Genomic DNA, 115,343 nt, shown 5'->3' on the forward strand with positions numbered 1-115,343 from the left:
CCGGTACTAATAGGCCGAGGGCTTGTCCGCCGCAGATGCTGGGTGTTCGCGCACACTGTTTTTCCCCTGCCGGGGCTGGTTTGTCCGGCTGGTGGTGGGGGTCCGCGGATCGTTTGGTTTGCGGTGGTCATGGCGGGAGGGTCACACCCGGTCTCTTTTCGAACCCGGTCGTTAAGTCTCCCTGCGCCGATGGTACTGCCTCCATGGTGGGGGTGGGAGAGTAGGTCGCCGCCGCATTTCTTTTTCTGGGTTGGGCGGGGTTCTCTTCGGAGGGTCCCGCCTTTCCTTGCGCGCTGGCTTGTGAACATGTGAAAAACGTGATTCCGCCCGTAATCCGCCGACAGTGCGGTTCAATCGAAGGGGGTCTGACGCGGCGCCGGCAAGCGTGCTTTCAGGGGACGGTGTTTCCAAAGGAGCGCGGTCGCCGAGCCCGCGGGCAGAGAAGGAGAGGAAACGAAGAGGGGACGGGGGAGCATGTTCAGATCGTGGCAGGAGGAACAGGCCTGTCAGGCGGCCGCGAGTTCGGGGGACCCCGTGGCCATGACCGATCTCGCGCTCTGGCACGCCCAGGCGGGGCGGATGCAGGAGGCCGAGCAGTGGCACCAGGCCTCGGCCGGTACCGGGCGTCCGCTCTCCATGACGCACTTCGGGGTCTTCCTCGCCAAGGCCGGCCGGATGCAGGAGGCGGAGTGGTGGCTGCGCTCCTCCGCGACGGCCGGTGAGCCGCAGGCCATGTACAACCTGGGCCGTCTGCTCAACGACACCGGGCGAGTGCCCGAAGGGCGCGACTGGTACATCAGAGCCGCCGGGAACGGGCACCGCGATGCTCAGTACAACCTGGGGAACGACCTCGCGGAGCAGCACCCTGAGGCCGCTGTGCAGTGGCTCCGCCAGGCCGCCGACGCGGGGCATGTGCCGGCGATGTTCAACCTCTGCGTGGTGCTGAACGGACTGGGGCGCTACCAGGAGGGAGCCCCCTACCTCTGGCAGGCCGCGGAGGCCGGGCACCCGTCCGCGATGAACGCGGCCGCTCGCGACCTGCTGGACCGGCAGCGCTACCCGGAGGCCGAGCCGTGGCTGCGCCGGGCGGCGGACGCGGGCCTGCCCCCGGCCTTCCGGAACCTCGGCCGCCTGCTGAAGGAGACCGGCCGCGTCCAGGAGGCGGAGGGGTGGCTGCGCCGGGCCGCTGAGAGCGAGGACATCGAAGCGATCACCACCCTGATGGAGCTGCTCACCCAGACCGGGCGGAACGACGAGGCGACGCAGTGGCTGCAGTGGCTGGTGCAGAAGGGCTATGCCCGCCCGGCGTGAAGTCGGCCGCCGCGCGATCTTTGAGGATTCCAAGAAAACCGCCGTGTGCGTCGAAGATGTCGAAGGCAGCGGGGGAGTAAAGGCCCTGCGGATTCCCGGTCGGGGTGGAGCCTTTGTGTTAGCGCCGCTGCGACCTGCTCTTTTATCGGAGGTTTACGGGTCGGGAGGGTGCGTCCGGTGCGCGGGGCCGTCCGCCGCCGAGAGGCGGTCCCTCGGAGGGGGCTCTCCGCCCCCGGGCGGCTCTCTGCGGGGCGCGGGGCGCCTCACGGTGCCGATGGCCGGCCATCGGGGCGGGCCCCTCCGGGGCCGGCTCCCTCGTGGGCGGCGGTCGTGTGCGGCCTGAGGTGGGGAAGCCGAGGTCGCGGGGCGCATGGCCGGGGCGGTGAACTTCCGGGCGTCCGGTATTCACGGCCGAGGGCGGTTGAAATCGAGACCTTTTCGTGACGATCGATCCCCATCGGTCTCTTGGGGGTCCGCCGGGAGGTGAACGGCTGCAAGACGGTCACGCGGGGTGGCCGAGAAGGCGGAAGGAGTGGGCGCCGGTCACCCGGTGTACGGGAATACGTGCACGTCGAGTCGCGAAATAAGAGTCCTGTAAGAATCGGCTGAAGGGCATTCCCCAGGACATGGGGGGTCGGCGGGGGCGGGTATCGTATGTGAGGGGTTTTCGGCGATCTCTCCCGCAGCGCCGTTCCCCGCCTGAGATTTCTGCTGAACCGATTCGGCCCGCGTCTGCGTCTTGTACGGATGCAGTCGCACGGTGGGGGATCGAGGATTCCAGGGGGCCTCCAACTGAGTGACAGCACCTATGGCGACGGTGACGAGCAGGAACCGCGCCGAGACGCCGACTTGCCAGAGAAGCCGGAGAAGAAGGACGAGGCTGCAGCCGGTGCCGAGGAGGTGACCGGCGCTTCCGAAGCCTCCGAGAGCGACGCTGATGCCTCCCCCGAGGACATCAGACCCTCGGACCCTTCGGACGCCGACTCCCCGGCGGACGAGGAACGGGAAGCGGACCCCGCGGCCGGGGCCGCCGCCGAGAAGACCGATGAGCGGACCGCGGAATCGGACGGCGACGGGGACCGGCCCGAGGCTGTGGCCGAAATCTCGGATTCCGATTCCGCGGAAAAGGACTCTGCGGCCGCCGACGATTCCCAGGAGGCCGCGCAGGAGTCGCTGAGCGCCTTCAAGGACAGCGGCAGCTTCTTCCGCGACCGGGTCGCGCAGACCCTCGCGGAGCAGGGCTACGACCTCCGGAAGGACGGCACCTGGGGGGCGGACTCCGAATCCGGCTCCGAGGCCGCTGCGGAGGACGGGGACGCGGACGCGGCGCAGGGCTCCGCGGACGGCGCCGAGGCGCCCGGGGACGCCGGGGCCGAGAAGCCGGAGGCCGACGCTCCGGCCCTTGACGACTCCGCGGACGACTCCGGTGACGAGGGCGGCGAGAGCGCCGCCCGGAGCGCCGGTGCCGCCGAGGAGGAGAGCGCCTCCCCGGACCAGGGCCCCATCGAAGAGGACCGGCCGGCCGGGGGGAAGGCCGAGGACTCTGCGGACGAGGGGCCGGCGACGGCGGCGTTCGCTCCGGTCTTCGACGACGATGACGAGGACGGGGGCGGTGCCGCCGGAAGCGGTGCCGGTTCCGAGGCCGGGGCCGGTAAGGCCGACGGCGCGGACGCCCCCTCCCGGACCGAAGACGCCGCCGAGACCGAGGACGAGGGGCCGGCGACGGCCGCGTTCGCTCCGGTCTTCGACGACGATGACGAGGGCGAGGACGGCGCCGAGAGCACCGCACGCCAGGAGAAGGCCGGAGAGCGGCCCGCCGACGGGAGCACCGCCGACGGGGACGCCGCCTCCGAGGCTCCGGCGACCGCGGCGTTCGTGCCGGTCTTCGCCGACGACGAGGACGGGGACGGTGCCGCCGGGCGCGGCGCCGGTTCCGAGGACGGTGCCGGTTCCGAGGACGGTGCCGGTAAGGCCGACGGCGCGGACGCCCCCTCCCGGACCGAAGACGCCGAAGACGCCACCGCGGCGCTTCCCTCCGCACCGGCCGGGGACGGCGCGGGGCAGGGCGGGGAGCAGCCCGAAGGGGCGCGCCCCGGCTTCGCGGCCCCCGCGGCCGGGGCCGTGGGAGCGGGCGCGGCCGCAGGCGCGGGCGCATCCGCTGCGGGGTCCGTCCCGCCGGCGGCTCCGTCGCCTGCTCCGGCGTCGGCCGCCGCGGCCGAGGGCCCGGTGAGCGGGGCGCGCAACATCCTGCGCGCCAAGCGGCCGGGGAAGGCCTTCGGCGGCAAGAAGGGCAAGGGCGAGAACGAGGGCACCGCGCTCGCCGGGGCCGGCGGGCCGGGCGGCCCGAAGGGGCCCGGCAAGAAGGGCAAGGGCAAGAAGGGCGCCAAGCCCAAGAAGCCGCTGTGGTTCCGGATCGTCCGGGCCTCCCTGATCGCGCTCCTGGCCATGCTGGGGCTGGGGGTCGCCGGGTTCGCCATCGCCTACGCGGTGTTCGAGGTGCCCACCAGCGCCAAGGCGGAGGCCACCGACCAGGGCTCGGTCTTCTACTACTCCGACGGCAAGACGAAGTTCGCCGAGCGAGGGGTGGACCGGGAGCGGGTCGACTACGAGCAGATCCCGGAGCAGGTCCAGGAGGCGGTCATCTCCGCCGAGGACCGCGGCTTCTGGGAGGAGCCGGGCGTCTCGCTCACCGGCACGCTGCGCGCCGCGCTCTCCACCTTCACCGGGCAGCAGGTGCAGGGCGGCTCCACCATCACCCAGCAGATGGTCCGCAACTACTACGAGGGCGTCAGCAAGGACCAGACGATCTCCCGGAAGCTCCAGGAGATCATCATCGCCCTCAAGGTGGACCAGTCCAAGGACAAGCAGTGGGTGATGGAGCAGTACCTGAACAGCATCTACTTCGGCCGCCAGGCGTACGGCATCCAGGCCGCCGCGCAGGCCTACTACCACAAGGACGTCGGTGAGCTGGACGTCGCCGAGTCCGCGTTCCTGGCCGCGGCGATCCAGCAGCCCACCAAGTTCGGCATGGCGGACAGCGACACCACTCCGGAGATGGAGACCCGCTGGCGCTACGTCGTCAACGGCATGGTGGAAGAAGAGCTGATCACGAAGGCGGAGGCCGACGAGCTGGAGTTCCCCAAGCCGGAGAAGGAGACCCCCGGCGAGGGCCTCGGCGGGTTCACCGGCTACATGTGGCAGCAGGCGATGAGCGAGATGGACCGCCTGGGCTACAGCGAGGACAACGTCAACCGGGGCGGCTACAAGATCGTCACCTCGTTCGACAAGGACCTCATGGAGGCGGCCAAGGCGGCGGTCGAGGAGAACGTCGACGTGGACAACCTCCCCGAGGGGGTCCAGGCCGGGCTGACCGCGATCGACCCGGCGACCGGCGAGGTCGTGGCGTTCTACGGCGGCAAGGACTTCAACGAGAACCAGTACGACAGCGCGTTCCGCGGGGCCGCGCAGTCCGGTTCGGCGTTCAAGCCGTACGTGCTGGCCGCGGCGCTGGAGAGCGGCAAGAGCCTGAACACCATCGTCGACGGCAGCAACGGCCAGACCTTCAACGGGTCGGTGGTGAACAACGCCGACCGCTCCGGCGGCCCGATGAACCTCATCGAGGCGACCCGGCGCTCCAGCAACACCGGCTACATCAACCTGGCGCTGGAGACCGGCCTGGACAACGTCGTGGACATGGCGCACGCCGCCGGCATCCCCGACGACAAGATCACCGAGGAGCAGGCGGCCGCGCCCACGCTGGCGCTGGGCGTGTCCGACGTGAGCGCGGTGGACCAGGCCGCCGGCTACGCCACCTTCGCCAACGGCGGCGTGCACATCGAGCCGCACGTGATCCGGGAGATCGTCAACCAGGACGGCGAGAACGAGCGGGAGAAGCCCAAGGAGACCCGGGCGATGAAGGAGGGCGTCGCCAACGACGTCACCTACGCGCTGGAGCGGGTGGTCAGCTCCGGTACCGGGCGCTCCGCGAACCTGCCGGACGGCCGCCCGGTGGCCGGCAAGACCGGTACCACCGACAGCAGCGTGGCCGCCTGGTTCGCCGGCTACACCCCGCAGATGTCCACCGCGGTCGGCGTGTACAACGGCAACAACCAGCCGTTCAGCATGCCGGGCTACGGGTCGCTGTCCGGCGGTACGCTCCCGGCGACGATCTGGCGGAGCTTCATGGCCAAGGCCATGGAGGGCGTCGAGCCGGAGAGCTTCCCCGGGCCCAGCTACGGCGGGGAGACGGAGAACTTCGCGCCGGACGTCCCGGCGGAGGACCCGTCGACCCAGGTGCCCGACGACGGTCTGGGCGAGGTGCCGCCGCAGGAGGAGGTGCCGCCGCCGGCGACGGAGAACCCGCCGGTGCCCGAGCAGCCGGAGGTTCCCGAGGTGCCGGAGGGTCCGGGGACCGAGGAGCCGGGGACCGGCGGCCCGGGGATCCCGGAGAACCCGGACGGCGAGCAACCGCCGCCCACAGAGGGCGGGGGCTGACCGGCGGCCCCGAGCGAGTGAAGAGCGGCCGCGCCCGAGGAGGGCGCGGCCGCTCTCGTCTTCTCCTTCTCCGGCCGCCCGGAGCGGCGCCCAGGGCGTCGATCTCGGCGGCGTGGGGGATCGGAGCGCTCCGGTCCCCCGCGCATGGTCAAGGTCGACGGGGCGGGCGCCCGGGGCGCCCCGGGGTCAGCCGCAGCCGGGCGGGTCGGTGAAGACCTTCGCGCCGGGGGTGGCCCCGGAGAGCGCGTCGGCGGCGAGGATGACCGCGGCAGCGGTCCAGGTGCTCCGCTCCACCGGCCAGCGCACCCGCTCGGCGAACTGGTAGCCGGTCCAGTAGGCGCCGTCGTCGGGGTCGCGCAGGTGGGAGATGCTGCCGAGGAGTTCGGCGCCGAGGTCCACCTCGCCCATCGAGGCCAGCGCCAGGACCAGCTCGGAGGTCTCCGCGCCGGTGACCCACGGCTGGTCGCTCACGCAGCGGATGCCCAGCCCGGGGACGACGAAGGCGTCCCAGCGCTCCTTGATCCGCTCCCGGGCGGCCTGGCCGCGGACCGCGCCGCCGAGGATCGGGTAGAACCAGTCCATGGAGAACCGGCCGCGGTCGGCGAACACGTCCTCCCGCTCGTTGATCAGCACGGCCAGCCGGTCGGCGGCCGCGGTCCACTCGGGGTCCCCGCCGCCGAGGCGCGCACCGAGCTCGGCGGCGCAGCGCAGGCCGTGGTGGATGCTGGAGCAGACGGTGAGCAGGGCGTGGTCGCCGGGGGCGCCGTCCGGGTCGCGGGCCCAGAGGAACTCGCCGCGCTCGGTGCGCAGCCCCATCACGAAGCCGATCCCGGCGCGCACCGTCGGCCAGATCTCGCGGGCGAACGCCTCGTCGCCGGTGACCAGCAGGTGGTGCAGGAGCCCGACCGCGGGATAGGCGGCGTGGTTGGCCTCGCGGAGCGGCTGGACGACCCGGGACTGGCGCAGCTTGGCCGGCCAGGAGCCGTCCGGGTACTGGGCGGTGGCCAGCCAGGAGTAGGCGCGGCGGGCCGCCTCGGTGTGGCCGGTGGCGGTGAGCGCCATGGCGCACTCCACGTGGTCCCAGACGTCCAGGTGGCCGCCGGGGAACCAGGGGATGCCGCCGTCGGCCTCCTGGGCGGACAGCAGGTAGCCGGCGGAGCGGGCCGCCTCGTCCGCGCCGAGTACTCCGGGGACCTCCGGGAGCGCCGGGCTCACCCGCCGTCCCGGGGGGGCAGGGGCTTGCGCACGTAGACCACGACGCTCTTGCCGATGACCGGGTCGAGCAGGCGCTCGGCGATCCGGGTGGTGCGGGGCGCCTTGAGGATGTCCCAGACCAGCATCCGGTGGTAGGCCTTGACCAGCGGGTGCCGATCGTCGTCGGTGCCGACGGCGCACTTGATCCACCAGTAGGGGGCGTGCAGGGCGTGCGCGTGGTGGTGCGGGCCGATCTCGAACCCGGTGGCCTTGAGCTTGGCCTCCAGTTCGGCGCGGGTGTAGATGCGGATGTGCCCGCCCTCGACGGTGTGGTACTCCTCGGACAGCGCCCAGCACACCCGCTCCGGCAGCCAGCTGGGCACGGTGACCGCGGCGATGCCGCCGGGCCGCAGCACCCGGTAGAGCTCGGCCATGCCGGCGGTGTCGTGCGGCAGGTGCTCGAAGATCTCCGAGGCGATGACCCGGTCGAAGTGGCCGTCGTCGAAGGGCATGGCGAGGGCGTCGCCCTTGACGGTCTCGGCGGTGGCGCCCTCCGGCCCCTCGCCCTCGGCGCGCATCGCGGCGAACATCGCGGAGACGTCGGCCAGGTCGTTCTCGTTCTGGTCGAACGCGGTGATGTCGGCGCCGCGCCGGTAGACCTCGAAGGCGTGCCGGCCGCCGCCGCAGCCGAGGTCCAGCACCCGGTCGCCCGGACCGACGGGGAACAGGGAGAAGTCGACGGTGATCAGTGCGGGCTCCTTATGGTCGTTGCGTAGTGCCGTGCGGTGGCCTCGGCGACGGCGCGCCAGGTGAACCGCTCCTGGACGCGCTTCCAGGCGGCGGCGCCCATCCGCTCCCGCTCGGCGGGGTCGTCCAGCAGCGCGGCGATCTCGGCGGCGAGCTCCTCGGGGTCGCCGGGGGCGACCAGGCGACCGGCCTCGCCGTCGGTGCCGACCACCTCGGGGATGGCGCCGGCGCGGCTGGCGACGAGCGGGGTGCCGCAGGCCATGGCCTCCACCGCGGGCAGTGAGAACCCCTCGTAGAAGGAGGGGACGACGGCGACCTCGGCGCCGGCGACCAGCCGGCCCAGCTCGGCGTCGTCGATGCCGCTGACGAACTCCACCCGGTCGCGCAGCGAGAGCTCGTCGACGAGGGAGTCGGTGGGGCCGCCGGGCTTGGGGCGGCTGACGATGGTCAGCGACACGTCGCGCTCGGTGGCGAGCTTCGCGGCGGCGCGCAGCAGGGTGGCGACGCCCTTGAGCGGGCTGTCCGCGCTGGCCACGCAGACGATGCGGCCGGGGGTGCGGGGTTCGCCGGGGCGGGGGTGGAAGTGCCGGGTGTCGACGCCGAGGGGGACCACGGCGGTGCGGTCGCGGCGCACGCCGAACTCGCGGACGATGTCGTCGGCGGAGGACTGCGAGGGCACCAGGATCGGGTCGAGGCGGCGGGCGACCCGGCCCTGCATGGTGACGAAGCCGTACCAGCGGCGCTTGGAGAGGCGCTGCCAGCCCTCGGCCTCGGACAGCTCGATCCGGCGGTCCACGGTGATCGGGTGGTGGATGGTGGTGACCAGGGGCAGGCCGGCGTTCTTCAGGCCGAGCTGGCCGTAGCCGAGGGTCTGGTTGTCGTGCACCACGTCGAACTCGCCGGCGCGGCGGCGCAGCTCGCGCAGGGCGCGCAGGGAGAAGGTGAGGGGCTCGGGGAAGCCCGCGGTCCACATGGTGCCGACTTCGAGGACGTCGATCCAGTCGCGCCACTCGCGCATCGGCGGGGCCTTGAACGGGTCGGCGTCGTTGTACAGGTCGAGGCTGGGGACCTTCTCCAGGATGACGCCGGGGTCGAGTTCGGGGTAGGGCTGGCCGGAGAAGACGGTGACACGGTGCCCCAGAGCGGCGAGCTCGCGGGACAGGTGCCGGATGTAGACGCCCTGCCCGCCGCAGTGGGGCTTGCTGCGGTAGGAGAGCAGCGCGACGCGCATCGGCGGCGGGGCGGGGGACGGCGGCGGTTTCGGCATATGTCTGACCCATCGGCGAGCGGTGGAGCGACCGGAAGTTACTCGGCAGTTTAGTGCGGGGTTCCGGTAGTGGATCCTAGGCCGCTCAGCGCAGGTCGCCGACGTCGGGGGCGGTGAAGCCGTGCGGCGGGAGGGAGGCGGCGCCGAGGGCGAGGGCCACCTGGTCGGCGGAGGACCACCCGGTGCCGTCCGGGGCGTGCAGGGCGGCGGCGACGCTGGGCGGGGCCAGCACCCCGATGACGCCGCCGTGCACCGCGAAGACCTGGCCGGTGACGCCGGCGGCCGCTTCCGAGGCGAGGTAGCAGACCAGCGGGGAGACGTGCTCGGGGGCGAGCGGGTCGGGGCCGTCGGCGGGGGGCGGCCCGAACACGCCGGCGGTCATGCCGGTGCGGGCGCGGGGGCAGATCGCGTTGGCGGTGACGCCGTACCGGCGCAGGCTCTGGGCGGTGGAGGCGGTGAGCGCGGCGATGCCGCCCTTGGCGGCGGCGTAGTTGGGCTGGCCGGGGGAGCCGAGGAGGAACGCCTCGGAGGCGGTGTTGACGATCCGGCCGTAGACCGGACCGCCGGCCTCCTTGGCGCGGGCCCGCCAGTGCGCGGCGGCCGCCCGGGAGGTGGCGAAGTGCCCTCTGAGGTGGACCCGCAGCACGGTGTCCCAGTCCTCCTCGGCCATGTTGAACAGCATCCGGTCCCGGGTGACGCCGGCGTTGTTGACCAGGATGTCCAGCCCGCCGTGGAGTTCGGCGGCGGTGGCCACCAGCCGTTCGGCGGCGGCGGTGTCGGCGGCGTCGCCGACCAGGGCGGCGGCCTGCCCGCCGGCGGCGCGGATCTCGGCGGCGACCTCGTGCACCTCCTCGCCGGCGTCGTTGAGCACCAGGCGGGCGCCGTGCGCGGCCAGGGCGAGGGCGTGCGCGCGGCCGAGGCCCCGGGCGGCCCCGGTGACGGCGGCGGTCCGGCCGTCCAGGCGGGTGGAGGCGGTCATGGGGGTCCTTTCTCGGCGGGGTGCGTTTCTCGGCGGGGCGCGTTCACGGGCGCTGCCAGAGCAGGACGCCGCCGGGGCCCCGGGAGGGCGCGGCGCGGCCGCGCCGCTCCAGGGTGCGCAGGTGGGCGGCGGTCTCGGAGGCGGCCATCCGGCGGGCCCGGACGGACATGGCGTCCCAGCCGCGGCTCCACGGCAGGGAGGCGGTGAGCTCCCACAGGGTGAGCGGGGCGGGGCCGAGCGCCCCGGCGAGGACGTCCAGCCGCTCCTCGTGGTGGGCGATGATCTCGCGGGTGCGCCCGGGGAGGTCGTCGAAGCGGCGCTCGTGCGCGGGCAGCGCGTGCGCGGCGCCGATGTCGGGGATGAGGGCGAGGGAGTCGAGGAAGGAGCCGAGCGGGTCGCGGTCGTCGGGGCCGCCGCCGGGCTCGGTGAAGGGGTAGAGGCCGATGTGCGGGGTGATCCGGGGCAGCACGTGGTCGCCGGTGAACAGGTGGTCGCCGTCCTCCAGGTGCAGGCAGATGTGGCCGGGGGAGTGGCCGGGGGTCCACACCGCGCGGAGCTTGCGGCCGGGGGCGTCGACCAGTTCGCCGTGGGCCAGCGCGGTGTCGGGCAGGGCGGGCGGGTCCATCCGGGTGTCGAGCAGGGCGTAGGCGGCGACCTCCTCCTCGGGGGCGCCGGCCAGCCGCAGCTGGGCGGTCTCGGTCTCGTCCTGGAGCAGGCCGCCGAGCGCCTCGATCCGGCGGAGCACGTCGATGTCGGCGTGGTGCATGGCGATCCAGCAGCCGGAGGCCTCGCGGACCCGCCCGGCCAGGCCGGCGTGGTCGGGGTGGAAGTGGGTGACGACGACGCCGTGCACCCCGGACGGGTCGGCGCCGATGGAGCGGAGCCCGGCGGTGAGCGCCCGCCAGGAGTCCTCGTGCTGCCAGCCGGCGTCGACGAGCACCGGGCCGCGCGGGGTCTCCAGGGCGTAGACGAGGGTGTAGCCGAGGGGGTTGCCCGGGATGGGCACCGGGATGCTCCAGATGCCGTTGCCCAGGTCCTCCACGGGTGGGGTGTCCCGCATGCGCGCGGCCTTTCGTGCTCGTGCCGTCATAGAACCGAATTCCGTTCTACTCTACGGTGGAGCACTGCCCCGATCACCGGGTCCTCTGGAGGGAGGCCCGGTGTTTCAAGGCCGGGAGGGACCCAAGCGGTAGGCCTGTACTTTTCGCGTTCTGCTTACTCACGACTCCCTCTTGAGCCATGCTTTCCGTATGCGGACGGCGTACAAGGTCCGGGCCTACCCGGACTCCGAGCAGGCGGCCCAGCTGGGCCGCACGTTCGGGTGCGTGCGCCTGGTGTGGAACAAGACCCTCGCGGAGCGCCACCGCGCCTACCACCAGCACGGCACCAAGACGTCGTATAAGCAGACCGACCGGGCGCTGACGGGGTGGAAGAAGACCACCGACCTGGCGTTTCTGTCCGAGGTATCCTCGGTGCCGCTGCAGCAGGCCCTGCGCCACCAGCACACCGCGTTCGCCAACTTCTTCGCCGGACGCGCCCACCATCCCAGGTTCAAGAACCGTGACGGCCGCCAGTCGGCGCACTACACCAGGTCGGCGTTCCGCCTCAAGGACGGGTGTCTGTTCCTGGCCAAGCAGAAGAGGCCGCTGCGTGTGGCGTGGTCGTTCGACGATGTCGACATCGCGTCCCTGAACCCGACCATGGTCGTGGTGTCGCGGGAACCGGACGGCCGGTTCTATGTGACGTTCGCCGTCGAGACCGAGGACCCCGAACCCGCCCCCGACACCGGCGGCGAGGTCGGCATCGACCTCGGAGTGAAAGAATTCGCGACCCTGTCCACCGGGGAGAAGATCGCCAACCCCGGACACCTGGACCGCAAGGCCGAGCGGCTTGCCCGCTACCAGCGAATGACGGCCCGAAAGCAGCGCGGCTCGAACAACCGCCGCAAGGCGAAGCGCAAGGTCGCCGCGGCGCACAGGAAGATCCGCCATGCCCGCAACGACTTCCTGCACAAGACCTCGACGCGGATCGTCCGCGAACATGACGTGATCGTCATCGAGGACCTCAACGTGCACGGTATGACCGTCTCCGCGCGCGGAACCGTCAAAGAACCAGGCCGGAACGTCCGCGCCAAGGCCGGGCTGAACCGTTCGGTGCGCGATGCCGCCCTGGGGGAGTTCCGCCGACGGTTGGAATACAAGGCCGCCCGCGCGGGCCGCACCCTGGTTGTGATCGACCGGTGGTTCCCCTCTTCCAAGACGTGCTCGCGGTGCGGGCACCTGCTCAAGAAACTCTCGCTGAACACCCGGGCATGGACGTGCCCTGCCTGCCGCACCCGCCACGACCGGGACCTGAACGCGGCGAAGAACATCCTTGCGGCTGGTCGAGTCGCAGCCCGTGAACACGCGGGTGATGCCTGTGGAGCCGGTGTCAGTCGGCAAGGGTCCTCCCTTCCGCGGTCGGCGACGAATCAGGAAACCGCTGCCGTGAGGCAGTCCGCGTAAGCGGAACCGTCCTGTCAGAGGCGGTCGGACTCCCCCTCCTTCAGGAGAGGGAGGAAGTCAATCCCGGCTCAGCACCAGGCCGCTGGTGGGCACCCCCGTTCCTGCGGTGACCAGCACGTTGTGCACGGACGGCAGCTGGTTGGCGGCGGTGCCGCGGATCTGCCGGACCGCCTCGGCGATGCCGTTCATGCCGTGGATGTAGGCCTCGCCGAGCTGGCCGCCGTGCGTGTTGACCGGCAGCCGCCCGCCGATCTCCAGCCCGCCGTCGGCGGCGAAGTGCCGGGCCTCGCCGCGGCCGCAGAACCCCAGCTCCTCCAGCTGGACCAGGACGAACGGGGTGAAGTGGTCGTAGAGCACGGCGGTCTGCACGTCGCCGGGCCCCAGCCCGGACTGGCGCCACAGCGCCTCGGCGACCACGCCCATCGCGGGCAGCCCGGCCATGTCGTCGGAGTAGAACGAGGTCATCGTCTGCTGGCCGGGCGCCGACCCCTGGGCGGCGGCGGAGACCACCGCGGGCGGGCGGCGCAGCGACCGGGCCCGCTCGGCGGAGACCACCACCAGCGCCACCCCGCCGTCGCTCTCCTGGCAGCAGTCGAGCAGCCGCAGCGGCTCCGCGATCCACCGCGAGGCCTGGTGCTCCTCCAGGGTGATCGGCCGGCCGTGGAACCAGGCCGCCGGGTTGGTCGCCGCGTGCCGGCGCGCCGCGACCGCCACCCGGCCGAAGTCCTCGCTGGTCGCGCCGGAGGCCGCCATGTACCGGCGGGCGCTCATCGCCACCCACGCGGCCGGGGTGACCAGGCCGAACGGCACGTGCCAGCTCATCTCCAGGCCCTGGGAGGACGGGTTGCGGTGCGCCTCGGGCATCGCCCGGCCGAACCGGCGCCCGCTGCGCTCGTTGAACGCCCGGTAGGCCACCACCACGTCGGCCTGGCCGGTGGCCACCGCCATCGCGGCCAGGGCGACGGTCGCGCAGGCCGCGCCGCCGCCGTAGTCGATCCGGCTGAAGAACCGGAGCGGCCCGGCCCCGATCTCCCGGGCCACGGCGATCTCGGAGCTGGAGTCCTGGGAGAAGGTCACCATGCCGTCCACCTCGGACGGGGCCACCCCGGCGTCGTCCAGCGCGTCCAGCACGGCCTCGGCGGCCAGCCGCAGCTCGGTGCGGCCGGACTCCTTGGAGAACTCGGTGGCGCCGATCCCGGCGATCGACGCCGCGCGCGACAGCCCCATCAGCCCTCCCCCTCTTCCACGGTGACGGTCCCGGTGACGTGCGGGCCCAGCGAGTTGGTGCCGCGCACGGAGATCTCGGTGGCGGTGCCGGAGCGCTCCGCGGTGCCGGTGAGCAGCATCGAGTCCCCGGCGTGGTTGGGCGCGCCGAGCCGGATCGCGATCCGGCGCACCCGCGCGGCCGGACCGGCCCAGTCGGTGGCGTACCGCTGCACCAGCCCCTGGGTGGTCAGGATGTTCATGAAGACGTCGGCGGCGCCCTGGGCACGGGCCGCACCGGGGTCGTGGTGCACGTTCTGGAAGTCCCGGGTGGCCAGGGCCTGGGCGGTGATCGAGGAGCGGGTGAGCGGCAGGTGCAGCGCGGGCAGCGGCTCGCCGGTCCCCGGCCGCCACTGCGGCAGCACCAGGTCGGAGTCGACCCGCTCGAACTCCAGCCGCACCGGCATGCCCACGTGCACCTCGGCGGGGTCGGCGCCGACGATGCCGCCGGTCACCCGGACCCCCTCGGGCAGCTCCACCACCGCGACGGCGAACGGCGCGGTGCGGCCGGGCACCGGCGGGTGGTGGTGCACCGTGTAGCTGTACACGGTGCCCGCCCCGGACGCGGTGACGTGGTCGGCCCCGGCGGACCGGCAGTGCGGGCAGAGCGGGCCGGGCGGGTGGCGCAGCGCCCCGCACCCGGTGCACCGGCGGATGCGCAGCTCGCCGCGGGCGGTGCCGTCCCAGAAGAAGTCGGTGTCGGCGCTGCGCGCGGGTCGCAGCGGGTGGCGCTCGGGTCGGGCCGGGCGCTGCGGCGGCGACTCCGGCGGGGCGAACTTGAGCACCCGGAACATCATCTCGCCCACCTGCTCCTCCCCGGAGTACCAGCAGGTGTGCCAGGTGAGGAAGTAGCCGGTGCCCATCGCGGTGCGCTTGGGGCCGGACAGCGAGCCGAACCGGGTGGTGGAGCGGAGCTCCTCGCCGAAGCGGAGCGGGCGGTGGTAGGTCTGGGCGCAGTCGGTGGCCACCACCCCGGTGCAGCCGTTGGCGTCGAACCACTCCAGCAGCCCGTCCACGGCCGACCCGGTCCCGGGCGGCTCCGGGTCCAGGCCGCGCATGGTCCACACCTGGAGCATCGCCGGCGGGGCCTCGCCGGCCTCGAGGTAGCGCGGGTTGGCGTCGCCCATGGCGTGCAGCCAGTGCCGGGCCGCCGGCGCGTTCACCGGGTCGGCGGCCCGGCCGCCGTCGACCTCGCCGAGGGCGCGGGCGGCCTCGGCCAGGGCGGTGAGCTCCTCGGGCGGGGATTCGGTCATCGGGCGCCTTTCTGCGGGTCCGCCCCCTCGGCGGGGGCACGGGCGGTGCGGGCGGCGGTGCGGGTCACCGCGGGGCCCGGGGCAGCCGGAGGCCGAGCGTGGCGATGAGCTCTCGCTGCACCTCGTTGACGCCGCCGCCGAAGGTCATCACCAGCGCCCCCTTGGCGGCGGTGTCGGCCTGCTCCAGCAGCGACCGGGTGGCCTCGTCGGCGGGGTCGCCGAACCGGGAGACGGTGTCGGCGACGATCCGCGGCACCTCCTGGAGCCGCTCGGAGCCGTAGACCTTGTTGGCGGAGGCGTCCGGGGCGCCCAGCCACCCGGTGTCGATCGACGCGGCGACCTGCCAGTTGAGCAGCTCGTTGACGCGCAGGTAGGCGTGGATCCGGCCGAGCGCGCGGCGCACCGCGGGCCGGTCGGCCCCGGGGGTGCTCCGCGCCCAGTGCAGGAACCGGTCGTAGAGCCGGGCGATGTTCCCGGACGGCCCGAGGGTGAGCCGCTCGTGGTTGAGCTGGTCGGTGATGATCCGCCAGCCGCCGTCGACCTCGCCGACCACCCGGCCGGCGGGCACCCGGACGCCGGAGTAGTAGGTGGCGTTGGTGTGGTGCCGGCCGTCGGCGGTGATGATCGGCGTCCAGGAGAAGCCCGGGTCGGAGGTGTCCGCGATGAGCAGCGAGATGCCCTTGTGCCGGGGGGCGTCGGGGGAGGTCCGCACGGCCAGCCAGACGTGGTCGGCGAAGTGCGCGCCGGAGGTGTAGATCTTCTGCCCGTCGACGGTGAAGCCGCCGCTCCCGTCGGGGACCGCGGAGGTGCGCAGCGCCGCCAGGTCGGTGCCGGCCTCCGGCTCGGAGTAGCCGATGGCGAAGTGCACCTCCCCGGCGAGGATGCCGGGCAGGAACTCCCGCTTGAGCTCCTCGGAGCCGTGCCGCTGCAGGGCCGGCCCGACCGTCTGCAGGGTGACCAGCGGGAACGGTACTTCGGCCCGGGTCACCTCGTTGACGAAGACCTGCTGCTCCACGGCTCCCAGGCCGCGGCCGCCGTACTCGGCCGGCCAGCCCAGGCCGAGCATGCCGTCGCGGCCCATCCGGCGCACCACCCGCCGGTAGACCTCGGGGTCGGCGGCGTCGCGGCGCTCGGCGTCGGTCATCACGGTGGCGAAGTAGGCGCGCAGCTCGTCGCGGAGCTTGCGCTGGGCGTCGGTGAGGTCGATGAACACGCGCCGCTCCTTCAGGCCAGGGTGTGCACGGGCCGGTCCTGGGCGGCCAGGGCGCCCAGTGCGTCGAGCCGGGCCTCCGGTCCGCCGAGGGCCCGGGAGACCCACTGCGCGGTGGAGAAGTGCCGGTGCAGCGGGTAGGACGCGTCCACGCCCAGCCCGCCGTGCAGGTGCTGGGCGGTGTAGAGGGCGTCCAGGGCCTGCTCGGTGGCGAGCAGCGCGGCCGACTCCAGCACCGAGGCGGTCTCCGCGGGGTCGGCGCCGCGCTCCAGCCGCCACGCCCCGGCCCACAGCGCCGCGTCCAGGGCGCGCCCGGCCACGTAGACGTCGCCGACCTTCATGGTGACCGCCTGCAGTTCGGCGAGGGCCCGGCCGAACTGGCGCCGGGTCCGCACGTGCTCGGTGGTCAGCTCCAGGGCGGCGGCCAGCGCGCCGGAGGCGGTGGCGGCCAGCGCGGCCAGCGCGCAGTGCCGCAGGGTGCGGGCGGCCGCGCCGGTGGTGTCCGCGCCGAGCAGGGCGGAGGCGGGAACGGGCACGCCGTCCAGGCCGACCCGCTCGCCGGCGGCGGTCAGCCCGGCCGCGTCCGCGGGGACCAGGAAGACCCCGGTGCCGCCGCCGTCCAGGGCGGCCGGGACGAGCAGGGTCCGCGCCGCTTCGGCGTCCGGGACCGGGGCGCGCACTCCGTGCAGGCGGAAGCCGCCGCCGTCGGGGTGCGCGGACACCGGGGCGGGGCCGGTGAACCCGGCGGTCAGCAGGTGCTCCCCGGCGAGCACCGGGGCGAGCGCGGCGCGCTGCTCGTCGGTGCCGGCCATGGCGACCGGCAGCGCACCCAGGCCGAGCGCGGCCAGGGCGGGCACCGGCGCGGCGCGGGCGGCCGCCTCGCGGAGCACGATCGCGGTGCGCACCGCCCCCTGGGCGGCCGCCTCCAGCAGCCCGGTGCGGGCCATCGCGGCCCAGGCGCCGCCGCCCTCGCCCTCGCCGTCGAGCACCCGGCGGGCCAGGGCGCGCAGCTCCTCCTGCTCCTCGTCGAATCCGAAGTCCATGCGGCTCCTCAACAGGTAGCGGTCTCCGCGCCGCTCCCACACCGGGTCGGCGCAGTCGGTGCCCTCGGCGCCCAGCCGGCGCTTGAGGACCTTGTGCGAGGCGGTGAGCGGGAGCTCCGGGACGATCCGCAGGTAGTGCGGCGCCCACTTGGCCCCCAGGTCGGTGCGGCCGGCCAGGAACGCGGCGAACTCCCCGGGGTCGAACCGGGCGCCCTCGGCGAGCACCAGCGCGGCCATCACCCGGTCGCCGGCCTGCGGGTCGGGCACCGGGTAGACGGCGGCGTCGGCGATCCGCGGGTGGCCGCGGAGCAGCTCCTCGATCGGCCCGGCGGCCAGGTTCTCGCCGTCCACCCGGAGCCGGTCGGGCTCCCGGCCGGCGAAGAACACCCACCCGCCGCCGTCCTGGTATGCCAGGTCGCCGCTGTGGAAGCGGCCGCCGCGCACTCGTTCGGCCCCCTCCCCGGTGTCCCCGTAGTAGCCCTCGAAGAGCCCGGTGCCGGCGGTGTTGACCAGTTCGCCGACGGCGCCGGGCGGGCAGGGCGCGCCGGTGTCCGGGTCGAGGATCGCCACGTCCGGGGGGAGTCGGCCCAGCGCTCCGGGCGGCCCGCCGGGGGAGGGGCGGATGGCGATGGCGTTCTCGCTGGAGCCGTAGGCGTCGACGACGCGGCAGCCGAACCGCTCGGCGAAGCGCCGCCGCGCCTCCGGCGGGGCCTCGTTGCCGAACGCGACCCGCAGCGGGTTGTCCGCGTCGTCCGGGCGCGGCTCGGTGGCGGCGGCGTAGGACAGGGCCTTGCCGACGTAGTGCAGGTAGGTGCAGCCGTACCGGCGCACGTCGCCGAGGAGGGCGGAGGCGGAGAACCGGCGGCGCAGCGCGATCGCCGCGCCGGAGGCCAGCGCCGGGGCCGCCGCGGCCAGCACCGCTCCGGAGTGGAAGAGCGGCATCGGGCAGTACACCGCGTCCTCGGGGCCCAGCCCCAGATCGGCGGCGATGGCCTCGCCGGGCAGGGTGATCTTGCGGTGGCTGAACCGGACCGCGCGCGGGCGGCCCGAGGTGCCCGAGGTGAACACCAGCATGACCAGCGCCGCGGGATCATCGGGGTCGCCGGGGGCGCCCGGCGGCGCGGCCGGGGCGCCGCGGGCGAAGTCGGCGGCGTCGTGCAGCGGCAGCCCGGTGGCCCGGGCGAGGTCGGTTGCCGCGGATTCCGTAGCGGCCCCGGCCAGCAGAACATTACAATCTGTAGCGTCGACGTCACGGGTGAGTTCGGCGGTGGAGCGCGTGGTGTTCAGGGCGACCAGGACGCTTCCGGAGAGCGCCGCTCCGCCGAGCAGGAAGAGCATCTCCGGGGTGTTGTCCAGCAGGACGCCGACGTGCGGGCGGTCCCGCGCGGCGGCGCCGTGCGGACGGCTCCGCGCGGCCCTGTCCTGCGGATGCCTCCGCAGGGCTCTGTCTTGCGGATGCCTCCGCAAGGCGGTGGCATGGCGCCGGCACTGCTCGGCGAACTCCGGCCAGGTCCAGGTGGAGTCCTCGAAGTGCAGGGCGGGGCGGTCGTCGCGGGCGCGGGCGGCCAGTAGGGAGGTCAGGGTATGCGGGCGCGTCATGGGCGGCTCCCTGCGTTCGCCGTGCTCGCCGGTGTCCGGCCGTCGCGCCCCGGCCGGCTAAGTAGAACAGATTCTAGTAGGTGTCGCCCGATCCGGGAAGAGGATTCCCCAAGGGTTGGTCATACCGCTGCAACATCGCTCGATGAGGTCTTCTCCACAGTTGTCGAAGGCTGAACTCGTGGGCGATCCTTGGATAACGTGTTCTTATAAGTGTTCTTATGGGCGGACGACGCAGGATGGGGGAGGCACCGTGGCGGTCCAGGCGCCGATGGGGATGCGATCGCGGAGTCAGAACCAGCGCCGCAAGCGGATCGTGCAGACCGCGGCCGCCCTCGCGCTGCGCGGCGGCGTCGAGGCGATGCAGATGCGCACGGTGGCCGAGCGCGCGGGTGTCGCGCTGGGCACGCTCTACCGGTACTTCCCCTCCAAGATGGACCTCGTGGTCGCGGTGGTCACCGAGGAGCTGGACCTGCTGGAGGCCAGTATCGGCCGCCGGCCGCCGGCCGACGAGGGGGCCGCCGGGCGCACCGTGGACGTGCTGATGCGCGCCACCCGGGGGCTGATGCGCGAGCCGGAGCTGGCCGACGCGCTGGTCCGATCGCTGATCATGGCCGAGGTCAAGACCGAGCTGGGGCAGCGCATCACCGACCTGCTGTGGCGGGTGGCCTTCGGCGGCGCGGAACCGGAGGGCGCCGAGCCGGACCGGGAGGGGACCGAGTACATCCTGGTCGGGTCGCTGGCCAGCGTGTGGATCTTCGAACTGCTGGAGATCCTCAAGGGGCACCGGGACGTGGAGCAGGTCCAGCAGCGGCTGGCCGTGGCCGCGGACCGGTTGTTCGCCGGTTCCTGAATCGGGTTCTGGCAGGCCGAAACCACGACGCAACGTTCCCCTGGCTCTGAACTAGAACCGGTTATAGTCTGCTTCTCCCGGGGGTTCCACCGTCGGAGGAGGCGGCATGTCCGACCCGTTGTCCGAGCCCGTCGTCGTCGAGGCCGTCCGCACCCCCATCGCCAGGCGCCGCGGCGCGCTGGCCGGGGTCAAACCGGTCGAGCTGCTCGGCCGGGTGCAGCGCGCCGTCCTGGACCGCTCCGGGGTCGACCCGGCCGAGGTGGAGCAGGTCTTCGCCGGCTGCGTCACCCAGGGCGGAGAGCAGGGCAACCACATCGGCCGGCACGCCTGGCTGTACGCCGGGCTGCCCTGGCGGACCGGGGCCACCACGCTGGACGCCCAGTGCGGCTCCGGCCAGCAGGCCGTGCACCTGGCCGCCGCGATGATCGCCTCCGGGGCGGTGGACACCGCGCTGGCCTGCGGCGTCGAGGTGATGAGCCGGGTGCCGCTGGGCCGCTCGGTGCACCCGGACGACCCCCGGCCGCCGGACTGGGACGTCGACCTCCCGGACCAGTTCACCGCGGCGGAGCGGATCGCCGCCCGGCGCGGGCTGGGCCGGGCCGACCTGGACGCCTGGGGCGTCCGCTCGCAGCGGCTCGCCGCGCGCGCCTGGGAGCGGGGCCGGTTCGACCGGGAGGTCGTCGCCCTGCCGGAGCTGGCCCGCGACGAAGGGCTGCGCGAGACCACCGCGGAAGGGCTGGCCGGGCTGCGGCCGGTGGTCGAGGGCGGCCTGCACACCGCCGGGACCAGCTCGCAGATCTCCGACGGCGCCGCCGCCGTGCTGCTGATGAGCCGGTCCCGCGCCGCCGAGCTGGGCGTGCGCCCGCGGGCCCGGCTGCGCGCCCAGGCCCTGGTCGGGGCGGAGCCGCACTACCACCTGGACGGCCCGATCGAGGCGACCCGGAAGGTGCTGAAGTCCGCCGGGATGGCGCTGGGCGACCTCGACCTGATGGAGGTGAACGAGGCCTTCGCCGCGGTGGTGCTCTCCTGGGCCTCGGTGCTCCGCCCCGACCTGGACCGGGTCAACGCCGACGGCGGCGCCATCGCCCTGGGCCACCCGGTCGGCGCGAGCGGCGCCCGGCTGGTCGCCACCGCCCTGCACGGACTGGAGCGCGGCGGCGGAGAGACCGCCCTGATCACCATGTGCGCCGGCGGTGCCATGGCCACCGGAGCGATCCTCCAGCGCACCGACGCCTGAAGCCCGCTCGGACGGCCGCCACCGGCCCCCGCCCCCGCCCCGATGATCTTGGCGATGCGGAGGTGCCAGAGCCCCTTGCCGTCAAGCGGCCGTTGCAGCGAGGAACCCGGAGAGGGACGAACGACAAGAGGTACCCCACCCGGCTGCGGCGCCCCACGGGGTGCAGGTTCAAGCTGGCGGCGAAGGCGGGGAGGGGGACCGGCCGGTCGGTCCGGCGCGGCGCCCCGCGAAGTGCAGGTTCAGACCGGCGGCGACGGCAGCGGCAGGGGCGGGGCGGGGTGGTCGCCCGGGTGCCGGGCCCCACGGGGCGAGGGTTCAAGCAGGCAGCGACGGCGGGAGGGGGACCGGCTGGTCGGTCGGGCGCGGCGCTCCGCGGAGCGAAGGTCCAAGCTGGCGGCGAAGGTGGGGAGGGCGTGCCGGCTGGTCGGTCCGGCGCGGCGCCTCACGGGGCCGGGGTTCAAGCGGGCGGCGAGGGCGGGAGAGGGCGGGGCGCCGCGTTCACCGGCCAGGCCCGGGCGCGTGCTCCCGCCGAGGGGGGTTATATCCCGTATGCCGGGTTCGCGGCGGGGGTCGAGCGGAGGCAGGGGCGGCCTGCGCACCGCGAGAGCACCCCGATTACATCTACCAGCGAGTAGTAAGTCTCGAAGCCCCCACCGCCCCCTTATCGATTACCCAGAGTAGCCAAAGCAGGGCCTCCTGGGAGGGCAAAAGCGACATCCCGCCCCAGCGCCGCCCCTGCCCGGGTTCCGGCCCCCTGCCTTGCGGCCTTGCGGGCGGCTCGAACCCCTCACCACCGGCCCGAACAAGGCGATCCGGGCCTCCCGGGGGCCGATCCGGCCCGGGATGCGCGCCCGGGAATCACCGGGGTGCTCTCGCGGTGCGCAGGGCGCCCCACACCGCCATCACCCTGAGTATTCGCCCAGGTCAAAGAGGTGCAGCGGTTTCAGCGGCGGCCGGCCCCGGCGCCCGGGGCGACGCGGGCACGGCGAACCCGCCGCCCCGGCCCACCCCGGCCGCCCCGCCCGCTCTGCCGCACCCGACCGACCGGCCGGTCCCCACCGCCGCCTTCGCTGCCTGCTTGAACCCCCGCCCCGTGGGGCCCGGCACCCGGGCGACCATCTGCACCCCGCCCCTACCGCTGCCGTCGCCGCCGGTCTGAACCTGTACTCCGCGGGGCGCCGCGCCCGACCGACCGGCCGGTGCCCACCCACCGCCTTCGCCGCCCGCTTGAGCCCCTGCCCCGTGGGGCGCTGCACCCGACCGACTGGCCGGTGCCCCTTCCCGCCTTCGCTGCCTGCCTGAGCCCTCGCCCCCTGGGGGCCGCGCCCGACCGACTGGCCGGTCCCCACTGCTGCCGTCGCCGCCTGCTTGAACCCCCGCCCCGTGAGGCGCCGCGCCCGGGTGACCGCCTCCGCCACGCCCCCACCTGCGCCGTCGCCGCCAGCCTGGACCTTCGCTCCGTGGGGCGCCGCGCCCGACTGACCGACCAGTGGCTCCCCCTGTCCTCTGGTCTGCGGTGTTGCAACGGATGCTGGAAACCAACCGCTCCGATGCCCCTGCAACGTCAAGAGCATCGTTCGCCCGGGGGCGGCGGAGTGCGGGCGTCCGGCGGTCATTCAGGGGTGAAGAACCGGGCGATGCCGTCCAGGAGCCGGGTGACCGGTCCCGCCGCCGGAGGGTCTTCGGCGGGGGGCGGGGCGGTGCCGCTCGGTTCGGGGGGAGGGGGAGCGGGGTCGGCGGTGCGGGACGGCTCGGGGGCCGGCTCCTCCGGTGCGGCCGGCGGGGCGGACGGGCCGCCCGTCGGGGCGGCGCCCGGCTCCCCGGTCCTCCCGGATTCCCCGGAGTCCGGTTCGCCGCCGGGCGAGGCGGCGGCGGAGGGTCCCGTCCGGGGCGAGGGCGCCTCGCCGGGGGTGTCCCCGGGATCGGCGGGCGCGGTGGACCGGGCGGTGGCCGGTGCGCCGGTGCCGATCGGCGGCGGGCCCGCGCCGGCCACCGTGCCCGGGCCGCTGAGCAGCACCGCCGCCGAGAGCATCAGCGCCAGTGCGACCGTGACCAGGCCGGAGACCGCCGCCCAGGACCAGGCCCGGTGCTCGTCGCGGGCCTGCTCGGGGCGGAGCGGGACGCCCACGTCGGCGGTGGTCACCCGGTCTCCGGGCAGCGGCCGGGGCGCCTGCTCGCGGGGCTCCTCCGCGGCCCCGGCCGGCCCGGGGGCCGCCTCCGGCCCGGCGGGGCGGTCCGCTTCGCGGCGGCGGTGCAGCGGGAACCCGTCGGGGCCCAGCGGGCGCATCTCCCCGGCGGCCTCGGCCGCCTCCGCGCGGCCGCCGAGCGGGCCGGAGAGCAGGCCGGGCGGCGGTCCGGGCGGCTCCAGCAGCGCCAGGGCGGCGGCCGGGTCGGGCAGCAGTTCGGCGGCGCGCCGCTCGGCCGCGCGGCACAGCTCGCCGCAGGTCTCCCGGTCCAGCCCGCAGACCTTGGCGATCTGGGAGGCGGTCAGCCCGTGCCGCAGGTGGAGTTCGAGCATCTCGCGGGAGCTGGGCGGCAGCCCGGCGAGCATCTGCGCGACCGGCCGCTCCTCGGCGGAGGCCGCCAGGGCGGCATAGGGGGAGGCGGCGGCGAACCCGTGGCGCCGGCAGGCGGTGCGCGCCAGCGCGAACAGCCACGGCTGCAGGTCGTCGGGGTCGGAGAGCTCGCCGGCCAGCCGCGGCGCGGCCAGCAGGGCGCGCCGCAGCGCGGCCTCCGCCGCCTGCGGGCCGACCAGGGACCAGCAGTACCGGTACAGGGCGGGGGCGAAGGCGTCGTAGCGCCGCTCCGGCTCCGTCGTCATCAGGGGCGTCCTCCGCGGTAGGACCCGACGCTAGCCGGACCGGTACCGGCGCGCTCGCGGAGTCGGCGATGTGTGTCCCGACGGTGAGGAGTTCGTTACCGTCCTCCCGATATCGGCCCCGTGGGCAGGGCGCCCGGGGCGCCGCGCGCCGCCGCGGCCGCCCCGGTGCGGAACGCCCGGTTCGTCCCCGGGGGGAATTCCAGGTGCCGCCGGAGCGGGTGCGGCGGGGACGCGGATCCGCCGCGCCGCACCGGGTCCCGGGCCGGTGCCGGGCGATGGGCGCCGGAGATCGCCTCGCTGCCGCCTTCCTCCGCCTTCCTCCCGGGATGATTCCGGCGTTGCGGGGGGCAGGGGCCCCGCTCCGGGGCGGGCTCTTCCCACCGGTGGTCCGGGGCGCCGGCCGCGGCTCTGCGCTCGCCCCGGGGCGGGGCGGTGGGTGCCGGAGGACGCCTCGCGGCCGCCTTCCCCTCGGGACTCTCGGTGTCACGGAGGTGCGGGGCGTCGGCGGGAGGTGCGCGGACCGGCCGCCGGCGGCGCCCCGCCGGAGCACGGTTCCGGGGCCGCCGGCCGCGGCTCCGTGATCGCCCCGCGGTCGCCCCGGGGCGGGGCCGGGTGGTGTCGCCCCGGGGCGGGCTCTTCAAGGATCCGCCGCACCGGGCCCCGTAGCGGGGCCGGGGCGGCCGAGGCGGCGGGGGCTCACTCGCCGCCGCGGGAGGGGGGGCCGATCTCGATCATCCGCTGCACCGAGCGGCGCGCCCGGTCGGCGGTGCCGGTGTCCACGGTGATCTCGCCGAAGCCGGTGCGCAGCGAGCGGAGCAGGCTGTCGGTGGTGATCATCTTCATGTAGTGGCACTCGGCACGCGGGTTGACCGGCTCGAAGACGGTGGTCGGGTTGGCCGCGCGCAGCTGGTGCAGCATGCCGGTCTCGGTGGCGATGAGCACCTTGTCGGCGCGGGTCTTCTCGGCCGCGGCGAGCATGCCGCCGGTGGAGAGCACCTTCACCCGCTCCTCGGGGACCGAGCCGGAGGTGGCCAGGTAGAGGGCGGAGGTCGCGCAGCCGCACTCGGGGTGCACGTACAGCTCGGCGTCGGGCTCGGCGGCGGCGCGCTCGCGCAGGGTCTGCCCGTCGATGCCGGCGTGCACGTGGCACTCGCCCATCCAGACGTGGATGTTCTCCCGCCCGGTGACCCGCTTGACGTGGGCGCCGAGGAACTGGTCGGGGAGGAAGAGGATCTCCCGGTCGGCCGGGATGGACCGGATGACGTCGGCGGCGTTGGAGGAGGTGCAGCAGATGTCGGTCTCGGCCTTGACCGCGGCGGTGGTGTTGACGTAGGCGACGACGACCGCGTCCGGGTGCTCGGCCCGCCAGGCCCGGACGTCCTCGGCGGTGATGGTGTCGGCCAGCGAGCAGCCCGCCTCCGGCTCGGGGAGGAGCACGGTCTTCTCCGGGGCGAGGATCTTGGCCGTCTCGGCCATGAAGTGGACCCCGCAGAAGACGATGGTCTCGGCCTCCACCCGGGCCGCCAGCCGGGACAGGGCGAGGGAGTCGCCGGTGTGGTCGGCGACGTCCTGGATCTCCGGCCGCTGGTAGTTGTGCGCGAGGATCACGGCGCCCTGTTCGTCCGCGAGGCGGCGGATCTCGGCGGCCCGGCCCGGTTCGGTCATGTCCGGTACTTCCTTCACGGGTTTTGGTCTTTCAGGCAAAAACTTGAGACAGCCTAACATGGGGGGTCATGGGAGGGACAGGCGCGGTACGAGACGTGGAGGAGGCCCGGGTGGGGGTGGCTGCGCACGAGGTGCTCGCGGTCGTCTTCCAGGTCAGGGCCGGTCGGCTGTGCGTTCTGCTGTGGTGCAGGGCGCGGCCGCCGTTCGAGGGCGACTGGGTGCTGCCGGGCGGGCGGCTCGGCGCGGACGAGGGGCTGGGGCAGTCGATGCGCCGCCAGCTCGCGCAGAAGGTCGACGTCCGCGACCTGGCGCACCTGGAGCAGCTGGAGACCCGCGGCGCCCCCGACCGGCACCCGGCGGGGCGCACCCTGGCCACCGCCTACCTGGGCCTGGTCCCCGCGCACAACGAGCCGGTGATCCCGGACGACACCGCCTGGCACGCCATCTCCGAGCTGCCGCCGATGGGCTTCGACCACGCCGCGATCGTGCACTCCGGGCGGCGCCGGCTGCGCGCCAAGCTCTCCTACACCAACATCGGGTTCGCCCTGGCCCCGCCCGAGTTCACCATGTCCCAGCTCTCCGGGTACTACCGGGCCGCGCTGGGGCACGACGTCGCCGCCACCAACCTGCGCCGGGTGCTGCTCCGCCGCGGCCAGATCGAGGAGACCGGGCGCTCGGTGCCCTCCGGCCGCTCCGGCGGCCGCCCGGCGGCGGTCTTCCGGTTCCGGGTGTCGCACCTGGAGGTCACCGACGAGTTCGCGGTGCTGCGGCCGCCGCCGAAGCGAGCGGAAAAAGTCCACTGAATGAGTAGGAAATGAGCGTGGTGACCGCACTCCGTCGTCCGCCCGTGTTAGCGTCCCATTCGTGACGATTCGCAGTGTGGTGTTCGACGTCGGCGAGACCCTCGTGGACGAGACGCGCATCTTCTCCCGCTGGGCCGACCGGCTGGGCGTGCCGCGGCTGGCCTTCTTCGGCCTGATGGGCGGCCTGCTCGCCCAGGGGCGCCCGCTGATGGACGCGTTCCGGCTGGTCAAACCCGACTTCGAGCTGGAGGCCGAGGTGCGCGCCTGGCGCGCCGAGGACCCCGGCACCCTCGCCGACGGCTTCGACGCCGAGGACCTCTACCCCGACGTGCGCACCGCGCTGGGCGCCCTGCGCGCGATGGGGCTGTCCGTCGTCATCGCCGGCAACCAGCCGGTCCAGGCCCGCCCCGCGCTGGAGGCGATGGAGCTGCCCGTCGACGGGGTGCACGTCTCCGACGAGTGGGGCGTGCAGAAGCCCGACCCCGCGTTCTTCACCCGGGTGACCGAGACCGCCGGCGTCGCCCCGGCCGAGATCCTCTACGTCGGCGACCGGGTCGACAACGACGTGCTGCCCGCCCGCGCGGCCGGCATGCGCACCGCGCTCATCCGCCGCGGCATGCTCGGCTACCTGCACGCCGACCGGCCCGACGCCAAGTACGCCGACGTCGTCATCGACTCCCTGAACGAACTCCCCACCTGGATCGCGACCGGACGATGATCACCTTCGAGGGCGCGGGCAAGCGCTACCCGGACGGCACCGTGGCCGTGGACGGACTGGACCTGGAGGCCCCCACCGGGCGCACCACCGTCTTCGTCGGCTCCTCGGGCAGCGGCAAGACCACCGCCCTCCGGATGGTCAACCGGATGGTGGAGCCCACCTCCGGCACCGTCTCCATCGACGGCCGGAGCGTCACCGACCGCGACCCCGCGCTGCTCCGCCGCTCCATCGGCTACGTCATCCAGCAGGCCGGTCTGTTCCCGCACCGCACCGTGCTGGACAACGTCGCCACCGTGCCGCTGCTGCTGGGCTGGGGCCGGCGCAAGGCCCGGGCCCGCGCCGGCGAGCTGCTGGAGCTGGTCGGGCTGGACGCGGCCCAGGGGCGCCGCTACCCGCACCAGCTCTCCGGCGGGCAGCAGCAGCGGGTCGGGGTGGCCCGCGCGCTCGCCGCCGACCCGCCGGTGCTGCTGATGGACGAGCCGTTCAGCGCGGTCGACCCGGTGGTCCGCACCGGCCTGCAGGACGAGCTGATCCGCCTCCAGGGCGAACTGCACAAGACCATCCTCTTCGTCACGCACGACATCGACGAGGCGGTGAAGCTCGGCGACGGCATCGCGGTGTTCCGCCCCGGCGGCCGGCTGGCCCAGTACGACCCGCCGGAGCGGCTGCTGGCCGAGCCGGCCGACGAGTTCGTCGAGCGGTTCATCGGCTACGACCGCGGCGTGCGCCGGCTCTCCTTCTTCCCCGCCTCGGCGCTGCAGCTGCGCAGCGACGCGGTGCTGGACCACGGCGCCACCGCGGGCGAGGCGCTCGCGCTGGCCGAGCGGACCGGCGAGCCGTGGCTGCTGGTCGCCGACGGCGCGTGCCGCCCGCTGGGCTGGGTCTCCGCCGACGAACTGGCCCGCACCCCCGCCGGGCGGCCGCTGGACGGGATGGAGCTGGTCGGCTACGGCCACATCTTCCACGTGCGGACCGACTCGCTGCGCGCCGCGCTGGACGCGGCGGTGCTCTCCCCGGCGGGGCGCGCGGTCGGGGTGGACGCGGAGGGGGCGGTGGTCGGCGTCGTCGCCCAGACCGACCTGGGCGCCGCCATCTGGTCGGTGGGGAGCCCCGATGGGTGACGACGGCCTGATCCACTGGGGGTGGATCGAGCGGGGCCTGGCCGACCCGATCGGCACCGCCCTGCTCCAGCACCTCCAGCTCTCGCTGATCCCGATCGCGCTGGGCCTGCTGGCCGCCCTGCCGCTGGGCATCGCCGCCGCGCGCTGGCCGAAGGCCTACCCGCCGCTGCTCGGCGCGGTGAACGTGCTCTACGCGCTGCCCTCCATCGCGCTCTTCTTCCTGCTGCTGCCCTACACCGGGCTGACCATCTGGACCGCGGTGCTGCCGCTGGCCGCCTACACCCTGGCCATCCTGGTGCCCAACGTGGTGGACGGGCTGCGCCAGGTGCCCGACCACGTCCGCCAGGCCGCCGTCGCGATGGGCTTCGGCCCGCTGCGCCGGCTGCTCCAGGTGGAGCTCCCGGTCGCGGTCCCCGCGGTGATCGCCGGGCTGCGGGTCGCCGCGGTCTCCACGATCAGCATGGTCAGCGTCGCCTCCCTGGTCGGCCTGGGCGGGCTGGGCGGGCTGATCCTGCGGGACGGCTTCAACAACCGGTTCGCCACCCCGATCATCGTCGGCGTGCTGCTCACCGTGGCGCTGGCCTTCCTGGTGGACGCGGTGCTGGTACTGGTGCAGCGGCTGCTCACCCCGTGGGCGCGGCGCACCGGGGCGGAGGTGCGGCGGTGAACGTCGGCGACCTGATGGCGGCCTGGTTCTCCGACCCGGCCAACTGGTCCGGCCCGGCCGGCATCCCGGCCCGGTTCGGCGAGCACGTCCTCTACTCGGCGCTGGCGATGGCCGTCGCCGCGCTGATCGCGATCCCGGCGGGCCTGCTCACCGGGCACACCGGGCGGGGCGGCTTCCTCGCGGTGACGCTGGCCAACGTCGGCCGGGCGCTGCCCACCATCGGGGTGATGTTCCTGGTGGTGCTGGTGATGGGCATCGGGCTGGTGCCGATCGAGGTGGCGCTGGTGGTGCTGGCGATCCCGCCGATCCTGGTCAACACCTACGAGGGGGTCCGCGCGGTGGAGCCCGGCCTCACCGACGCCGCCCGGGGCATGGGCATGCGCGCACCGCAGGTGCTGCTCCGGCTGGAGCTGCCGGTGGCCGCCCCGATGGTGCTGCTGGGCCTGCGCACCGCCGCGATCCAGGTGGTCGCCACCGCCACCATCGCGGCCTACGCCGGGGCCGGCGGCCTCGGCAAGTTCATCTTCGACGGGCAGAAGCGGCAGGAGTTCGGCATGGTCGCCGGCGGGTCGCTGCTGGTCGTCCTGCTGGCGGTGCTGGTCATCGCGTTCTTCGCCCTGCTCAGTCGAGTGGCGGTGGCACGGGGGCTGCGCGCGGGCGCGGCCGCCGGCCGCCGCTGAACCCGTCCCCGACGTCCACGAACCGAGAAGGTGCGCCATGGCCATCCCGACCCGGATCACCGCCGCGGCCGCGGCCGTCCCGCTGCTGCTGGCGGCGGGCGCCTGCGGGGCCTCCGACCCCTACTCCGAGGGAGGCGCCGCCAACGGCTCCGGCGGCGCGCTCGTCGTCGGCTCCGCCGACTTCCCCGAGTCCACCCTGCTCGCCAACATCTACGCCCAGGCGCTGGAGAACGCCGGCCAGGAGGTGGAGACCAAGTTCAACATCGGCAGCCGGGAGGTCTACTACGACCAGATCGAGTCCGGGAACCTGTCGGTGCTGCCCGAGTACAACGGCGGCATCCTGCTCTACCTCGACCAGGAGGCCGAGCCGGGGAACCGGGAGGAGACCGACGGGCGGGTCGAGGAGGCGCTGCCCGACGGGCTGAGCATCCTGGACTCCGCCGCCGCGGAGAACAAGGACTCGATCACCGTCACCCGGAAGACCGCCGAGGAGAACGACCTCACCGAGATCGGCGACCTGTCCGAGGCCGCCGGGGACATGGTGCTGGGCGGCCCGCCGGAGTTCGAGAGCCGCCCGCAGGGCGTCCCCGGGCTGGAGAAGGCCTACGGGCTGGAGTTCGAGCGGTTCGAGTCGCTGGAGCCGGCGCTGCTCCCGCAGGCCCTCACCGACGGCGACATCCAGGCCGCCAACCTGTTCACCACCGACCCGGCGATCGCCACCGAGGACCTGGTCACCCTGGAGGACCCGGAGAACGTCTTCGGCGCGCAGAACGTGGTGCCGCTGATCCACGACGCCTCGGTGGACGACGCGGCGCGCGAGGCGCTGAACGCGGTCTCCGCCGAACTCACCACCGAGGACCTGGTCGCGCTCAACGAGCGGGTCAGCATCGAGCACGAGAGCCCCGCCGACGTCGCCGCCGACTGGCTGCAGGAGAAGGGCCTGGCCTGAGCGGGGGCCCGGCCGGAGGATCCCGCCCCTTCCGCGATGGCCGCGGCCATCGCGGTGGGGGAAGGACGACGGGAAGGCGGACCGGTGTCCCGTCGGGCTCGGTCGAGGGCGTGTTCCAGGGTCAGAGGATCATGGCCAGGATGAGACCGACCGCGAGGATGCCGAGAACCGTGTAGAAGCCGTCCATGCCTCCATTGCACCCTCCGGCCGGGAGCCTGTGAACTGGCGCCGCCAGCAGAACGGGCTCCCGGCCGGGGGGTGCGATCCGACCTCTGCAGAGAGTTTGGATCAGCCGAGGGTGCGGTACCGCCCGCCGTACCGGAGCAGCGGGGAGGAGCCGGCGCGGGCGCCGGCCACCTCCGGCAGCACCGCCGCCTCGGCGAAGTAGACCACGTGGTCGCCGACCTCGGTCCGCTGCAGCACCGCGCACTCGAACGCGGCCAGCGCCCCGTCCAGCACCAGCGCGCCGGTGGCCGCGCCGCGGTGGTGCTCCTCGGCGGCGAGCAGCAGCCGGGCGCTGGGCCGGCCCTCGGCGGAGAACCTCCCGGCGATCGCCCGGTGGCCCTCGCCGAGCACGCTCACCGCGAAGGCGCGCCGCTCGTCGATCACCTCGCGCAGGTAGCCGTCGGCGATCACGCTGAGCATGGCGATCGGCGGGTCGGCGGAGATGGACGCGAACGCGCTCACCGTGCTGCCGATGTCGTCCCGGTCGTCGTTCACGGTGACCACGCACACCCCCGTGGGCAGGGCGGCCATCGCCTCGGTGTAGTCGCTCACCGGACCCGCCAGTCGCCGGGGAGGGTGAGCACGCCCTCGGCGGGCAGCCCGAGCCGGGCGGAGAGCTCGGCCAGCGGGCCCCAGGCGTCCAGCCGGCCCTGCGCGGCGGTCCGCTCCTCGCTGGACTCGGCCGGGCGCAGCCGCTCCACCGGGTTGGGCCGGGGGAACGGGCGCAGCGGCGCGCCCTCGGCCCCGGACGCCTCGCGGGCCAGCCGCACCGCGGTCTCCAGGCCGCCCAGCTCGTCCACCAGGCCGCTGCGGTGCGCGTCGGCGCCGCTCCACACCCGGCCCCGGGCCAGCCGGTCCACCTGCTCGGCATCGAGCCCCCGGGCCTCGGCGACCTTGCCGGTGAAGTCGGCGTAGACCGCGTCCAGCAGGGCGTTCACCCGATCCCACTCGGACTCGGTGAACCGGCGGGCCGGCTCGAACATGGCGGCGTGCGGGTCGCTGTCCACGCTGCCGGTGCCCACCCCCAGCTTCTCCAGCAGCCCGGCGGTGACCGGCTTGCTGATGAACACGCCGATCGACCCGGTGATGGTGCCGGGCTGGGCCACCACGCTCCGGGCGCCCAGCGCCACGTAGTAGCCGCCGGACGCGGCCACGTCGCCCATGGAGACGATGACCGGGGTGCCCGCCTCGCAGGTGAGCCGGACCTCGCGGCGGATCACGTCGGAGGCCGAGTGCGAACCGCCGGGGCTGTCCACCCGGAACACCACGGCCCGCACCGAGGGGTCGCGGCGGGCCGCGCGGAACGCCGCGCCCACCGTGTCCGAGCCGGCGCTGGCCGAACCGGAGACCGGGGAGCGCCGGCTGGGGCCGCTGTGGATCGCCCCGTGCGCGGTGATCAGCGCGATCTGGTCCTGGCGGCCCGGCGCGGGCACCCGCTCGGCCGCCTTGTGCCGGTTGTACCGGGGGACGTAGCGCAGCCGCGGCTCGCCGAACCGGCCGAGCAGCTCCGCATAGACCTCGTCCCGGTAGGCGAGCCGGTCGACCAGCCCGGCCTCCAGCGCCTCGCCGGCCAGCAGCGGCCCGCGGGCGGTCAGCTCGGCGACCCGCTCCGCGGTCAGCCCGCGCGCTTCGGCGATGCCCTCGCGGACCTGCTCCGACAGCGAGGAGACCAGGTGCTCGGCGGCCTCCCGGTGGGCCTCGGTGAAGTCCCGCTCGGTCAGCATGTTCACCGCGGTCTTGTACTCGTGCCGGGCACCCGCCTCGGTCTCGATGCCGAGCCGCTCGGCGGCCTCGCGCAGGAAGTAGGCGCGCATGGAGATGCCGGTGAGCCCGAGGGTGCCGGTGGGGCCCAGCACGATCTCCTCGAACGCGGTCGCCAGGTAGTAGCCGACGGTGCTGGGGCCGAACTCGCCGATCGACTCGCCCCAGGCGACGGTGGGCTTGCCCGCGGCGCGGAAGGCGCGCACCGCGTCCCGCACCTCCTGCACCTTGGCGAACCCGAGGGAGCGCCCGTCGACCTTGGCGACCAGCGCGGCCACCTGCGGGTCGTGCGCGCCTCTGCGGACCCCCTCGATCACGTCGGCGAAGCGCTGCCGGCGCCGCCCCAGCAGCTGCGCCACCGGCGGGGCCGCCGGCTCGTCGATGATCGCCTCGGTCAGATCCAGCTCCAGCACCAGCGGCGCGCGCCGCCTGTCCCGGAGCCCGGCCAGTGGTTCGAGAAGCTGTGCAAGGTCCGCCATGCCCACCAGGCTACTGAGCCGAGGCGCGGCGCGGGGAGCCCGCCGGGCCCGCTATGGTCGGTTCCGTCCGATCGGCCGACCTTGGAGGCAGAGGCGATGTGGGGTAGAGCGGCTGTGCGCGCCGGCGGGGCGTCGGCGCTGCTCCTGCTCACGGCGGCGTGCGGCGGGGGCGGGGAGGCCCCCGAGGAGGCGCGGGCCACGGCGGAGAACGCCTACAGCGAGGTCGTCCCGGCCGCGGAGTCCTCCTACACGCCCACCGAGTTCCAGGGCATCGCGATCGACGTGCCCCAGGACTGGGCGGCGACCACCGAGGGCGGCACGCTGTGCATGACCCCGCCCGGCGGCCAGGCGTGCGGCTACGGCGCGGTGCAGGTGCTGCCCAAGGCCGCGGCGAGCGACCCGGGCAAGTGGCCGAAGAAGGGCTCCGCCTTCAACAAGGAGGACGGCTGGACCGGCGGCGACAAGGCGTGCCTGGCGCCCGGCGCGGACGGCAAGAAGGCGCAGAAGGCCGTGTTCACCGTGGGCAAGGGCGAGCTGACCCAGCACGCCGACGGACTCAAGTCGCACCACCGGGTCTGGGAGGTCGGCTGCGAGGGCGGGGCCGCCTTCGAGGTGCGGATGTGGTTCCTGCCCGAGAGCGACGTGCTGGTGTACGTCCCGGCCGCCGACCCCGCCTACGCCAAGGTCTACGACGAGGTGGCCGCCTCGATGGACATCACCGAGTACAAGAAGAACGCGTAGCGGAGAACCCCTCCCCTGCCGAGGGGCGGGCGCGGTCAGGCCGCGGCCGGGGCCTCCCGCCGCTCCTCCGGCCGGGTCCCGCGGCGCAGCGGGACCACCTTCCACCAGGTCGCGCACCGCCAGGCCCACTCCAGCGGGCCGTACCGGAAGGCGCGCAGCCACAGCGAGGAGAGCACCCACTGGGCCGCGAGCACCGCGGCGGCCAGCGCGAACAGGGCGCCCCACCGGTCCTGGGCGGAGAAGTCCAGCGCCCACCCGGCGGCCAGCACCACCAGCGTCGCGGTGGTGTAGTTGGTCAGCGCCATCCGGCCCAGCGGGGCGAACAGCCGGTGCAGCGCCCCGGCCAGGGGGGTGCGCATGAGCAGGCACAGCCCGGTCACGTACGCCCCGGCCATGACCAGGCCGGCGACCGCGCTGGAGGTGCTGAACCCGGTGTTCTCCACCTCGCCCCACTGCCAGAGCGCCGCGGGCACCGCGGCCGCGGCGAACAGCGCGAAGGCGAGCCCGGTCCAGCCGGTGAGCCGGTCCAGCCGCTGCGGGACCCGGTACCGGGCGACCGCCATGCCGAGCAGGAACATCCCGGGGATCAGCAGTATCCCGCCGCTCACCACGGTGACCCCGGCGACCGTCCCGGCCGCGCCGCCGGCCAGTACCGCCCAGCGCGGCAGGAAGCTCGCCGGCACCAGCACGAGCAGGCCGAACACGGCGTAGGGCAGCAGCGCCTCGCCCGGGTGGACCACCTGGTGCAGCGCGCCGAGCAGCCCGAGGGCGACGAGCCGGCGGAGCAGCAGCAGCCGGGGCCGCGGGTGCCGGTCGGCGGCGGAGTCCAGGAAGATCGCGAAGCCGATCCCGAACAGGAACGAGAAGATCGGGAAGAACCGGCCGGCCACCAGCATGTTCAGCCAGAGCTCCGGGGCCGCGGGGCCGGAGATCCGGCCCGCCTCGATCGCCTCGTACCCCATGTGGGTGATCGGACCGATGTTCACCAGCAGGATCCCGCACAGCGCGAACCCGCGCAGCACGTCCAGCACCTCGATGCGCCGCCGTTCTCCGGCCACGTCGCCCCCCGTCTCGTCGGAACCGGTCTTCAGGACCGGCGTCCGACGATACGGGGAGGGGCCGTTCCGGAGGAATCGGTCATTCGGCCGGTCTTGCCCGGATCAGCGCACCGTACTTTCGGCCTCCAGCCAGACCGCGGCCAGCGGCGGCAGGTCGAGCACGGCCGACGCGGGCTGCCCGTGCCACGGCTCGGCGACGGCCTGCACCGACGCGGGCACGCCGCCGCCGTAGCCGCTGCCGCCGTAGCGCTCGGCGTCGCTGTCCAGCACCCGGTGCCAGGCGCCGGCGGCCGGCAGCCCGATCCGGCGCCGCCGGTGCGGCACCGCGGAGAAGTTGACCAGGCAGGCCAGCGCGGAGCCGTCCGCCCCGTAGCGCAGGAAGGACAGCGTGTTGCCGGCGGCGTCGCCGCCGTCGATCCACTGGAAGCCGGCCGGGTCGGTGTCCAGCGACCACAGCGCCGGACGGCCCCGGTAGGCGGCGTTGACGTCCTTCACCAGCGCCTTCACTCCGCGGTGGAAGGCGTGGTCGAGCAGCCACCACTGCACCCCGGCCTCGTGCGACCACTCCTCGCCCTGGCCGATCTCGCCGCCCATGAAGAGCAGCTGCTTGCCGGGGTGGGCCCACATGTAGCCGAGCAGGGCGCGCAGCCCGGCGAACCGGCGCCACTCGTCGCCGGGGTTCTTGTACAGCAGCGACCCCTTGCCGTGCACCACTTCGTCGTGGGAGAGCGGCAGCACGTAGTTCTCGCTGTAGGCGTAGACCATCGAGAAGGTGACCTCGTCGTGGTGGTACTGCCGGTGCACCGGGTCGCGCTTGAGGTACTCCAGGGTGTCGTGCATCCACCCCATGTTCCACTTGAAGCCGAAGCCCAGGCCGCCGGCGTCGGTGGGGCGGGTGACGCCCTCCCAGGCGGTGGACTCCTCGGCGATCATCATGATCCCCGGGTTGCGCCGGTAGGCGGTGGCGGTGAGCTCCTTGAGCAGCTCGATCGCCTCCAGGTTCTCCCGCCCGCCCTCGTGGTTGGGGGCCCACTCGCCGGACTCCCGGGAGTAGTCCAGGTAGATCATCGAGGCGACGGCGTCCACCCGCAGCCCGTCGATGTGGAACTCCTCCAGCCAGTACAGCGCGGAGGCGATGAGGAAGTTGCGCACCTCGGTGCGGCCGTAGTCGAAGATGAGGGTGCCCCAGTCGGGGTGCTCGCCGCGGCGCGGGTCGGGGTGCTCGTAGGTGGGCGAGCCGTCGAACCGGGCCAGCGCCCAGTCGTCCCGGGGGAAGTGCGCCGGGACCCAGTCCAGCAGCACCCCGATGCCGGCCCGGTGCAGCTCGTCCACGAGCGCGCGGAACTCGTCCGGCGTGCCGAACCGCGAGGTGGGCGCGTAGTAGGAGGTGACCTGGTAGCCCCAGGACCCGCCGAACGGGTGCTCGGAGACCGGCATGAACTCCACGTGCGTGAAGCCCATCTCGCGGACGTACTCCACCAGCTCGGCGGCGAGCTCGCGGTAGCCCAGGCCGGGCCGCCAGGACCCCAGGTGCACCTCGTAGACGCTCATCGGGCGGCGGATCCACTCGGCCGCCTTCCGCTCGGCCAGCCACGCCTCGTCGCGCCACCGGTGCGCGGAGGTGTAGACGACCGAGGCGGTCTCCGGCGGGCACTGCGCGGCGAACGCCACCGGGTCGGCCTTGTCCCGGACCCCGCCGTCCCGGCCGTGCACCCGGTACTTGTAGCGGGCCCCGTCGCCGACGCCGGGCACGAACAGCTCCCAGACCCCGCTGGAGCCCAGCGACCGCATCGGGTGCGCGGTGCCGTCCCAGTGGTTGAAGTCGCCGATCAGCTGGACGCCCCGGGCGCCGGGCGCCCACACCGCGAACGAGGTGCCGCGCACCTCGCCGAGGGCGGACGGGAAGGCGCGGACGTGCGCGCCCAGCGCGCGCCACAGCTCCTCGTGCCGCCCCTCGCGGATGAGGTGCAGGTCCAGCTCGCCGACGGTGGGCGCGTGCCGGTAGGGGTCGTCGGAGACCGACTCCGCGCCGTCGCCGTAGCCGGCGGCGATCCGGTAGTCGGGCGCGGAGGCGCCCGGCACGGCCGCGGCGAACACGCCGTTGTGCACGTGCTCCATCGGCACCCGGGAACCGTCCGGGAGGACCGCGTGCACGGTGCGGGCCAGCGGCCGCAGCGCGCGCAGCAGCACCGTCCCGTCCGGGCGGGGGTGCGCGCCGAGCAGCCCGTGCGGGTCGTGGTGCCGGCCGGAGACGAGCCGGTCGATCTCCTCGGTGGGCGGGGGCGTGGTCATGGAGGTCCTTAGCGTCGTAGGTGTCTGGCGGGAGGGGGCGGGCTAGCGGGGCGGGCCGGCCAGCGAGGCGATCGAGTCCAGCGGGATGCGCAGCCAGGTCGGGCGGTTGTGCGCCTCGTAGAGGACCTCGTAGACCGCCTTGTCGTACTCGAAGGCGCGCAGCACCACGGCGTGCTTCTCCGGGTCGACGCCGCCGGCCGCGGCGTAGCCGGCGCAGAACGCGTCCCGGTTCCGCCGGGCCCAGGCCCGGGCGGCCGGGGCCAGCGCCTCCTCGTCGGCGCTGCCGATCATCTGGTGCCGGGCCGCGTAGTCGAAGGAGCGGAGCATCCCGGCGATGTCGCGCAGCGGGCTGGACGGGCGGCGGCGCTCGGCGACCGGGACGGCCGGCTCGCCCTCGAAGTCCAGCAGCACCCAGCCCCGGTCGGTGCGGACCACCTGGCCGAGGTGGAAGTCGCCGTGCACCCGCTGCACCGGCAGCGGCGCCTGCACCCGGGCGAAGTCGTCGTAGGCGCCGCGCAGCGCCTCCCGGTACGGGGCGAGCCCGGGGACCTGCTCCACCGCGGTCTCCAGGCGGTGCGCCATGGCGTCGGCCAGGTCGCGCAGCGCGCCGGGGGAGAGCACGTCGGTGGGCAGGGCGCGGGCGAGCGCGCGGTGCACCTCCGCGGTGGCCGCGCCGAGCCGCTCGGCCTCCCCGGCGAAGTCGCCGCCGGCCTCGCCCGGCGGGGTGCCGGGCTCGGCGTAGAGGTCGCGCACGCTGGTGGCGGCCAGCACCCAGCCGTCGGTGGCGCTGCGCAGGTACTGCTGGAGCATGGCCACGGTGGTGGGCACCTCGCCCCCGCCGTCGTCGGCCTCGACGTCCACCTCGATCCAGCCGTGCGGCCGGGCGGCGCAGGGCGACCCGGACAGCGCCCGGTTGAGCTCCAGGTCGGGGTTGAGCCCGGGCCAGAGCCGGCGGAACGTCTTGAGCACGTAGCGCTCGCCGAACACCAGGGTGGTGTTGGACTGCTCGCCGGTGTGCACCAGGCTGCGCATCCCGGTGGCGATCGGCTCGGCGGGCTCCGGCAGGCGCCGGAACCGGACGGGTCCGGTCCCGGCGCCCCGGGCGATGCGGCGCAGCAGCCTCCCGGTCAGCTCCGGGTCGTGCAGGGCGTCGTAGACGGTGCGCCGGGCGCCGCCGACCGTGCACGCGCCGATGGCGCAGTGCGCCAGCTCGTCGCGGAGGCGCCCCTTGGCGCACAGCCCGATGACGACCAGGTAGCGCGCGCGGCCGCCGGGCTGGTGCACGGCGACCACCAGCGCGCGCATCCCCGGCCCGTGCGGGCCCGGGTCGGCGCCGCCGATCGGGTGCTCGCGTTCGATCAGCACCTTCTCGACCGGCGCGCCCTTGCCGGCGAACCAGCGCTGCCGCGGCATCCATCGGGCGAGGAGCTCCTCCAACTGGGTCATGAGACTGAGGCCCGCTTCCTTTCGCGTGCGTCCCGGGTGCGGTCGTCCCGGGTGGGACCGTCGGCCTCGGCCACCGGCGGCAGCTGGAACCAGTAGAAGCCGTGGCCGGGCATGGTGAGCAGGTAGGGCAGTTCGCCGATGGCAGGGAAGCGGACGCCGCCGGTGCACTCCACCGGGGTGGCCCCCTCGAAGCGGCGCAGGTCCAGCTCGACCGGCTGCGGGAAGCGGGACAGGTTGTTCACGCAGAGCATCCGGTCGTCGCCGTACTCCCGCACGAAGGCGAACACGCTCGGGTTGCTGGCGTGCAGCTCGGTGAACTCGCCGGTGCCGAAGACCGGGTGCCGCTTGCGGATCCCGATCATCTTGCGGGTCCAGTTGAGCAGCGACCCGGGGTCGTCCCGCTGGGCCTCGACGTTGAGCGCCTGGTAGCCGTGGACCGGGTCGAGGATGAGCGGCAGGTAGAGCCGGCCCGGGTCGCACCGGGAGAACCCGGCGTTGCGGTCGGAGGTCCACTGCATCGGGGTGCGCACCGCGTCCCGGTCGCCCAGCCAGATGTTGTCGCCCATGCCGATCTCGTCGCCGTAGTAGAGCACCGGCGATCCGGGCAGGGAGAGCAGCAGCGCGGTGAAGAGCTCGATCTGGTTCCGGTCGTTCTCCAGCAGCGGGGCGAGGCGGCGCCGGATGCCCACGTTGGCCCGCATCCGCGGATCCTTGGCGTACTCGGCGTACATGTAGTCCCGCTCCTCGTCGGTGACCATCTCCAGGGTCAGCTCGTCGTGGTTGCGCAGGAAGATGGCCCACTGGCAGTTGCGCGGGATGCGCGGCGTCTGGGCGAGGATCTCCGAGATCGGGTAGCGCTGCTCGCGGCGGACCGCCATGAACATCCGCGGCATCAGCGGGAAGTGGAAGTTCATGTGGCACTCGTCGCCGCCGGACTCGAAGTCGCCGAAGTAGTCGACCACGTCGGCGGGCCACTGGTTGGCCTCGCTGAGCAGCACCCGGTCCGGGTAGAGCCGGTCGACCTCGGCGCGCACCCGCTTGAGGAACTCGTGCGTCTCCTTGAGGTTCTCGCAGTTGGTGCCCTCCCGCTCGTAGAGGTAGGGCACCGCGTCCAGCCGGAACCCGTCGATGCCCAGGTCGAGCCAGAACCGCAGCACCTCCAGCACGGCCTCCTGCACCGCCGGGTTCTCGAAGTTGAGGTCCGGCTGGTGGGAGAAGAACCGGTGCCAGTAGTACTGGCCGCGCACCTCGTCGTAGGCCCAGTTGGAGTGCTCGGTGTCGACGAAGATGATCCGGGCGTCGGCGTACCGGTCGGTCTCGTCGGCCCAGACGTAGAAGTCGCCGTAGGGGCCGTCCGGGTCCGACCGGGACGCCTGGAACCAGGGGTGCTGGTCGCTGGTGTGGTTCATCACCAGGTCGGTGATGATCCGGATGCCGCGCCGGTGCGCCTGCTCGATGAGCTCCACGAAGTCGGCGATCTTCCCGAACTCGGGGAGGATCGTCATGTAGTCGGAGATGTCGTACCCGCCGTCGCGCAGCGGCGACTCGTACAGCGGCAGCAGCCAGATGCAGTCGATGCCGAGCCAGGAGAGGTAGTCGAGCTTGTCGATCAGCCCCCGCAGGTCCCCGACCCCGTCGCCGTTGGAGTCGTGGAAGCCGCGGACCTGGACCTCGTAGAAGACCGCGTGCTTGTACCAGTACGGGTTCCGGGGCGGTTCCTCGGAGAAGGTGTCGGGCACGGGGGCGGGGGGAGCCTGACGGGTGCCGAGCACCGGATCGGGTGTGGTCACGAGAACAACTCCACCAGTTGGCGTTCCAGTGCGTCCGCCGGTCGGACCCTTTTTCACGGGGTGCTGCCGGCCGGGTCGACTGTGAAGACGTGAGCGGACTGGACATTCGGGTCGAGGCGGACGTAATTCGCCTCTCCCCAGGTGTAGGAATCGCCCGAGAGCGCGTCGGTGACGGTGAACGAAGCGCCGCGGTCGAGCCCCAAAGAGGGCATGTCGATCCGCACGGTCGCTTCGCGGGTGCGGTGCGGATCGAGGTTGACGATCACCAGTACGGTGTCGTCCCCCTCCTGGTCGCCGGTCCCGGCCAGCCGTTTCGAATAGCAGATCAGCTCGGGCTGGTCGACATGGTGGAACCGCAGGTTGCGCAGTTCTTGCAATGCCGGGTGGTCGCGCCGCACACAGTTTAGCCTGCGCAGAAGCGGAATGATCGACATTCCCGCGGCCTCGGCCGCGTCGAAGTCCCGCGGTTTGTACTGGTATTTCTCGGAGGCGAGATATTCTTCGCTTCCCTCGCGCACCGGGACGTTCTCGCACAGCTCGAAACCGGAGTAGACGCCCCAGGAGGGGGAGAGGGTCGCGGCGAGCACCGCGCGCACCTCGAACGCCGGCCGGCCCCCGTGCTGGAGGTAGGCGTGCAGGATGTCGGGCGTGTTGGCGAACAGGTTGGGGCGCATGTAGGCGGCGGCGTCCCCGGACAGCTCGGTCAGGTACTCCTCGAGCTCCTCCTTGCCGTTGCGCCAGGTGAAGTAGGTGTAGGACTGGTGGAACCCGGCCTTGGCCAGCGCGTGCATCATGGCCGGCCGGGTGAACGCCTCGGACAGGAAGAGCACGTCGGGGTCGGAGGCGGCGACGTCGGCGAGCAGCCGCTCCCAGAACGCCAGCGGCTTGGTGTGCGGGTTGTCCACCCGGAAGATCCGCACCCCGTGCGCCATCCAGTGCCGGACCACCCGCAGCACCTCGGCGTAGAGGCCCTCCGGGTCGTTGTCGAAGTCGAGCGGGTAGATGTCCTGGTACTTCTTGGGCGGGTTCTCCGCGTAGGCGATCGAGCCGTCCGGGCGGGCGGTGAACCACTCCGGGTGCTCGGCCACCCAGGGGTGGTCCGGCGAGCACTGCAGGGCCAGGTCGAGGGCGACCTCGATGCCGTGCGCGGCGGCCTCGGCGACGAACGCGTCGAAGTCGCCGATGTCGCCCAGGTCGGGGTGGACCGCGTCGTGCCCGCCCTCGGCGGAGCCGATCGCCCAGACCGACCCGGGGTCGTCCGGCCCGGCGTGCAGGGAGTTGTCCGGGCCCTTGCGGAAGGAGCGCCCCACCGGGTGGATCGGCGGCAGGTAGACCACGTCGAAGCCCATGTCGGCGATGGCCGGCAGCCGCTTGGCGGCGGAGCGCAGGGTGCCCGAGCGCCACCGGCCCTCGGCCTCGTCGTACTCGGCGCCCACCGAGCGCGGGAAGAACTCGTACCAGGAGCCGACCAGGGCCCGGCGGCGGTGCACGGTCAGCGGGAACCGCTTGCTGCGGGTGGTGCCCTCCCGCAGCGGGTTGGCCGCCAGCGAGCCGGCGACCTCCGCGGAGCGGGCCAGGGCCAGCCGCTCGGCGGCGGGCAGCGAGGCGTCGCGCATCCGCCCGGCGGCCGCGGCCAGCTCGGGGCGGCGCGGCACCCGGCGGGCGGCCCGCTCCACCAGCCGGGCGCCCTCCTCCAGGGTGAGCTCGGTGTCCTGGTCCAGCGGGATCTTGGCCTCGGCCCGGCGGAGCCAGGTGGCGAACGGGTCGGCCCACGCCTCCACCGCGAACGTCCAGCGGCCCGGCTCGGGGGCGCTGAGCAGGGCGGTGTAGCGGTCGGTGCCGGGGGCGGCCTCGGCCATCGGCGCCTGTGCGGCGCGCCGGCCCTTGGCGTCGTAGAGCACCGCCGCCGCGCCGAGGGCGCCGTGGCCCTCGCGGACGACGGTGGCGCTCACCGGGAAGGCCTCGCCGGCGGCGGCGCAGGCGGTCCCGTAGCCGAGCACGGGGGCGACGTCGAGAATGGGAATTCGTCCGATCACAAGAGCACCATCGATATCTATGTCGGGATCTATGCCGGGTGTTTTTCGGGCATGCCGTACCGGCTCTGGATGTTCCCGGTGTTCCCCCGTGTGCCGCCCGTGCGTCGGGTTTCGGGCAGAGAAGGGTGTTTCAGCGTGATGCCGCGTGTTTCAACTGACTGATTCCGGGACGGAGGAGCCGCGTCTCACTGTCCTATCGTCGGGGCCCGGAACGCCGGTGCCGACAGTCCGACCGCGATTATTTTTGTGATTGTCGTCACAGCGCGAATACGGATATCCCCGTGGTTTTAGACATGTTTCTTTCGTGTTGATTCCGGCGAATCGGTCATTGGGTGCAGGTGTGCACTCCGATAACAGCGGCAACGAGGGCATGAATAGGATTCGGTTCGGACTCCGCCCGGCATTCGGGCGGCGCTCTGCACTGAATTCTCGGTGAAATCACGAAAACGGCCCGGAAAGGCTCGCGCACCGGCCGCGCATTGACTAGCCTCACGGTCCGTGAAGGCGATCCGGAGATTCACCGTACGTACCGTTCTGCCCGAAGAGCTGTCCGCGCTGGGCCGGCTCGCGGCCAACCTGCGCTGGGTCTGGCACGCCCCGACCCGCGAAGTGTTCGCCGCGGTCGACCCCGCGCTGTGGGAGTCCGTCGGCCGCGACCCCTACCGGATGCTGGGCGAGGTGGGCCGGGAGCGCCTCGCCGAACTCCGCGCCGACGCCGCGTTCCGCGCCCGGCTCGGCGAGGCCGCCGCCGACCTGGACGCCTACCTCGGCGAGCCCCGCTGGTACCAGGGGGCGGACGGGGCGGAGCGGCCGCGTGCCGTCGCCTACTTCTCCGCCGAGTACGGCCTGGCCGCCGCGCTGCCGCAGTACTCCGGCGGCCTGGGCATCCTCGCCGGCGACCACCTGAAGAGCGCCAGCGACCTGGGCGTCCCGCTGATCGGGGTCGGGCTGCTCTACCGGCACGGCTACTTCTCCCAGACCCTCTCCCGGGAGGGCTGGCAGCTGGAGTCCTACCCCGAGGTGGACCCGCAGGGCCTGCCGATCACCCGGCTGGCCGGCCCCGGCGGCGCCCCCGCCGAGGTCGGGGTGGACCTGCCCGGCGGCGAGCGGCTCACCGCCCGGGTCTGGGTCTGCCGGGTGGGCCGGGTGCCGCTGCTGCTGCTGGACGCGGTGCACGAGGGCAACCCGCCCGCCCTGCGCGCGGTCACCGACCGGCTGTACGGCGGCGGCGGGGAGCACCGGCTCCGCCAGGAGCTGCTGCTCGGCGTGGGCGGGGTGCGCGCGGTCCGGCTCTACTGCGAGATCGGCGGCCACCCCCGGCCCGAGGTGTTCCACATGAACGAGGGGCACGCCGGCTTCCTCGGCCTGGAGCGGGTCCGCGAGTACATGGACGGCCGCGGCGTGGACGGCGCGCCGCTCGGCTTCGCCGAGGCGGTCGAGGCCGCCCGGGCCGGGACCGTCTTCACCACGCACACCCCGGTCCCCGCCGGCATCGACCGGTTCCCGCGCGGACTGGTCCTCGCCCACCTGGCCGGGGACTCCCCGGCGGTGCCCGGGCTCCCCGCCGACCGGGTGCTGGAGCTCGGCGCCGAGGACTACCCGGGCGGCGACCCCGACGTGTTCAACATGGCGGTGATGGGCATGCGGCTGGCCCAGCGGGCCAACGGGGTCAGCCGGCTGCACGGGGCGGTCAGCCGGGGCATGTTCCAGGGGCTGTGGCCCGGGTTCGACCCGGACGAGGTGCCGATCGGCTCGGTCACCAACGGGGTGCACGCCCGCACCTGGGTGGCCGAGGAGGCCCAGGAGCTGGCCGCGGCGATGGTCGACGACTCGGCCGAGTTCAACCGGCCCGAGGGCTGGCGCAAGGTGGTCCGCGCCGACGAGGGCGAGCTGTGGCGGATGCGGCGCACCCTGCGCGAGCGGCTGGTGGCCGAGACCCGGGCCCGGCTGCGCGCCTCCTGGCGGGCCCGCGGGGCCAGCGGCGCCGAGCTGGGCTGGATCGACGGCGTGCTCGACCCGGACGTGCTCACCATCGGCTTCGCCCGCCGGGTGCCGTCCTACAAGCGCCTCACCCTGATGCTGCGCGACCGGGACCGGCTCACCCGGATGCTGCTCCACCCGGACCGGCCGGTGCAGATCGTCGTCGCGGGCAAGGCGCACCCCGCCGACGAGGGCGGCAAGCGGCTGATCCAGGAGATCGTCCGGTTCAGCGACCGTCCCGAGGTCCGGCACCGCATCGTCTTCCTGCCCGACTACGACATGGACCTGGCCGCCTCCCTGGTGCAGGGGAGCGACGTGTGGCTGAACAACCCGCTGCGCCCGCTGGAGGCCAGCGGCACCTCGGGGATGAAGTCGGCGCTCAACGGCGGCCTCAACCTGTCGGTCCGGGACGGCTGGTGGGACGAGTGGTTCGACGGCTCCAACGGGTGGGCGATCCCCACCGCCGACGGCGTCTCCGACCCCGACCGCCGCGACGACCTGGAGGCCCGCGCGCTCTACGAGCTCATCGAGGACCGGGTCGCCCCGCTCTTCTACGACGCCGACGGCGACGGCCTGCCCAAGCGCTGGCTGGAGATGGTCAAGCACACCCTGGTCTCGCTGGGGCCGAAGGTGCTGGCCACCCGGATGGTCCAGGACTACGTGGCGGGCTACTACCAGGGCGCCGCGGCCTCCTCGCGGGCGCTGCTGGAGGACGGCGCGGCCGGCGCGCGCGAGCTGGCCGCCTGGAAGGCCCGGGTCCGGGCCGGCTGGCCGGGGGTGCGGATCGAGCACGTCGAGGCCGGCGGGATCGACGCGGGCACCGGGGAGCCGCCGCAGGCCGGGGGTGCGCTGGACCTGAGCGCCACGGTCCTCCTCGGCGACCTGGACCCGGACGACGTCCAGGTGGAGGCGCTGGTCGGCCGGGTCGACGCGGACGACCGGCTGGTGGCGCCGGCCGTCGCCGTGCTGGAGCGGACCGGCGGCGCGCAGGGGCAGCACCGCTACACCGGCTCGGCCCCGCTGACCAGGGCGGGCTCCGGCGGCTACACGGTGCGGGTGCTGCCCCGGCACCCGGCGCTCCGCTCGGCCGCGGAGATGGGCCTGGTGGCCGTTCCGGAGCCGCACCGCGGAATGGAGGACGGGATCGTGCTGCGCTGAACGGCGAAAACCCGCATAATGGGTGGAAACCGACAGGGGAGCGCTTCGGCGCTGAGAGTGCGGAGACCCCGCAGACCCTTAGACACCTGATCTGGATCATGCCAGCGAAGGAAGTCGTGTGTTCCACCCGGAGGAGTCCGCACCGGGTGCTCTTGGCCTGAGCCCTCTCGTGTCCTCACCGACGCGAAGGGACCCGTTCGTGAAGACCTCTACCCGGCGTTCGCCGTACGCCTGGCGCACCGTGGACATCGTCGTCGCCGCGGTGCTCGGCGTCGCCATCGGCGTCGTGTTCTGGTTCTGGGGCATGCTCTGGCAGGCCACCGAACCGCTGTTCATCTTCTTCCCGCCGGCCCAGGCGGTCATCTACGGCATCTGGCTGCTGCCCGGCGTGCTCGGCATGCTGGTGCTGCGCAAGCCCGGCGCGGGCGTCCTCACCTCCGTCGCCGCCGCCACGGTCTCCGCGCTGCTGGGCACGCACTGGGGCATGATCGTGCTGGTCGCCGGCCTCCTCCAGGGGCTCCTGCCGGAGCTGGTCTTCCTGGCCGGCCGGTACCGCTCCTGGGGCATGGCCGCCTCGGTGCTGGCCGCCGCGGCCGCCGCGCTGGCCCCGATCGGCATGGACCTCACCATGTCCTACGCCGACTGGCCCGCCTCCTTCATGGCCGCCTACGCGGTCTGCGTCGCCATCAGCTCGATGCTGATCGCCGGGGTCGGCGGCCGGCTGCTCACCACCGCCCTGGCCCGGGCCGGCGCGCTCACCCCCTTCCCCTCGGCCCGCGGATGAGCGGCGCGCGGGTCCGGCTGCGCGGCTGGGGCTGGCGGCACGCCGGCCGCGAGGAGTGGGCGCTGCGCGGGGTCGACCTGGAGATCGAGCCCGGCGAGCGGGTGCTGCTGCTCGGCCCCTCCGGCGCCGGCAAGAGCACGCTGCTGCACGCCCTGGCCGGGCTGACCGGACCGGAGTCGGCCATCACCGGGGAGGAGGAGGGCGAGCTCACCGTGGACGGCGCCCCGGCCGAGCGCGGCCGGGGCGGCACCGGCCTGGTCGCCCAGGACCCGGAGACCCAGCTGGTGATGGCGCGGGCCGGCGACGACGTCGCGTTCGGCCTGGAGAACACCGGCACCGACCCGGCGCTGATCGGCGGCCGGGTCCGGGAGGCGCTGGACGCGGCCGGCTTCGGCCACGGCCCGGAGCGCTCCACCGCGGCGCTCTCCGGCGGGGAGAAGCAGCGCCTGGTCATCGCCGGCGCGCTGGCGATGCGGCCCCGGCTGCTGCTGCTCGACGAGCCCACCGCCAACCTCGACCCGGACGGCGCCGCGCAGATCCGCGGGGTGCTGGCCGGGCTGGCCGCGGAGAGCTCGGCGACCATGGTGGTCGTCGAGCACCGGGTGGCCGAGGCGGTCGGCCTGGTCGACCGGGTGGTGGTGGTCGAACCCGGCGGCGGCGTGGTCGCCGACGGCCCGCCCGCCGAGGTGTTCGCCCGGCACGGGGCGGCCCTGGCCGCCCGCGGGGTGTGGGTGCCCGGCCACGAGCCGCGGGCGCCCGGCGCCTCCGGCGCCACCGGGGAGGTGCTGATCCGCGCGGCCGGGTGCACCGCGCTGGAGCCGCTGGGCCCCGGCACCGACCCGCGCCGCCGGCGCACCGTCCTGGACCGGGTGGAGGCGGCCGTGGCCGGCTCCGCCACCACCGCGCTGACCGGGCCGAACGGCGCCGGGAAGTCGACCCTGCTCACCCTGCTGGGCGGGCTGGCCCGCCCGGACGCCGGCGCGGTGCGGCCGGAGGGCGCGCTGGCCGCGGTGGACCGCCGCGACCTGGGCCGCTGGCCGGCCCGGCGGCTCGCCCGCCACCTGGGCACCGTCTTCCAGCACGCCGAGGACCAGTTCGTCACCGCCACCGTCCGGGACGAGCTGGAGTTCGCCCCGCGCCGGGCCGGGCTGGCCCCGGAGACCGCCGCGGCCTGGGTGGACGAGCTTCTGGAGCGGCTCCGGCTGGCCCCGCTGGCCGGGGTCCACCCCTACACCCTCTCCGGCGGGGAGAAGCGGCGGCTCTCGGTGGCCACCGCGCTCTCCTCCGGCCCGGCGCACGCCCCCGACGTGCTCCTGCTCGACGAGCCCACCTTCGGCCAGGACGCCTGCACCTGGGCCGAGCTGGTGGCGCTCCTGGCGGAGCTGCGCGCGCAGGGCCGCGCCGTGGTCATGGCCACCCACGACGAGCGGCTGCTCGGCCCGTTCACCGACGTGGAGCTGAGGGTGGCCGGCGGCGGCGTGGCGCCCGCGGTGGGGAGCGGCCGGTGACCGGGGTGCTGCGCCGCCGCAACCCGGCGGCCAAGATCATCGCCGCGCTGCTGGTGGCCGCCGGGCTGATCCCGGCGGTCGACCCGGTGACCGCGGGCGCGGTGCTCGCCGCGACCGTCCTGCTGCTGCCGTTCGCCGGCCTGGAGCGCCGGGCGCTGCTCACCGTCGGCGTGCCGCTGGTGCTGGCCGCGTTCTCCGTCGGCCTGGTCAACCTGCTGTTCGGCGAGAGCGGTCCGATGACCGCGTTCGGCCTGGCGGTGCGGCTGCTGGCGATCGCGCTGCCCGGGGTGCTGGTCGCGCTGACCAGCGACCCGACCGAGACGGCCGACGCGCTGGTGCAGCGGCTGAAGGTGCCGGAGCGGCCCGCGCTGGGGGTGCTGGCCGCACTGCGGCTGATCCCGCTGCTGGTCGGGCACTGGCGCACCCTCACCCTGGCCCGGCGGGCCCGCGGCCTGGAGCCGGGGCGCAACCCGGCGGCGCTGGCCGCGCAGTTCACCGGGAAGGCCTTCGCGCTGCTGGTCCGGGCGATCCGCACCGGGACGCTGCTGGCCACCGCGATGGACGCGCGCGGGTTCGGCACCGGGCCGCGCACCCACGCCCGCACCAGCCGGTGGTCCGGCGCGGACACCGTGCTGATCGCCGCGACCGTGCTGGTCCTGGTCGCCGCGCACCTGCTCTCGGTGCGGCTGGGCACCTGGCGCCTGCTGTTCGGCTGACCGTTGAGTGAATCTCAGCGTTCCTCTCGCTGGTCTTCTTCCTGCTTCACCGACCGCCGCCAACTCCGAAGAGCGAGGTCTCACGCGGTCTCCACGAGGCGTTTCTCCTCTCCGGGCAACTTCCCGGCGAGGGATCGAATGTCAGACGGCCGACCCGAGTTCTTCGCTCATCTTGGCGAGGAGGTTCCCGGCCGCGTTGCGGTCGCGGTCGTGGACGGCGCCGCAGCCGGGGCAGGCCCAGGTGCGGTCGGCCAGCGCCAAGGCGCGGTTGACCCGCCCGCAGTTCCCGCAGGTCTTGGAGGAGGGGAACCAGCGGTCGGCCTTCCAGACGCGGGAGCCGTACCAGCCGGCCTTGTACTCCAACTGGCGGACGAACTCTGCGAACCCGGCATCGGAGACGGCGCGGGCCAGCCTGCGCTTCCTGGCCATGCCCTTGACGTGCAGGGTCTCCACCGCGACGGCCGACTTGGTTCTCGCCAGCCTGGTGGTGGTCTTGTGCAGGAAGTCCCGCCGCCGATCGGCCACCCGCAAGTGCAGCCGCCCGACGCGCTCGCGCGCCTTGGCCCTGTTCCTGGAGCCCTCCGCGCTCCGGGCCAGTCTGCGGCCGGCGCGCTTCAGCGCCCGCTGGGCGGCCTTCAGCGGTCTGGGGGCGCAGATCTCCTCGGTGGTGCCGTCGCTGTTGCGAACGGTGGCGAAGGTCTTCAGGCCCAAGTCGATCCCGCAAGCGGGAGCGCCATCGGGCACTTGGCGGCGCTTGTTGACCTCATCGCGGTCCGCCTCGATCTGGAAGGAGACCCACCACCGCCCGGCCTGCTCGCGGATCGTGGCGCCGAGGATGTGCGCCCTTGCGGTGGCCATGCGGTCGGTCAGCCAGGACATGTCCTCGCGGGTGGCGACGTCGCCGATCGCCGGGAGGCGCACGGTGCGGGTGTTGAGCGGTCTGGCGCGGTCGGCGTCGTAGCGGAACCGGGAGCCGTGCTTGCGTTTGCGCCACCTCGGCCACCCCAGCCTCGCGCCCTTGCGCTTCCCGGCGCGGGAGGCGAAGTAGTTCTTCAGACCGGCCGCCCGGACCCGGCACGCCTCCTTGGGGATGCGGGAGGACAGCCCGCCCTGGGAGAACGAGGGGTAGCGCTTCGGGTGGGCGGCGCGCCACTCCCTCTCCAGCGCCGGGGCCGACCACGGCACCTTGGTCAGGTCCTCACCGGTGATGCCGTAGCTCTCCTCGGCCTTGCGCTGGGCGTACTTCTTCTGCACGGCCTCCAGGCAGAAGTTCTCCACCGCCCGCGACAGCCCGCAGTGCCGCCCCATGAGGACCGCCTGCTCGCCGGTGGGCGCCAGCTCGAAGCGCAGCCCCTGCTTATGGCTCACGCGTCCGCCTCGGAGGCTGCGGCCGGAGCCTTGCGTGCCCGGTTCCTCGCGGCCCGCCTGCACAGCAGGCGGGCACAGAACAGTGCCGCTGCATCGGTCATGGCACACGCCGCCTCCTCGAAGCCTCCACCTTCACCCATGACCCGCAGAATAGGACCCGGCACTGACAGTAAAGCCTCGATGTACTCCGGGCCGGGCGGGCCGACCGCGATGCCCGGGCCGGCCGGGCCGGTGCCCGGGCTTCGGGCGGGCGCCGTCGAGCGCCGGGCCTGCTTCGGCGGTGGCCTCGACCGCGGGCGGCCTGTCTCCAGAGGGGGGACGGGAAACCGGCCCGCCGGCGTCTTCGACCACCGGCACGGCCGTCCCGCCTTCTTGCCCCCGCTTTCAGGCGCTCTGATGGTGACCGCCCTGCATGCATGCCCCATCACTGAGCCGCACGTGAAGACCATGGCAGAGGGGCACTGATCAACGCCGATGAATCGGCCGGCAGGATTCAGCCCCGGGCCCCTCCCTCCCCCGGCGCCGGGAGCGCCGCGGGGGAGGGGCGGGGGCGGCCGGGTGCGCCGTGGTAGTACAGCGGGAGGCGCCGGAGAACCCGGGCGCAGGACCGAAGGGCAGGAGGGCTCGGCAGTGGGCGAGTTCGTGCGGGTGGAGAAGGACGCGGAGAATCCGGCGGTCGCGGTGATCAGGCTGGACCGGCCGAAGATGAACGCGCTCAACGCGCAGGTGCAGCGGGAGATCGGGGCGGCCGCGGCCGAGGTCGCCGCGGACGGCTCGGTGGCCGCCGCGGTCCTCTACGGCGGGGAGCGGGTCTTCGCCGCGGGCGCCGACATCAAGGAGATGGCGGACATGGGCTTCGCCGACATGGCGGCCCACTCGCGCACCCTGCAGGCCTCGTTCACCGCGGTCGCCGAGATCCCCAAGCCGGTGGTGGCCGCGATCACCGGCTACGCTCTGGGCGGCGGATGCGAACTGGCGCTCTGCGCGGACTTCCGGGTCGCCGCCGAGGACGCCAGGCTGGGCCAGCCGGAGATCCTGCTCGGGGTGATCCCCGGGGCCGGCGGCACCCAGCGGCTGCCCCGGCTGATCGGCCCGGCCCGGGCCAAGGACCTGATCTTCACCGGCCGGCACGTGCCGGCCGACGAGGCGCTCCGGATCGGCCTGGTGGACCGGGTCGTCCCGGCGGCGGAGGTCTACTCCGCGGCGGTGGCCATGGCGGCCCGCTACGCGGGCGGCCCGTCGGCGGCGCTGCGCGCGGCCAAGGAGGCGGTCGACCGCGGGCTCGAGGCGGACCTGGGCACCGGCCTGGAGATCGAGCGGGTGCAGTTCGCGGCGCTGTTCGGCACCGAGGACCAGAAGACCGGGATGCGCAGCTTCGTGGAGAACGGCCCGGGCAAGGCGGAGTTCACCGGGCGCTGACCGGAACCGGCCGGTCGGCCGGGCGGAGGAGAAGAGGAGAGCGGCGGAGATGGCGGAGCGGATCTGGGGCCTCGCGGCGGCCCCCGCGGTGGAGCGGACCGACCTGCTGGCCGCGCCGGTGGCGGCGGGGCTGGAGGGCTGGAAGGCGGCGGCGGAGGAGCCCCCGCCGCTGGTCGCCGAGGTCGATCCGGCGCTCTCCGACACCGCCGCCGCCTCCGAGGCCTACGGCTTCCCGCTGGAGGCCGGGGCCAACTGCATCGTGGTCGCCGGCAAGCGCGGCGGCGAGGTGCGCCGGGCGGCCTGCGTCGTGCTCGCCACCACCAGGCTGGACGTCAACGGCGCGGTCCGCCGCCGGCTCGACGTGCGCAAGGCCTCCTTCGCCCGGCAGGAGGACGCGGTCGCCGCCACCGGGATGGAGTACGGCGGCATCACCCCGGTCGGCCTGCCGGAGGGGTGGCCGCTGCTGATCGACGCGGCGGTCGCCGCCTGTCCACTGGTGGTCATCGGCAGCGGCGTGCGCCGCTCCAAGCTGATCGTCCCCGGAGCCGCCCTGGCAGGCCTCCCGGGAGCCGAGACCGTCGACGGGCTCGGGCTTCCCGCCCAAGGCTGAGCGGCACCGAAGCGGAACCGGGCGCAGGTATTTTCCGTCATACTCGTGGGGTTGCAAGGGGCGCGCAGCGCGGTACCGCTCGCCCCGCGACGGCTAAGCTGGTCGTGGCGGTATGCGGGTTTTGAGGGGATGAGTTCGCAATGGCAATGTCGGCAGGTTTCCCCGAGGGTGAGGAGCTGCCGGAACGCGTCGGCCCTTATTCCATCCGGAGGCGCATCGGCCAAGGCGGTATGGGCGTGGTCTACCAGGGCTACGACCCCCGGCAGGACCGCCTGGTCGCGATCAAGGTGCTGCGCTCGGAGGTGGCCGGCGACAACATCGCCCGCGCCCGCCTGGCCCGCGAGGTGGAGACGATGCGGCGGGTGCACAGCCGCAACGTCGCCGAGGTGATCGACGCGGACACCAGCGCCGAGCTGCCCTGGGTGGTCACCGAGTACATCCCCGGCCCCACACTGGACTCCACGGTGGAGTCGCACGGCCCGCTGCGCGGCCGCGCGCTGACCAACTTCGTCAGCGGCCTGGCCCGCGCCATCGACGACATCCACGCGGCCGACGTCATCCACCGCGACCTCAAGCCCGGCAACGTCATCATCTCCAACGGCGAGCCGATCGTGATCGACTTCGGCATCGCGCACGCGGTGGACGGCGCCAAGCTCACCCAGACCGGCACCTTCGTCGGCACGCCCAGCTACCTGTCCCCCGAGGTCATCGAGGGCACCGCGCTGGGGCCGGCGACCGACGTGCACGCCTGGGGCGCCACGGTGTCCTTCGCGGCCACCGGCAACGCGCCCTACGGGGCCGGGTCCTTCGAGGTCATCTTCTTCCGCATCCTCAACGGCGAGATCAACATCGAGGGGATGCCGGAGCGGCTCCGCCCGCTGGTCATGAAGGCGGTCTCGCGGGACATGTCGGCCCGGCCGACCGCCGCTCAGCTGGTCGCCGAGACCGGGCGGCTCAACCTCGACCTGCCGCTCAGCGACGACCTCGCGGCCTACGTCGGCTCCGGGATGACCGGGAAGCACACCGCGGTGCACCGCTCGGCGCAGCCCGCGCAGCAGGAGCAGCAGCAGGAGGAGGCGCGCTCCGAGGCGGCCCCCGCGGCCGAGTACGGCCCGGCCACCGAGTACGGGCCCGCGACGGAGTACGGACCCGCCACCGAGTACGGTCCGGCCACCGAATACGGTCCGGCGACGGAGTACGGGCCCGCGACGGAGTACGGACCCGCCACCGAGTACGGTCCGGCCACCGAATACGGTCCGGCGACGGAGTACGGGCCCGCGACGGAGTACGGTCCGGCCACCGAGTACGGGGCGGGCGCGACCCGCGCGGTGCCGCCCGCGGAGACCGCCGAGTCGGCCGCGGAGCCCGCGGACGACCCCCAGGCGACCGGGCTGCTGGAGCCGCGCGAGGCGGACGACCCGCAGGCCACCGGGCTGCTGGACCCGCAGGACGCGGACCGCGCCCGAGGCGGCCAGGTGCGCACCTACTACGCCGACGACGACGAGGACGAGCGGGGCGGCGCCCCGCACACCCAGTACTTCAACTCCACCCTCCGGCCGGAGGACTTCCAGGACATCCTCACCCCGGTCGAGCAGGACGCCCGGCGCGGCCGCCGCGCCTCCCGCGGCGGCGAGGAGGACGCCGAGGAGGAGGGCCGAGGGGGGCTCTTCGGGCGCTGGAAGCGCAGCGGCGGGGACAGCGTCAGCGACTACTGGGGCGGCGGTGACGACGACGAGTACTACGACGACGACCGCTGGCACCTGCCCCGGCTCTACCTGCTCGCGGTGCTCGCGCTGGTCTCCGGCATCGCGCTGGTGCTGCCCTGGATCGGGATGCTGTTCGGCCTGGTGCTGGTGAGCGTGCTCGGCGCGCTGGGCACGGTCAAGGCCAACCACGCCCGCCGGCTGCAGACCCGGGCGCCGCGCAGCTCCGACACGATCGTGGTGGCCCTGGACATGCCGGTGGCGCTCCTGCGCAACCTGGGCGTCAACGCGCTGTACGGACTGGGGTACCTGCTGGTCGGCAGCGTCCTCGGGTTCATCGTCGGGATGCTCACCGGCCGGGAGGGGATCAACAACGCGGTCGCCTTCGGCACGTTCGTGATGGTCCTGCTGAGCTTCGTGGGGCCGAACGCCCGGACCGCCCGGAGCCAGGCGATGGAGCTGCTGGACAAGGTGGGCTTCCGCAACGTGTACGTCTACTGGGGCGTCATCGTGTTCACCGTGCTCTTCGCGATGCTGGTGCTCTCCTTCGGGTTCAGCGCCGCCCCGGTCTGGGTCTGGTTCCCGCCCAGCAACCCGTTCGGCGGTTAGGGTGCCCTAAGCTCTGAAGTCCCGGGGGTGTGTTCGCCTTCTGTGCTACTAGTCAGTAACATCGGGGGCGAGCACCATGAACAGGCGGGACGCGGGACGTGAACGCGCACCCCGCCGCCGGATGCCATCAGCGCATTTGGCACCCTTAGGGGCCACGGACGCACCGGCGTCCGCGCCGTCCGAGCGGGCGACGCAAGGGAGTGCAGGGAGGTCGGCCACCGGCCATGAATATTGTCGTTTTGGTCAAGCAGGTCCCGGACACGGCGACCGAGCGGAAACTCGCGGATGACCACACGCTGGACCGCGCGGCTTCGGACGGCGTCATCAACGAGCTCGACGAGTACGCCATCGAGGAGGCCCTCCTCCTCAAGGAGAAGCACGGCGGCGAGGTCACGATCCTGAGCATGGGTCCGGACCAGGCCACCGACTCCATCCGCAAGGCGCTGTCCATGGGCGCCGACAAGGCGGTGCACGTCAACGACGAGGCGCTGAAGGGCTCCGACGCCCTGCAGACCGCCTACGCGCTGTCCAAGGCCCTGGGCACCATCGAGTTCGACCTGGTCGTGCTCGGCTCGGAGTCCACCGACGCGCGCACCGGCGTGGTCGGCGCGGCGCTCGCCGAGTACCTCGGCCTGCCGCAGCTCACCCTGGCCGGCAAGGTGGACGTGGACGGCTCCGCCATCAAGGTCCAGCGCCAGACCGACTACGGCTACGACGTGGTCGAGGCGCAGCTGCCGGCGGTGGTCAGCGTGGTCGAGAAGATCAACGAGCCGCGCTACCCGTCGTTCAAGCTGATCATGCAGGCGAAGAAGAAGCCGGTGCAGAAGCTCGGCGCCGCCGACGCCGGCATCGACACCGCCAAGGTGGGCCTGGCCGCCGCGACCACGCAGACGGTCGACGCCGCCCCGGCGCCGCCGCGCGCCGCCGGCACCATCGTCAAGGACGAGGGCGACGGCGGTGCGAAGATCGCCGCGTTCCTCGCCGACAAGAAGTTCGTATAGGTCCGGCGAGACGAAAGAGGGATTCAAGACATGGCTGAGGTCCTCGTCCTCGTCGACCACGTCGACGGTGAGGTCAAGAAGGTCACCACCGAGCTGCTCACCGCGGCCCGCCGGATCGGCGAGCCGGCGGCCGTGTGGGTCGGTGCGGGCGCCGACTCGGGCAAGGCCAAGCTGGCCGAGTTCGGTGCGGAGAAGGTCTACGTCGCCCCGGCCGAGCTGAACGACTACGTCGTCGCGCCCAAGGCCGAGCTGCTGGCCAAGCTGGCGGGGGAGAAGTCCGCCGCCGCGATCCTGGTCTCGGCCACCGCCGAGAACAAGGAGATCGCCGGGCGCACCGCGGTGAAGCTGGGCTCCGGCGTGCTCACCGACGTCGTCGACGTCACCGCCGAGCTGGTCGCCGAGCACAGCGTCTTCGGCGGCGCCCTGGTCACCCACGCCAAGGTCGCCTCCGGCACGCCGGTCGTCGCGATCCGCCCCAACTCGGTCCCGGCCGAGCCGGCCTCCGGCGCCGCCGCCGTCGAGGAGGTCTCGGTCGAGGTCTCCGAGGCCGCCAAGGGCGCCAAGGTCGTGGAGCGCGTCGTCCAGGAGCAGGGCGCCCGCCCGGAGCTGACCGAGGCCGCGATCGTGGTCTCCGGCGGCCGGGGCGTCGGCTCCGACGACTTCTCCGTGGTGGAGAAGCTGGCCGACTCGCTGGGCGCCGCCGTCGGCGCGTCCCGCGCCGCGGTCGACTCCGGCTGGTACCCCAACCAGTTCCAGGTCGGCCAGACCGGTAAGACGGTCAGCCCCAACCTGTACATCGCGCTGGGCATCTCCGGCGCGATCCAGCACCGGGCCGGCATGCAGACCTCGAAGAACATCGTCGCGGTCAACAAGGACCCGGAGGCGCCGATCTTCGAGCTCGCCGACTTCGGCGTCGTGGGCGACCTGCACACCGTCGCCCCGCAGCTCACCGAGGAGATCGAGAAGCGCAAGTAGGCGCCGCTCCGCGGAAGGCCGGCGGCGGCCCCGGGCACTTCGGGCCCGGGGCCGCCGCCGTATCCTTGGAAGGCCATGGTGTATCTGGATCACGCAGCCACGACCGCCGTCCGCCCCGAGGCCGTCGCGGAGATGACCGAGGAGTACGGGCGGCTCGGCAACCCGTCGTCGCTGCACGGGGCGGGGCGGGCCGCCCGCAGGGTGGTGGAGGAGGCCCGCGAGGACATCGCCTGGGCACTCGGGGCGACCCCGCACGAGGTGGTGTTCACCGGCGGCGGCACCGAGGCCGACAACCTCGCGGTCAAGGGCCTGTACTGGGCGCGCAACCAGGCCGACCCGCGCCGGCGGCGGATCCTGGTGGGCTCGGTGGAGCACCACGCGGTGCTCGACCCGGCCCGGTGGATGGCCGACCGCCAGGGCGCCCGGTACGAGGAGCTGCCGGCCGACGGGTACGGCACCGTGCACCCCGAGGCGCTGCGCGAGGCGATCGAGCGCGATCCCGGCGACGTCGCGCTGGTCTCGGTGATGTGGGCCAACAACGAGGTGGGCACGGTGCAGCCGGTGCGCGGGCTGGCCGCGGTGGCCGCCGAGTACGGCGTCCCGATGCACACCGACGCGGTGCAGGCCGTCGGCGCGGTCCCCGCGGACTTCGCGGTGGAGGGGCTGTCCGCGCTCACCCTGTCCGGGCACAAGCTGGGCGGGCCGATGGGCGCCGGCGCGCTGGTGCTGGCGCGCGGCACCGACCCGGTCCCGGTGCTGCACGGCGGCGGCCAGGAGCGGGAGGTCCGCTCCGGGACCCTGATGACGCCGCTGCTCCGCGGCTTCGCCACCGCGGTCCGGCTGGCCGCCGAGGAGCGCGAGGAGCACGCCGCGGAGCTCTCCTCGCTCCGCGACGAACTGGTCCGCGCGGTGCACAAGGCGGTGCCGGACGCGGTGCTCAACGGCCACCCGGAGGACCGGCTGCCGGGCATCGCGCACATGTCCTTCCCCGGCTGCGAGGGCGACGCCCTGCTGATGCTGCTGGACGCCCAGGGGATCGCCTGCTCGACCGGGTCGGCCTGCTCGGCGGGGGTGGCGCAGCCCTCGCACGTGCTGCTCGCGATGGGCGCCGGGGCCGAGGCCGCGCTCAGCTCGCTCCGGTTCAGCCTGGGCCGCGGCTCCACCCCGGCCGACGTGGACGCCCTGGCCGAGGCGATCGGCCCGGCCGTGGAGCGGGCCCGCGCCGCCCGCAGCCGCCGCCGCTGACCCCCGCCTCGCGTTGGGGATGGGGGCAGGGCGGGCGGTCAGGAGAGGCCGCGGAACTTCCCGGTGATCCGGTTGAACACCGACCAGTCCGGGTCCAGCTGGGTCTTCATCCCCGGCCGGCCCTCGCTCCAGGAGGCCACGGCCTCCTCCACCGAGGGCAGCACCTGGGACTCGGGGTCCAGGTAGAAGAGCATCTCCCGGCGGCCGCCCCCGGTCTGCTGCAGGAAGAGCGCGCCGTCGGCGCCGAGCACCTCCTCCAGCCGGGAGTCCATAGCCTCCAGCGCCGCCGCGCTGGCGCCGCTGGGCTGCTTCTCCGCGTCGGCCTCGCGGTAGGGGAGCACCACCTGCAGCAGCAGGGTGAAGACCGGGAAGTCGCGGCGCTGCACCGGGTGGCGGAGGAGCACCTCCAGCGGGCCGAGCACCGGGTGCCGGGCCTCGGCGCTCACCAGGGCGCCGCCGGAGCCGTGGCCCAGCTGGCGGGCGACCGAGGGGATGGACGTCGGCGGGAGCGGGTCCAGCGGCTTCTCCACCAGCGCGCGCACCGCGCCGATCGCCCGCACGTAGTCGTCCTCGCCCAGCGCCAGCATCACCACGTGCTCGGCCACCCCGGCCTGGTCCTCCTCGGGCAGGAACATGAAGTCGGGGTGGTAGACGCCGGCGGTGAGGGTGCCGCGCCGCGGGTCGGCCCGCAGCTCCACGCTGGTGTGCGACAGGTCCAGCTCGTGGCCGTTCCAGTCCAGCGGGCGGGAGAGCGCCTCGTGGTCGGCGGGCAGCGACGGGCGGAACGTCCAGCCCGGCTCCCCGGGGGCGGCGCGGGACCACCGCTCGGCGGCGATCCGCGCCTCGTCGTCCGGGCCGGAGCGGAGCGTCAGCGCGTAGGAGGGGCCGTCCCCGCCGAGCAGCGCGGCGGGGTCGTCCAGTTCGGCCAGCCGGGCCATCAGCTCGCCCGGGTCGGCGTCGAGCGAGGACTGCAGGTCCTCCAGCGGGTTGCCGCCGGCCGGCGGGGCGGAGGAGACCTCCCAGGCGAGCGCGGGGTGGATGCGCCGGACCAGCCCGGTGAGCCGCTCGGCGGCCTCCTCGGGGAGCGCGGAGCCGGCGTCGACCGACTCCGCCAGGGCGCCGCGCAGTTCGGGCCAGTGCGCCCAGAAGGCGTCGATGCCGGCGGCGGATTCGGACGCCGCGGAACGGCGGCGGCGGAACAGAGGCATGCTCTGATTTTCGCAGAACCCGGGGGGAGGAGAGGACACCGGCCCGGAAGCGGCCGGCCGGCGGTCGGAACGGGAGGGGGCGGCCCGGTGCAGCGCATACCCTGGAGTCGTTATGACTTTGCGCGTACTGGCCGCCATGTCGGGCGGCGTCGACTCAGCGGTGGCCGCCGCCCGGGCGGCCGAGGCCGGCCATGACGTCACCGGGGTGCACCTGGCCCTCTCCAAGAACCCGCAGTCCTACCGGACCGGGGCCCGGGGCTGCTGCACTGTGGAGGACTCCCGGGACGCCCGCCGGGCGGCCGACGTGATCGGCATCCCGTTCTACGTGTGGGACATGGCGGAGGAGTTCGACCGCGAGGTGGTCCAGGACTTCGTCTCCTCCTACGCCGCGGGCAGCACGCCCAACCCGTGCCTGCGCTGCAACGAGAAGATCAAGTTCGAGGCGGTGCTGGACCGGGCGGTCGCGCTCGGCTTCGACGCGGTCTGCACCGGCCACCACGTCCGGCTGGTCGACGGGCGCCTGGTGCGCAGCGTGGACCAGGCCAAGGACCAGTCCTACGTGCTGGGCGTGCTGACCCGCGAGCAGATCGCGCACGCCATGTTCCCGCTGGGGGACTGCACCAAGGAGGAGGTCCGGGAGGAGGCGGCGCGGCGCGGGCTGGCCGTCGCGGACAAGCCGGACAGCCACGACATCTGCTTCATCGCCGACGGCGACACCGCGGGCTTCCTCAACAGCCGGCTGGGCAGCCGGCCGGGGCCGATCAAGGACGAGTCCGGCGAGGTGCTGGGCACCCACGACGGCGCGCACGCCTACACCATCGGCCAGCGCAAGGGCCTCAACCTGGGCGGCGCCCCGGACCGCCGCTACGTGCTCTCCATCGAGCCGGTGCAGAACACGGTGACGGTGGGCCCGCGCGAGGCGCTGCGGGTGGACGGGATCAGCGGCGTCCGGCCGGTGTGGAGCGGGCGCGAGGCGCCGGCCCCCGGCGACGGCCCGCTCGCCTGCCGGGTGCAGCTGCGCGCCCACGGCGAGGTGCACGGCTGCACGGTGCGCGCGGCCGGCGAGGGGGTGGAGGTCTCCCTGGACTCCCCGGCCACCGGGGTGGCCCCCGGGCAGACCGCGGTGTTCTACGACGGCGACGCGGTGCTGGGCTCGGCGACGATCTCCGGCACCCGCGCGGCCGAGCCGGCCGAGTCGGCGGAGTCGGCCGAGCCTGCGGCGGCCCCCCGGGCCGGGTGAACTTAGGTTAGGCTTATCATGGTCTCCGGGTGGCGCCGCTCGGGCGGCCCGGAACGCATGGAGGGCCGATGGAATACCAGTTCCTGGAGGGGCAGCCCTTCTGGATCGTGTACTCCGCGCTGTTCGGCATCGTCTTCGCCCGGACGCAGGCCACCTACTGGATCGGCCGCGGCCTCGGCGCCGGGCTGCACCGCTCGCGCTGGGGCGCCCGGCTCGGCTCCCGGCTGGAGCGGGCCGAGCGGCTGATCGACCGGTTCGGCCCGCCGGTGGTCACCGTCGCCTACGTCACGGTCGGCGTGCAGACCGCGATCCACCTCGTGGCCGGCGCGATGCGGATGTCCTTCCCGCGCTACCTGGCCGCGATGATCCCCGGCTGCGCGATCTGGGCGGCCATCTACAGCCTCGGCGGCCTGGCCGTGCTCGCGGTGTGGTGGAACGTCTTCCTGCACTCCCCGGTGCTGGCCGTGGCCCTGGTACTGCTGCTCGCGGCCGCCGCGGCCGCCGCCGCGACCCTGCTCCGCCGCCGCCGCGCCGCTCAGCGGGGGGACGCCGAACCCTCCGAACCGGTCGCGGGCTGACCGGGGACCCCCTCCCCGCCCGCCCTTCCCCCGATGATCTTGACGTTGCGGGGGGCCTCAGAGCGCTCTGATACCCCGCAACGTCAAGATCATCGAGAGGGGCCGGACGGGTGCCCTAGTCTTGTCGGTCGTGAATGAGCGGCGTTTTCCCTGGGCAGTGGCGAGTTGGACCGGTGTGGGGTCGTATCCGTGGGAGGACCCCGACGAAGCGGCGCGGACGGTGTTCGGCGAGCTCGCGCAGCTGCCGCACCTGCCGGAGCTGCCCGCGCGCGGGGCCGGGGCGGACATCATCGGCCGGACCGCCTCGCTGCTGGTGGACATTCCGGTGGAGGTGCAGCCGAGCGGTTGGCGGGTGGCCCGCGGGCCCGGCCGGGACCTGGCCCGGGCCGGCAGCTTCCTCTCCTACGACCTGGAGGCGGTGGAGCGGCACGGGGCCGGCTACACCGGTCCGTTCAAGGTCCAGGCGGCCGGCCCGTGGACCCTGGCGGCCTCGGTCGAGCTGCGCTCGGGGGAGCGGATGCTCGGCGACCGCGGCGCCGTGGCCGACCTGGCCGGCTCGCTGGCCGAGGGGCTGCGGGCGCACATCGCCGACGTGGCGGCGCGGCTGCCCGGCGCGGAGCTGATCGTGCAGATCGACGAGCCGTCGCTGCCCGCGGTGCTGGCCGGCCGGGTGCCCACCGCCAGCGGCTACCGGCGGATCGCGGCCCCCGACCCCGCGGTCGCCCGGGAGCGGCTGGGCGAGGTGTTCGCCGCGGTCGCGGAGGCGGGCGCGGTGCCGGCCGCGCACTGCTGCGCCGGGGACGTCCCGATCGGGCTGCTGCGCCGCTCCGGGGCGCGCGTGCTGGGCCTGGACGCCACCCGGCTCGCCCCCGGCTCGGACGAGGCGGTGGGCGAGGCGGTCGAGGCCGGGACCGGGCTTTTTCTCGGCGTCGCGGCGCGGGAGCGGGCCGGAGTGTCCGACCCGGTCGGTACCGTCGATCCTGTACGCGAGCTGTGGAACCGCATCGGGTTCGCCCCTGAATCACTGGCCGGGACCGTCGTCGTGACCCCCGTCTGCGGCCTGGCCGGCGCCTCGCCGGAGGGCGCCCGCGCCGCCCTGGAGGCCTGCCGCGAAGCGGCCCGGGTGCTGCGCGACGACCCCCGCGGGTGAACCCGGAGCAAGAGGAGCACAGCATGGAGGAAAGGACGTCCCGGGTGAGCACGGAAGAGTCGGCCAGCGTCGATCCCGTCCCCGCCGAGGCGCGCGAGCGCCATGCCGAACTGTCGCAGGAGCTCGACGACCACAGCTACCGCTACTACATGAAGACGCCCGTCGTCTCCGACGCGGAGTACGACGCGCTGATGCAGGAGCTGCGCGCTCTGGAGGACCGCCACCCCCAGCTGGTCACCCAGGACTCGCCCACGCAGAAGGTGGGCGCGCCGATCAGCAACGAGTTCGCGCCGGTGGAGCACCTGGTGCGGATGGAGAGCCTGGGCAACGCCTTCGACGCCGAGGAGCTGTCCGCCTGGGCCGACCGGGTCTCGGCCGAGGTGCCGGTCGACGCCTACCTGTGCGAGCTCAAGATCGACGGGCTCGCCGTGGACCTGGTCTACGAGGACGGGCGGCTGGCCCGCGCCGCCACCCGCGGCGACGGCCGGGTCGGCGAGGACATCACGCTCAACGTGCGCACCATCGCCGCGGTGCCGGAGCGGCTGGACGAGAGCGTGCGGCCCGCCCCGGAGCTGCTGGAGGTCCGCGGCGAGGTGTTCCTGCCGGTGGAGGGGTTCGAGAAGCTCAACCGGCGCCTCGCCGACGAGGGCAGGCAGCCGTTCGCCAACCCGCGCAACGGCGCCGCCGGGTCGCTCCGGCAGAAGGACCCGCGGATCACCGCCACCCGGCCGCTGACCATGATCGCGCACGGCGTGGGCGCGCACCGGGGCGTGGAGTTCACGCACCAGTCGCACGTCTACGACCTGCTCCGGGACTGGGGGCTGCCGGTCAGCGACCGGTACCGGGTGGTCGGCTCGCTGGAGGAGGTGCGCGCCTACGTGGACCACTACGGCGAGCACCGGCACGAGCCCGCCTACGAGATCGACGGCGTCGTGGTGAAGGTGGACGACGTCGCGCTGCAGCGCCGGCTCGGCTCCACCAGCCGCGCGCCGCGCTGGGCGATCGCCTACAAGTACCCGCCGGAGGAGGTCACCACCAGGCTGGTGGACATCCGGGTCAACGTGGGCCGCACCGGCCGGGTCACCCCCTACGGCGTGATGGAGCCGGTGCACGTGGCCGGCTCCGAGGTGGAGTTCGCCACCCTGCACAACGCCCAGGAGGTCGAGCGGAAGGGCGTGCTGATCGGCGACACCGTGGTGCTGCGCAAGGCGGGCGACGTCATCCCGGAGATCCTCGGCCCGGTCCTCGAGCGCCGGGACGGCTCGGAGCGGCCGTTCCGGATGCCGGAGACCTGCCCGGAGTGCGGCACCCCGCTGGGGCAGCAGAAGGAGGGCGACGTCGACCTGCGCTGCCCCAACGCCCGCTCCTGCCCCGGCCAGCTCCGCGAGCGCCTGTCCCACCTGGCCGGGCGCAAGGCGCTGGACATCGAGACGCTCGGCTACGTGGCGGCGACCGCGCTCACGCAGCCGCTGGAGCCGGAGGAGCCGCCGCTGCGCGACGAGGGCGACCTGTTCGACCTGACCGTCGAGAAGCTGCTGCCGATCCGCACCCTGGTGCTCGACCCGGACACCACCGAGCCGAAGACCGACCCGAAGACCGGCGAGCGCAAGGTCGTCACCTTCTTCGCCAACGCCGACGGCGAGCCGAAGAAGAACGTGGAGCGGCTCTTCCAGGAGCTGGAGGCGGTCAAGCAGCGGCCGCTGTGGCGGATCCTGGTGGCGCTGTCCATCCGGCACGTGGGGCCGCGCGCCGCCGAGGACCTGGCCCGGCACTTCCGCTCGCTGGACGCGATCGAGGCCGCCTCGGAGGAGGAGCTGGCCTCGGTGGAGGGCATCGGCCCGACGATCGCCGCCTCCATCCGGGAGTGGTTCTCGGTCGACTGGCACCGGGAGATCGTCCGCAAGTGGCGGGCGGCCGGGGTGCGGATGGCCGACGAGGGCGCGGACAGCGGCCCCCGGCCGCTGGACGGGGTGACGGTGGTGGTCACCGGGTCGCTGGAGGGCTTCACCCGGGACGGCGCCAAGGAGGCGGTCGCCGAGCGCGGCGGCCGGGCCAGCGGCTCGGTCTCGAAGAAGACGCACTTCCTGGTCGCCGGGGAGAGCCCGGGGAGCAAGTACGACAAGGCGGTCAAACTCGGCGTCCCGGTGCTGGACGAGGAGGGCTTCCGGGTGCTGCTGGACGGCGGGCCGGATGAGGCCGCGAAACTGGCCCGGACGGCCGAGGAGTGAGCGGCGGCCGGGGGCGGGAGCGCGATCCCGCCCCCGGCCGCGCCGCATGTCGGCGGGGCGGGTGCGGTGCCCGATACGGAAACCGGGTGTTTCTGTCAACCCCCGCAAGGCTTACCTAAAGTCCCTGTATGGCGACACCTGGTGATGAAGCGTCGTAAGCTGTGCCCGTACACCGACGGGTGCGCACGGCCTGCGCACCGCGCGGAAGCGAACCGGATCCGTCGCAGGGGGTGGCCGGAAGGCTTGAGGACGAGACTCCGCCAGGAGCTCCCGGACCGCACTCCCCCGGGCGGGACCGGAGCTCCGCCGACCATCCCGAGGACGATATGAAGGATCCCAACAACACCCGGGACGTCGGCCCCCGGGTAGGGACACCGCTCTGGCTCTACCTGGCCGGCACCACCGCGGCCGGGGCGGCGCTGCTCGCCGGCTCGCTCGTCTGGCTGGGCCCGGGCGACCTGCTCGTGCTGGCCGACCGGCCGCTGGTCTGGCTGATCCTGTGCATGGTCGTCCTCGGCGAGCTGCGCCCCATCGCCACGCCCGGATCCGCCGGCGACGAAGGCGCGCCCACCTCGCTCCCGTTCTCCTTCGCGCTCCTCATCCACCTCGGCCTGCCCGCGGCCGGCCTGGTCCAGGCGCTGGCCACCGTGGTCGCCGGGGTGGCCCGCCGGCACGCCCCGCACCGGACCGCCTTCAACGCCGCCCAGTACGTGCTCAGCCTCGGCGTGGCCGACGCGGCGATGCGGCTCTTCCACCCCGAGGCGTCGGTCTACCCGTGGGTGCCGCAGGGCGCGGAGCTGGTCCTGATCGGCCTGGCCGGCGCCGCCTACTTCGTGACCAACCTGGTCCTGGTGGAGTGCGCGGTGGCCATGCACGAGCGGGCGCCGCTGCACACCGTGCTCGGCAAGGACATCGGCCAGCGGCTCTTCGTCAACGGGGTGCTGCTCTCCCTGGCGCCGCTGGTCGTGGTGGCGATGACGCACTCGATCTGGCTGGTGCCGCTGTTCGCCCTGCCGCTGGCCGCGCTGTACAGCAGCGCCACCCTCTCGGTGAAGCGCGAGCACCAGGCCAACCACGACGAGCTCACCGGCCTGGCCAACCGGAAGCTGCTCATCCTGCGCACCCAGGAGGCGCTGACCGAGGCCCGCCAGCGCGACCTGAGGGTCGGCCTGCTCCTGCTCGACCTGGACCGGTTCAAGGAGGTCAACGACACCCTGGGCCACCCCACCGGGGACCGGCTGCTGCAGATCGTGGCGGTCCGGCTGACCCGCAGCGTCCGCCCGGGCGACCTGGTCGCCCGGCTGGGCGGGGACGAGTTCGCGGTGCTGCTGCCGCAGGTGCGCGACGCCGCCTCGGCGCGCGAGGTCGCGGCCCGGCTCCGGGTGGCGCTGGCCGAGCCCACCCGGATCGACGGGATGGACTTCGACCTGGAGGCCAGCGTCGGCATCGCGCTCTACCCGGACCACGCCCCCGACTTCGAGCTGCTCATGCAGCGCGCCGACGTGGCGATGTACGTGGCCAAGGAGCAGCGCACCGGGGTGGAGTCCTACGCCCCGCACAAGGACCGCAACTCCACCGACCGGCTCAGCCTCTTCGGCGAGCTCCGCCGCGCCCTGGTCGAGAAGGAGCTGGAGATGTACTACCAGCCCACGGTCGACCTGGAGAGCGGCCGGGCGATCGGGATGGAGGCCCTGGTGCGCTGGCGGCACCCCGCCCGCGGCCTGCTGGAGCCGCACGAGTTCGTGCCGATGATGGAGCAGTCCTACCTGATCCGCGGCTTCACCCACGAGGTGCTGGAGCTGACCCTGGCCCAGGTCGCCCGGTGGCGCGGGGAGGGCTGGCGGTACCCGGTGGCGGTCAACCTCTCCGCCCGCGAGCTGCTCGACCCCACCCTGCCGGACGTGGTGGCCGCGGCGCTGCGCCGGCACGGCGTCCCCCCGGAGGGGCTCCGGCTGGAGATCAGCGAGCGGACCATGGTGGCCGAGGCGGACGCGGTCGCCCCCAGCGTGCTGGCCCTGGCCGAGCTGGGCGTGCCGCTCTCCCTGGACGACTTCGGCACCGGCTACTACACCCTGGCCCGGCTGAACGGCCTGCCGCTGGAGGAGATCAAGATCGACGGCTCGTTCGTCCGCCGGGTCGAGGAGGACACCGACGGCCGGACCATCGTGGCCTCGGCGATCACCCTGGTCGGCTCGCTGGGGATGCGCGCCGTCGCCGAGGGGGTGGAGAGCGCCGGGGTGGCCGAGGAGGTGCGCGCCCTGGGGTGCCGCGCGGCGCAGGGCCGGCACTTCGCGCCCCCGCTGGCGGCGGCCGAGGCCGAGGAGTGGATCCGCGGGGCCGTGCGGAAGGACGACCGAGGGGTGCCCGGCGGCCATAGGATTGAGTCGTCCTGAACGACATCAGAGAACGGTAAGCAATTCATGTCCGCCATCACCCGCGATGAGGTCGCGCACCTCGCCCGGTTGTCGCGGCTGGCGTTGAACGAGGACGAGCTCGACCACCTCGCCGCCCAGCTCGATGAGATCATCTCCGCTGTGGCGAAGGTGCAGGAGGCCGCCGAAGGCGACATCCCGCCGAGCTCGCACGCCCTGCCGCTGACCAACGTGTACCGCCCCGACGAGGTCCGGCCCGGCCTCACCCCCGAGCAGGCCCTGTCCGGCGCGCCCGCGGTGGAGGACCAGCGGTTCCGCGTCCCGCAGATCCTCGGGGAGGAGGAGTGATGAGCAGCGACCTGATCAGGCTCTCCGCCGCCGAGCTGGGCGCCGCCATCGCGCGCGGCGAGGCCGGTGCGGTCGACGCGGCCACGGCCTACCTGGACCGCATCGCCGAGGTCGACGGCGACGTCAACGCCTTCCTGCACGTGGACCGGGAGGCCACGCTGGCCCAGGCGCGGGCCGTCGACGAGCGCCGCGCCGCGGGTGAGGAGCTGGGCCCGCTGGCCGGTGTGCCCATCGCGCACAAGGACGTCTTCACCACCGAGGACATGCCCACCACCGCCGCCTCCAAGATCCTGGAGGGGTGGCTGCCGCCCTACGACGCGACGGTCACCGCCCGGCTGCGCAAGGCCGGCCTGGTCATCCTCGGCAAGACCAACATGGACGAGTTCGCCATGGGCTCCTCCACCGAGAACTCCGCCTACGGCGTGACCCGCAACCCGTGGGACACCGGCCGGATCCCGGGCGGCTCCTCGGGCGGCTCCTCGGCCGCGGTGGCCGCCTTCGAGGCGCCGCTGGCCACCGGCACCGACACCGGCGGCTCGATCCGCCAGCCGGCCGCGGTCTGCGGCCTGGTCGGCGCCAAGCCCACCTACGGCTCCTCGTCCCGGTACGGGCTGATCGCCTTCGCGTCCTCGCTGGACACCCCGGGCCCGTTCGCTCGGGACGTGCTGGACGCCGCGCTGCTGCACGAGGCGTTCTCCGGGCACGACCCGCGCGATTCCACCTCCATCGACGCCCCGGTGCCGCCGGTGGTCGACGCGGCCCGCCGGGCCGACGTGGCCGGCCTGCGGATCGGCGTGGTCAAGCAGTTCGCCGGGGAGGGCTACCAGCCGGGCGTGCTGCAGCGCTTCCAGGAGAGCGTGGAGCTGCTGGAGTCGCTGGGCGCCAAGGTCGTCGAGGTCTCCTGCCCGAGCTTCGACGCCGCGCTGGCCGCCTACTACCTGATCGCGCCCAGCGAGGCCTCCTCCAACCTGGCCCGGTTCGACGCGATGCGCTACGGCCTGCGGGTCGGCGACGACGGCACCCGCAGCGCCGAGGAGGTCATGGCGCTCACCCGGGCCGAGGGCTTCGGGCCGGAGGTCAAGCGCCGCATCATCCTGGGCACCTACGCGCTGTCCAGCGGCTACTACGACGCCTACTACGGCTCGGCGCAGCAGGTGCGCACGCTGATCAAGCGGGACTTCGAGGCGGCCTTCGCCAACGTGGACGTGCTGGTCTCGCCGACCACGCCGACCACCGCGTTCCCGCTCGGCGAGCGCTCCGACGACCCGATGGCGATGTACCTCGCCGACCTGTGCACCATCCCGACCAACCTGGCCGGCAACGCCGCGCTCTCGGTCCCCTGCGGCCTGGCCCCGGAGGACGGCCTCCCGGTCGGCCTGCAGATCATGGCCCCGGCGCTGGCCGACGACCGGACCTACAGGGTGGGCGCGGCCGTGGAGGCGGCGCTGCGCGACCGCAGCGGCGGCCCGCTGCTCGCCGGCAGCCCCTACGCGGTCTGAGGCGCACGGCCGGGGAAGCACGGCCGGAGAAGCACGGAAGGGGCGGCACGGTGCGGACACCGCGCCGCCCCTTCCCGTTGATCTTGACCTCCGGGCCCGTCAACGCGGCTCGATAGGCCCGGAGCGCCGAGATCATCGCGGGAGAGGCGTCCTGCGGACATGAGAACGCCCGCCGCCGGATCGCTCCGGCGGCGGGCGTCTCAGTGCGCAGGGCCTGCGCCTAGAGCCGTACCGCTCAGCCCTCGTCGGAGGCGCTGCGGCGCTTGCGGCTCAGGTACATGGCCGCACCGCCGCCGGCCACGGCCGCCACGGCCGCGCCGACCAGGCCGACCAGCGCGCCGCCGGTGACCGGCAGGCCGCCGGTGTCGTCGTCCTTGCCCGGGGCGGGCTTGTCGTCCGGCTTCTCGGCCGGCTCGGACGGGCTCGGGGCCGGCTCGGACGGGCTCGGCGCGGGCTCCGACGGGCTCGGGGCTGGCTCGCTCGGCTCCGGGGTCGGGGTCTCCTCGCCGCCGCCGGCGGTCCAGGAGACCTTGGCGCCGGCGCTGACCTCGGTGGTCTCGCCGTCCGCGGTGATCAGGGTCTGGGTGGCGGGCTGGCCCTCCACGCCCTTGAACAGCCGGCCGACGTCGACGGTGGCCGACACGGTGCCGGACACGCTGGCCTCGCCGGCCTCGGTGCCCTCCGGCACCTTGAACCCGAAGACGTCGCCGTTGGAGGCGGCCTCCACCGGCTCGCCGGTCTCCACGTCGACCAGCTGCACGCCCTCCGGGGCGTCCAGGGTCAGCGCGACGGGGTCGGCGCTGCTGGTGGTGACGGTGAACTCGCCGATGGTCTGGCCGGCCTTGCCCTCGGCGGACTCCGGGGCGATGGTGAGCGAGGCGTCCGGCTCGGCGACGTCCTCCTTCTTCGCGTTCTCCACCAGGTAGCTGTAGAGCGCGAAGACGTTCTCGTCGTTGCCCTGCTCGGTGAACTCGACCCCGTTGCTGAAGTGCCAGATCGCGGCCTGGGTGCCGGCCACGGCCTGCTCGTCGGTCAGGCCCGCGACCCCGGAGGTCTCGGCCAGCGAGGCCGCGTCGACCTTGGGGAAGGAGTTCTGCAGGATCCAGTTGACCTTGCCCGGGGTGGCGAACTCGCCCTTGCCCGGGTAGTTCTCCCAGGCGTCCTCCTGGTACTTGGCGCCGCCCCGGATCGAGGTCTCGTAGTCGATGCAGTAGGTCTGCAGCATCGTGCCGTCTTCCAGCTTCAGGTTGAAGAGGCTGGCGCCGATGCTGGTGCCGTCAGCGGCGGTCACCTGGCCGCCGTTGAGGGCGTTGCCCACGTACTCGCCCTTGGCGCCGCTGGCCAGGGCCGGGGCGGCGGAGAGGCCGAAGGCCAGGGCGGCCGCGGTGGTCGCGGCGGCGACGGCCGCCACGCGGCGGCCGCGGCGCGGGGAGTGGGGGAGAGAGGTCGTTTTGATCAAGGTTGCGTCCCGGTGTCGTTCAGGGGAAAACCGGTCATCGCCGCTGCGCCGGGCGGAAAGCCCGGAAACGGCGGTCGGGCGCACGCCGCGGACCGCCGCGGCGCGAGCTGCGCGCGGTCCGTGGAGAAGCCCGCTGCGGTGCCCGGCGGCATCGTGCTGTTTCGGGAGGCGCCGTCATGGAAAAAGCGAACGGAGATCGGCGCGATTCGTCTTCGCCGGAGCCGCCGCGCCCGCCCTGGAAGGGGTTCCGGCTCGGCGGCGGGTACCGGAGCACCGCACCGCCTGATACTAGCGACCCAATTCCGGTCTTCCAACATGCTTCGCGGAATTCGTGCGATTCTGTGCGGAAGTCCGTTCCTGTCCAATTCCGCAGACCACTTTCACCTGCGCTTTCTTGCGTGGGAGCGCGCCCGGCGGCGGGAGGGGGAGAGTCGCGGTGTGATTCGGGTCGTACTTCCCGGGTCGCGCCGCCGCCCGGAACCGGCGGGGCCGGGGTCAGTCCCGGCGGGAGCGGCGCCGGAACAGCAGCATGGCGGCGGCCCCGCCCAGCACCAGCAGGGCTCCGATGCCGATCAGCGCGCCCAGCCAGGTGCCGGTGAGCGCCAGCGGGCCGCGGCGCTCCGGCTCGGGGGAGGCCGGGGAGGCGCTCTCCTCCGGGGAGGGCGCCGGGGGCGCGGCCGCGGGCGGCGGCTCCGCGGGGGAGGCGGAGGGGAGCGGCTCCAGGGTCGGGTCGGTGACCGGCGCCGGTTCGCGGGCGGGGGCGTTCCAGTCGGCCTTGATCGCCGCGGTGCCCTCGGTCACCCCCTCCTCCGCGATGACCAGCGGCAGCGTGGTCACCCCGTCCTTGCCGACGAACGCGCGGCCGGACTGCACGGTGGCCGCGGTGGTGGAGGCGTGCACCGTGGCCACCCCGGCGCCGGACCCCTCCGGCACCTCCAGGTAGAACTCCTCGCCGTCGCCGACCTCGGTGACCGTCTCGCCGGAGGCGTCGGTGAGCCGGGCGCCCTCGGCCCCGCCGACCCGGAGCGAGACCGGGCCGGTGCCGGTGGTGCGCGCCTTCATCGGGCCGATCGGGCTGGTCGGGTCGGCGCCCTGGATGCGCTCGGGGGTGACCGAGAGCGAGGGCGCGGCGGCGGGCTCGTCGCTCCCCTGGGCCCCGTCCACCAGGTACCGGTAGACCTCCAGCACGGCCGGGTGGTTGCCGCCCTTGCCCTTCCCCTTGCCGGCGGCCGGCTCGGCGCCCTCGGTGTAGTGCCAGATCGCGGTCTGGGTGGCGGCGATGGCCTGCTCGGCGGAGAGCCCGCCGGCCCCGCTCCGCTCGGCCAGCTCCTCCACCTCCAGCTCCGGGTAGGAGTTGCGGACGATCCAGGCGACCGGCCCGGCCGGGTCGCCGGAGGGGTGCTCGCCGGGCACCGCGTTCCAGCCGGACTCGACGTAGGCGGTGCTGCGGTCGGGTTCGTCGGAGCGCACCGCGCCGTAGGCGCTCAGCGAGGTATCGTCGTCCACCCGGAGCCGGTACAGCGCGGTCTCCGCCGTCTCCCCGCCGGCCAGGCGCACCTCGGCGCCGGGCACCGCCTCGCGCTCGACGCGGGCGGGGCCGTCCTGGGCCGCCGCCGGGGCGGCGGGGGTGAGGACCCCTGCGGTCAGCAGGGCCGCGGCGAGGCCGGCGAGCGGCCGCAGGCGGAACGGGGCGCGGGGCACGTGCGGTGGTCTCCTCGGCGGCGGGCGCGGAGCGGATTCGGTCCCGCAAAGGGTAACCGGCCAGGCAGTGCGGTTACGGAAGAACCGCTCGGTAGCGCCGAATCGTGTGCGTGCTGTGACATTGCGCGCCCGTACCTGCGACGCCCCGGGGATCGGTAGGCTTTCGAGGTGGACTCAGGATCGGAACACGGAACGGGTTGTGCGTGATGGTCGACGCGGTGAAGAGCGCCCCTGCCGGGAGCGGAGCCCCGGCGACGGTGGCCTACGACGACGCGGTGCGGCGGTACGCGCCCCTGCTGGGCCTTGAGGTCCACATCGAGCTGGGCACCGCCTCGAAGATGTTCTGCTCCTGCTCGACCTCGTTCGGCGCCGACCCCAACACCCAGGTGTGCCCGGTCTGCCTGGCGCTGCCCGGCGCGCTGCCGGTGGTCAACGGGACCGCGGTGGAGAGCGCGATCCGGCTCGGCCTGGCGCTGAACTGCTCGATCGCCTCCTGGTGCCGGTTCGCCCGGAAGAACTACTTCTATCCGGACATGCCGAAGAACTACCAGATCTCCCAGTACGACGAGCCGCTCTGCAGCGACGGCCACCTGGACATCACGGTGGACACCCCGGACGGGCCGCGGGAGTTCCGCATCCCGATCGAGCGGGTGCACATGGAGGAGGACACCGGCAAGAGCCTGCACGTGGGCGGCTCCACCGGCCGGATCCACGGCGCGGACCACTCCAACGTCGACTACAACCGGGCCGGCATCCCGCTGCTGGAGATCGTCACCCGGCCGATCGAGGGCGCCGGCGAGCTGGCGCCGCTGGTCGCCCGGGCCTACGTGGCCGAGCTGCGCGCGCTCGCCCGCTCGCTGGGCATCTCCGACGTGCGGATGGAGGAGGGCTCGCTCCGCTGCGACGTCAACGTCTCGCTCTCCCCGGTCGGCTCGGACGAGTGGGGCACCCGCTCGGAGACCAAGAACGTCAACTCGCTGCGCTCGGTGGAGCGCGCGGTCCGCTCCGAGGTCGAGCGGCAGGCCGGCGTGCTCGACGCCGGCGGGCGCGTGGTCCAGGAGACCCGGCACTTCAAGGAGGACACCGGCACCTCGGTCTCCGGACGGAGCAAGGAGGAGGCGCAGGACTACCGCTACTTCCCCGACCCCGACCTGGTGCCGGTCGCGCCGGCCGCCGAGTGGGTCGAGGAGCTGCGCGCCGCGCTGCCCGAGCCGCCCTCGGCGCACCGCGCCCGGATCAAGGCCGAGTGGTCGCTGACCGACGAGGAGCTGCGCGACCTGATCAACGCCGAGGCCGTCGACCTGGTCGAGGCGACCGTCGCCGCGGGCGCCGGTCCGGCCGACGCGCGCAAGTGGTGGCTGAACGAGCTCTCCCGGCGGGCCACCGAGTCCGGGGTGGAGCTGGCCGCGCTGCCGATCACCCCGGAGCAGGTGGCCCGGGTCTGCGCGCTGGTCTCCGCCGGCGACCTGACCAACAAGCTGGCCCGCCAGGTGATCGAGGGCGTGCTGGACGGCGAGGGCGACCCGGACGCCGTGGTGGAGGCCCGCGGCCTCAAGGTGGTCAGCGACGACTCCGCGCTCGGCGGCATCGTGGACCAGGTCATCGCGGACAACCCCGACGTCGCGGAGAAGATCCGCAACGGCAAGGCGGCCGCCGCCGGCAAGCTGGTCGGCGATGTGATGAAGGCGACCCGCGGCCAGGCGGACGCGGGCCGGGCCCGCGAGCTGATCCTGGAGCGGCTGGGCGCGGCCTGAGCGGACGGCGTCCCTCCCGGTGCGCGGCCCCGGCCGTCCGCCCGCGGTCGGCCCGGCAGCCGGGCACGGCCGCGCCCGGGTGCCGGGCGTTCCGCTCCCGCGGCCCCGGAGGACCGGGACCGCGGGCGGCCCGCCCGCTCCCGGCGGCGCCGTGCGCCCGGCCGCCGAACGCCGGGCGGGCGGACCGCCGGCGGCCGCCCGGCCCGGTGACCCCGATCACGCATCGTGTTCGGTTCGTCGCCGGGTCTCCGCTTCCTCTCAATCGGAGCGTGACCTTGCGTGAATACCGTGTTCACCCAGGGAACCGCCGGGGGCTCCCGGTCGGCGCGGAGGCGCCGGCCCGCATAACGCCATCGACCGGAAGGGTGCCCATGAACACGTCCGTCGTGGTGGTCCCCGATCCCGGGCCGGGCGCCCGATGAAGCGGGACCACCGGATCTGGCTGGCCGCGGTGGCGGCGCTCACCGTCCTCTACGCACTGGGGACGCTGGTGCCGACCGGGGCCGGCACGACGCTCACCTCCAGCATGGGCGGCTGGGCCACCGGGACGGTGGCCGCGGCGGCCTCGGCATCGCTGCTCTACGCGGCGCGCCGGCGGGCGTCCGCCTTCGAGGACGCCGGACTGGAGGCGGACGGCGCCGACGGGCCGGCCGCGCTGCGCCTGCTCGGCCTGGCCGCGGCGGCGTGGAGCGCCGGGGCGTTCATCTCCGCGGTCACCGGCCTGCTGATCACCAGCCCGGCGGTCTCGCTGACCTTCAGCGACCTGTTCTCCCTGGTCGCGCTCCCGCTGTTCGTACTGGGCTTCACCCGCTTCGCCCCGCTCCCGCAGGGGCTGCGCCCGGTGACCAGGCACATCACCGACAGCTATGTGGCCGCCGCGGCGCTGTTCTCGATGGTCTGGCTGCTGCTGTTCGCGCCGCTCTACCGGGAGCTGGGCCAGGGCGGGGAGTTCCTCGGCTTCGGCCTGGTCTACCCGGTCGCCGACATCGCGGTGCTCTGCCTGATCGCGCCGCTGGTCTTCACCTCGCCGCACAGCACCCGGCGGGCGGTGCTGCTGGCGATGGGCGCCTTCGTCATCGTCTGCGGCGCCGACCTGATCGGCGCGGTGACCCGGCTGACCGGCGACGCGCCGGCCGGCGGCATCGAGTACCCGGTGCGGGTGCTCGGCTTCGCGCTGCTGGGCATCCTGCCCTGGCTGATCCGGGACCGGGCCGGGGCCGAGCCGCGCCGGATCACCGGCCGGGGGCTGTACCGGTTCGCCCCGGAGATCGCCGCCTGCGGCGCGCTGGGGGCGGCGGTGCTGGTGCTGACCACGGCCGCGTTCCAGGTCCCCCAGGTGGGCCCGGTGCTGGCGCTGGCCGCCGGGTCCTCGGTGCTGGTGCTGCTGGTCCGGGTGGTCGGCATGCTGGAGGAGAACGGCACCCTCACCCGGATGCTGCACACCCGGGAGGGCCACTTCCACGAGCTGGCCCGGAACAGCGGCGACGTCATCCTCATCCTGGAGCAGGACGGCCGGGTGTTCTACGCCAGCCCGGGCGCGGCCGAGTCGTTCGGCTACCGGCTGGACGACCTGGTGGCCGAGCCGGTCACCGCGATCGTGCACCCGGAGGACCTGCCGCGCACGGCGAGCGTCGCCCGGGTGTTCGAGCGGTCCGGCGGCGGGCCGGAGAGCGTGCACCTGCGGGTGCGGGCGCGCGCCGGGGACGGCACCTGGCGGCACACCGAGTCCACCGTCTCGCTGTACGAGCAGCCGGGCGAGCCGGACCGGCTGCTGGTGACCACCCGGGACATCAGCGCCCAGGTGGCGCTGGAGGACCAGGTCAACCACCTGACCTTCCACGACGGGCTGACCGGCCTGCCCAACCGCGCCTACCTGGAGGAGCGGACCCGGGAGATGCTGTCCCGCCGGGAGGCGGGGGCCGGCGGCGCCGGCGAGATCGCCGCGATCTTCCTGGACCTGGACGGCTTCACCGCGGTGAACGACTCCGCCGGGCACAGCTTCGGCGACTACCTGCTGGCGCAGGCGGCACGCCGGCTGCGGGCCACCTCCACCTCCGGGGTGACCCTGGCGCGCTGGGGCGGCGACGAGTTCGCGGTGCTGGTCGAGGGGGGCGAGCACGCGCAGCGCGTCGCGGACCTGGCCGAGCGGCTGGCCCGGGTGATCGGCGCGGAGCCGTTCCAGATCGCCGGGCGCGAGGTGGTGCTGACCGCCAGCGCGGGGGTGGCCTTCGCGGAGAAGGGCATGGACGCCGGCGAGCTGATGCGCAACGCCGACATGGCGCTGGCCCGGGCCAAGGAACAGGGCGGCGGCCGGATGGAGATCTACGCCGCGGACATGCACGCCCGGGTGGTCGGCCGGCTGGAGCTGCAGGCGCAGCTGCGCCAGGCGCTCGCCGACGGCGACTTCACCCTGGAGTACCAGCCGGTGGTGGACCTGGAGAGCTCCCAGGTGACCGCGGTGGAGGCGCTGGTGCGGTGGCGGCGCGGCGGCGAGTCGGTGATGCCGGAGGAGTTCATCGGCCCGGCCGAGGAGTCCGGGCTGATCGTCCCGCTGGGCGAGTGGATCCTCCGCGAGGCCTGCGAGAAGGTCGCGGTGTGGCGGGCCTCCGACTGGGACATCGAGCTGTCGGTGAACCTGTCGGTCAAGCAGATCCTGTCGCCGCGGTTCGTGGAGACGGTGGCCGGGGCGCTGGAGGACAGCGGGCTGCCGGCCCGGGTGCTCACCCTGGAGGTCGACGAGGAGGTCCTGCTGGAGGACCCCGGCGAGGCGGTGGAGCGGCTCTCCGCGCTGCGCCGGCTGGGCGTGCGGCTGGCCATCGACGACTTCGGGATGGGCTACGCCTCCCTGGCGCACCTGCGCGAGCTGCGGGTGGACGCGATCAAGATCGACCCGTCGTTCATCCGGGACCTGGGCACCGACGGCACCGTCACGCTGCTCACCCACACCATCATCCGGCTCGGCCAGGACCTGGGGGTCCAGGTGGTGGCCGAGGGCATCGAGCGCCCGGAGCAGCTGGAGAAGCTGCGCTCCATGGGCTGCGGCCACGGCCAGGGGTTCCTGGTGGCGCGGCCGATGGCGGCGGAGGGCATGGAGGCGCTGGTCGGCGGGGCCGGCCTGCCGCTCTGATCCGCCGGAATCCGTCCGCATGCCGAGACAGTCGGCGCTTCACCCGTGCGCACCCACGCTGACCTGCGATCCTTCGTCCCGGTATCGGCCGTATGCTGGAAGTCACATCTCACTGGTCGAGACATTCTGGAGAATCGGTTGACGGGCGGCGCACCCTCGGCCAATGTTGACACCGTGCAGAGCAACTTCCACCTCATTCTCGTACTTGGTCGGCGCGCAGCCGGCTGACCGAGTCGTTCGCTGCGCGCGCCCTCCGACCGCTCCGAGCGGTGGAGGGTTTTTTGTTGCCAGGCACACCCGACTACGAGCCCTCCGAAGGATCTTGTGATGACCGATCAGATGACCGGAGCCCAATCGCTCATCAGGTCGCTGGAGCACGCCGGTGTCGACGTGGTGTTCGGGATCCCCGGCGGCGCGATCCTGCCCGCCTACGACCCGCTCTACGACTCCCGCAGGGTCCGGCACATCCTCATGCGGCACGAGCAGGGCGCCGGGCACGCCGCGGAGGGCTACGCCTACGCCACCGGCAAGCCCGGGGTCTGCATGGCGACCAGCGGCCCGGGCGCGACCAACCTGGTCACCCCGATCGCCGACGCGCACATGGACTCGGTCCCCATGGTCGCCATCACCGGCCAGGTCGCCACCCCCTCGATCGGCACCGACGCCTTCCAGGAAGCCGACATCAGCGGCATCACGATGCCGATCACCAAGCACAACTTCCTGGTCAAGCGGGTCGAGGACATCCCGCGGACGATCGCCGAGGCGTTCCACATCGCCTCCACCGGCCGCCCCGGCCCGGTCCTGGTCGACATCGCCAAGGACGCGCTGCAGAACGAGGCGCCGTTCGCCTGGCCGAACCGGCTCGACCTGCCCGGCTACCGCCCGGTCACCAAGCCGCACGGCAAGCAGGTGCGCGAGGCCGCCCGGATGATCGCCGAGGCCCGCCGCCCGGTGCTCTACGTCGGCGGCGGGGTGCTGCGCGCCGGCGCCCACCAGGAGCTGCGCGTCCTCGCCGAGCTGACCGGCGTCCCGGTGGTCTCCACCCTGATGGCCCGCGGCGTCTTCCCCGACACCCACCCGCAGAGCCTGGGCATGCCGGGCATGCACGGCACCGTCGCCGCGGTCGGCGCGCTGCAGAAGGCCGACCTCATCGTCGCGCTGGGCGCCCGCTTCGACGACCGGGTCACCGGCCGGCTGGACACCTTCGCCCCGGACGCCAAGATCGTGCACGCCGACATCGACCCGGCGGAGATCTCCAAGAACCGCCAGGCCGACGTGCCGATCGTCGGCGACTGCCGGGAGGTCCTGGCCGACCTGGTGGTCGCGGTCCGCAAGGACCAGTCCGAGGGGCGGCAGGGCGACTACGCCGCCTGGTGGGCCCAGCTGGACCGGCTGCGCACCGTCTACCCGCTGGGCTACGACGCCCCGGACGACGGCAGCCTGGCCCCGCAGCACGTCATCCAGCGGCTGGGCGAGATCGTCGGCCCGGAGGCGGCCTACGTCGCCGGCGTCGGCCAGCACCAGATGTGGGCCGCGCAGTTCGTCTCCTACGACAACCCGGGGACCTTCATCAACTCCGGCGGCCTGGGCACCATGGGCTTCTCCGTCCCGGCGGCGCTGGGCGCCAAGGTCGGGGCGCCGGACCGGACCACCTGGGCGGTGGACGGCGACGGCTGCTTCCAGATGACCAACCAGGAGCTGGCCACCTGCGCCGTGGAGAACATCCCGATCAAGGTCGCGGTGGTCAACAACGGCAACCTCGGCATGGTCCGGCAGTGGCAGACCCTCTTCTACGAGGGCCGCTACTCCAACACCGAGCTGCGCACCGCGCCCGACGCGGAGAAGGTCCGCATCCCGGACTTCGTCCGGCTCGCCGAGGCGTACGGTTGTGTCGGGCTGCGCTGCGAGCGCGCCGAGGACGTCGACGCCACCATCGAGAAGGCGATGGCGATCGACGACGCCCCCGTCGTGGTGGACTTCACCGTCAACGCCGACGCCATGGTCTGGCCGATGGTCGGCCCCGGCATCAGCAACGACAACATCCAGTACGCGCGCGACATGGCGCCGGACTGGGGCGACGACGACTGACGAGGACCGACGAGGACGACAAGGAACCAGTCATGACCCAGCACACGCTCGCGGTCCTCGTGGAGGACACTCCGGGGATCCTCACCCGGGCCTCGGCGCTGTTCTCCCGCCGCGGCTTCAACATCCACTCCCTCAGCGTCAGCACGACGGAGTACGAGGGACTGTCCCGCATGACGATCGTGGTCAACTGCGACCGCCACCCTCTGGAGCAGGTGACCAAGCAGCTCAACAAGCTCGTGAACGTCATCAAGATCGTCGAGATGGACAACGACGCATCGGTCCGCAGGGAGCTGCTCCTGGCGAAGGTGAAGACCGACGCCGCCAGCCGCCCGCACGTCATCCAGACCGCCGAGCTGTTCCGCGCCAACATCGTGGACGTCTCCGCGGACGTGGTCGTCATCGAGGCCACCGGCAAACCCGAGAAGCTCGATGCGCTCATCCGCAACCTGGAGCCGTACGGAATCAAGGAACTGGTGAAGTCCGGGACGGTCGCGCTCGGCCGCGGCCCCCGCTCCATCACCGACCGGTCGCTGCGCCCCGTCGAACGCAGCGCCTGAACGGACCCCTGGACCGGCCCGGGACGGCCCCGGGCCCGACGACGAAGAACACGAGCAAGGAGCGAGCCGAAGTGGCAGCACAGATGTACTACGACGACGACGCCGACCTGAGCATCGTCCAGGGGCGCAAGGTCGCCGTCATCGGTTACGGCAGCCAGGGGCACGCGCACGCGCTGTCGCTCCGCGACTCCGGCGTCGACGTGCGCATCGGCCTGGCCGAGGGCTCCAAGAGCCGGGCCAAGGCCGAGGAGGAGGGGCTGCGCGTCCTCACCCCCGCCGAGGCGGCCCGCGAGGCGAACCTGATCATGGTGCTGGTCCCCGACCACATCCACCGCGACCTCTACGCCAAGGAGATCGCCCCCAACCTGGAGGAGGGCGACGCGCTCTTCTTCGGCCACGGCTTCTCCATCCGCTACGAGCTGATCGTCCCGCCGGCCGGGGTGGACGTCGCCATGGTCGCCCCCAAGGGCCCGGGCCACCTGGTCCGCCGCCAGTTCGAGGAGGGGCGCGGCGTCCCGGTGCTGGTCGCGGTCGAGCAGGACCCCTCCGGCGGCGCCTGGGACCTGGCGCTCTCCTACGCCAAGGGGATCGGCGGCACCCGCGCCGGCGCGCTGAAGACCACCTTCACCGAGGAGACCGAGACCGACCTCTTCGGCGAGCAGGCGGTGCTCTGCGGCGGCCTGGCCGAGCTGATCAAGGCGGGCTTCGCCACCCTCACCGAGGCCGGCTACCAGCCCGAGGTCGCCTACTTCGAGTGCCTGCACGAGGTCAAGCTGATCGTCGACCTCATGTACGAGGGCGGCATCTCCAAGATGAACTGGTCGGTCTCGGACAACGCCGAGTACGGCGGCTACACCCGCGGCCCGCGGGTGGTCACCGACCAGACCCGCGAGGAGATGCGCCGCATCCTGGCCGAGGTGCAGGACGGCACCTACGCCCGGGAGCTGGTGGCCGAGTTCGACGCCGGCCGGCCCAACTTCCTCAAGCGCCGCGAGGCGGAGCAGAACGAGCCGATCGAGAAGGTCGGCGCGGAGCTGCGCCCCCTGATGAGCTGGCTCAAGGGCTGAGGCCCGGACGGGGCCCGGCGGCCGGAGGCCGCCGGGCCCCTGCCGTTTCCGGCGCACCTCACCACGGGGGATCCCGACCCCCGCAGTAGACTTTGCTTCCGGCCGAAGCACCCGACAGCCGCTCGCGAAACCTAAGGAACAAGCTGTGCCCAAGCCCGCAGTACTCGTCGCGGAAGAACTCTCGCCCGCCGGACTCGCCCTGCTGGAGGACGACTTCGAGGTCCGCCGCACCGACGGCGCCGACCGGTCCCAACTGCTGCCGGCCCTCGCCGACGTCGATGCCCTCATCGTGCGCAGCGCCACCCAGGTGGACGCCGAGGCGCTGGCCGCGGCCCCGAGGCTGAAGGTCGTCGCGCGCGCCGGCGTCGGCCTGGACAACGTGGACGTGGACGCCGCCACCAAGGCCGGCGTGCTGGTGGTCAACGCCCCCACGTCCAACATCGTCAGCGCCGCCGAGCAGGCGGTGAACCTGCTGCTGGCCTCGGCCCGGAACACCGCCCCGGCGCACAACGCGCTGGTCAACGGCGAGTGGAAGCGCTCCAAGTACACCGGTGTGGAGGTCTACGACAAGACCGTCGGCATCGTCGGCCTGGGGCGGATCGGCGCCCTGGTGGCGCAGCGGCTCTCCGCGTTCGGCACCCGGGTGCTCGCCTACGACCCGTTCGTCCAGCCGGCCCGCGCCGCGCAGATCGGCGTGCACATGGTCACCCTGGACGAGCTGCTGGAGCAGGCCGACTTCATCACCATCCACCTGCCGAAGAACAAGGACACCCTCGGCCTGATCGGCGACGAGGCGCTGTCCAAGGTCAAGCCGAGCGTGCGGATCATCAACGCCGCGCGCGGCGGGATCCTGGACGAGGCCGCGCTCTACCGGGCCCTCAAGGAGGGGCGGGTGGCCGGCGCCGGCATCGACGTGTGGGCCAGCGAGCCGTGCACCGACAGCCCGCTGTTCGAGTTCGAGAGCGTCGTGGTCGCCCCGCACCTGGGCGCCAGCACGCACGAGGCCCAGGAGAAGGCCGGCACCCAGGTCGCCCGCTCGGTGAAGCTGGCGCTGTCCGGCGAGTTCGTCCCGGACGCGGTCAACGTCCAGGGCGGCGCGGTGGCCGAGGAGGTCAAGCCGGGCCTGCCGCTGACCGAGAAGCTGGGCCGGATCTTCACCGCGGTGGCCGGCGGCCTGGCTACCCGGATCGACGTCGAGGTGCGCGGCGAGATCGCCGAGCACGACGTCAAGGTGATCGAGCTGGCCGCGCTCAAGGGCGTCTTCGGCGGCGTCGTGGAGGAGGCGGTGACCTTCGTCAACGCCCCGCTGCTGGCCAAGGAGCGGGGCGTCGAGGTGAACCTGGCCACCGGGGACGGCGACTCCGACTGGCGGAACCTGATCAGCGTGCGCGGCGTGCTCTCCGACGGCCGCCGGGTATCGGTGTCGGGCACCCTCACCGGGCCGCGGCAGACCGAGAAGCTGGTGGAGCTGAACGGCTACTCGATGGAGATCGGCCTCAGCGACCACATGGCCTTCTTCTCCTACGACGACCGCCCGGGCATCGTGGGCGCGGTCGGCGCGCTGCTCGGCGAGGCCTCGGTGAACATCGCCGGCATGCAGGTGAGCCGGGACGAGCAGGGCGGCAAGGCGCTGATCACGCTCACCGTGGACTCGGCCATCCCGGCGCCGACCCTGGAGGCGATCTCCACCGAGATCCGCGCGGAGACCACCCGCCAGGTGGACCTGGAGGACTGAGTCCTTCCCGGCCGCACCGGCGGGCCGCTCGCGCACGGCGCGGGCGGCCCGCCGCCGTTCTCCGGCCCCCGCGCGCCCCGGGCCGCCTCCGCGGGGGCGGGGCGGCCGGGCGGCGACTTTCCGCCGGGTCCGCTCTGGCCGTCTGTTTGCACGTCCGATATTCTGTCGTCCGAGGAAATCCGCCGGAGCGACTCCGCCCGGCGGCGGCGCTTCCGCCGGCCGGGCCTGCATCGGGTCCGTGCGGCGGCCACCGGTCAGGCGATCCCCACCGGTCCCGGCGCCCCGATGTCCCGTCTCCGCGCCCGCCCGTCCGGACGATCCGGATCTCCAGGGCCTGCGCGAACGCACATCCCATTCGCCATTCCTCTGCTTTACCGCGCATCCGAGGAGGATCGCCGTGTACGACACCGATGAGACCCCGGCCCAGGACCGCGACGAGGCGCAGCGCGCGCTGCAGGACGCCTTCGAGCGCAGGGACAACGGCGCGCCCGAGCACTGGTGAGGCGCTAGAGTTGTCTCACAGGATGTCCTTCCGGTCTCAGAATGCGAGAAGGTAGAGGCCGGAAGGGCGAAGGCCGAGCGAAGGAAGTCTGGGGCAGGTATGGGTGAGCGCACCGTGAAGTTGGCCGTCATCGGCGGGGACGGCATCGGCCCCGAGGTCGTGGCCGAGGGGCTGCGGGTGCTCTCCGCGGTCGCCCCCGAGCACGGCCTCTCCTTCGAGACCACCGAGTACGACCTGGGCGCCCGCCGCTGGCACGCCACCGGCGAGACCCTCACCGACGAGGTCGAGCAGGAGCTGCGCGGCCACGACGCGATCCTGCTCGGCGCGGTCGGCGACCCGTCGGTGCCCAGCGGCGTGCTCGAGCGCGGCCTGCTGCTCCGGCTCCGGTTCGCCTTCTCGCACTACGTCAACCTGCGGCCGGTCCGGCTCTACCCGGGCGTGGCCACCCCGCTGGCCGACCGCGGACCGGACGACATCGACATGCTCGTGGTCCGCGAGGGCACCGAGGGCCCCTACGCCGGGATGGGCGGCGTGCTCCGCAAGGGCACCCCGGACGAGATCGCCACCCAGGACAGCGTCAACACCCGGATGGGCGTGGAGCGGGTGGTCCGCTACGCCTTCGCCAAGGCCGCCGAGCGCCCGCGGAAGAAGCTCACCCTGGTGCACAAGGACAACGTGCTCACCTACGCCGGCGACCTGTGGCAGCGCACCGTGCGCGCGGTCGGCGAGGAGTACCCGCAGGTCAGCGTGGACTACACCCATGTCGACGCGGCCGCGATGTTCTTCGTGAACCAGCCGGAGCGGTTCGACGTGATCGTCACCGACAACCTGTTCGGCGACATCATCACCGACATCGGCGCCGCGGTCACCGGCGGCATCGGCCTGGCCGCCAGCGGCAACATCAACCCGGAGAACGCCTTCCCGAGCATGTTCGAGCCGGTGCACGGCTCGGCCCCGGACATCGCCGGCCAGGGCAAGGCCGACCCCACCGCGACCGTGCTCTCGGTCGCCCTGATGCTGGACCACCTGGGCGCGCCGGAGGCCGCCCGGCGGGTCGAGCAGGCCGTCGCCGAGGACCTCCAGGTCCGCGCCAAGGAGGGGAGCACCCGCTCCACCGCGCAGATCGGCGCCGACCTGGTGGCCCGAGTAGCCCGGCAGGGCTGAGCCGCGCGGCGGCCTCGGCCCTGCCCCTTCGAGTGAACGGGCGCGGCCGGGCCGCCGGATGAGCGTGCGCCGCGGGCGCGCCCGTCCCCGGACCCGTGTCCGGGAGGGCGCGCCCTTTTCCATGCCGGCCGTGCACAGGACCGGTACCGGCACTGGCCCGGGATGCGCCGATTCCGCCAGACTGGAATGCGGACCGGCAGCGCTGCCGGCCCATGTAGGTGAGAGGACCTGAGAGACCCATGAGCAACGGCACCACCACAAGCGGGTTGACGTTCGACGTCCGGCCCTCGTCCCGGCGGAAGACCCCGCAGGAGCGAGCGGCGCTGCTGGACGGCCCCGGGTTCGGAAACGTGTTCACCGACCACATGGTCACCATCCGCTACACCGAGGGGAAGGGCTGGCACGACGCCGCCCTGGAGCCCTACGGGCCGCTGAGCCTCGACCCGGCGACCAAGGCCCTGCACTACGCACAGGAGATCTTCGAGGGGCTCAAGGCCTACCGGCACCCCGACGGCAGCATCGCGGCCTTCCGCCCCGAGGCCAACGCCCGGCGGATGAACCGCAGCGCCCGGCGGATGGCCATGCCGGAGCTTCCGGAGGAGGTGTTCATCGAAGCGATCGAGCTGCTGCTGAAGCACGACGCGGAGTGGGTCCCCGACCAGGAGGACGCCAGCCTCTACCTGCGTCCCTACATGATCGCCACCGAGGTCGGCCTCGGGGTCAACGGGCCCTCCTCGTCCTACCTGTTCGGGGTGATCGCCTCCCCGTCCGGCCCCTACTTCAAGGGCGGCGTCAAGCCGGTCACCGTCTGGCTGAGCGAGGACTACACCCGCGCGGCGCCGGGCGGCACCGGCGAGGCCAAGTTCGCCGGCAACTACGCGGCCAGCTTCCTGGCCCAGGCGCAGGCCGTCGAGCAGGGCTGCGACCAGGTCGTCTGGCTGGACGCGGTGGAGCACCGCTGGGTCGAGGAGATGGGCGGGATGAACCTGTTCTTCGTCCTCGGCTCCGGCGACGGCGCGCGGATCATCACCCCCGGGCTCACCGGCACGCTGCTGCCCGGCATCACCCGCGACTCGCTGCTCAAGCTCGCCCCGGAGCTCGGCATCCCCGCGGAGGAGGGCCGCATCTCCACCGACGAGTGGCGCCAGGGCGCGCTCAGCGGGGAGATCACCGAGGTGTTCGCCTGCGGCACCGCCGCGGTCATCACCCCGGTCGGGCACGTCAAGAGCGCCCAGGGCGCCTTCGACATCGGCGACGGCACGCCGGGCCCGGTGACCATGCGGCTGCGCGAGGAGCTCGTCGCGCTGCAGTACGGCAAGCGGCCGGACACCCACGGCTGGGTCCGCGCCCTGGCCTGATCACCCGCCGGGCGGCCGGGTCCCGCGGCGATCCCGCGGGGCCCGGTCCGTCCGGATTCAGGACCGCCCGTCTCGAATAGCGAGACATTTCCGCGGTGAACTCCTGTTTTCCGGGACGGCTGTGGCACACTGATCGCGTGCCGTCTCAGGTGATCATTATCGTGAGGCGCGCCGGCTGAACGGACCCCGCCGGCGCGCCGACCTCTCGTGTCCACGAGGGGTCTTTTTTATTGCACCACCGCAGCGCCGACGGGCCCGGACGCCGCCGACAGCATCCGACTCGGGAGTTCCACCGATGCCAGACGACAGCTTCCACGTCTTCGACACCACCCTGCGCGACGGCGCCCAGCGAGAGGGCGTCAACCTGACCGTCGCGGACAAGCTCGCCATCGCGGGCCTGCTCGACGAGTTCGGCGTGGGCTTCATCGAGGGCGGCTGGCCGGGGGCCAACCCCAAGGACACCGAGTTCTTCCAGCGGGCTTCACAAGAGCTCGACCTGGAGCACGCGCAGCTCACCGCGTTCGGCGCGACCCGCCGTCCGGGTGTGCGGGCGGCCGACGACCCTCAGGTCGCCGCACTGCGCGAATCGGGTGCCCCGGTGGTGACCCTGGTCGCCAAGAGCGACGTCCGCCACGTCGAGCGCGCCCTGCGCACGACCGGCGAGGAGAACCTCGCGATGATCGCCGACACCGTGGCGCACCTCAAGGAGTGCGGCCGCCGGGTCTTCCTCGACTGCGAGCACTTCTTCGACGGCCACCGGTACGACCCCGGCTACGCCCTGGACGTGGTCCGGGCGGCCGGGGCGGCCGGCGCCGACGCGGTGGTGCTCTGCGACACCAACGGCGGCATGCTCCCGCCCGGGGTGGGCCGGACCGTCGCCGAGGTGCTGGAGGCGACCGGGGTGCGGCTGGGCGTGCACGCCCAGGACGACACCGGCTGCGCGGTCGCCAACACGCTGGCCGCGGTGGACGCCGGCGCCACCCACGTGCAGTGCACCGCCAACGGCTACGGCGAGCGGGTCGGCAACGCCGACCTGTTCTCCGTGGTCGCGGCCCTGGAGCTCAAGTACGGCCGCAGGGTGCTGCCGGAGGGCCGGCTGGCGGAGGCCTCCCGGGTCTCCGCGGCCATCGCCGAGCTGGTCAACATCGCGCCCGCCACCCACCAGCCCTACGTGGGCGTCTCCGCGTTCGCGCACAAGGCCGGCCTGCACGCCTCGGCGATCAAGGTCGACCCCGACCTCTACCAGCACACCGACCCCGCGCTGGTCGGCAACGGCATGCGGATGCTGGTCTCGGACATGGCCGGGCGGGCCTCGGTGGAGCTCAAGGCCGAGGAGCTCGGGGTGGACCTGGGCGGCGACCGGGCCCTGCTGGGCCGGGTGGTGGACCGGGTCAAGGAGATGGAGCGGGCCGGGTACAGCTTCGAGGCCGCCGACGCCTCGCTGGAGCTGCTGCTCCGCGAGGAGCGGGGCGACCGGCCGCGCTACTTCACCGCCGAGTCCTGGAGGGCGATCACCGAGCGCCGCGCCGACGGCGCCTCGCTCAGCGAGGCCACGGTGAAGCTGCACGTCAAGGGCGAGCGGGTGATCGCCACCGCGGAGGGCAACGGCCCGGTCAACGCCCTGGACCGGGCGCTGCGCAGCGCGGTGGAGGGCGTCTACAGCGCGCTCGGCGGCATCCAGCTCGCCGACTACAAGGTCCGCATCCTGGACGGCGGGGGCGGCACCGGCGCGGTCACCCGGATCCTGGTCACCTTCGGCGACGGCCGCGGCGAGTGGACCACCGTGGGCGTCGGGGAGAACGTCATCGACGCCTCCTGGACCGCCCTGGAGCAGGCGATCACCTACGGCCTGATGCGCCAGGGCTACCCGGCGCCCTGACCGGGCCCGCCCCGCTCCGCCCCCGCCGGTCCCGGACTCACCGACCGGTCGACGAGTCCGGGACCGGCGGGGGAGGAGCTCAGGGCTCGACCCAGCCGTTGGGCTCGCAGCCGTTCAGGCCCAGGGTCTGCTGCTGCATCACCGGGGCGGGCTCGCCCTCGCCCGGGCAGCTCACGTGGCCGTGCCCGAGGGCGTGGCCGATCTCGTGGTTGAGCACGTAGATCCGGTAGGTCTCCAGGTCGTCGCCGAACTCGTCGACCGCGTCCACCCACCGGTTCTGGTTGATGACCGCGCGGTCGCCGGTGGTGCAGGAGGTGTAGCCGTTGGTCCGCAGCGGGGCGCAGAGCGCGTCCACCGTGGCGGGGGCGGCCAGCACCACCCGGAAGTCCACCGGGCCGTCGTCGACCCGCTCGAAGGAGAGCCCCTCGGAGGCCCAGCCGCGCTCGTCGTCCAGCACGGTCTCCACCGCGGCGGCGAAGTCCTCGGCCTCGCCCGGCAGCCCCTTCTCCACCGCGACCGTGTAGCGCTTGACCCGGCCGTCGCCGACCGGGTCGGAGCCGCCCGGCACGACGTCCAGCTCGCCGTCGGCGGAGTCCACCGCGCCGACCACGGAGCGGAGCAGCGGAGGCTGCTCCTCCTCTTCGGCGTCCTTCTCCCCGGTGTCCCCGGCGGCCTCCTCGGCGGCCCGTTGCGGCTCCCGGGAGGGCCGGTCGGCCGGCGCGCCGCCGGAGCCGGAGGGGACCCGGTCCAGGACCAGGAAGGTGCAGCCGAGGGCGATGACGAGCAGTCCGATGAGCAGCTCGGGCCGACGGCGTCGGCGGTGCGGACGGGCACCGGTTCGCGGGGCAGGCATGGGCGGCGGCGGACTTCCCGGGTTCGGTGATGGAGAGGCCACCTAGCATCGCAGATAACGGGGCCGGGCGAGACCGGCCCCGCAACCGCCGAGGTCAGCCGCGCCCTTCGACCACGTGCTCGATCACCTCGAAGCCCCACAGCTCGCTGCCGGAGGCGGCCGGACCGCCGTGGCCGTGGCCGTGGCCGTGTCCGTGCCCCTCCCCGGCCTCCGCGGCGGCGCGGGCGTGCCCCTCGCGGAACGCGGCGCTCTCCAGCCAGGCGCGGAACGACTCCTCGTCCTTCCACCGGGTGTAGACGATGTAGCGGTCGGTCCCCTCCACCGGGCGGAGCAGCTGGAACTCCTCGAACCCGGGCTGGCCCTCGACCAGCCCGGCCCGCTCGGCGAACCGCTCCTCCAGGGTCGGCCCGGCCCCCTCGGGCACGGTCAGCACATTGAACTTGACGACGCTCGGCATGGCGGCGCCCCGCTTTCGTGTCGTTGCTCCTGCCTGTCGGGGCCAGTCTCCACCACCGGGAGGACCCGGAGGGGCAGGGGCCGGAGGCCGTGCCGCCGCCCGGCCGGTCGGGCGGCGCCGCAGGCGGGCGAGGGCGGTCCCGGAGGAAGGCCGGCCAGGGGCGGCGGCGGGCGCCGCTTGTGCGGATCTTTACCCGGCACCGGGCGCCCGACGGGCCGGTGCGGGGAAGTGCACGGAATGTCACGGAGAGCGATTCCGCTGCACTGCAGCCGAAGGAGCCGGACATGGAGGACCTCGCACGCAGGGTCGACGAGCTCGCCGACGGGCTCGGCGCCGACCTGGTCGGACTGGCGGCCATCCCGTCGATCGCCTTCCCCGGCTACCCGGACGAGCCGGTGCTCCGGGCGCACGACCGGGTGGTGGAGCTGCTCCGCTCGGCCGGCGTCGGCTCCATCGGCGGCCTCGACCTGCCCGACACCCAGCCGGTGATCACCGGTTCCATCCCGGCCCCGGAGGGCGCCCCCACCGTGCTGCTCTACGCCCACTACGACGTGCAGCCGCCGGGCGACGAGTCGCTGTGGGACTCGCCGCCCTTCGAACCCACCCGGGTGGACGGGGCGATCCGGGCGCGCGGCATCGCCGACGACAAGGCCAACATCCTGGTGCACGTCGGGGCGCTGCGCGCGTTCGGCGGCCGGCCCCCGGTGGGCGTCAAGGTCGTCATCGAGGGCCAGGAGGAGTACGGCAGCGCCTTCGACGACTACCCGGCCAGCGACCCCGACCTGTTCGGCTCGGACGCGATGGTCATCGCGGACATGGGCAACGTCCGGCCGGGCGTGCCGACCTTCACCGTCGCGCTGCGCGGCGACACCGAGGTGATCGTCGAGGCCCGCACCCTGGCCGAGCCAAGGCACAGCGGCGAGTACGGCGGGGCGGCGCCGGACGCCCTCATCGTGCTGCTGCACGCCCTGGCCACGCTGCACGACGCGGAGGGGGACGTGGCCGTCCCCGGGCTGCTCCGCGAGGAGTGGGACGGCGCCACCCTGGAGGAGGACGAGTTCCGGCGGATGGCCGAGGTGCGCGAGGGGGTGCCGCTGTTCGGCACCGGCAGCCTCGGCCGCCGGCTGTGGACCGGCCCGGCCATCACCGTGATGGGGCTGGACGCGCCCTCGGTGGACGGCGCCGCGGCCGCGGTGGTGCCCTACGCCAGGGCCAAGCTCAACGTGCGGGTGCACCCCCGGCAGAAGGCCGCCGAGGCGCAGCGCGCGGTGGTCGAGCACCTGGACCGGGTCCGCCCGTTCGGCGTCCGGCTCCAGGTCGCCCCGGGGGACGCCGGCGACGGGTTCGCCGCGCGCACCGGCGGCCCCGCCTACCGGGCCGCCGCCGAGGCGATGCGCGAGGCCTGGGGGGCGGAGCCGGTCCACATGGCCAGCGGCGGCGCGATCCCGCTGGTCTCCGGGCTGGCCGAGGCGGTCCCCGACGCGGAGATCCTGCTGTTCGGGGCGCAGGACTCGATGTCCAACCTGCACGCCCCCAACGAGCGGGTGCTGCTGGACGAGCTGAAGCGGGCGGTGCACGCCGAGGCGGCGTTCTTCCGGGCCTTCGCCCGGGACCGTGCGGCCCGGCAGGGGCGGAGGTGAGCGGGGAGGGCGCCCCGCGCGAAGAAGGCGGCGCCTCCCCCGGCGGGGCCTCCGGCCCTCCCGGTGGTGTTCGCGGCGGGGCTTCCGGCGGCGGTGCTCCCGAGGGCGCCGGCGGCGGCGCTCCCGGCGGAGGGCCCGGCGGTCCTCCCGGGGGCGCCGGCGATGAAGGCGGCGGAGCCTCCGGGGGCTCTGCCGGGGCCGCTTCCGGCGGGGCCGCGTCCGGGGAGGGCGGGGACGGCGCTCCGCCGCCGGGGCGGCAGGACGGGGCCGAGGGGCGGACCTGGCGGTTCCCCAGCGCGCTGACCGTGCTCGCCCTGGTCACCCTGGCGGTGTGGGCGGCGGCCTTCCTCATCCCGCCCGGCTCCTACGAGCGGGACGCCGAGGGCCGCCCGATCGCCGGCAGCTACCAGCGGGTCGAGGACGACCGGAGCCTCGGCGAGCGGCTGTCCGACCTGTTCCTGTCCCCGGTCAACGGGCTGTACGGGGTGCAGGACCAGGACTCCGGGGAGGTCGGCCCGGACATGGTCGGCGCGCTCTTCGGCAGCGCCGGGGTGTTCTTCTTCGTGCTGGCCATCGGCGCCTTCATCACCATGGTCTTCGCCACCGGGGCGCTGGACCGCGGCATCGCCCGGCTGGCGCACCGGCTGCGCGACCGGGGCGCGCTGCTGATCGCCGCGATCATGGCGGTGTTCGCGGTGCTCGGCTCGGTGGAGGGGTTCGCCGAGGAGACCCTGGGGTTCTACGGGCTGATCGTGCCGCTGGTGCTGGCGCTGGGCTACGACCGGATGGTCGCGGTCGGCGCGATCATCCTCGGGGCCGGGATCGGGGTGCTGTGCTCCACGGTCAACCCGTTCTCCACCGGGGTGGCCTCCCCGGCGGCCGGGGTCTCGCTGGGCGACGGGCTGCCGCTGCGCGCGGCCATGCTGGTCGTGCTCACCGCGGTCACCATCGGCCACGTGCTGCGCTACGCGGCCCGGGTCAAGGCCCGGCCGGAGGCGTCGCTGGCCGAGGCGCAGCCCGGCGACGGCGCCCTGGGCGCCGCGACCGCCGACCCGGAGCCGCTGACCGGGACGCACAAGGCGGTCATCGCCCTGCTCGTCGCGGCCTTCGCGGTGATGGTCTACGCGGTGCTGCCCTGGGCGGGCATCCTCACCGGGGACCCGGGGGCCGAGCCCTACCCGTGGGAGCTGGGCTGGTCCTTCCCCGAGCTGAGCGCGCTGTTCCTGGTGGCCGCGGTGCTGGTCGGGGTGGTCGCCCGGATGGGGGAGAAGGGCCTCACCGACACCCTGGTCGGCGGGGCGGCCGACTTCATCGGCCCCGGCCTGGTCATCGTGGCCGCCCGCGGGGTCACCGCGATCATGAACAACGCGCAGATCACCGACACCGTGCTGCACTCGATGGAGGACGCCGTCTCGGGCACCTCGTCCGGGCTGTTCGCGGTGCTGGTCTTCGTGGTGAACCTGCCGCTGGCCTTCCTCATCCCGTCCACCTCGGGCCACTCGACGCTGGCCATGCCGGTGATGGCCCCGCTGGCCGAGTTCGCCGACGTGCCGGCGGACGTGGTGGTCACCGCCTGGCAGTCGGCGTCGGGGTGGATGAACCTGTGGGTGCCCACCACCGCGGTGGTGATGGGCGGCCTCGCCCTGGCCAAGGTGGGCTACGGCGCCTACCTGCGCTTCCTCTGGCCGCTGCTGGCGGTCCTGTTCGTGCTGGTGTGCGCCTTCGTGGCGGGCGCGGCGGCCTTCGGCTGACGCCTCCTCCGGCCGCCGCGCCGCGGGCTCAGGCCAGCTCGGCCCAGCGGGCGCGCAGGGCGTCCAGGCCGGTCGCGGTGAGCGCGCCGTGGAAGCGCACCCGGGAGTAGCCGCCGTCCGGGAAGACGTCGATCCGGGCGTGGGTGGCCGCGGGGGCGTCGGTCAGCAGGAAGCGGTGCGGGGAGTCCGGCTGCAGCCGGGTGCGCGGCAGCACCGTGGTCCAGGCGGACGCGTCGGCCAGGTCGGACTTGGTCTCGTCGGCGAAGGAGATCTCCACCCAGCCGGCGGCGTTGCCCTTGAGGTAGGCGGTGTCGATCTCCACGGCGCGCACCTCGGAGTGGCCGGCCAGCCGGTAGAGCACCCAGTCGTTGCTCTCCCGGACCCGGCGGCGGCGGTTCTCCCAGCCGTCGTCCATCTTCCGGGAGCGCCCGGGCAGGATGGTGTTCTCCGGCGGGGAGTAGAAGCGGTCGGAGGCGTCCGCGACCGAGCCGCCGTTCTCCAGCGCGGCCAGGTCGAAGGAGCCGAGCGCGCCCAGCCACTCCGGGTCGGCGACCGGCTCGCCGTGCACACGCAGCCGGGCGATGCCGCCGTCGGGGTACATCTTCAGCCGCAGGTGGGTCCAGCGCTTGGCGGAGTCCACCGGGAACCCGTTGGCGGCGTGCCCGCGCAGCTGGGAGCGGGGGACGATCTCGGTCCAGACCACGTCCGGGCCGAGCAGCTCCTCCTCGGAGGGGGTGCCCGGGACGCTGGCGGCCTCCACCGAGGCCTGCTGCGGGTAGTTGCCGCGGAAGTGCGCGGTGTCCACGACGATGCCGCGGATCACGCCGGGCAGGCCGAGCCGGATCAGCGTCCAGTCGTGCTCGCCGTCCTCGGGGAAGGGGCTCTCGGCGGTGTTGCGCCGGCGGCGGGTCTCCCAGCCGTCCATGATCTTGCCCTTGTGCCCGAACGCCTCCGGGTCGAAGACCGCGGGCTCCGGCTTGAGCAGGTTCTCCCGCTGGGCGAAGAACTCGTCGTTGGTCGCGATGGCGCCGGCGCCCAGGCGGCGGTCGGCCAGGTCGACCAGGGCCGTGAAGGCGTGCTCGGAGCGGCGGTAGTCGGCGTACGGGTCGCCGCCGGAATAGGGGAGGGCGTCGTGGGCGTGCGGATCGGACGTCTGGTTCGCGGTCACGTCTCACCTTCTGATCGGGTGCCGGAAATGTGCGGTCCGTACCTCGATGGGCCGTCTGCCGTCCAGTGTGCGCCCGGCCGATCCGTCACGTCCATCGCGATCTGCCGATCAGACTGTTCAGTCCGGCTGAACAATGCGGGCGCCGGAGTCCTCGGCGTGCTCGGCGGCGGCGCGCTGCAGCGCGCGCAGCACCCGGGCCAGCCGCGGCCGGTCGCCGGAGCCGGAGCGCACCGCGGCGACCACGTGCCGCCGCGGCCGGTCGGCGCGGAGCTCGCGGACGGCCGCCCCCGGGCGCGGCGCGGGCGCGGCCATCCGCGGCACCAGCGCCACCCCCATCCCGGCGGCGACCATGGCCAGGATCGCCTCCCAGTCGGCGGCCACGTGCGTCTGCTCCGGGGTGAACCCGGCGTTGGCGCAGGCGGTGAGGGTGATGTCGCGCCAGGGGCCGGAGCTGCCGAAGATCCACGGCTCGCGGGCCAGGTCGGCCAGGCGCAGGCCGGGGGCGGCGGCCAGCCGGTGGTGCGCGGGCAGCGCCGCGTACATCGGGTCGGCGAGCAGCGTGGTCCGCTCGAACTTGGCGTCCCGCGGCGAGGGCGCGTCGGCGGCCAGCGAGAGCGCCAGGTCCACCTCGCCCGCGGCCAGCAGCTCGTAGGCCTCGGCCGCCTCGGCCTCGCGGATCCGCAGCTCCAGGCCGGGATGGCGGCGGCGCAGGTCGGTGGCGGCCGGGACGACCAGGGCCGGCACCGCGGTGGCGAACGCGCCCACCGAGACCCGCCCGGCGTCGCCGCGGACGAACCCCTCCAGCTCCGCCTCGGCCCGCTCCAGGTCGGAGAAGACCTGGTCGGTGTGGCGGAGCAGCACGTGCCCGGCGTCGGTGAGCCGGACCCGGCGGCCGTGCGCCTCCAGCAGCGCCGTGCCCACCTGCCGGGAGAGCGCGGCCAGCTGCTGGGAGACGGCCGACGGCGTCATCTGCAGGGCCTCGGCCGCGGCCCGCACGGTGCCGTGCTCGCCCAGTGCGCGCAGCACCCGGAGCCGGCGCAGGTCCCAATCGGTCATACCGGAAATGCTAAGGCAGGTTGAACACCGGCCGATGGACCGTTCACCGGTGCAGAACGGACGCGCGGGGAGGGGCGCGGCTCTCCGGGCGCCGGCCCCGGCCCCGCCGGCTCCGCGGGCCGGTGCCGGTGGGCGGGTCCCGGCCGGCCGACGGGTCCGGGGCCGGCACGGGGCGGCGGTCCGGGCCGCGCCGCGGCGCACCGGCGCCGCCGCGTCGGTAACCTCGGGGGAGCAGGTACTTCGAGCTGGTGAAGGGGTGGGCGCGACCGTGCGCATCGCGAGGTTCTCCTCCGGGGACGATGTCGGCTTCGGGCTGGTCGACACCGACGTCGACAGCGGGGAGGAGTACGTCTCGCGGCTCAGCGGGCACCCGCTGCTCGGCCGCATCCAGCTGACCGGGGAGCGGGCCAAGCTGGACGACGTCCGGCTGCTCTCCCCGGTGCTGCCCAGCAAGGTGATCTGCATCGGCAAGAACTACGCCGAGCACGTCGCGGAGATGGCGGACACCACCGGGCCGGCCACCGAGGAGCCGGTGGTCTTCCTCAAGCCCTCCACCTCGGTGGTCGGGCCGAACGACCCGGTGTTCCACCCGAAGATCTCCGAGCGGGTCGACTACGAGGGCGAGCTGGCCCTGGTCGTCGGGCGGCTCGGCCGCGAGGTGCCCCCGGAGCGGGCCGGCGAGCTCATCTTCGGCTACACCTGCGCCAACGACGTCACCGCGCGGGACCTGCAGCGCAAGGACAAGCAGTGGACCCGGGCCAAGGGGTTCGACTCCTTCTGCCCGCTCGGCCCCTGGATCGAGACCGGCCTCACCCTGGAGGAGGCCTCCGACCTGCGGATCACCACCAGCGTCGACGGCGAGGTCCGCCAGGACGACCGCACCTCCAACCTCATCCACCCCCTGGCCGAGCTGGTCTCCTACGTCAGCTCCTTCATGACGCTGGTCCCCGGGGACGTCATCCTCACCGGTACCCCGGCCGGCGTCGGCCCGGTCCGCCCCGGCCAGCGGGTCACCGTCGCCATCGAGCGGATCGGCGAGCTGGCCAACACGGTCACCACCCGGGAGGACTGACCGCCCCGGCGGGCCCCTCCCGCGATGGACCCGGCGCCGCGGCCCCCTCGGAGCGCTCCGAGGGGGCCGCGGCGCCATGGCCGCCCGGGGCGGGATCCGGCTACACCGGTGCGGCGGCGGTCTCGGTCCGCTCCGCCGCCGGGGCGTTCAGCTCGGTGAGCGCGCCCTTGCCGAAGCCGAAGAAGTAGGTCAGCGCGAACCCGGCGGCGTACCCGGCGAGCAGCCCGGCGCCGTAGACCGCGATCGCCGGGCCGATGCCCTGGCTCCCCTGGAGCAGCGGGAAGAGCGCCCAGCCGGACGGGCCGATCGCGGTCGAGCCCACCGTGGTGCCGAGCTGGCCCAGCAGGCCCACCACGCCGCCGCCGACCGCGCCGCCCGCGCAGGCGGTGATGAACGGCCGCCCCAGCGGCAGCGTCACCCCGTAGATCAGCGGCTCGCCCACCCCGAGCAGGCCGGCGGGGAGCGCCGAGCGGATCGTGTTCCGCACGCCGGCGTTGTTCTTCAGCCGCACGTAGACCGCGAGCGCCGCGCCGACCTGGCCCGCGCCGGCCATCGCCAGGATCGGCAGCAGCACGGTGTGGCCGTCCAGCCCGATCAGCGTGGTGTGGATCGGGATCAGCGCCTGGTGCAGCCCGAGCATGACCAGCGGCAGGAAGAGCCCGCCCAGGACGAACCCGGCGAAGCCGCCCGCCTGGGCCAGCAGCCAGTTCGCCGCCACCCCGATCGCCTCGGAGAGCTCGCCGGCCAGGTACATCAGGCCGTACACCGTCACCAGGCCGGAGACCAGCACCGCGATGGTCGGGGTGACCAGGATGTCCAGCGTCTCCGGCACCCACCGGCGCACCCACCGCTCCACCCGGGCGCAGAGCACCGCCGCGGCCAGCGCGCCGAGCACGCCGCCCTGCCCCGGGGCCAGCTCCATGCCGAAGGCCTGCACGTCGGCGACGCCGGCGAACGGGATGATCGCGGCGACCGCGCCGCCCAGGATCGGGGTGCCACCGAACTCCTTGGCCGCGTTCATCCCGACGAACACCGCGATCAGCGACATGAAGCCGGAGGCCAGCGCGGCGAGCGCGGGCTGGGCCGCGGGCAGCCAGCCGAAGTTGGCCAGCAGCCCGTTGACGCCGGCCAGGATGCCGCAGGCGATCAGCGCCGGGATGAGCGGCACGAAGATGTCGGCGATGCGCCGCAGGAAGAGCTTGACCGGGGTGGCGTTGCGCCGCTTGTTCTCCGCCCGGATCGCCGCCCCCCGCTCGGCCAGCGCGGCGGCGCCGTCCGCCGCCGGCCCGGCCGGGTCCCCCGGCCCTTCGGCGCGCTCCGCGCGCTCGGCCTCGACCAGGCGGGTGAACTCCTCGGTGACCCGGCCGACCGCGCCCGGGCCGAGCACGATCTGGTAGGTCTCGTCGTCCACCACGCCCAGCACCTTGGGGTGCTCGCGGATCTCGGCGTCCCGGACCGGTGAGCGGTCGGCCAGGCCGAGCCGGAGCCGGCTGATGCAGTTGGCGATCGAGGTGACGTTGGCCTCGCCGCCGACCAGCGCGAGGAGGTCGCGCGCGGTCGCGGCGTGGGAGTCCGGTGCGCTCATCGGAAACCTTTCGGTGGGCCCCCTCGGCTCCGTTCGGGGGAGTCCGGGGGAGGGGGAGCGGACGCGGTCCCGTCGGGGGACGGGGCGGGGATCGGGGGGCGGCCGGCGGGGAGCGCCGGCCCGGGCGGGGAGGGCGGGATCGGGCGGCGGCCCCGGGCGGGGCGGCCGCCCGGGGCGGGGGAGCGGGTCAGGGCGGGGTACGGGTCACGGCGCGGTCCTCTCGGCGGACGGCGGGGCCTGCCCGGCGCGGGCGGCGTCGACGGCGTCGCGCAGCCGCCCGCCGGAGCCGGCCAGCAGCCGCGCGGCCTCCTCCGGCCCGACCCCGCCGAGCAGGGTGAGGATGGCGGCCTTCACCTCGCCGCCGGTCTCGGCGAGGGCGCGGTCGACGGCCTCCTCGCCGGCGCCGGTGGCCATCTCCACGATCCGCCGGGACCGGGCGCGCAGCTTCTCGTTGGTGCTGCGCAGGTCGACCATGAGGTTCCCGTAGGTCTTGCCGAGCCGGACCATGGTGACGGTGGAGATCATGTTCAGCACCAGCTTCTGCGCGGTGCCGGCCTTGAGCCGGGTGGAGCCGGTGATGAGCTCGGGTCCGGTGTCCACCTCCACCGCGTGCTCGGCGGCGGCGCCCAGCGGGGAGCCGGGGTTGCAGGAGACCCCGACGGTCAGCGCGCCGGCCGCGCGCGCGTGGCGCACCGCGCCGACGGCGTAGGGGGTCCGCCCGGAGGCGGAGATCCCGACCACGGTGTCCTCCGGGGTCAGCCCGATCGAGGCGAGGTCGGCGGCGCCCGCGGCGGCGTCGTCCTCCGCCCCCTCGACCGCCTCCCGGATCGCCCCGGGGCCGCCGGCGATCAGCCCGACCACCTGGCCGGGGTCGGTGTTGAAGGTGGGCGGGCACTCCGAGGCGTCCAGCACGCCCATCCGGCCGGCGGTGCCCGCGCCGGCGTAGATCAGCCGGCCGCCCCGGCGCATCCGCGCGGTGAGCGCGTCGATCGCCGCGGCCACGGCGGGGGCGGCCTTGGCGACCGCCGCGGGCACCGTCGCGTCCTCGGCGCTCATCGCCTGGAGGATCGCTTCGGTGCCCATCCGGTCGATGTCGGCCAGATCGTCCCGGCGGGCCTCGGTCGCCAGCCCGGCGAGCTGTTCCCGCAGTTCCCGCTCGGCGGCGTCCGCGCTGTCGGTGGTGGCCATGGAGGAGGCCGTCCTTTCCCCGGTGAGGCGTCCCGGCGTGTCAGTAGGTTTCCTTCACAACTTTCCTCTGTCAAGAAGGTTAGCTACGAATCCGCCGGTTACCGATACCCCCGGCCGGGGCGGTCGGCGCGGATAGGGTTGGACGGGTGAGTGAGACTTCGATTCGTGTGCGCTTCGCGCCGTCCCCGACCGGCATGTTCCACGTTGGGGGGGCGCGATCGGCGCTCTTCAACTGGGCGCTGGCCCAACAGCAGACCGACGGCCGCTTCGTGCTCCGCATCGAGGACACCGACGCGGCCCGCAACCGCCCCGAGTGGACCGACGGGATCGTCCGGGCCCTCTCCTGGCTGGGCATCTCCGCCGAGGACCCGCACTTCGAGGGGCCCTACTTCCAGTCGGCCTACGCGGGCAAGCACCGCGAGACCGCCGAGGCGCTGTACGAGGCCGGCCGGGCCTACTACTGCGACTGCACCCGGGACGCGGTGGTGGAGCGGCGCGGCAACGAGTTCCGCGGCTACGACGGCTTCTGCCGGGACCGCGGCCTGGAGCCCGGCCCGGGGCGGGCGCTGCGCTTCCGGGTCCCCGAGGGCGGGCCGACCGTGGTGGACGACCGGATCCGCGGCCGGGTGGAGTTCGACCACGCCGCCATCGAGGACTTCGTGATCGCCCGCGGCGACGGCTCCCCGCTGTTCGTGCTGGCCAACGTGGTCGACGACGTGGAGATGGGCGTCAACGAGGTGATCCGCGGCGAGGAGCACCTGTCCAACACCCCCAAGCAGCAGCTGCTCTGGGAGGCGCTGGGGCACACCCCGCCGGTCTGGGCGCACCTGCCGGTCATCGTCAACGAGAAGCGGCAGAAGCTGTCCAAGCGCCGGGACAAGGTGGCCCTGGAGTCCTATCAGGAGGAGGGCTACCTGGCCGAGGCGATGGTCAACTACCTGATGCTGCTGGGCTGGGCCCCCGGGGACGACCGGGAGATCATGCCCTGGGCGCAGATGGTGCCGCTGTTCGACATCGCCGGCGTGAACAGCTCCAGTGCCTTCTTCGACGAGAAGAAGCTGCGCGCCTTCAACGGCGAGTACATCCGCGCGCTGAGCGCCGAGGAGTTCGCCGAGCGCTGCCGCCCCTGGCTGGAGGGCCCGGACGCGCCCTGGGCCGCCGAGGACTACGACCCGGAGGCCTTCCGCGCCATCGCGCCGCTGGCGCAGAGCCGGATCGCGGTGCTCAGCGAGATCGTGCCCAACGTGGACTTCCTCTTCCTGGCCGAGCCGGTCTTCGACGAGAAGTCGTGGAACAAGGCGATGAAGCCCGGCATCGGCGCGGAGATGCTCACCGCCGCCGCGGAGCGCTTCGCCGACGAGAAGCAGGAGTGGGAGGCCGAGGCGCTCAAGGCGGCGCTGGAGGAGATCGGCACCGCCCAGGGGCTCAAGCTCGGCAAGGCCCAGGCGCCGGTGCGGGTCGCGGTCACCGGCCGCACCGTGGGGCTGCCGCTGTTCGAGTCGCTGGAGCTGCTGGGCCGGGAGCGCACCGTCCGCCGGCTGCGCGCCGCGCTGGAGCGGCTCGCCGCGGACGGGGCCGGCGCGCCCGCGGAGTAGCCGCGCACGGGGGTGGTCCGGCGCACCCGGGCCGCCCCCGTATTCGATTCGCGAGCACTCCGGAAGTCCGCTAAGGTTATGCACGTCGCCGCGGGGGACGGGCCGAAAGGCCGGGAAGCCGCGGAAACGCACTGGGGTATGGTGTAATCGGCAGCACGACTGATTCTGGTTCAGTTAGTCTAGGTTCGAGTCCTGGTACCCCAGCCAACGGCCCTCATCGAGGGTCGCAGGGCCGGTAGGCCCGTCTGGGCCCCCGTCGTCTAGTGGCCTAGGACGCCGCCCTCTCAAGGCGGTAACGGCGGTTCGAATCCGCTCGGGGGTACGCAGTAGCAGGGAGGGGCTCCCATCACCGTGGGAGCCTTTTTTCTGGGGTCGCCGCTCCGGCGCCGACTCGAAAACGGGCAGATCGACACCGACTCGGGCACTTCCGAAGTTCGGTAGGATAGGTCCCGCAGCACCGAGGCCCCCGTCGTCTAGTGGCCTAGGACGCCGCCCTCTCAAGGCGGTAACGGCGGTTCGAATCCGCTCGGGGGTACCAACGGGCAGGCCCGCACTCGCAGAGTGCGGGCCTTTCCGCTTCTCCGGGGCCTCCGGGCCGGCGACCGCGCCCGAGCCGCACCCCGGGCCCGGTCGTCGGCCCCTCGCCCCTCCAGTGGCCCTCTTCACACCCGTTCCGGGGCTCCGGGCGTCACGCCTCCGCCCGGCCGGGGTGTCTCTTCTGCGAAGAGCAGCACCCCACGGAGGCGGAGGGAGCCCCCATGAGCACCGCAGCAGAGCACCGGCACGCACGCGTCGACGTCGCCGCCGAATTCGGCGAGATGTACCCCTCGGCGGCGGCCATCAGCAAGCTGGTCGCCGAGGCGCTCGGCGAGCGCCTGACCGAACTGGTCTACCTGCGCGGTTCCTACCTGAACGGCTGCGCGTTCTGCATCGACATGCACACCCGCTCCGCGCTCCGCGCGGGCCAGAGCGAGCAGAAGCTGTTCCTGGCCGCCGCCTGGCGGGAGGCCCGGGACCACTTCACCGAGGCCGAGCAGGCCGCGCTGGAGCTCACCGACGAGGTCACCCGGCTGGGCGAGCACGGAGTGAGCGACGAGGTCTACGACCGGGCCGCCGCGCACTTCCCGCCGCGCGAGCTGGCCGCACTGATCACCGGGATCGCGGTGATCGCCTTCTTCAACCGGATCGCGGTCACCACGCACAAGCAGCCGCCGGTCCGCGGCTAGCCCACCGGAGGAGGGGGAGGAGGGGCGGGGCCTCCCGCCCCTCCCCGCCGGCGGCGGTCCCGGCGCTGCGGGCCGCCGGAGCACTCCGATGCCCCCGCGGCGCCGGAATCCTCGCGGGGATCAGGCCCCGGGGGCGTCCGCGGCGGGGGAGGCGTCCCCGCTCCGCTCCTCCTCGCGGCGGGCCCGGCCGTGCAGGGTCCGGGCGGACACGTCCTCCTGGGCCATCCGGCGCATCGAGGCGAACGCCCGCTCCATCAGGGTGCAGCAGACCGCCATGTACTCGACGGTCCGCTCCCGGGGCGCGTCCGGGTCGATGCCCGCGACGTCGAGCTCGGCGGCGGTGTGCGCCGCGGCGGCGTACCGGGCGAGCAGCGCGGGGTCGGGGGAGAAGCCGAGCCGCTCCATCGCCTCCAGGGCGCGGCCCAGGGCGCGCCGGTCCGGGGAGAAGGGCGAGACCCGCCAGTCCAGGCCGGCCAGGAGGCGCTCCACCCGCTCGGCCTCCGGGGCGTCGCCGGAGGCGTCCCCGGCCTCATCGGCGGCCAGGGTGTACTGCACCGTGCCGAGCAGGTCGTGCAGTTCCAGGCCGGTGTCGTCGACCGCGTCGAGCAGCCGGCGCACCCGGGCCAGCGGGACGCCGGCGACCTCGGTGAGCGCGCGCACCAGCCGGAGCCGGCGCAGGTGCCCCTCGGAGTAGCGGGCCTGGGTGGCCGAGGTGGCCTCCCCCTTGGGGAGCAGCCCTTCGCGCAGGTAGAACTTGATCGTGGCGACCGGCACGCCGCTCCGCCTGCTCAGCTCCGAGATGCGCACGCCGCGGCCTCCTTCCCGGGGCGCCTCCGCGCCCCCGAGTGGAGAGTATCGCTATCCAATGTGCCGTGCGGCGAAGGCCTCCGCGTCGCCAGCCCCGGAGGCGCCGACCATCGCGAGCAGCTGGCCCAGCAGCCAGTCGGCCAGTTCGGCGGCGGGCATCGGGCGCTCCTCGATCCAGATCAGCACGGCCGACTCGACCGCGGAGATCCAGCAGCGCATCGCCAGCCGCACCCGGGGCGAGGGCTCGCCGGCGCCGGAGCGCTCCGCCAGCAGGGCCAGCACTTGGCCGCGGACCTCGTCGATCAGCGCCTCGGTCCGCTCGGTGGCCACCTTCGAGCCGCCGCGCAGCAGCGCGGTGTAGGCGGGGGCGTACTCCTCGGCGAAGGCGATGAACGCGCGCAGCGCGGAGCGCACCTGCTCGGCCGGGGGCAGCTCCTCCGGCGGGGCCAGCCGCGGCGCGAGCTCGCCGATCGCGCTGCGCAGCGCGGCGGTGCGCAGCTCGTCCATGTCCGAGAAGTAGCGGTAGACCAGCGCCCGGGAGACGTCCGCGGCCGCGGCGACGTCCTCCGGGGAGACCCGCTCCGGCGAGCGCTCGGAGAACAGCCGGAGCGTGGTGCGGACCAGGTCCTCCCGCCGCCGGTCCGGGGACATCCTGCGCGGGCGCCGCGCCCCGCCCGCCGGTCCGCTCGCCATTCGCCGCCCTCCCGCCGCTCCGCCGTGCACCGTCCAGTATCGGCGACCGGCGGCGGGGTCACCGCGGGCCGGCGGCGCCGAGCCCGCGGACGAAGGCGTGCACCCGCTCGGCCACCGCGCCCGGGCGGGACCGCGGCATCCAGTGGCCGCCCTCCACCGGCACCGCCCGGAAGTCCTCGGTCCAGCGGGCGGCCGCGGTCTGCGCGCCCTCGGTCATGAACACCTCGTCGGCGGGGAGCAGCACCTGGACCGGGACGGCGGTGCGCCGCTCGGCGGGGGCGCGCAGCCGGGGGCGGAAGTTCTCCCGGTACAGGCCGAGGCCGTTGATGTGGTCGCGGAGCGCGCGCCGGGGCGGCGGGGAGCCGGCCGGCGGGCGGCCGATCCGGTCCAGGGCGCCGAGCACCGCGCCGCCGATCCCGGTCAGCCAGGCCAGCTCGGGCAGGACCGGCAGGTGGAAGAAGGCGATGTAGCCGGAGCGCACCGCCTGGTCGGCGAAGGCGCGCAGGGCGCGTGGCGAGGGGCGCAGCCGGGAGCGCAGCCAGAGCGCCGCGTGGTCCAGGCAGGGGCCGGAGATCGAGGTGTAGGAGGCGAACGCCGGGGCGTGCCGCTCGTCGGTGACCGCATGCCAGGCCGCGATCGACCCCCAGTCGTGCGCGAGCAGGTGCACCGGCCCGTCCGGAGAGGCGGTCCGGGCGACCCGGGCCATGTCGTCGGCGAGCCGGTCCAGCGCGTAGCCGGAGCGGTGCCGGGGCGCGGTGGAGGCGCCGGCGCCCCGGACGTCGTAGGCGACCACGTGGTAGCGGTCGGCCAGGCGGGCCGCGACGCCGTCCCAGACCGAGGAGTCGTCCGGGAAGCCGTGCACGCAGAGCAGGGTCGGCGCGGCCGGGTCCCCGTGCTCGCGCACCGCCAGGCGCAGCCCGTCCGCGGTGGCCGCGTACCGGAGGCGGGGGGCCGCGGCGTCGGCCGCACTCGTGTGAGACATGGCGTCATGTTAAACAAGGTGTCAGTAAGGCGCCAGGGCCCGCGGAGCGGCCCTTCCCGGGGTACGGCGGGGCCGGGGCGGGCAGGAACCCGGCATGCGACGACACGCCCGACCGCGCGCCGCGGCCGCCCTCCTCGGCGCGGCGCTGCTGCTCCCCGCCTGCTCCGGCGGGGCCGGAGAGGAGGCCGGGGGCGGTGGCGGCGCCGCCGGGCCGGGCGGTCCCGCCGAGCCGCCGCAGGCCACCGGCCGGCTGGTCCCGCCCGGCGAGCCGGAGACGGTCGCCGACGGCCTGGAGACGCCCTGGTCCATCGCGTTCCTGCCGGACGGCTCGGCGCTGGTCGGCGAGCGGGACACCGCCCGGGTGCTGCGGGTCTTCCCGGACGGCGGCACCGAGGACGTCGGCGAGGTGGACGGGGTCGCCCCCTCCGGCGAGGGCGGCCTGCTCGGCCTGGCGGTCTCCCCGGAGATGGGCGAGGACCTGGAGGGCGCGGTGTTCGCCTACTTCACCTCCGGCTCGGACAACCGGATCGTGCGGATGGACTTCGACCCGGACCGCGGGCTGGGCGGGCAGGAGACCGTGCTGGACGGCATCCCCTCCGCCTCGTTCCACAACGGCGGCCGGATCGCGTTCGGCCCGGACGGGCACCTCTACGCGGGCACCGGCGACGCCGGCGACACCGGGAACGCCCGGGACCCCGACTCGCTCGGCGGCAAGATCCTGCGGATGACCCCGGACGGCGACCCGGCCCCCGGCAACCCCGGCGGGACCGTGGTCTACAGCGGCGGGCACCGCAACGTGCAGGGCCTGGCCTGGGACGAGGACGGGGCGCTGCTGGCCACCGAGTTCGGCCAGGACACCTGGGACGAGGTCAACGTGATCGAGCCGGGCGGGGACCACGGCTGGCCGGAGACCGAGGGCACCGGCGGCGGCGAGGGGGCCGTCGACCCGGTGGTCACCTGGACCACCGATGAGGCCTCGCCGAGCGGCGCGGCGGTCGCCCAGGGGTCGCTGTGGGTCGCCGCGCTCCGCGGCGAGCGGCTGTGGCGGGTGCCGCTCACCGGCGACCCGGACGACCCGGTCGCCGAGCCGGAGGTGCTCTACCAGGGCGAGTACGGCCGGCTCCGCGCGGTGGCGGCCGCCCCCGGCGGCTCCGAGCTGTGGATCACCACCAGCAACCGGGACGGCCGCGGCGACCCCCGCGACGGCGACGACCGGATCCTCCGCGTCCCGCTGCGGGGGTAGCCGGTCGGCGTAGGAGAGAGCACCGTCCCGGCGCGGTGTCTCTCGCTCCCGGAGGTCAGCCGATGGCGGAGGTCCGCAGCGGGCCGGTGAAGGGGGCCTGGAGGAGCAGGTCGTCGCCGGTGGTGACGTTCATCTGCTTGCGGTAGACGCCGTTCTCCGGCTCCTCGAAGAGGGTCCAGCGCCGGTTCTCGGTGTCGATCAGCAGGTAGGCGGGCACCTCGCCGCATGCGTAGCCGCGGGGCTTCTTGACCTGGTCCGTCTCCGCGTTGCTCGGCGAGGTGATCTCCACGGTGAGCAGGGCCTCCTGCGAGGGGAACTTCCAGATCTCCTCCGTGAGCAGGGAGGCCGGGAGGACGGCCAGATCCGGGATGTAGCGCTCACCGGTCGCCGGGATGGCCAGGGTCACGTACTGGACGATCTCCCATTCGGCCGGCAACAGGCTGCGCAGCGCGTACTGGACCCGGGAGGCGAGCAGGGCGTGCGAACCGAGCGGAGTGGGGGACACGACGACCTTCCCTTCGATGATCTCCACCCGGTAGCCATCGGGGGCCTCGATCTGGTCGGCGAGGGTGCCGAGATCCTGCATCAGGCCCGTGACGGGCATCGCCATTGCTCGCCCTCCTTCGTGGACCGCGGAATTCCACTATAGAGCGCGGGTGCTCACACCGCCTCGTGGTTGTGCAGGGCCTCGGTGATCTTCTCCGCGGCGGCCGTGACGGCCTTGGCGTGCAGCCGGCCGGGGGAGCGGGTCAGGCGCTCGATCGGACCGGAGACCGAGACCGCGGCGATCACCCGGCCGCCCGGTCCGGAGATGGGGGCCGACACCGAGGCGACCCCCTGCTCGCGCTCGCCGACGCTCTGCGCCCAGCGGCGCCGGCGGACCTGGGTGAGGCTCTGCGCGGTGAAGTGCGCGCCGCGCAGCGAGCGGCGGATCCGGTCGGTGTCCTCCCAGGCGAGCAGGACCTGGGCGGCCGAACCGGCGTTCATCGGCAGCTCGCTGCCGACCGGGACGGTGTCCCGCAGGCCGCTGGCCCGCTCGGCGGCGGCCACGCACACCCGGACGTCGCCCTGTCTCCGGTAGAGCTGGGCGCTCTCCCCGGTGAGGTCGCGCAGCTGGGCCAGGACCGGGGTGGCGGCGGCCAGCAGCCGGTCCTCGCCGGTGGCGATGGACAGTTCGCCCAGCCGCGGGCCGAGCACGAACCGCCCCTGGCTGTCCCGGGTGACCATGCGGTGCCGCTCCAGGGCGACGGCCAACCGGTGCGCGGTGGGGCGCGCCAGGCCGGTGATCTTGACGAGCTGGGCCAGGGAGGCCGGGCCCGCTTCGAGGGCGTCCAGGACCGACATCGTCTTGTCCAGGACACCGACGCCGCTGGATGAGCTAGAGTTGTCCATGGCTTGATATTGCCGTCTCGCTATTTGGAATGCAAGTCCGGGTCGACGCGCGTCTCCGCGCCGCGCGGGCGGGCACCGGGAGAGGCGGCGGGCCGCTCCACAGGTCCATTCCGCACACGGTCCAGCGATACAACCGGGAGGCGTCGCAGATGGCACGCACGATGGCCGAGAAGGTCTGGGAGGAGCACGTCGTCAGGCGTGCCGACGGGGAGCCCGACCTGCTCTACATCGACCTGCACCTCGTGCACGAGGTGACCAGCCCGCAGGCCTTCGAGGGCCTCCGGCTGGCCGGCCGGGGGGTGCGCCGCCCCGACCTGACGGTGGCCACCGAGGACCACAACGTGCCCACCGAGAACATCCTCGGCCCGATCGCGGACAAGGTCTCCCGCACCCAGATCGAGACGCTGCGCAAGAACGCCGCCGAGTTCGGCGTCCGGCTGTTCCCGATGGGCGACATCGACCAGGGCATCGTGCACGTGGTGGGCCCGCAGATGGGGCTCACCCAGCCGGGCATGACCATCGTCTGCGGCGACAGCCACACCAGCACCCACGGCGCCTTCGGCGCGCTGGCCTTCGGCATCGGCACCAGCCAGGTGGAGCACGTGCTGGCCACCCAGACGCTGCCGATGACCCCGTTCAAGACCATGGCGGTCACGGTGAACGGCACGCTGAAGCCGGGGGTGACGGCCAAGGACATCATCCTGGCGGTGATCGCCGAGATCGGCACCGGCGGCGGGCAGGGCTACGTCATCGAGTACCGCGGCGAGGCGATCCGGGCGCTCTCCATGGAGGCCCGGATGACCATCTGCAACATGTCGATCGAGGCGGGCGCCCGGGCCGGCATGATCGCCCCGGACCAGACCACCTTCGACTACATCGAGGGCCGCCCGCACGCCCCGGCCGGCGCGGACTTCGAGGCCGCGGTCGAGCACTGGAAGAGCCTGCGCAGCGACGAGGACGCCGTCTTCGACAAGGAGGTCGTGCTCGACGCCGACCGGCTGAGCCCCTTCGTCACCTGGGGCACCAACCCGGGCCAGGGCGTGCCGCTGGACGCCGAGGTGCCCGACCCCGCGGAGATGGCGGGCGCCGACGACCGCGCCGCGGCCGAGAAGGCGCTCTCCTACATGGACCTGCGGGCCGGCACCCGGATGCGGGACATCAGGGTGGACACCGTCTTCCTCGGCTCGTGCACCAACGGCCGGATCGAGGACCTGCGCGCCGCGGCCGAGGTGATCAAGGGCCGCAAGGTCGCCGACGGGGTGCGGATGCTGGTGGTCCCCGGCTCGATGCGGGTCAAGGAGCAGGCGAACGAGGAGGGCCTGGGCGAGGTCTTCAAGGCGGCCGGCGCCGAGTGGCGCGAGGCGGGCTGCTCGATGTGCCTGGGCATGAACCCCGACCAGCTCAAGCCGGGCGAGCGCAGCGCGTCCACGTCCAACCGCAACTTCGAGGGCCGGCAGGGCAAGGGGGGCCGCACCCACCTGGTCTCGCCGCTGGTGGCCGCGGCGACCGCGGTGCGCGGCACGCTGTCCTCGCCCGCGGACCTGTGACCGGGCGCCGCTGACGCCCCTGCGACGACGAACGGAGAAGGACGAGCCATGGAGAAGTTCACCGTCCACACCGGGCGCGGCGCCCCGCTGCGCGCGAGCAACGTGGACACCGACCAGATCATCCCGGCCGTTTACCTCAAGCGGGTGGCGCGCACCGGGTTCGAGGACGGGCTGTTCGCCGCCTGGCGGGCCAACGACCCCGACTTCGTGCTGAACCGGGAGGCATACCGGGGCTCCGACGTGCTGATCGCCGGGCCGGACTTCGGCACCGGCTCCTCCCGCGAGCACGCGGTGTGGGCGCTGCAGGACTACGGCTTCAAGGCCGTGCTCTCCCCGCGCTTCGCCGACATCTTCCGCGGCAACGCGCTCAAGGGCGGGCTGCTGGCGGTGGTGCTTCCGCAGCCGGTGATCGAGCGGCTGTGGGCGATCGTGGAGGCCGACCCGTCCGCGCCGGTCACCGTGGACCTGGTGGAGCGCGAGGTCCGGGCGCCCGGGCTGACCGAGCCGTTCGAGATCGACGACTACACTCGCTGGCGGCTGATGGAGGGGCTGGACGACATCGCCCTGACCCTGCGTCACACCGACGACATCGACGCCTACGAGGAGACCCGGAGGTCATGGCTCCCGGTGACCAGGTAGACCCCGGAACCCCCTCCGAGGGCGCGGAACCGCCGCCCGGAGCGGAATTTTACCTTGATTTGGCGAAGCGGCTGAAGGAGGCCCACCGGCTGGCCGAGTCGCTCCCGGAGGGTGTCCGGATTCCGGTTATTCGTAGGCTTTTGACTGTCACGGAAGCGGTCAAAAGGGATCCTGTTCGCGGTTCCGAGCGTCTCGACCGGATGCTGAAGGAGATCTCTTCGCAGGTCGATGAGTCCTCGACACGCTGAAAACAGGGGCGTTTGTGTTTGTGCGGACCCCCTCCGGTCCCCTAATTTCGTGCGAGCAAGGGGGAACCGGAGGAACCAATGAACAAGCGTGACCTGATCGACGCGATCTCCGACCGGTTGGGGGACAAGAAGACCGCAACCGAGGCCGTCAACGCCGTGTTGGAGACCATCCAGAAGACCGTCGCCGCCGGCGACAAGGTCGCCATCACCGGGTTCGGCGTGTTCGAGAAGGCCGAGCGCGCCGCCCGCACCGCCCGCAACCCCGCGACCGGGGAGGCCATCCAGGTCCCCGCGAGCTTCGTCCCGAGGTTCCGGGCCGGGGCCGACTTCAAGGACCTGGTGAACGACAAGAAGAAGTAACCCGGCGCACCGCGGCGCCGCCCGGCCCGGAAGGGCCCGGCGGCGCCGTGCCGTTCACAGGCCCAGCCGCCGCAGCGCCTCGGCGGTGTGCCGGCCGACGCCCAGCCCGCGGGCGGCGTCCAGGTCGGCCGGGGTGTCGGCGTCCCGGCGCAGGCCGGGAAGGTCGGCGCGGGACAGCTCGACCGCGCCCAGCCGCAGGTGGCGCCGGCGCGATGGGCCCTCGAACGCCGGGGCGAACTCCGCCCCGGGGGCGGCCGCGTACAGCGTGGTGCCCACCCCGGCGGCGTCGGCGACGAAGGAGCGCGGGTGCCGGGCCGCGTCGCCCAGCGCCCGCTCCAGCTCCTCGGGGCGGAGCGCGGGCAGGTCCGCGGAGAGCGCGCACACCCCCTGCCCGGGGTCGCGCAGCCGGGCCGCGGCCGCGCCGTGCGCCAGCGCCGGGTTGAGCCCGGTGCCCGGCTCGCCGCCGACCACCGAGGCGCCCAGCTCGGCCAGGGCCCGCTGGGCCCGGCGGTCGTCGGTGACCGCGAGCACCGCTCCGACCCGGGGGCAGGCGGCCGCCGCGGCCACCGTGTCCCGGGCGAAGGCCAGCGCCAGCTCGCCGCGGAGCGCCCCGCCCAGCGGGGACAGCCGGGTCTTCGCCCCGGCCAGGCCCTTGACCGGGACCAGCACCGACCACAGCTCGCCCACCGGTGCTCCCCCCTGACCGCCGATGGAACCGGATAAACCCGAACATCATACGGCGCAGGGGTCGAAGGAGACCGCCCGCACCGGCATGACGTGGGCGCCTTCCCGGGCCGCCTAGACTGGACCGACCGCAGGAGGCCGTCCCCCTCCGGCCCTGCGGGGGTGCACCTGGAGAGCGGGGCGGATCCGGAGGAGCCTGTGGCGAAGCAACGCGAGTCGCGGTGGGTGAAGGTCGTCGTGGCCTCCATCGTCCGCCCGATCATGCGGACGCTCACCAAGCCGGAGTGGAGCGGGCAGGAGAACATCCCGCGCAGCGGCGGTGTGATCATCGCCGCCAACCACCTGTCCATGGCCGACCCGCTGACCATCGCGCACTTCCTCTACGTCGCCGGTCGCCGCTGGCCCACCTTCACGATGAAGGAGGGCGTGATGCGGATCCCGGTGGTCCGCTCCGTCGCCAAGAGCACCGGCCAGATCCCGGTCAAGCGCGGCAGTACCGAGGCGATCAAGGCGCTCGGCGAGGCGGAGACCGCGCTGACCAGGGACGGCTCCTCGGTCATCTTCTACCCGGAGGGCACCGTCACCCGCGACCCGCGGCTGTGGCCGATGGCCGCCAAGACCGGTGTGGCGCGGCTGGCGCTGAGCACCGGCGTGCCGGTCGTCCCGCTGGCGCACTGGGGCGAGCACGAGATCCTGGAGTACGGCACCAACAAGCTGAGCCTGTTCCCGCGCAAGCGGGTGCGGATGGCGGCCGGCCCGCCGGTGGACCTGTCCGCCTACCGGGACAAGCCGCTCACCGGGACGGTGCTGCGCGAGGCCACCGCCGAGATCATGGCGGCCATCACCCGGCTGCAGGCGGAGATCCGCGGCGAAGAGCCCCCCGCGGTGCCCTACGACCCCAAGCAGGCCCGCCAGGACAAGGCGGTCGAGGACGGCGGCAACGGGAAGGCGGGCGCCGCATGACGAAGGTCGCGGTGATGGGCGGCGGGTCCTGGGGGACCGCGTTCGCCAACGTGCTGGCCGACGCCGGGCAGGCACGGACGGTGCTGTACGGCCGGCGGGCCGAGGTCGCCGCGGCGGTCGACGAGCGCCACGAGAACCCCGACTACCTTCCCGGCATCGCGCTCAACCCGGAGCTCTCCGCCACCGCGGACCCGGCCGAGGCGCTGTCCGGGGCGGACTTCGCGGTGGTCGCCGTGCCGTCCCAGTCGCTCCGCGCCAACCTGCGCGCCTGGGCCCCGCACATCCGCCCCGAGGCGGTGGTGGTCAGCCTGATGAAGGGCGTCGAGCTGGGCACCTCGCTGCGGATGAGCGAGGTGATCGCCGAGGAGCTGGCGCTGCCGGAGTCCCAGGTCGCCGTGGTGACCGGCCCCAACCTGGCCCGGGAGATCGCCGAGCGGCAGCCGGCCACCGCCGTGGTCGCCTGCCCGCACGAGCCCACCGCGGTGCGCCTGCAGCACCTGTGCAAGTCCGCCTACTTCCGCCCGTACAGCAGCACCGACCTGGTCGGCGCCGAGCTGGGCGGGGCGGTGAAGAACGTCATCGCGCTGGCGGTGGGCGTCGCGGTCGGCATGGGCTTCGGCGACAACGCCAAGGCATCGCTGATCACCCGCGGCCTCGCCGAGACGGTGCGGCTGGCGGTGGCGCTCGGCGCCGACGAGCACACCCTGGCCGGGCTCGCCGGCATGGGCGACCTGGTGGCCACGTGCAGCTCGCCGCTGTCGCGCAACCGCACCTTCGGTGAGCGGCTGGGCTCCGGGCTCACCCTGGAGCAGGTCGTCGCCGAGACCAGGCAGACCGCGGAGGGCGTGAAGTCCTCGGAGTCCATCCTGGCGCTGGCCCGCAAGCACGGCATCGACATGCCGATCACCGAGGCCGTGGTCGGGATGATGCACCACGACCTGTCGCCCGCCGAGGCGCTGATGGCGTTCATGTCGCGCAGCGCCAAACCGGAGCGGTACGGGGTCTGACCGGCGGTCGGGCCGGGACACCGGGGCGCGGGGTGGTATCCGCGGCGGCTCCGGTCACGTAGGCTCCACGTCGCACCGGTGCGCATCCGGCGCGCCGGCGCGGCGGACCCTCCCCGGCGCCGGGGCCGGCGCCCTCCGGCCGCGCGCCGGAGCGGTGCTTCCCGCTCCACGCGGCCGATCCGGCCGCGGCGCGGGCCGGTCCTCCGGCGCGGCGGGGAGGCGACAGGAGGGCGGGGCGGTCCCGGGTCGGGGCCCGCTCCGGCAAGTCCGGACACCGCACATCGCGGTTTTCGGGTCGGTTTTAAGGCGAGATAGGGTCGGGCAGCATGGCCGAGCAGCGTAAAATCCGCGTCGCCGTCGTCTTCGGCGGGCGCAGTTCCGAGCACGAGATCAGCTGCGTCACCGCGGGCAGTGTGCTGTCGGCGATCGACGCGGACCGCTACGAGGTGGTGCCGATCGGCATCACCCGGGGCGGCGAGTGGGTGCTCGCCCCGTCCGACCCGGAGCGGCTGGCCATCGGCGCGGGCAAGGAGCTGCCCACGGTGGAGAGCGCGGCGGCCGGCGGCGCCCGGCTGGCGCTGCCCTTCGACGCCGCCTCCGACCTGCTGGTGCTGGGCCCGGACGAGGTGCCCGCCCGGCTCGGCGAGGTGGACGTGGTGCTGCCGCTGCTGCACGGCCCCTACGGCGAGGACGGCACCATCCAGGGCCTGTTCGAGATGATGGGCGCCCGCTACGCCGGCGCCGGGGTGTTCGCCAGCGCCGCCTCCATGGACAAGGTCTTCATGAAGGCCATGTTCACCGCGAACGGCATCGCCACCGGCCCTTACCTGGCCGTCACCGACCGGCGGTGGCGCGCCGAGCGCAAGCGGGTGCTGGACGACGCGGCGGCGCTGGGCGGCGCGGTGTTCGTCAAGCCGGCCCGGGCCGGCAGCAGCGTCGGCATCACCCGGGTCGCCGACGCCTCCGACGCCGACGCGCTGGCGGCGGCGATCGAGGCCGCCCGCGAGCACGACCCGAAGGTCATCGTGGAGGCCGCGGTCTCCGGCCGGGAGGTCGAGTGCGGGGTCCTGGAGGGGCTGGACGGAGCCGCCCCCGAGGCCTCGCTGCCCGCGGAGATCCACGTCGCCGAGGGCTTCGACTTCTATGACTTCGAGGCCAAGTACCTCTCCACCAGCAGCCTCACCATCCCGGCGGAGCTGCCCGCCGAGGCGGTCGAGCGGATCCGCAAGGCGGCCGTGGCGACCTTCGAGGCGCTGGGCTGTGAGGGCCTGGCCCGGGTCGACTTCTTCTACACCGACGCCGGCGAGGTGCTGGTCAACGAGATCAACACGCTGCCCGGCTTCACCCCCAGCTCGGCCTTCCCGAAGATGTGGGAGGCCACCGGGCTGGACTACCCGGCCCTGGTGGACCGGCTGATCACCACCGCGCTCGGCCGCCCGGCCGGCCTGCGCTGACCCCGGACGGCCCCGCCGGCCGGAGCGGGCGCCCCGGCCGCGCGGGCCCGTCCCGCCGCACCGCCCCTGCCCGGCGGGGCGCCTAGCGGGGGCCGTAAGGGCCGCCGCGGGGCGCGCCAGGGCCGCCGTACGGGCCCTGCGGCCCCTGGGCCGGACCGTTGTACGGCCCCTGCGGAGGACCGCCGTACGGGTCCTGCGGCGGGCCGCCGTAGGGCCCCTGGGGCGGTGCGCCGTAGGGGCCGCCGGGGTGCGGGGGCGCGGCCGGCCCGGAGGGCCGGGAGGCCGGGACCAGCCGCCGGGTCAGGATCGTTCCGCCGGCGGTGGCCGCCGGGAACACCAGCACCGCCACGAACGGAACGGCCAGCAGCAGGTAGCACGGGACGGCGAAGCCCAGGGAGAGCGCCTTGTGCCCGGCCATGGCCCGGCGGCGGTCGCCCAGCCGGATCAGCCCGCGGCGGTCGAACGCCGTGCCGACCAGCTCCATGCCGAGCATCCACCCGCCGAACAGCGCGGAGACCACCGGGATCACGGTCTGCCCCACCACCGGGATGAAACCGGCGAGGAGCAGTGGCAGCGACACCAGCGCGGTGATCGCCACGATCACCAGCGACTGCCGGATCGACCGGGCCATGGAGGAGATCAGCGGCTCCTCGGACTCCGGGGGCGCGTCGCCCAGCTCGTCCTCGACCGCCTCGGCGATCAGGTCGTACAGCGGCGCGCCCAGCGCCAGGGTGAGCCCGGTGAACCCGACCACCATCAGCAGCACCGTTCCGGCGACCAGCACCACGCCGGCGGTCACCCGCATCGTGGCGCGCCAGCCCTCGTCCCAGCCGTCGGCGAACGGGGTGATCCAGGCGGACAGGTCGTCGATGTTGGCCAGCAGCGCCACCAGCGCGGCGACGAACAGCAGCGAAGTGAAGAGCGGCGGGATCGCGCCGAGGAAGAACAGCTTGGGGCGGCGGAGCACGATCCCCGCGCCGCGGAGGAGGATCGCGGCTCCGGAGAACAGGTCCCGAACGGTTGAGATCATGGCCCTGGAGCCTACTGGGCGCCGGGTACGGGATCACCCGGCCGTCCACAGGCCCCCGTCCACAGGCCCTGTGCACAGCGGGCCGTCCACAGGTCCGGAGAGGGCCTCGCGCCGGGGCGGTGCGGCGGGGTCGGATGGGGCCATGGCAGAACTCCCGTACCCGTCCCCGCCCGGCCTCTCCGCCGCCCTCGGCCTCGCCGCGGCCCAGCACGGCGTGCTCGGCCGCGACCAGGCCCTCCGGTCCGGGCTGAGCGCCGGCCGCGTCGGCGCCCTGGTGCGCGCCCGGCGCTGGCGGATCCTCCGCCCGGGGGTGTACTACGTCCGCGGCGGGCCGCCCCCGCTCGCCGCCCGGGTCAAGGCCGCCCAGCTGGTCTACGGGCCGCGCGCGGTGGTCGCCGGCCCCACCGCCGCCCGGCTGTGGGAGATGCAGGGCCCGGTCCCCGGCCCCGGCTTCGAGCACGTCCACCTCAGCGTCCCCGGGCGCGGCCGCGGCACCGCCACCGGCGTCCGGCTGCACGGCTGGGACGTGCCGGCCGGCGAGGTCACCCTGCGGTACGGCATCCGGCTCACCACCCCCGGCCGGACCCTGCGCGACACCGCCCTGCTCACCGACCGGCACACCGCGGTCAGCGTCCTGGACTCCGCCCTGCAGCAGGGCCTGGTCGACCCGGGCGACCTGCCCGGGCTGCGCGACGCCAACGCCGGCCGGGCCGGGGCGCCGCGCAGCCGCGCCTGGTGGGAGGAGTGCGACGGCCGCGCGCAGAGCACCTTCGAGACCCGGCTCCGGCTGGTCTGCGTCGACGCCGGCATCGCCCCGGAGGCCCTGCAGTACCCGGTGCACGCCGCGGACGGCGGCCTGGCCGGCCACGCCGACCTGGCCTGGCCGAGCTGGGGGGTGGTCGCCGAGGCCGACGGCCGCGGCGCGCACTCGCTGCCCGACGCGCTCTACACCGACCGGGGCCGGCAGAACCGGATCGGCGTCGCCCCGGAGCGGTTGGTCCTGCTCCGCTTCACCTGGAGCGACCTGCGCCACCCGGCCCAGATCGCCGAGCTGGTGCGCGCCGCCCGGGACACCGCCGCCCGGGACACCGCGCCCCGGGGCGGGGATCAGGGCAGGAAGGGGCTGGGGTCGCCGTGCCAGCTGACATAGAGCCGCTCCCGGGCCCGGGTGCAGGCCACATAGAGCAGGGAGCGCTGCGCGTCCAGGTCGGCGCGGTGCTGGTTCTCGTCGATGTCGGGGGAGGTCACGTGGTCCATCAGCGGGAGCGCCGAGGCGGTGGCCCCGGTGACCGCCACCGCGCGGAACTCCAGCCCCTTGACCCCGTGCATGGTGGTGACCCGCACCGAGCCCGCCTCGTCGGTGACCGAGTGCCGGCCGGGGTTGAAGATCGCCGCGGGCAGCGCCCGGGCCCGCAGGTGCGCGGCGACGGAGTCGCGCAGCCGGTTGGTCCGGGCGGTCACGCAGACGTCGCCGGGGGCGATGCCCTCGGCGAGCCAGCCGCGCACCCGCTCGGCCAGGGCGTCCAGCTCGTCCGGTTCGTCGGCGGCGCCGCGCACCTCCGGCTGCGGCCCGCTCAGCACGCACCGCACCGAGCCGGGCGGCTCCGGCGCGGCCTCGCCGAGCTCGTTCGGCACCCGGCCGCGGATGATCCCGTCGGCCCAGCCGAGGATCTCCTCGGTGGTGCGGTAGTTGACCCGCAGCGGGTAGGAGCGGCCCACCACGCCGATGCCCAGCTGCTTGAAGGAGACGGTGTTGTCGTAGATGCGCTGCCGGTTGTCGCCGGTGATGAACATGTCGTTGGGGCCGCGGGCGACCGCGGCGCGCAGCGTGCGCCACTGCATCGGGTGCAGGTCCTGGGCCTCGTCCACGACCAGGTTGGTGTAGGGCTTCTCGCCCCGCTCGGCGAGCAGCCGGGCGGCCTCGGCGTGGATCTCCTCGGCGGCCAGCGCGCGCCCGGTGCGCATCCTCGCCCGCGCCTCGCTGATCGCGTGCCACACCGCGCGCCGCCGGTCGGCGTCGAGCGGCGCGGTGCGGCCGCGCCGGGCGTCCGGGTCCAGGTACCCCTCCAGGGTGCCGATGCCCTGCGCCATCACCACGTGCCGGTACTCCGAGTAGAGGAAGTCCGGGGGGAAGTCCAGCCGGTGCTGGCGGGCGATGTTGGCGAACAGGCCGCGGGTGTCGGTGCGCAGCCGGACGTCCGGCCGGGCCTCCTTGACCACGTCCAGGGCGAGCTTGTCGGTGGTGACCACGTCCACGTCGTCCAGGATCTCGTCCGGGAGGAGCAGCGCCAGGTTGCGCTTGAGCGATTCCACCAGGGCGTTGGTGAAGCTGGTGAGCAGCACCCGGCCGTCCAGCGGCAGGTGCTCGGCGAGGAACTTCACCCGGTGCAGGGCGACCACCGTCTTGCCG

At 74.0% G+C, this 115,343-nt stretch carries 88 protein-coding genes, 3 tRNA genes, 1 rRNA gene and 1 riboswitch (1 of these 93 running past the window's edge); of the genes, 56 read left to right on the forward strand and 36 right to left on the reverse strand.

Annotation, left to right across the window (positions count from 1 at the left end):
- The first annotated feature begins 119 nt into the window (after nucleotides 1–119).
- The 3 genes from rrf to D459_RS36185 all read left to right on the forward strand — a co-directional run bounded on the left by rrf (nucleotide 120) and on the right by D459_RS36185 (nucleotide 5,805).
- Nucleotides 120–237, forward strand: a 5S ribosomal RNA gene (rrf, locus tag D459_RS0119380).
- 303 nt (nucleotides 238–540) lie between these two features.
- A complete protein-coding gene (locus tag D459_RS0119385) occupies nucleotides 541–1,311 on the forward strand; it encodes a tetratricopeptide repeat protein (protein ID WP_020380257.1) in 771 nt (256 codons plus the stop codon).
- Between the two features lie 1,092 nt (nucleotides 1,312–2,403).
- A complete protein-coding gene (locus D459_RS36185) occupies nucleotides 2,404–5,805 on the forward strand; it encodes a transglycosylase domain-containing protein (RefSeq protein WP_241485078.1) in 3,402 nt (1,133 codons plus the stop codon).
- Between the two features lie 186 nt (nucleotides 5,806–5,991).
- Here D459_RS36185 and D459_RS0119395 read toward each other — a convergent pair whose 3' ends face one another.
- The 5 genes from D459_RS0119395 to D459_RS0119415 form a co-directional block, all read right to left on the reverse strand.
- Nucleotides 5,992–7,020: a hypothetical protein gene (locus tag D459_RS0119395; protein WP_017594665.1), complete on the reverse strand. Its 1,029-nt coding sequence runs from the start codon at nucleotides 7,018–7,020 to the stop codon at nucleotides 5,992–5,994.
- Nucleotides 7,017–7,700, reverse strand: coding sequence for a class I SAM-dependent methyltransferase (locus D459_RS0119400; protein WP_017594666.1), 684 nt, complete (start codon nucleotides 7,698–7,700; stop codon nucleotides 7,017–7,019). The genes D459_RS0119395 and D459_RS0119400 overlap by 4 nt, the downstream gene beginning before the upstream one ends.
- 44 nt (nucleotides 7,701–7,744) lie before the next feature.
- Nucleotides 7,745–9,013, reverse strand: a complete 1,269-nt coding sequence (locus D459_RS0119405; RefSeq protein ID WP_026120553.1) for a glycosyltransferase family 4 protein — start codon at nucleotides 9,011–9,013, stop codon at nucleotides 7,745–7,747.
- Between the two features lie 85 nt (nucleotides 9,014–9,098).
- The gene (locus D459_RS0119410; protein ID WP_017594668.1) at nucleotides 9,099–9,992 is read right to left on the reverse strand and encodes an SDR family NAD(P)-dependent oxidoreductase; all 894 of its coding nucleotides are present in this window, start codon (nucleotides 9,990–9,992) and stop codon (nucleotides 9,099–9,101) included.
- A gap of 43 nt (nucleotides 9,993–10,035) precedes the next feature.
- Nucleotides 10,036–11,052, reverse strand: a complete 1,017-nt coding sequence (locus D459_RS0119415) for an MBL fold metallo-hydrolase (protein ID WP_017594669.1) — start codon at nucleotides 11,050–11,052, stop codon at nucleotides 10,036–10,038.
- Between the two features lie 190 nt (nucleotides 11,053–11,242).
- Between D459_RS0119415 and D459_RS0119420 the strand changes: the two genes are divergently transcribed.
- Complete coding sequence (locus tag D459_RS0119420) at nucleotides 11,243–12,496, forward strand: RNA-guided endonuclease InsQ/TnpB family protein (protein ID WP_017594670.1); 1,254 nt, start codon at nucleotides 11,243–11,245, stop codon at nucleotides 12,494–12,496.
- A 57-nt stretch (nucleotides 12,497–12,553) separates the two neighbouring features.
- Here D459_RS0119420 and D459_RS0119425 read toward each other — a convergent pair whose 3' ends face one another.
- The 4 genes from D459_RS0119425 to D459_RS37490 form a co-directional block, all read right to left on the reverse strand.
- Complete coding sequence (locus tag D459_RS0119425; RefSeq protein WP_017594671.1) at nucleotides 12,554–13,723, reverse strand: lipid-transfer protein; 1,170 nt, start codon at nucleotides 13,721–13,723, stop codon at nucleotides 12,554–12,556.
- On the reverse strand, nucleotides 13,723–15,012 hold the full coding sequence (locus D459_RS0119430) for an OB-fold domain-containing protein (protein ID WP_017594672.1): 1,290 nt from the start codon (nucleotides 15,010–15,012) through the stop codon (nucleotides 13,723–13,725). Before D459_RS0119430 ends, D459_RS0119425 begins: the two co-directional genes overlap by 1 nt.
- Nucleotides 15,013–15,076: 64 nt before the next feature.
- On the reverse strand, nucleotides 15,077–16,225 hold the full coding sequence (locus tag D459_RS0119435; protein WP_017594673.1) for an acyl-CoA dehydrogenase family protein: 1,149 nt from the start codon (nucleotides 16,223–16,225) through the stop codon (nucleotides 15,077–15,079).
- Between the two features lie 11 nt (nucleotides 16,226–16,236).
- Nucleotides 16,237–18,864: an AMP-binding protein gene (locus D459_RS37490; RefSeq protein ID WP_017594674.1), complete on the reverse strand. Its 2,628-nt coding sequence runs from the start codon at nucleotides 18,862–18,864 to the stop codon at nucleotides 16,237–16,239.
- A 274-nt stretch (nucleotides 18,865–19,138) separates the two neighbouring features.
- Here D459_RS37490 and D459_RS0119445 point away from each other — a divergent pair, with 274 nt between their 5' ends.
- Together D459_RS0119445 and D459_RS0119450 are read left to right on the forward strand one after the other, a co-directional pair.
- Nucleotides 19,139–19,714: a TetR family transcriptional regulator gene (locus D459_RS0119445; protein WP_241485079.1), complete on the forward strand. Its 576-nt coding sequence runs from the start codon at nucleotides 19,139–19,141 to the stop codon at nucleotides 19,712–19,714.
- Between the two features lie 118 nt (nucleotides 19,715–19,832).
- Nucleotides 19,833–20,951 (forward strand): steroid 3-ketoacyl-CoA thiolase, encoded by a 1,119-nt coding sequence (locus D459_RS0119450; RefSeq protein WP_026120554.1) that lies wholly within the window; start codon nucleotides 19,833–19,835, stop codon nucleotides 20,949–20,951.
- 1,612 nt (nucleotides 20,952–22,563) lie between these two features.
- On the opposite strand, the gene D459_RS37380 is transcribed toward D459_RS0119450, so the two are convergent.
- Together D459_RS37380 and nadA are read right to left on the reverse strand one after the other, a co-directional pair.
- Nucleotides 22,564–23,772, reverse strand: coding sequence for a hypothetical protein (locus tag D459_RS37380; RefSeq protein ID WP_051065485.1), 1,209 nt, complete (start codon nucleotides 23,770–23,772; stop codon nucleotides 22,564–22,566).
- 696 nt (nucleotides 23,773–24,468) lie between these two features.
- Complete coding sequence (nadA, locus tag D459_RS0119460; RefSeq protein WP_017594677.1) at nucleotides 24,469–25,437, reverse strand: quinolinate synthase NadA; 969 nt, start codon at nucleotides 25,435–25,437, stop codon at nucleotides 24,469–24,471.
- Between the two features lie 68 nt (nucleotides 25,438–25,505).
- Here nadA and D459_RS0119465 point away from each other — a divergent pair, with 68 nt between their 5' ends.
- The 6 genes from D459_RS0119465 (at nucleotide 25,506) to D459_RS0119490 (ending at nucleotide 30,375) form a co-directional block, all read left to right on the forward strand.
- Nucleotides 25,506–26,240 carry an NUDIX hydrolase gene (locus tag D459_RS0119465; protein WP_051065486.1) on the forward strand — a complete coding sequence of 245 codons (735 nt, stop codon included), beginning with the start codon at nucleotides 25,506–25,508 and terminating at the stop codon, nucleotides 26,238–26,240.
- 67 nt (nucleotides 26,241–26,307) lie between these two features.
- The gene (locus D459_RS0119470; protein ID WP_040710572.1) at nucleotides 26,308–26,958 is read left to right on the forward strand and encodes an HAD family hydrolase; all 651 of its coding nucleotides are present in this window, start codon (nucleotides 26,308–26,310) and stop codon (nucleotides 26,956–26,958) included.
- Complete coding sequence (locus D459_RS0119475; protein ID WP_017594680.1) at nucleotides 26,955–28,079, forward strand: ABC transporter ATP-binding protein; 1,125 nt, start codon at nucleotides 26,955–26,957, stop codon at nucleotides 28,077–28,079. Before D459_RS0119470 ends, D459_RS0119475 begins: the two co-directional genes overlap by 4 nt.
- A complete protein-coding gene (locus D459_RS0119480) occupies nucleotides 28,072–28,746 on the forward strand; it encodes an ABC transporter permease (RefSeq protein ID WP_017594681.1) in 675 nt (224 codons plus the stop codon). The genes D459_RS0119475 and D459_RS0119480 overlap by 8 nt, the downstream gene beginning before the upstream one ends.
- A gap of 14 nt (nucleotides 28,747–28,760) precedes the next feature.
- A complete protein-coding gene (locus tag D459_RS0119485) occupies nucleotides 28,761–29,426 on the forward strand; it encodes an ABC transporter permease (RefSeq protein WP_394296698.1) in 666 nt (221 codons plus the stop codon).
- Between the two features lie 37 nt (nucleotides 29,427–29,463).
- Nucleotides 29,464–30,375 carry an ABC transporter substrate-binding protein gene (locus D459_RS0119490; protein WP_017594683.1) on the forward strand — a complete coding sequence of 304 codons (912 nt, stop codon included), beginning with the start codon at nucleotides 29,464–29,466 and terminating at the stop codon, nucleotides 30,373–30,375.
- 288 nt (nucleotides 30,376–30,663) lie between these two features.
- Here the strand turns inward: D459_RS0119490 and D459_RS0119495 are convergent, their stop codons facing one another.
- Both D459_RS0119495 and sppA read right to left on the reverse strand, forming a co-directional pair.
- Nucleotides 30,664–31,152, reverse strand: coding sequence for a flavin reductase family protein (locus tag D459_RS0119495; RefSeq protein ID WP_017594684.1), 489 nt, complete (start codon nucleotides 31,150–31,152; stop codon nucleotides 30,664–30,666).
- Entirely contained in the window at nucleotides 31,149–32,840 is a 1,692-nt protein-coding gene (gene sppA, locus D459_RS0119500; RefSeq protein ID WP_026120559.1) for a signal peptide peptidase SppA, read from the reverse strand. Before sppA ends, D459_RS0119495 begins: the two co-directional genes overlap by 4 nt.
- A gap of 114 nt (nucleotides 32,841–32,954) precedes the next feature.
- Here sppA and D459_RS0119505 point away from each other — a divergent pair, with 114 nt between their 5' ends.
- Nucleotides 32,955–33,581, forward strand: a complete 627-nt coding sequence (locus tag D459_RS0119505) for a hypothetical protein (RefSeq protein WP_017594686.1) — start codon at nucleotides 32,955–32,957, stop codon at nucleotides 33,579–33,581.
- A gap of 35 nt (nucleotides 33,582–33,616) precedes the next feature.
- On the opposite strand, the gene D459_RS0119510 is transcribed toward D459_RS0119505, so the two are convergent.
- The 5 genes from D459_RS0119510 to D459_RS32190 all read right to left on the reverse strand — a co-directional run bounded on the left by D459_RS0119510 (nucleotide 33,617) and on the right by D459_RS32190 (nucleotide 42,203).
- The gene (locus D459_RS0119510) at nucleotides 33,617–34,639 is read right to left on the reverse strand and encodes a DUF418 domain-containing protein (protein ID WP_017594687.1); all 1,023 of its coding nucleotides are present in this window, start codon (nucleotides 34,637–34,639) and stop codon (nucleotides 33,617–33,619) included.
- A 102-nt stretch (nucleotides 34,640–34,741) separates the two neighbouring features.
- Nucleotides 34,742–36,931 (reverse strand): 1,4-alpha-glucan branching protein GlgB, encoded by a 2,190-nt coding sequence (gene glgB / locus D459_RS0119515; RefSeq protein WP_017594688.1) that lies wholly within the window; start codon nucleotides 36,929–36,931, stop codon nucleotides 34,742–34,744.
- A 42-nt stretch (nucleotides 36,932–36,973) separates the two neighbouring features.
- Nucleotides 36,974–38,377: a maltokinase N-terminal cap-like domain-containing protein gene (locus D459_RS0119520; protein WP_020380259.1), complete on the reverse strand. Its 1,404-nt coding sequence runs from the start codon at nucleotides 38,375–38,377 to the stop codon at nucleotides 36,974–36,976.
- Complete coding sequence (treS, locus tag D459_RS0119525; RefSeq protein WP_241485082.1) at nucleotides 38,374–40,116, reverse strand: maltose alpha-D-glucosyltransferase; 1,743 nt, start codon at nucleotides 40,114–40,116, stop codon at nucleotides 38,374–38,376. The genes D459_RS0119520 and treS overlap by 4 nt, the downstream gene beginning before the upstream one ends.
- A 104-nt stretch (nucleotides 40,117–40,220) precedes the next feature.
- The gene (locus tag D459_RS32190) at nucleotides 40,221–42,203 is read right to left on the reverse strand and encodes an alpha-1,4-glucan--maltose-1-phosphate maltosyltransferase (RefSeq protein ID WP_040710548.1); all 1,983 of its coding nucleotides are present in this window, start codon (nucleotides 42,201–42,203) and stop codon (nucleotides 40,221–40,223) included.
- 498 nt (nucleotides 42,204–42,701) lie between these two features.
- On the opposite strand from D459_RS32190, the gene glgP reads away from it, so the two are divergent.
- From glgP to D459_RS0119550, 4 genes are all read left to right on the forward strand, one after another.
- Nucleotides 42,702–45,341, forward strand: a complete 2,640-nt coding sequence (gene glgP / locus D459_RS0119535) for an alpha-glucan family phosphorylase (protein WP_017594692.1) — start codon at nucleotides 42,702–42,704, stop codon at nucleotides 45,339–45,341.
- 24 nt (nucleotides 45,342–45,365) lie between these two features.
- Nucleotides 45,366–45,471: riboswitch (TPP riboswitch) on the forward strand.
- Nucleotides 45,472–45,540: 69 nt separating this feature from the next.
- A complete protein-coding gene (locus D459_RS0119540; protein WP_026120562.1) occupies nucleotides 45,541–46,125 on the forward strand; it encodes an ECF transporter S component in 585 nt (194 codons plus the stop codon).
- Nucleotides 46,122–47,633, forward strand: coding sequence for an ABC transporter ATP-binding protein (locus tag D459_RS0119545; protein ID WP_017594694.1), 1,512 nt, complete (start codon nucleotides 46,122–46,124; stop codon nucleotides 47,631–47,633). The genes D459_RS0119540 and D459_RS0119545 overlap by 4 nt, the downstream gene beginning before the upstream one ends.
- Nucleotides 47,630–48,349 carry an energy-coupling factor transporter transmembrane component T family protein gene (locus D459_RS0119550; RefSeq protein WP_017594695.1) on the forward strand — a complete coding sequence of 240 codons (720 nt, stop codon included), beginning with the start codon at nucleotides 47,630–47,632 and terminating at the stop codon, nucleotides 48,347–48,349. Before D459_RS0119545 ends, D459_RS0119550 begins: the two co-directional genes overlap by 4 nt.
- 141 nt (nucleotides 48,350–48,490) lie before the next feature.
- Here the strand turns inward: D459_RS0119550 and D459_RS0119555 are convergent, their stop codons facing one another.
- Nucleotides 48,491–49,717 (reverse strand): RNA-guided endonuclease InsQ/TnpB family protein, encoded by a 1,227-nt coding sequence (locus tag D459_RS0119555; RefSeq protein WP_017594696.1) that lies wholly within the window; start codon nucleotides 49,715–49,717, stop codon nucleotides 48,491–48,493.
- 630 nt (nucleotides 49,718–50,347) lie between these two features.
- Here D459_RS0119555 and D459_RS0119560 point away from each other — a divergent pair.
- From D459_RS0119560 to D459_RS0119585, 6 genes are all read left to right on the forward strand, one after another.
- Complete coding sequence (locus D459_RS0119560; RefSeq protein ID WP_017594697.1) at nucleotides 50,348–51,136, forward strand: enoyl-CoA hydratase/isomerase family protein; 789 nt, start codon at nucleotides 50,348–50,350, stop codon at nucleotides 51,134–51,136.
- Nucleotides 51,137–51,185: 49 nt separating this feature from the next.
- Nucleotides 51,186–51,746: a YbaK/EbsC family protein gene (locus D459_RS0119565; RefSeq protein ID WP_017594698.1), complete on the forward strand. Its 561-nt coding sequence runs from the start codon at nucleotides 51,186–51,188 to the stop codon at nucleotides 51,744–51,746.
- A 140-nt stretch (nucleotides 51,747–51,886) separates the two neighbouring features.
- Entirely contained in the window at nucleotides 51,887–54,058 is a 2,172-nt protein-coding gene (locus tag D459_RS32195; RefSeq protein WP_051065487.1) for a protein kinase domain-containing protein, read from the forward strand.
- Between the two features lie 224 nt (nucleotides 54,059–54,282).
- A complete protein-coding gene (locus D459_RS0119575; protein WP_040710552.1) occupies nucleotides 54,283–55,059 on the forward strand; it encodes an electron transfer flavoprotein subunit beta/FixA family protein in 777 nt (258 codons plus the stop codon).
- A gap of 30 nt (nucleotides 55,060–55,089) precedes the next feature.
- Entirely contained in the window at nucleotides 55,090–56,034 is a 945-nt protein-coding gene (locus D459_RS0119580; RefSeq protein WP_017594700.1) for an electron transfer flavoprotein subunit alpha/FixB family protein, read from the forward strand.
- A gap of 75 nt (nucleotides 56,035–56,109) precedes the next feature.
- Nucleotides 56,110–57,279, forward strand: coding sequence for a cysteine desulfurase family protein (locus D459_RS0119585; RefSeq protein WP_017594701.1), 1,170 nt, complete (start codon nucleotides 56,110–56,112; stop codon nucleotides 57,277–57,279).
- 38 nt (nucleotides 57,280–57,317) lie between these two features.
- Here the strand turns inward: D459_RS0119585 and D459_RS0119590 are convergent, their stop codons facing one another.
- Nucleotides 57,318–58,487 (reverse strand): DUF695 domain-containing protein, encoded by a 1,170-nt coding sequence (locus tag D459_RS0119590; RefSeq protein ID WP_017594702.1) that lies wholly within the window; start codon nucleotides 58,485–58,487, stop codon nucleotides 57,318–57,320.
- 112 nt (nucleotides 58,488–58,599) lie between these two features.
- Between D459_RS0119590 and mnmA the strand changes: the two genes are divergently transcribed.
- The 7 genes from mnmA to gatA all read left to right on the forward strand — a co-directional run bounded on the left by mnmA (nucleotide 58,600) and on the right by gatA (nucleotide 67,902).
- The gene (gene mnmA / locus D459_RS0119595) at nucleotides 58,600–59,727 is read left to right on the forward strand and encodes a tRNA 2-thiouridine(34) synthase MnmA (RefSeq protein WP_026120564.1); all 1,128 of its coding nucleotides are present in this window, start codon (nucleotides 58,600–58,602) and stop codon (nucleotides 59,725–59,727) included.
- Nucleotides 59,728–59,795: 68 nt separating this feature from the next.
- Nucleotides 59,796–60,305: a DedA family protein gene (locus D459_RS0119600; protein ID WP_017594704.1), complete on the forward strand. Its 510-nt coding sequence runs from the start codon at nucleotides 59,796–59,798 to the stop codon at nucleotides 60,303–60,305.
- A gap of 157 nt (nucleotides 60,306–60,462) precedes the next feature.
- Nucleotides 60,463–61,455 carry a methionine synthase gene (locus tag D459_RS0119605; protein WP_241485080.1) on the forward strand — a complete coding sequence of 331 codons (993 nt, stop codon included), beginning with the start codon at nucleotides 60,463–60,465 and terminating at the stop codon, nucleotides 61,453–61,455.
- 23 nt (nucleotides 61,456–61,478) lie between these two features.
- The gene (gene ligA, locus D459_RS0119610) at nucleotides 61,479–63,683 is read left to right on the forward strand and encodes an NAD-dependent DNA ligase LigA (RefSeq protein ID WP_193790273.1); all 2,205 of its coding nucleotides are present in this window, start codon (nucleotides 61,479–61,481) and stop codon (nucleotides 63,681–63,683) included.
- Nucleotides 63,684–64,009: 326 nt separating this feature from the next.
- Nucleotides 64,010–66,076 carry a putative bifunctional diguanylate cyclase/phosphodiesterase gene (locus D459_RS0119615; protein WP_017594707.1) on the forward strand — a complete coding sequence of 689 codons (2,067 nt, stop codon included), beginning with the start codon at nucleotides 64,010–64,012 and terminating at the stop codon, nucleotides 66,074–66,076.
- Between the two features lie 27 nt (nucleotides 66,077–66,103).
- Nucleotides 66,104–66,403: an Asp-tRNA(Asn)/Glu-tRNA(Gln) amidotransferase subunit GatC gene (gene gatC, locus D459_RS0119620; RefSeq protein ID WP_017594708.1), complete on the forward strand. Its 300-nt coding sequence runs from the start codon at nucleotides 66,104–66,106 to the stop codon at nucleotides 66,401–66,403.
- Nucleotides 66,403–67,902 carry an Asp-tRNA(Asn)/Glu-tRNA(Gln) amidotransferase subunit GatA gene (gene gatA, locus D459_RS0119625; RefSeq protein ID WP_017594709.1) on the forward strand — a complete coding sequence of 500 codons (1,500 nt, stop codon included), beginning with the start codon at nucleotides 66,403–66,405 and terminating at the stop codon, nucleotides 67,900–67,902. Before gatC ends, gatA begins: the two co-directional genes overlap by 1 nt.
- A gap of 235 nt (nucleotides 67,903–68,137) precedes the next feature.
- Here the strand turns inward: gatA and D459_RS0119630 are convergent, their stop codons facing one another.
- The gene (locus D459_RS0119630) at nucleotides 68,138–69,313 is read right to left on the reverse strand and encodes a thioester domain-containing protein (RefSeq protein WP_017594710.1); all 1,176 of its coding nucleotides are present in this window, start codon (nucleotides 69,311–69,313) and stop codon (nucleotides 68,138–68,140) included.
- 543 nt (nucleotides 69,314–69,856) lie between these two features.
- Entirely contained in the window at nucleotides 69,857–71,062 is a 1,206-nt protein-coding gene (locus D459_RS0119635; RefSeq protein WP_017594711.1) for a thioester domain-containing protein, read from the reverse strand.
- Between the two features lie 206 nt (nucleotides 71,063–71,268).
- On the opposite strand from D459_RS0119635, the gene gatB reads away from it, so the two are divergent.
- From gatB to cimA, 9 genes are all read left to right on the forward strand, one after another.
- Nucleotides 71,269–72,816 (forward strand): Asp-tRNA(Asn)/Glu-tRNA(Gln) amidotransferase subunit GatB, encoded by a 1,548-nt coding sequence (gene gatB / locus D459_RS0119640; RefSeq protein WP_017594712.1) that lies wholly within the window; start codon nucleotides 71,269–71,271, stop codon nucleotides 72,814–72,816.
- A gap of 418 nt (nucleotides 72,817–73,234) precedes the next feature.
- The gene (locus tag D459_RS0119645; protein WP_017594713.1) at nucleotides 73,235–75,943 is read left to right on the forward strand and encodes a putative bifunctional diguanylate cyclase/phosphodiesterase; all 2,709 of its coding nucleotides are present in this window, start codon (nucleotides 73,235–73,237) and stop codon (nucleotides 75,941–75,943) included.
- A gap of 240 nt (nucleotides 75,944–76,183) precedes the next feature.
- Nucleotides 76,184–78,031, forward strand: a complete 1,848-nt coding sequence (locus D459_RS0119650; RefSeq protein WP_275041856.1) for an acetolactate synthase large subunit — start codon at nucleotides 76,184–76,186, stop codon at nucleotides 78,029–78,031.
- A 32-nt stretch (nucleotides 78,032–78,063) separates the two neighbouring features.
- Entirely contained in the window at nucleotides 78,064–78,588 is a 525-nt protein-coding gene (gene ilvN / locus D459_RS0119655; protein ID WP_017594715.1) for an acetolactate synthase small subunit, read from the forward strand.
- Nucleotides 78,589–78,659: 71 nt separating this feature from the next.
- Nucleotides 78,660–79,655: a ketol-acid reductoisomerase gene (gene ilvC, locus D459_RS0119660; RefSeq protein WP_193790274.1), complete on the forward strand. Its 996-nt coding sequence runs from the start codon at nucleotides 78,660–78,662 to the stop codon at nucleotides 79,653–79,655.
- A 145-nt stretch (nucleotides 79,656–79,800) separates the two neighbouring features.
- Entirely contained in the window at nucleotides 79,801–81,390 is a 1,590-nt protein-coding gene (serA, locus tag D459_RS0119665) for a phosphoglycerate dehydrogenase (protein WP_017594717.1), read from the forward strand.
- A 601-nt stretch (nucleotides 81,391–81,991) separates the two neighbouring features.
- Complete coding sequence (locus D459_RS0119675; protein WP_017594719.1) at nucleotides 81,992–83,056, forward strand: 3-isopropylmalate dehydrogenase; 1,065 nt, start codon at nucleotides 81,992–81,994, stop codon at nucleotides 83,054–83,056.
- Between the two features lie 239 nt (nucleotides 83,057–83,295).
- Nucleotides 83,296–84,414, forward strand: a complete 1,119-nt coding sequence (locus tag D459_RS0119680; RefSeq protein WP_017594720.1) for a branched-chain amino acid aminotransferase — start codon at nucleotides 83,296–83,298, stop codon at nucleotides 84,412–84,414.
- A 295-nt stretch (nucleotides 84,415–84,709) separates the two neighbouring features.
- Nucleotides 84,710–86,293, forward strand: coding sequence for a citramalate synthase (gene cimA / locus D459_RS0119685; protein WP_017594721.1), 1,584 nt, complete (start codon nucleotides 84,710–84,712; stop codon nucleotides 86,291–86,293).
- A 79-nt stretch (nucleotides 86,294–86,372) separates the two neighbouring features.
- Here cimA and D459_RS0119690 read toward each other — a convergent pair whose 3' ends face one another.
- On the reverse strand, nucleotides 86,373–87,146 hold the full coding sequence (locus D459_RS0119690) for a DUF3152 domain-containing protein (protein ID WP_017594722.1): 774 nt from the start codon (nucleotides 87,144–87,146) through the stop codon (nucleotides 86,373–86,375).
- Between the two features lie 94 nt (nucleotides 87,147–87,240).
- A complete protein-coding gene (locus tag D459_RS0119695; protein ID WP_017594723.1) occupies nucleotides 87,241–87,603 on the reverse strand; it encodes an antibiotic biosynthesis monooxygenase family protein in 363 nt (120 codons plus the stop codon).
- A gap of 284 nt (nucleotides 87,604–87,887) precedes the next feature.
- Here D459_RS0119695 and D459_RS0119700 point away from each other — a divergent pair, with 284 nt between their 5' ends.
- On the forward strand, nucleotides 87,888–89,243 hold the full coding sequence (locus tag D459_RS0119700) for a M20/M25/M40 family metallo-hydrolase (RefSeq protein WP_017594724.1): 1,356 nt from the start codon (nucleotides 87,888–87,890) through the stop codon (nucleotides 89,241–89,243).
- 299 nt (nucleotides 89,244–89,542) lie between these two features.
- Nucleotides 89,543–90,994 carry a YfcC family protein gene (locus tag D459_RS0119705; protein WP_081620634.1) on the forward strand — a complete coding sequence of 484 codons (1,452 nt, stop codon included), beginning with the start codon at nucleotides 89,543–89,545 and terminating at the stop codon, nucleotides 90,992–90,994.
- Nucleotides 90,995–91,022: 28 nt separating this feature from the next.
- Here the strand turns inward: D459_RS0119705 and alc are convergent, their stop codons facing one another.
- Both alc and D459_RS0119715 read right to left on the reverse strand, forming a co-directional pair.
- The gene (alc, locus tag D459_RS0119710) at nucleotides 91,023–92,162 is read right to left on the reverse strand and encodes an allantoicase (protein WP_017594726.1); all 1,140 of its coding nucleotides are present in this window, start codon (nucleotides 92,160–92,162) and stop codon (nucleotides 91,023–91,025) included.
- Nucleotides 92,163–92,279: 117 nt separating this feature from the next.
- On the reverse strand, nucleotides 92,280–93,218 hold the full coding sequence (locus D459_RS0119715; RefSeq protein WP_017594727.1) for a LysR family transcriptional regulator: 939 nt from the start codon (nucleotides 93,216–93,218) through the stop codon (nucleotides 92,280–92,282).
- A 268-nt stretch (nucleotides 93,219–93,486) separates the two neighbouring features.
- Between D459_RS0119715 and D459_RS0119720 the strand changes: the two genes are divergently transcribed.
- Entirely contained in the window at nucleotides 93,487–94,290 is an 804-nt protein-coding gene (locus D459_RS0119720) for a fumarylacetoacetate hydrolase family protein (protein WP_026120568.1), read from the forward strand.
- Between the two features lie 100 nt (nucleotides 94,291–94,390).
- Here D459_RS0119720 and D459_RS0119725 read toward each other — a convergent pair whose 3' ends face one another.
- Nucleotides 94,391–95,875, reverse strand: a complete 1,485-nt coding sequence (locus tag D459_RS0119725; RefSeq protein ID WP_017594729.1) for a PTS transporter subunit EIIC — start codon at nucleotides 95,873–95,875, stop codon at nucleotides 94,391–94,393.
- 204 nt (nucleotides 95,876–96,079) lie between these two features.
- On the reverse strand, nucleotides 96,080–97,063 hold the full coding sequence (gene murQ, locus D459_RS0119730) for an N-acetylmuramic acid 6-phosphate etherase (RefSeq protein WP_017594730.1): 984 nt from the start codon (nucleotides 97,061–97,063) through the stop codon (nucleotides 96,080–96,082).
- Nucleotides 97,064–97,209: 146 nt separating this feature from the next.
- On the opposite strand from murQ, the gene gltX reads away from it, so the two are divergent.
- The 5 genes from gltX to D459_RS0119755 all read left to right on the forward strand — a co-directional run bounded on the left by gltX (nucleotide 97,210) and on the right by D459_RS0119755 (nucleotide 99,884).
- Nucleotides 97,210–98,658 carry a glutamate--tRNA ligase gene (gene gltX / locus D459_RS0119735; protein WP_152523047.1) on the forward strand — a complete coding sequence of 483 codons (1,449 nt, stop codon included), beginning with the start codon at nucleotides 97,210–97,212 and terminating at the stop codon, nucleotides 98,656–98,658.
- Nucleotides 98,659–98,790: 132 nt separating this feature from the next.
- A tRNA-Gln gene (locus D459_RS0119740) sits at nucleotides 98,791–98,865 on the forward strand.
- A gap of 42 nt (nucleotides 98,866–98,907) precedes the next feature.
- A tRNA-Glu gene (locus D459_RS0119745) sits at nucleotides 98,908–98,980 on the forward strand.
- 140 nt (nucleotides 98,981–99,120) lie between these two features.
- Nucleotides 99,121–99,196: transfer RNA gene (locus D459_RS0119750), tRNA-Glu, on the forward strand.
- A 220-nt stretch (nucleotides 99,197–99,416) separates the two neighbouring features.
- Nucleotides 99,417–99,884, forward strand: coding sequence for a carboxymuconolactone decarboxylase family protein (locus tag D459_RS0119755; RefSeq protein ID WP_017594732.1), 468 nt, complete (start codon nucleotides 99,417–99,419; stop codon nucleotides 99,882–99,884).
- Between the two features lie 120 nt (nucleotides 99,885–100,004).
- Here the strand turns inward: D459_RS0119755 and D459_RS32200 are convergent, their stop codons facing one another.
- The 3 genes from D459_RS32200 to D459_RS0119770 form a co-directional block, all read right to left on the reverse strand.
- Complete coding sequence (locus D459_RS32200) at nucleotides 100,005–100,691, reverse strand: MerR family transcriptional regulator (protein ID WP_017594733.1); 687 nt, start codon at nucleotides 100,689–100,691, stop codon at nucleotides 100,005–100,007.
- 51 nt (nucleotides 100,692–100,742) lie between these two features.
- A complete protein-coding gene (locus D459_RS0119765) occupies nucleotides 100,743–101,342 on the reverse strand; it encodes a TetR/AcrR family transcriptional regulator (RefSeq protein ID WP_020380262.1) in 600 nt (199 codons plus the stop codon).
- Between the two features lie 100 nt (nucleotides 101,343–101,442).
- A complete protein-coding gene (locus D459_RS0119770) occupies nucleotides 101,443–102,366 on the reverse strand; it encodes an alpha/beta fold hydrolase (RefSeq protein WP_017594735.1) in 924 nt (307 codons plus the stop codon).
- Nucleotides 102,367–102,460: 94 nt separating this feature from the next.
- On the opposite strand from D459_RS0119770, the gene D459_RS0119775 reads away from it, so the two are divergent.
- Nucleotides 102,461–103,609 carry a PQQ-dependent sugar dehydrogenase gene (locus tag D459_RS0119775; RefSeq protein WP_017594736.1) on the forward strand — a complete coding sequence of 383 codons (1,149 nt, stop codon included), beginning with the start codon at nucleotides 102,461–102,463 and terminating at the stop codon, nucleotides 103,607–103,609.
- Nucleotides 103,610–103,664: 55 nt separating this feature from the next.
- Here the strand turns inward: D459_RS0119775 and D459_RS0119780 are convergent, their stop codons facing one another.
- Both D459_RS0119780 and D459_RS0119785 read right to left on the reverse strand, forming a co-directional pair.
- On the reverse strand, nucleotides 103,665–104,219 hold the full coding sequence (locus D459_RS0119780) for a Uma2 family endonuclease (protein ID WP_017594737.1): 555 nt from the start codon (nucleotides 104,217–104,219) through the stop codon (nucleotides 103,665–103,667).
- A gap of 50 nt (nucleotides 104,220–104,269) precedes the next feature.
- A complete protein-coding gene (locus D459_RS0119785; protein ID WP_017594738.1) occupies nucleotides 104,270–104,953 on the reverse strand; it encodes an IclR family transcriptional regulator in 684 nt (227 codons plus the stop codon).
- A 197-nt stretch (nucleotides 104,954–105,150) separates the two neighbouring features.
- Here D459_RS0119785 and leuC point away from each other — a divergent pair, with 197 nt between their 5' ends.
- The 4 genes from leuC to D459_RS0119800 all read left to right on the forward strand — a co-directional run bounded on the left by leuC (nucleotide 105,151) and on the right by D459_RS0119800 (nucleotide 107,795).
- Complete coding sequence (gene leuC / locus D459_RS0119790) at nucleotides 105,151–106,548, forward strand: 3-isopropylmalate dehydratase large subunit (RefSeq protein ID WP_017594739.1); 1,398 nt, start codon at nucleotides 105,151–105,153, stop codon at nucleotides 106,546–106,548.
- A gap of 48 nt (nucleotides 106,549–106,596) precedes the next feature.
- Nucleotides 106,597–107,187 (forward strand): 3-isopropylmalate dehydratase small subunit, encoded by a 591-nt coding sequence (leuD, locus tag D459_RS0119795; RefSeq protein ID WP_017594740.1) that lies wholly within the window; start codon nucleotides 106,597–106,599, stop codon nucleotides 107,185–107,187.
- A complete protein-coding gene (locus tag D459_RS32205) occupies nucleotides 107,166–107,435 on the forward strand; it encodes an SCO5555 family protein (protein WP_020380263.1) in 270 nt (89 codons plus the stop codon). The genes leuD and D459_RS32205 overlap by 22 nt, the downstream gene beginning before the upstream one ends.
- 78 nt (nucleotides 107,436–107,513) lie before the next feature.
- A complete protein-coding gene (locus tag D459_RS0119800) occupies nucleotides 107,514–107,795 on the forward strand; it encodes an HU family DNA-binding protein (protein WP_017594741.1) in 282 nt (93 codons plus the stop codon).
- A 54-nt stretch (nucleotides 107,796–107,849) separates the two neighbouring features.
- Here D459_RS0119800 and cofC read toward each other — a convergent pair whose 3' ends face one another.
- On the reverse strand, nucleotides 107,850–108,482 hold the full coding sequence (cofC, locus tag D459_RS0119805) for a 2-phospho-L-lactate guanylyltransferase (protein WP_017594742.1): 633 nt from the start codon (nucleotides 108,480–108,482) through the stop codon (nucleotides 107,850–107,852).
- Nucleotides 108,483–108,677: 195 nt separating this feature from the next.
- Here cofC and D459_RS0119810 point away from each other — a divergent pair, with 195 nt between their 5' ends.
- The 3 genes from D459_RS0119810 (at nucleotide 108,678) to D459_RS0119820 (ending at nucleotide 111,903) form a co-directional block, all read left to right on the forward strand.
- Nucleotides 108,678–109,442, forward strand: coding sequence for a lysophospholipid acyltransferase family protein (locus D459_RS0119810; protein ID WP_026120570.1), 765 nt, complete (start codon nucleotides 108,678–108,680; stop codon nucleotides 109,440–109,442).
- Nucleotides 109,439–110,449 (forward strand): NAD(P)H-dependent glycerol-3-phosphate dehydrogenase, encoded by a 1,011-nt coding sequence (locus tag D459_RS0119815; protein ID WP_017594744.1) that lies wholly within the window; start codon nucleotides 109,439–109,441, stop codon nucleotides 110,447–110,449. The genes D459_RS0119810 and D459_RS0119815 overlap by 4 nt, the downstream gene beginning before the upstream one ends.
- A gap of 326 nt (nucleotides 110,450–110,775) precedes the next feature.
- Complete coding sequence (locus tag D459_RS0119820; protein ID WP_017594745.1) at nucleotides 110,776–111,903, forward strand: D-alanine--D-alanine ligase family protein; 1,128 nt, start codon at nucleotides 110,776–110,778, stop codon at nucleotides 111,901–111,903.
- 82 nt (nucleotides 111,904–111,985) lie between these two features.
- On the opposite strand, the gene D459_RS0119825 is transcribed toward D459_RS0119820, so the two are convergent.
- The gene (locus tag D459_RS0119825) at nucleotides 111,986–112,933 is read right to left on the reverse strand and encodes an EI24 domain-containing protein (RefSeq protein ID WP_017594746.1); all 948 of its coding nucleotides are present in this window, start codon (nucleotides 112,931–112,933) and stop codon (nucleotides 111,986–111,988) included.
- A gap of 142 nt (nucleotides 112,934–113,075) precedes the next feature.
- Here D459_RS0119825 and D459_RS32210 point away from each other — a divergent pair, with 142 nt between their 5' ends.
- Nucleotides 113,076–114,083: a hypothetical protein gene (locus D459_RS32210; protein ID WP_017594747.1), complete on the forward strand. Its 1,008-nt coding sequence runs from the start codon at nucleotides 113,076–113,078 to the stop codon at nucleotides 114,081–114,083.
- On the opposite strand, the gene D459_RS0119835 is transcribed toward D459_RS32210, so the two are convergent.
- Nucleotides 114,041–115,343, reverse strand: partial view of a 3'-5' exonuclease gene (locus D459_RS0119835; protein ID WP_017594748.1) — the 3' portion only. It continues 965 nt past the right edge of the window; 1,303 of the gene's 2,268 nt are visible here — the last part of the coding sequence; its start codon lies beyond the right edge, outside the window; its stop codon occupies nucleotides 114,041–114,043. The genes D459_RS32210 and D459_RS0119835 overlap by 43 nt on opposite strands.

Origin of the sequence: Nocardiopsis potens DSM 45234, assembly GCF_000341105.1 — a bacterium.
Taxonomy (GTDB): domain Bacteria; phylum Actinomycetota; class Actinomycetes; order Streptosporangiales; family Streptosporangiaceae; genus Nocardiopsis_A; species Nocardiopsis_A potens.

Bases quoted from the DNA above. Each gene is read 5' to 3' on its own strand.
- D459_RS0119385 (WP_020380257.1), top strand. From the start codon at position 541: ATGACCGATCTCGCGCTCTGGCACGCCCAGGCGGGGCGGATGCAGGAG.
- D459_RS0119405 (WP_026120553.1), bottom strand. From the start codon at position 9,013: ATGCCGAAACCGCCGCCGTCCCCCGCCCCGCCGCCGATGCGCGTCGCG.
- D459_RS0119410 (WP_017594668.1), bottom strand. From the start codon at position 9,992: ATGACCGCCTCCACCCGCCTGGACGGCCGGACCGCCGCCGTCACCGGG.
- D459_RS0119415 (WP_017594669.1), bottom strand. From the start codon at position 11,052: ATGCGGGACACCCCACCCGTGGAGGACCTGGGCAACGGCATCTGGAGC.
- D459_RS0119420 (WP_017594670.1), top strand. From the start codon at position 11,243: ATGCGGACGGCGTACAAGGTCCGGGCCTACCCGGACTCCGAGCAGGCG.
- D459_RS0119425 (WP_017594671.1), bottom strand. From the start codon at position 13,723: ATGGGGCTGTCGCGCGCGGCGTCGATCGCCGGGATCGGCGCCACCGAG.
- D459_RS0119430 (WP_017594672.1), bottom strand. From the start codon at position 15,012: ATGACCGAATCCCCGCCCGAGGAGCTCACCGCCCTGGCCGAGGCCGCC.
- D459_RS37490 (WP_017594674.1), bottom strand. From the start codon at position 18,864: ATGACGCGCCCGCATACCCTGACCTCCCTACTGGCCGCCCGCGCCCGC.
- D459_RS0119445 (WP_241485079.1), top strand. From the start codon at position 19,139: ATGCGATCGCGGAGTCAGAACCAGCGCCGCAAGCGGATCGTGCAGACC.
- D459_RS37380 (WP_051065485.1), bottom strand. From the start codon at position 23,772: ATGACGACGGAGCCGGAGCGGCGCTACGACGCCTTCGCCCCCGCCCTG.
- nadA (WP_017594677.1), bottom strand. From the start codon at position 25,437: ATGACCGAACCGGGCCGGGCCGCCGAGATCCGCCGCCTCGCGGACGAA.
- D459_RS0119465 (WP_051065486.1), top strand. From the start codon at position 25,506: ATGGGAGGGACAGGCGCGGTACGAGACGTGGAGGAGGCCCGGGTGGGG.
- D459_RS0119475 (WP_017594680.1), top strand. From the start codon at position 26,955: ATGATCACCTTCGAGGGCGCGGGCAAGCGCTACCCGGACGGCACCGTG.
- D459_RS0119480 (WP_017594681.1), top strand. From the start codon at position 28,072: ATGGGTGACGACGGCCTGATCCACTGGGGGTGGATCGAGCGGGGCCTG.
- D459_RS0119485 (WP_394296698.1), top strand. From the start codon at position 28,761: ATGGCGGCCTGGTTCTCCGACCCGGCCAACTGGTCCGGCCCGGCCGGC.
- D459_RS0119490 (WP_017594683.1), top strand. From the start codon at position 29,464: ATGGCCATCCCGACCCGGATCACCGCCGCGGCCGCGGCCGTCCCGCTG.
- sppA (WP_026120559.1), bottom strand. From the start codon at position 32,840: ATGGCGGACCTTGCACAGCTTCTCGAACCACTGGCCGGGCTCCGGGAC.
- glgB (WP_017594688.1), bottom strand. From the start codon at position 36,931: ATGACCACGCCCCCGCCCACCGAGGAGATCGACCGGCTCGTCTCCGGC.
- D459_RS0119520 (WP_020380259.1), bottom strand. From the start codon at position 38,377: ATGACCCAGTTGGAGGAGCTCCTCGCCCGATGGATGCCGCGGCAGCGC.
- D459_RS0119545 (WP_017594694.1), top strand. From the start codon at position 46,122: ATGAGCGGCGCGCGGGTCCGGCTGCGCGGCTGGGGCTGGCGGCACGCC.
- D459_RS0119565 (WP_017594698.1), top strand. From the start codon at position 51,186: ATGGCGGAGCGGATCTGGGGCCTCGCGGCGGCCCCCGCGGTGGAGCGG.
- D459_RS32195 (WP_051065487.1), top strand. From the start codon at position 51,887: ATGGCAATGTCGGCAGGTTTCCCCGAGGGTGAGGAGCTGCCGGAACGC.
- D459_RS0119575 (WP_040710552.1), top strand. From the start codon at position 54,283: ATGAATATTGTCGTTTTGGTCAAGCAGGTCCCGGACACGGCGACCGAG.
- D459_RS0119580 (WP_017594700.1), top strand. From the start codon at position 55,090: ATGGCTGAGGTCCTCGTCCTCGTCGACCACGTCGACGGTGAGGTCAAG.
- D459_RS0119585 (WP_017594701.1), top strand. From the start codon at position 56,110: ATGGTGTATCTGGATCACGCAGCCACGACCGCCGTCCGCCCCGAGGCC.
- D459_RS0119590 (WP_017594702.1), bottom strand. From the start codon at position 58,487: ATGCCTCTGTTCCGCCGCCGCCGTTCCGCGGCGTCCGAATCCGCCGCC.
- mnmA (WP_026120564.1), top strand. From the start codon at position 58,600: ATGACTTTGCGCGTACTGGCCGCCATGTCGGGCGGCGTCGACTCAGCG.
- D459_RS0119600 (WP_017594704.1), top strand. From the start codon at position 59,796: ATGGAATACCAGTTCCTGGAGGGGCAGCCCTTCTGGATCGTGTACTCC.
- ligA (WP_193790273.1), top strand. From the start codon at position 61,479: ATGGAGGAAAGGACGTCCCGGGTGAGCACGGAAGAGTCGGCCAGCGTC.
- D459_RS0119615 (WP_017594707.1), top strand. From the start codon at position 64,010: ATGAAGGATCCCAACAACACCCGGGACGTCGGCCCCCGGGTAGGGACA.
- gatC (WP_017594708.1), top strand. From the start codon at position 66,104: ATGTCCGCCATCACCCGCGATGAGGTCGCGCACCTCGCCCGGTTGTCG.
- gatA (WP_017594709.1), top strand. From the start codon at position 66,403: ATGAGCAGCGACCTGATCAGGCTCTCCGCCGCCGAGCTGGGCGCCGCC.
- gatB (WP_017594712.1), top strand. From the start codon at position 71,269: ATGGTCGACGCGGTGAAGAGCGCCCCTGCCGGGAGCGGAGCCCCGGCG.
- D459_RS0119645 (WP_017594713.1), top strand. From the start codon at position 73,235: ATGAAGCGGGACCACCGGATCTGGCTGGCCGCGGTGGCGGCGCTCACC.
- ilvN (WP_017594715.1), top strand. From the start codon at position 78,064: ATGACCCAGCACACGCTCGCGGTCCTCGTGGAGGACACTCCGGGGATC.
- D459_RS0119675 (WP_017594719.1), top strand. From the start codon at position 81,992: ATGGGTGAGCGCACCGTGAAGTTGGCCGTCATCGGCGGGGACGGCATC.
- D459_RS0119680 (WP_017594720.1), top strand. From the start codon at position 83,296: ATGAGCAACGGCACCACCACAAGCGGGTTGACGTTCGACGTCCGGCCC.
- cimA (WP_017594721.1), top strand. From the start codon at position 84,710: ATGCCAGACGACAGCTTCCACGTCTTCGACACCACCCTGCGCGACGGC.
- D459_RS0119690 (WP_017594722.1), bottom strand. From the start codon at position 87,146: ATGCCTGCCCCGCGAACCGGTGCCCGTCCGCACCGCCGACGCCGTCGG.
- D459_RS0119695 (WP_017594723.1), bottom strand. From the start codon at position 87,603: ATGCCGAGCGTCGTCAAGTTCAATGTGCTGACCGTGCCCGAGGGGGCC.
- D459_RS0119700 (WP_017594724.1), top strand. From the start codon at position 87,888: ATGGAGGACCTCGCACGCAGGGTCGACGAGCTCGCCGACGGGCTCGGC.
- D459_RS0119715 (WP_017594727.1), bottom strand. From the start codon at position 93,218: ATGACCGATTGGGACCTGCGCCGGCTCCGGGTGCTGCGCGCACTGGGC.
- D459_RS0119725 (WP_017594729.1), bottom strand. From the start codon at position 95,875: ATGAGCGCACCGGACTCCCACGCCGCGACCGCGCGCGACCTCCTCGCG.
- murQ (WP_017594730.1), bottom strand. From the start codon at position 97,063: ATGGCCACCACCGACAGCGCGGACGCCGCCGAGCGGGAACTGCGGGAA.
- D459_RS0119755 (WP_017594732.1), top strand. From the start codon at position 99,417: ATGAGCACCGCAGCAGAGCACCGGCACGCACGCGTCGACGTCGCCGCC.
- D459_RS0119765 (WP_020380262.1), bottom strand. From the start codon at position 101,342: ATGTCCCCGGACCGGCGGCGGGAGGACCTGGTCCGCACCACGCTCCGG.
- D459_RS0119770 (WP_017594735.1), bottom strand. From the start codon at position 102,366: ATGTCTCACACGAGTGCGGCCGACGCCGCGGCCCCCCGCCTCCGGTAC.
- D459_RS0119775 (WP_017594736.1), top strand. From the start codon at position 102,461: ATGCGACGACACGCCCGACCGCGCGCCGCGGCCGCCCTCCTCGGCGCG.
- D459_RS0119780 (WP_017594737.1), bottom strand. From the start codon at position 104,219: ATGGCGATGCCCGTCACGGGCCTGATGCAGGATCTCGGCACCCTCGCC.
- D459_RS0119785 (WP_017594738.1), bottom strand. From the start codon at position 104,953: ATGTCGGTCCTGGACGCCCTCGAAGCGGGCCCGGCCTCCCTGGCCCAG.
- leuC (WP_017594739.1), top strand. From the start codon at position 105,151: ATGGCACGCACGATGGCCGAGAAGGTCTGGGAGGAGCACGTCGTCAGG.
- leuD (WP_017594740.1), top strand. From the start codon at position 106,597: ATGGAGAAGTTCACCGTCCACACCGGGCGCGGCGCCCCGCTGCGCGCG.
- D459_RS32205 (WP_020380263.1), top strand. From the start codon at position 107,166: ATGGCTCCCGGTGACCAGGTAGACCCCGGAACCCCCTCCGAGGGCGCG.
- D459_RS0119800 (WP_017594741.1), top strand. From the start codon at position 107,514: ATGAACAAGCGTGACCTGATCGACGCGATCTCCGACCGGTTGGGGGAC.
- D459_RS0119815 (WP_017594744.1), top strand. From the start codon at position 109,439: ATGACGAAGGTCGCGGTGATGGGCGGCGGGTCCTGGGGGACCGCGTTC.
- D459_RS0119820 (WP_017594745.1), top strand. From the start codon at position 110,776: ATGGCCGAGCAGCGTAAAATCCGCGTCGCCGTCGTCTTCGGCGGGCGC.
- D459_RS0119825 (WP_017594746.1), bottom strand. From the start codon at position 112,933: ATGATCTCAACCGTTCGGGACCTGTTCTCCGGAGCCGCGATCCTCCTC.
- D459_RS32210 (WP_017594747.1), top strand. From the start codon at position 113,076: ATGGCAGAACTCCCGTACCCGTCCCCGCCCGGCCTCTCCGCCGCCCTC.